General features: G+C 32.3%; 128 protein-coding genes, 1 pseudogene, 1 riboswitch and 2 other annotated features (1 of these 132 running past the window's edge). Of the genes and pseudogenes, 116 read left to right on the top strand and 13 right to left on the bottom strand.

Features of this window, described 5'->3' with window-relative positions:
- From M2651_RS07785 to queD, 8 genes are all read right to left on the bottom strand, one after another.
- Positions 1–119: the 5' end (the start) of an HD domain-containing protein gene (locus M2651_RS07785; protein WP_252131779.1), read on the bottom strand. 361 nt of this gene lie to the left of the window's left edge; 119 of the gene's 480 nt are visible here — the first part of the coding sequence; it begins with the start codon at positions 117–119; the stop codon falls past the left edge of the window.
- A 32-nt stretch (positions 120–151) separates the two neighbouring features.
- Complete coding sequence (locus M2651_RS07780; RefSeq protein WP_252131778.1) at positions 152–919, bottom strand: aminotransferase class IV; 768 nt, start codon at positions 917–919, stop codon at positions 152–154.
- Between the two features lie 18 nt (positions 920–937).
- Positions 938–2,317 (bottom strand): aminodeoxychorismate synthase component I, encoded by a 1,380-nt coding sequence (gene pabB / locus M2651_RS07775; RefSeq protein WP_252131777.1) that lies wholly within the window; start codon positions 2,315–2,317, stop codon positions 938–940.
- The gene (locus M2651_RS07770; RefSeq protein ID WP_252131776.1) at positions 2,314–2,910 is read right to left on the bottom strand and encodes an anthranilate synthase component II; all 597 of its coding nucleotides are present in this window, start codon (positions 2,908–2,910) and stop codon (positions 2,314–2,316) included. The genes pabB and M2651_RS07770 overlap by 4 nt, the downstream gene beginning before the upstream one ends.
- A 137-nt stretch (positions 2,911–3,047) precedes the next feature.
- Positions 3,048–3,707: a 7-cyano-7-deazaguanine synthase QueC gene (gene queC / locus M2651_RS07765; protein WP_252131775.1), complete on the bottom strand. Its 660-nt coding sequence runs from the start codon at positions 3,705–3,707 to the stop codon at positions 3,048–3,050.
- Positions 3,708–3,726: 19 nt separating this feature from the next.
- A complete protein-coding gene (gene folE / locus M2651_RS07760; protein WP_252131774.1) occupies positions 3,727–4,314 on the bottom strand; it encodes a GTP cyclohydrolase I FolE in 588 nt (195 codons plus the stop codon).
- Between the two features lies 1 nt (position 4,315).
- The gene (gene queE / locus M2651_RS07755; RefSeq protein WP_252131773.1) at positions 4,316–4,981 is read right to left on the bottom strand and encodes a putative 7-carboxy-7-deazaguanine synthase QueE; all 666 of its coding nucleotides are present in this window, start codon (positions 4,979–4,981) and stop codon (positions 4,316–4,318) included.
- Positions 4,978–5,412, bottom strand: a complete 435-nt coding sequence (queD, locus tag M2651_RS07750) for a 6-carboxytetrahydropterin synthase QueD (protein ID WP_252131772.1) — start codon at positions 5,410–5,412, stop codon at positions 4,978–4,980. The genes queE and queD overlap by 4 nt, the downstream gene beginning before the upstream one ends.
- 384 nt (positions 5,413–5,796) lie before the next feature.
- On the opposite strand from queD, the gene proC reads away from it, so the two are divergent.
- On the top strand, positions 5,797–6,603 hold the full coding sequence (proC, locus tag M2651_RS07745; protein ID WP_252131771.1) for a pyrroline-5-carboxylate reductase: 807 nt from the start codon (positions 5,797–5,799) through the stop codon (positions 6,601–6,603).
- 137 nt (positions 6,604–6,740) lie between these two features.
- Here proC and ilvD read toward each other — a convergent pair whose 3' ends face one another.
- On the bottom strand, positions 6,741–8,411 hold the full coding sequence (gene ilvD / locus M2651_RS07740; RefSeq protein ID WP_252131770.1) for a dihydroxy-acid dehydratase: 1,671 nt from the start codon (positions 8,409–8,411) through the stop codon (positions 6,741–6,743).
- Positions 8,412–8,513: 102 nt separating this feature from the next.
- A complete protein-coding gene (locus M2651_RS07735) occupies positions 8,514–9,200 on the bottom strand; it encodes a FadR/GntR family transcriptional regulator (RefSeq protein ID WP_252131769.1) in 687 nt (228 codons plus the stop codon).
- Positions 9,201–9,366: 166 nt separating this feature from the next.
- Here M2651_RS07735 and M2651_RS07730 point away from each other — a divergent pair, with 166 nt between their 5' ends.
- Both M2651_RS07730 and M2651_RS07725 read left to right on the top strand, forming a co-directional pair.
- The gene (locus M2651_RS07730) at positions 9,367–9,735 is read left to right on the top strand and encodes a Na-translocating system protein MpsC family protein (protein ID WP_252131768.1); all 369 of its coding nucleotides are present in this window, start codon (positions 9,367–9,369) and stop codon (positions 9,733–9,735) included.
- Between the two features lie 120 nt (positions 9,736–9,855).
- Positions 9,856–11,235 carry a DUF3360 family protein gene (locus M2651_RS07725; RefSeq protein WP_252131767.1) on the top strand — a complete coding sequence of 460 codons (1,380 nt, stop codon included), beginning with the start codon at positions 9,856–9,858 and terminating at the stop codon, positions 11,233–11,235.
- A gap of 64 nt (positions 11,236–11,299) precedes the next feature.
- Here M2651_RS07725 and M2651_RS07720 read toward each other — a convergent pair whose 3' ends face one another.
- Positions 11,300–12,670 (bottom strand): ATP-binding protein, encoded by a 1,371-nt coding sequence (locus M2651_RS07720; protein ID WP_252131766.1) that lies wholly within the window; start codon positions 12,668–12,670, stop codon positions 11,300–11,302.
- 263 nt (positions 12,671–12,933) lie between these two features.
- Positions 12,934–13,128: a binding site (T-box leader), on the top strand.
- A gap of 51 nt (positions 13,129–13,179) precedes the next feature.
- Here M2651_RS07720 and M2651_RS07715 point away from each other — a divergent pair.
- From M2651_RS07715 to M2651_RS07600, 24 genes are all read left to right on the top strand, one after another.
- Complete coding sequence (locus tag M2651_RS07715; protein WP_252131765.1) at positions 13,180–14,709, top strand: 2-isopropylmalate synthase; 1,530 nt, start codon at positions 13,180–13,182, stop codon at positions 14,707–14,709.
- A 72-nt stretch (positions 14,710–14,781) separates the two neighbouring features.
- Positions 14,782–14,977 (top strand) — a binding site (T-box leader).
- 100 nt (positions 14,978–15,077) lie between these two features.
- Positions 15,078–16,073 (top strand): ketol-acid reductoisomerase, encoded by a 996-nt coding sequence (ilvC, locus tag M2651_RS07710; RefSeq protein ID WP_252131764.1) that lies wholly within the window; start codon positions 15,078–15,080, stop codon positions 16,071–16,073.
- Between the two features lie 82 nt (positions 16,074–16,155).
- Positions 16,156–17,421 carry a 3-isopropylmalate dehydratase large subunit gene (gene leuC / locus M2651_RS07705; RefSeq protein WP_252131763.1) on the top strand — a complete coding sequence of 422 codons (1,266 nt, stop codon included), beginning with the start codon at positions 16,156–16,158 and terminating at the stop codon, positions 17,419–17,421.
- Positions 17,422–17,438: 17 nt separating this feature from the next.
- On the top strand, positions 17,439–17,930 hold the full coding sequence (gene leuD / locus M2651_RS07700; protein WP_252131762.1) for a 3-isopropylmalate dehydratase small subunit: 492 nt from the start codon (positions 17,439–17,441) through the stop codon (positions 17,928–17,930).
- On the top strand, positions 17,930–18,994 hold the full coding sequence (leuB, locus tag M2651_RS07695; RefSeq protein WP_252131761.1) for a 3-isopropylmalate dehydrogenase: 1,065 nt from the start codon (positions 17,930–17,932) through the stop codon (positions 18,992–18,994). The genes leuD and leuB overlap by 1 nt, the downstream gene beginning before the upstream one ends.
- Before the next feature lie 29 nt (positions 18,995–19,023).
- The gene (ilvB, locus tag M2651_RS07690) at positions 19,024–20,715 is read left to right on the top strand and encodes a biosynthetic-type acetolactate synthase large subunit (protein ID WP_252131760.1); all 1,692 of its coding nucleotides are present in this window, start codon (positions 19,024–19,026) and stop codon (positions 20,713–20,715) included.
- Positions 20,716–20,814: 99 nt separating this feature from the next.
- Positions 20,815–22,296, top strand: a complete 1,482-nt coding sequence (gene thrC / locus M2651_RS07685) for a threonine synthase (RefSeq protein WP_252131759.1) — start codon at positions 20,815–20,817, stop codon at positions 22,294–22,296.
- A 9-nt stretch (positions 22,297–22,305) separates the two neighbouring features.
- Positions 22,306–23,196, top strand: coding sequence for a homoserine kinase (gene thrB / locus M2651_RS07680; protein ID WP_252131758.1), 891 nt, complete (start codon positions 22,306–22,308; stop codon positions 23,194–23,196).
- A gap of 27 nt (positions 23,197–23,223) precedes the next feature.
- Entirely contained in the window at positions 23,224–24,516 is a 1,293-nt protein-coding gene (locus M2651_RS07675) for a homoserine dehydrogenase (RefSeq protein ID WP_252131757.1), read from the top strand.
- Between the two features lie 220 nt (positions 24,517–24,736).
- Complete coding sequence (locus tag M2651_RS07670; protein WP_252131756.1) at positions 24,737–25,858, top strand: DegT/DnrJ/EryC1/StrS family aminotransferase; 1,122 nt, start codon at positions 24,737–24,739, stop codon at positions 25,856–25,858.
- Positions 25,859–25,887: 29 nt separating this feature from the next.
- Complete coding sequence (locus M2651_RS07665) at positions 25,888–27,069, top strand: DegT/DnrJ/EryC1/StrS family aminotransferase (protein WP_252131755.1); 1,182 nt, start codon at positions 25,888–25,890, stop codon at positions 27,067–27,069.
- A 153-nt stretch (positions 27,070–27,222) separates the two neighbouring features.
- The gene (locus M2651_RS07660) at positions 27,223–28,980 is read left to right on the top strand and encodes a helicase-related protein (protein ID WP_252131754.1); all 1,758 of its coding nucleotides are present in this window, start codon (positions 27,223–27,225) and stop codon (positions 28,978–28,980) included.
- 121 nt (positions 28,981–29,101) lie between these two features.
- A complete protein-coding gene (locus M2651_RS07655; RefSeq protein WP_252131753.1) occupies positions 29,102–29,968 on the top strand; it encodes a tRNA 2-thiocytidine biosynthesis TtcA family protein in 867 nt (288 codons plus the stop codon).
- Positions 29,969–30,102: 134 nt separating this feature from the next.
- Positions 30,103–30,372 (top strand): hypothetical protein, encoded by a 270-nt coding sequence (locus tag M2651_RS07650; RefSeq protein ID WP_252131752.1) that lies wholly within the window; start codon positions 30,103–30,105, stop codon positions 30,370–30,372.
- 58 nt (positions 30,373–30,430) lie between these two features.
- Positions 30,431–32,212, top strand: coding sequence for a GTPase HflX (gene hflX / locus M2651_RS07645; protein ID WP_252131751.1), 1,782 nt, complete (start codon positions 30,431–30,433; stop codon positions 32,210–32,212).
- An 88-nt stretch (positions 32,213–32,300) separates the two neighbouring features.
- Positions 32,301–32,525 carry a hypothetical protein gene (locus M2651_RS07640; protein WP_252131750.1) on the top strand — a complete coding sequence of 75 codons (225 nt, stop codon included), beginning with the start codon at positions 32,301–32,303 and terminating at the stop codon, positions 32,523–32,525.
- Positions 32,526–32,604: 79 nt separating this feature from the next.
- Complete coding sequence (locus M2651_RS07635) at positions 32,605–33,501, top strand: nucleotidyltransferase domain-containing protein (RefSeq protein WP_252131749.1); 897 nt, start codon at positions 32,605–32,607, stop codon at positions 33,499–33,501.
- A 74-nt stretch (positions 33,502–33,575) separates the two neighbouring features.
- Complete coding sequence (gene pdxR, locus M2651_RS07630; RefSeq protein ID WP_252131748.1) at positions 33,576–34,988, top strand: MocR-like pyridoxine biosynthesis transcription factor PdxR; 1,413 nt, start codon at positions 33,576–33,578, stop codon at positions 34,986–34,988.
- Positions 34,989–34,994: 6 nt separating this feature from the next.
- Entirely contained in the window at positions 34,995–35,651 is a 657-nt protein-coding gene (locus M2651_RS07625; protein WP_252131747.1) for a HEAT repeat domain-containing protein, read from the top strand.
- Between the two features lie 23 nt (positions 35,652–35,674).
- Positions 35,675–36,322: a YigZ family protein gene (locus M2651_RS07620; RefSeq protein WP_252131746.1), complete on the top strand. Its 648-nt coding sequence runs from the start codon at positions 35,675–35,677 to the stop codon at positions 36,320–36,322.
- Between the two features lie 104 nt (positions 36,323–36,426).
- Positions 36,427–37,167, top strand: coding sequence for a YebC/PmpR family DNA-binding transcriptional regulator (locus M2651_RS07615; RefSeq protein WP_252131745.1), 741 nt, complete (start codon positions 36,427–36,429; stop codon positions 37,165–37,167).
- 235 nt (positions 37,168–37,402) lie between these two features.
- Complete coding sequence (locus tag M2651_RS07610; RefSeq protein WP_252131744.1) at positions 37,403–37,546, top strand: hypothetical protein; 144 nt, start codon at positions 37,403–37,405, stop codon at positions 37,544–37,546.
- A gap of 451 nt (positions 37,547–37,997) precedes the next feature.
- Positions 37,998–38,645: a pyrophosphatase PpaX gene (gene ppaX / locus M2651_RS07605; protein ID WP_252131743.1), complete on the top strand. Its 648-nt coding sequence runs from the start codon at positions 37,998–38,000 to the stop codon at positions 38,643–38,645.
- A gap of 145 nt (positions 38,646–38,790) precedes the next feature.
- Positions 38,791–39,036 (top strand): hypothetical protein, encoded by a 246-nt coding sequence (locus M2651_RS07600; RefSeq protein WP_252131742.1) that lies wholly within the window; start codon positions 38,791–38,793, stop codon positions 39,034–39,036.
- Between the two features lie 77 nt (positions 39,037–39,113).
- On the opposite strand, the gene M2651_RS07595 is transcribed toward M2651_RS07600, so the two are convergent.
- Positions 39,114–40,976, bottom strand: coding sequence for an LTA synthase family protein (locus tag M2651_RS07595; protein WP_252131741.1), 1,863 nt, complete (start codon positions 40,974–40,976; stop codon positions 39,114–39,116).
- Between the two features lie 274 nt (positions 40,977–41,250).
- On the opposite strand from M2651_RS07595, the gene rlmD reads away from it, so the two are divergent.
- The 64 genes and pseudogenes from rlmD (at position 41,251) to M2651_RS07270 (ending at position 97,282) form a co-directional block, all read left to right on the top strand.
- Positions 41,251–42,606 (top strand): 23S rRNA (uracil(1939)-C(5))-methyltransferase RlmD, encoded by a 1,356-nt coding sequence (gene rlmD, locus M2651_RS07590; RefSeq protein ID WP_252131740.1) that lies wholly within the window; start codon positions 41,251–41,253, stop codon positions 42,604–42,606.
- Between the two features lie 349 nt (positions 42,607–42,955).
- A complete protein-coding gene (locus M2651_RS07585; protein ID WP_252131739.1) occupies positions 42,956–43,129 on the top strand; it encodes a helix-turn-helix domain-containing protein in 174 nt (57 codons plus the stop codon).
- Positions 43,130–43,353: 224 nt separating this feature from the next.
- The gene (gene dcm / locus M2651_RS07580; RefSeq protein ID WP_286207955.1) at positions 43,354–44,355 is read left to right on the top strand and encodes a DNA (cytosine-5-)-methyltransferase; all 1,002 of its coding nucleotides are present in this window, start codon (positions 43,354–43,356) and stop codon (positions 44,353–44,355) included.
- Positions 44,356–44,393: 38 nt separating this feature from the next.
- Entirely contained in the window at positions 44,394–45,620 is a 1,227-nt protein-coding gene (locus tag M2651_RS07575; protein ID WP_252131738.1) for a type II restriction endonuclease, read from the top strand.
- Positions 45,621–45,923: 303 nt separating this feature from the next.
- Entirely contained in the window at positions 45,924–46,712 is a 789-nt protein-coding gene (locus M2651_RS07570; RefSeq protein ID WP_252131737.1) for an ImmA/IrrE family metallo-endopeptidase, read from the top strand.
- Positions 46,713–46,768: 56 nt separating this feature from the next.
- Positions 46,769–47,149 carry a helix-turn-helix domain-containing protein gene (locus M2651_RS07565; RefSeq protein WP_252131736.1) on the top strand — a complete coding sequence of 127 codons (381 nt, stop codon included), beginning with the start codon at positions 46,769–46,771 and terminating at the stop codon, positions 47,147–47,149.
- 14 nt (positions 47,150–47,163) lie between these two features.
- Positions 47,164–47,532, top strand: a complete 369-nt coding sequence (locus M2651_RS07560; RefSeq protein ID WP_252131735.1) for a hypothetical protein — start codon at positions 47,164–47,166, stop codon at positions 47,530–47,532.
- A 16-nt stretch (positions 47,533–47,548) separates the two neighbouring features.
- The gene (locus M2651_RS07555) at positions 47,549–48,235 is read left to right on the top strand and encodes an ImmA/IrrE family metallo-endopeptidase (protein ID WP_252131734.1); all 687 of its coding nucleotides are present in this window, start codon (positions 47,549–47,551) and stop codon (positions 48,233–48,235) included.
- A gap of 207 nt (positions 48,236–48,442) precedes the next feature.
- Positions 48,443–48,670, top strand: coding sequence for a hypothetical protein (locus M2651_RS07550; RefSeq protein WP_252131733.1), 228 nt, complete (start codon positions 48,443–48,445; stop codon positions 48,668–48,670).
- A gap of 216 nt (positions 48,671–48,886) precedes the next feature.
- Positions 48,887–49,210, top strand: a complete 324-nt coding sequence (locus M2651_RS07545) for an HTH domain-containing protein (protein WP_216433331.1) — start codon at positions 48,887–48,889, stop codon at positions 49,208–49,210.
- Between the two features lie 20 nt (positions 49,211–49,230).
- Entirely contained in the window at positions 49,231–49,482 is a 252-nt protein-coding gene (locus M2651_RS07540; protein ID WP_252131732.1) for a hypothetical protein, read from the top strand.
- 14 nt (positions 49,483–49,496) lie between these two features.
- Entirely contained in the window at positions 49,497–50,207 is a 711-nt protein-coding gene (locus M2651_RS07535; protein WP_252131731.1) for an antA/AntB antirepressor family protein, read from the top strand.
- Between the two features lie 4 nt (positions 50,208–50,211).
- The gene (locus tag M2651_RS07530; RefSeq protein WP_350338293.1) at positions 50,212–51,459 is read left to right on the top strand and encodes a DEAD/DEAH box helicase; all 1,248 of its coding nucleotides are present in this window, start codon (positions 50,212–50,214) and stop codon (positions 51,457–51,459) included.
- On the top strand, positions 51,456–51,821 hold the full coding sequence (locus tag M2651_RS07525; RefSeq protein WP_252131730.1) for a VRR-NUC domain-containing protein: 366 nt from the start codon (positions 51,456–51,458) through the stop codon (positions 51,819–51,821). Before M2651_RS07530 ends, M2651_RS07525 begins: the two co-directional genes overlap by 4 nt.
- Positions 51,743–53,344, top strand: a complete 1,602-nt coding sequence (locus M2651_RS07520) for an AAA family ATPase (protein ID WP_252131729.1) — start codon at positions 51,743–51,745, stop codon at positions 53,342–53,344. The genes M2651_RS07525 and M2651_RS07520 overlap by 79 nt, the downstream gene beginning before the upstream one ends.
- A 22-nt stretch (positions 53,345–53,366) precedes the next feature.
- Positions 53,367–53,822 (top strand): DUF669 domain-containing protein, encoded by a 456-nt coding sequence (locus tag M2651_RS07515; protein ID WP_078682710.1) that lies wholly within the window; start codon positions 53,367–53,369, stop codon positions 53,820–53,822.
- Positions 53,823–53,827: 5 nt separating this feature from the next.
- Positions 53,828–55,519 carry a hypothetical protein gene (locus tag M2651_RS07510; protein ID WP_252131728.1) on the top strand — a complete coding sequence of 564 codons (1,692 nt, stop codon included), beginning with the start codon at positions 53,828–53,830 and terminating at the stop codon, positions 55,517–55,519.
- Positions 55,520–55,946: 427 nt separating this feature from the next.
- Positions 55,947–57,584, top strand: coding sequence for a DNA primase family protein (locus tag M2651_RS07505; protein WP_252131727.1), 1,638 nt, complete (start codon positions 55,947–55,949; stop codon positions 57,582–57,584).
- Positions 57,585–57,781: 197 nt separating this feature from the next.
- The gene (locus M2651_RS07500) at positions 57,782–58,084 is read left to right on the top strand and encodes a hypothetical protein (protein ID WP_252131726.1); all 303 of its coding nucleotides are present in this window, start codon (positions 57,782–57,784) and stop codon (positions 58,082–58,084) included.
- Between the two features lies 1 nt (position 58,085).
- Positions 58,086–58,490 (top strand): DUF1492 domain-containing protein, encoded by a 405-nt coding sequence (locus tag M2651_RS07495; protein ID WP_252131725.1) that lies wholly within the window; start codon positions 58,086–58,088, stop codon positions 58,488–58,490.
- 68 nt (positions 58,491–58,558) lie between these two features.
- The gene (locus M2651_RS07490) at positions 58,559–58,804 is read left to right on the top strand and encodes a hypothetical protein (RefSeq protein ID WP_252131724.1); all 246 of its coding nucleotides are present in this window, start codon (positions 58,559–58,561) and stop codon (positions 58,802–58,804) included.
- A 181-nt stretch (positions 58,805–58,985) separates the two neighbouring features.
- Complete coding sequence (locus M2651_RS07485) at positions 58,986–59,366, top strand: HNH endonuclease (protein WP_252131723.1); 381 nt, start codon at positions 58,986–58,988, stop codon at positions 59,364–59,366.
- A gap of 421 nt (positions 59,367–59,787) precedes the next feature.
- On the top strand, positions 59,788–60,204 hold the full coding sequence (locus tag M2651_RS07480) for an RNA polymerase subunit sigma-70 (RefSeq protein WP_434062141.1): 417 nt from the start codon (positions 59,788–59,790) through the stop codon (positions 60,202–60,204).
- A 4-nt stretch (positions 60,205–60,208) separates the two neighbouring features.
- Complete coding sequence (locus M2651_RS07475) at positions 60,209–61,444, top strand: site-specific DNA-methyltransferase (RefSeq protein WP_252131721.1); 1,236 nt, start codon at positions 60,209–60,211, stop codon at positions 61,442–61,444.
- 1 nt (position 61,445) lies between these two features.
- Positions 61,446–62,684, top strand: a pseudogene (locus M2651_RS07465) (DNA cytosine methyltransferase); the annotation flags it as partial.
- Positions 62,685–62,705: 21 nt separating this feature from the next.
- Complete coding sequence (gene dcm / locus M2651_RS07460) at positions 62,706–63,944, top strand: DNA (cytosine-5-)-methyltransferase (protein WP_350338294.1); 1,239 nt, start codon at positions 62,706–62,708, stop codon at positions 63,942–63,944.
- A 114-nt stretch (positions 63,945–64,058) separates the two neighbouring features.
- Positions 64,059–64,235 (top strand): hypothetical protein, encoded by a 177-nt coding sequence (locus M2651_RS07455; RefSeq protein ID WP_252131720.1) that lies wholly within the window; start codon positions 64,059–64,061, stop codon positions 64,233–64,235.
- Positions 64,236–64,237: 2 nt separating this feature from the next.
- Positions 64,238–65,131, top strand: a complete 894-nt coding sequence (locus M2651_RS07450) for an amidoligase family protein (protein ID WP_252131719.1) — start codon at positions 64,238–64,240, stop codon at positions 65,129–65,131.
- Positions 65,132–65,157: 26 nt separating this feature from the next.
- Positions 65,158–65,589 carry a gamma-glutamylcyclotransferase family protein gene (locus M2651_RS07445; RefSeq protein ID WP_252131718.1) on the top strand — a complete coding sequence of 144 codons (432 nt, stop codon included), beginning with the start codon at positions 65,158–65,160 and terminating at the stop codon, positions 65,587–65,589.
- Positions 65,590–65,683: 94 nt separating this feature from the next.
- Entirely contained in the window at positions 65,684–65,848 is a 165-nt protein-coding gene (locus tag M2651_RS07440; RefSeq protein WP_252131717.1) for a Spo0E family sporulation regulatory protein-aspartic acid phosphatase, read from the top strand.
- A 95-nt stretch (positions 65,849–65,943) separates the two neighbouring features.
- On the top strand, positions 65,944–66,426 hold the full coding sequence (locus M2651_RS07435) for a phage terminase small subunit P27 family (RefSeq protein WP_252131716.1): 483 nt from the start codon (positions 65,944–65,946) through the stop codon (positions 66,424–66,426).
- Positions 66,419–67,969 (top strand): terminase large subunit, encoded by a 1,551-nt coding sequence (locus M2651_RS07430; RefSeq protein WP_252131715.1) that lies wholly within the window; start codon positions 66,419–66,421, stop codon positions 67,967–67,969. Before M2651_RS07435 ends, M2651_RS07430 begins: the two co-directional genes overlap by 8 nt.
- A gap of 11 nt (positions 67,970–67,980) precedes the next feature.
- A complete protein-coding gene (locus tag M2651_RS07425; protein ID WP_252131714.1) occupies positions 67,981–69,234 on the top strand; it encodes a phage portal protein in 1,254 nt (417 codons plus the stop codon).
- 60 nt (positions 69,235–69,294) lie between these two features.
- Positions 69,295–69,825: a hypothetical protein gene (locus M2651_RS07420; RefSeq protein WP_252131713.1), complete on the top strand. Its 531-nt coding sequence runs from the start codon at positions 69,295–69,297 to the stop codon at positions 69,823–69,825.
- Positions 69,822–70,526: a head maturation protease, ClpP-related gene (locus tag M2651_RS07415; protein WP_252131712.1), complete on the top strand. Its 705-nt coding sequence runs from the start codon at positions 69,822–69,824 to the stop codon at positions 70,524–70,526. The genes M2651_RS07420 and M2651_RS07415 overlap by 4 nt, the downstream gene beginning before the upstream one ends.
- A gap of 33 nt (positions 70,527–70,559) precedes the next feature.
- Positions 70,560–71,843, top strand: coding sequence for a phage major capsid protein (locus tag M2651_RS07410; RefSeq protein WP_252131711.1), 1,284 nt, complete (start codon positions 70,560–70,562; stop codon positions 71,841–71,843).
- A gap of 109 nt (positions 71,844–71,952) precedes the next feature.
- On the top strand, positions 71,953–72,618 hold the full coding sequence (locus tag M2651_RS07405; RefSeq protein ID WP_252131710.1) for a hypothetical protein: 666 nt from the start codon (positions 71,953–71,955) through the stop codon (positions 72,616–72,618).
- Between the two features lie 163 nt (positions 72,619–72,781).
- Positions 72,782–73,258 (top strand): hypothetical protein, encoded by a 477-nt coding sequence (locus M2651_RS07400; RefSeq protein ID WP_216433306.1) that lies wholly within the window; start codon positions 72,782–72,784, stop codon positions 73,256–73,258.
- A 40-nt stretch (positions 73,259–73,298) separates the two neighbouring features.
- A complete protein-coding gene (locus tag M2651_RS07395) occupies positions 73,299–73,871 on the top strand; it encodes a head-tail connector protein (RefSeq protein ID WP_252131709.1) in 573 nt (190 codons plus the stop codon).
- Complete coding sequence (locus M2651_RS07390; RefSeq protein ID WP_252131708.1) at positions 73,868–74,194, top strand: phage head closure protein; 327 nt, start codon at positions 73,868–73,870, stop codon at positions 74,192–74,194. Before M2651_RS07395 ends, M2651_RS07390 begins: the two co-directional genes overlap by 4 nt.
- Positions 74,187–74,579 (top strand): HK97-gp10 family putative phage morphogenesis protein, encoded by a 393-nt coding sequence (locus tag M2651_RS07385; RefSeq protein ID WP_252131707.1) that lies wholly within the window; start codon positions 74,187–74,189, stop codon positions 74,577–74,579. The genes M2651_RS07390 and M2651_RS07385 overlap by 8 nt, the downstream gene beginning before the upstream one ends.
- Positions 74,576–74,905: a hypothetical protein gene (locus M2651_RS07380; protein WP_252131706.1), complete on the top strand. Its 330-nt coding sequence runs from the start codon at positions 74,576–74,578 to the stop codon at positions 74,903–74,905. Before M2651_RS07385 ends, M2651_RS07380 begins: the two co-directional genes overlap by 4 nt.
- A gap of 2 nt (positions 74,906–74,907) precedes the next feature.
- Positions 74,908–75,480 carry a major tail protein gene (locus tag M2651_RS07375; protein ID WP_252131705.1) on the top strand — a complete coding sequence of 191 codons (573 nt, stop codon included), beginning with the start codon at positions 74,908–74,910 and terminating at the stop codon, positions 75,478–75,480.
- A gap of 116 nt (positions 75,481–75,596) precedes the next feature.
- Positions 75,597–76,277, top strand: coding sequence for a DUF5680 domain-containing protein (locus M2651_RS07370; protein WP_252131704.1), 681 nt, complete (start codon positions 75,597–75,599; stop codon positions 76,275–76,277).
- A gap of 120 nt (positions 76,278–76,397) precedes the next feature.
- On the top strand, positions 76,398–76,721 hold the full coding sequence (locus M2651_RS07365; protein WP_252131703.1) for a tail assembly chaperone: 324 nt from the start codon (positions 76,398–76,400) through the stop codon (positions 76,719–76,721).
- Between the two features lie 47 nt (positions 76,722–76,768).
- On the top strand, positions 76,769–76,915 hold the full coding sequence (locus tag M2651_RS07360; protein WP_252131702.1) for a hypothetical protein: 147 nt from the start codon (positions 76,769–76,771) through the stop codon (positions 76,913–76,915).
- A 15-nt stretch (positions 76,916–76,930) separates the two neighbouring features.
- The gene (locus M2651_RS07355; RefSeq protein WP_252131701.1) at positions 76,931–79,567 is read left to right on the top strand and encodes a phage tail tape measure protein; all 2,637 of its coding nucleotides are present in this window, start codon (positions 76,931–76,933) and stop codon (positions 79,565–79,567) included.
- Complete coding sequence (locus M2651_RS07350) at positions 79,567–80,271, top strand: distal tail protein Dit (protein WP_252131700.1); 705 nt, start codon at positions 79,567–79,569, stop codon at positions 80,269–80,271. The genes M2651_RS07355 and M2651_RS07350 overlap by 1 nt, the downstream gene beginning before the upstream one ends.
- Positions 80,271–82,175 carry a phage tail spike protein gene (locus tag M2651_RS07345; RefSeq protein WP_252131699.1) on the top strand — a complete coding sequence of 635 codons (1,905 nt, stop codon included), beginning with the start codon at positions 80,271–80,273 and terminating at the stop codon, positions 82,173–82,175. The genes M2651_RS07350 and M2651_RS07345 overlap by 1 nt, the downstream gene beginning before the upstream one ends.
- Before the next feature lie 12 nt (positions 82,176–82,187).
- Complete coding sequence (locus M2651_RS07340) at positions 82,188–83,345, top strand: hypothetical protein (RefSeq protein ID WP_252131698.1); 1,158 nt, start codon at positions 82,188–82,190, stop codon at positions 83,343–83,345.
- Between the two features lie 11 nt (positions 83,346–83,356).
- Positions 83,357–85,045, top strand: a complete 1,689-nt coding sequence (locus tag M2651_RS07335; protein ID WP_252131697.1) for a hypothetical protein — start codon at positions 83,357–83,359, stop codon at positions 85,043–85,045.
- 16 nt (positions 85,046–85,061) lie between these two features.
- On the top strand, positions 85,062–85,472 hold the full coding sequence (locus M2651_RS07330; protein WP_252131696.1) for a phage holin family protein: 411 nt from the start codon (positions 85,062–85,064) through the stop codon (positions 85,470–85,472).
- Entirely contained in the window at positions 85,465–86,148 is a 684-nt protein-coding gene (locus M2651_RS07325) for an N-acetylmuramoyl-L-alanine amidase (protein WP_252131695.1), read from the top strand. The genes M2651_RS07330 and M2651_RS07325 overlap by 8 nt, the downstream gene beginning before the upstream one ends.
- An 84-nt stretch (positions 86,149–86,232) precedes the next feature.
- Complete coding sequence (locus M2651_RS07320) at positions 86,233–87,522, top strand: recombinase family protein (RefSeq protein WP_252131694.1); 1,290 nt, start codon at positions 86,233–86,235, stop codon at positions 87,520–87,522.
- The gene (locus M2651_RS07315; protein WP_252131792.1) at positions 87,467–88,798 is read left to right on the top strand and encodes a recombinase family protein; all 1,332 of its coding nucleotides are present in this window, start codon (positions 87,467–87,469) and stop codon (positions 88,796–88,798) included. The genes M2651_RS07320 and M2651_RS07315 overlap by 56 nt, the downstream gene beginning before the upstream one ends.
- Before the next feature lie 386 nt (positions 88,799–89,184).
- The gene (locus M2651_RS07310) at positions 89,185–90,243 is read left to right on the top strand and encodes a radical SAM/SPASM domain-containing protein (RefSeq protein WP_252131693.1); all 1,059 of its coding nucleotides are present in this window, start codon (positions 89,185–89,187) and stop codon (positions 90,241–90,243) included.
- Positions 90,236–90,715 (top strand): hypothetical protein, encoded by a 480-nt coding sequence (locus M2651_RS07305; protein WP_252131692.1) that lies wholly within the window; start codon positions 90,236–90,238, stop codon positions 90,713–90,715. The genes M2651_RS07310 and M2651_RS07305 overlap by 8 nt, the downstream gene beginning before the upstream one ends.
- Positions 90,716–90,732: 17 nt before the next feature.
- Complete coding sequence (locus M2651_RS07300; RefSeq protein WP_252131691.1) at positions 90,733–91,605, top strand: PqqD family protein; 873 nt, start codon at positions 90,733–90,735, stop codon at positions 91,603–91,605.
- A gap of 38 nt (positions 91,606–91,643) precedes the next feature.
- Complete coding sequence (locus M2651_RS07295) at positions 91,644–91,832, top strand: hypothetical protein (RefSeq protein WP_252131690.1); 189 nt, start codon at positions 91,644–91,646, stop codon at positions 91,830–91,832.
- A 77-nt stretch (positions 91,833–91,909) separates the two neighbouring features.
- Positions 91,910–93,526: an ABC transporter ATP-binding protein gene (locus M2651_RS07290; RefSeq protein WP_252131689.1), complete on the top strand. Its 1,617-nt coding sequence runs from the start codon at positions 91,910–91,912 to the stop codon at positions 93,524–93,526.
- Positions 93,527–93,551: 25 nt separating this feature from the next.
- The gene (locus M2651_RS07285) at positions 93,552–93,902 is read left to right on the top strand and encodes a hypothetical protein (RefSeq protein ID WP_252131688.1); all 351 of its coding nucleotides are present in this window, start codon (positions 93,552–93,554) and stop codon (positions 93,900–93,902) included.
- Between the two features lie 533 nt (positions 93,903–94,435).
- Positions 94,436–94,645, top strand: a complete 210-nt coding sequence (locus tag M2651_RS07280; protein ID WP_011838251.1) for a DUF6471 domain-containing protein — start codon at positions 94,436–94,438, stop codon at positions 94,643–94,645.
- Positions 94,646–94,663: 18 nt separating this feature from the next.
- A complete protein-coding gene (locus tag M2651_RS07275; protein WP_011838250.1) occupies positions 94,664–95,716 on the top strand; it encodes a DNA cytosine methyltransferase in 1,053 nt (350 codons plus the stop codon).
- A gap of 12 nt (positions 95,717–95,728) precedes the next feature.
- Complete coding sequence (locus tag M2651_RS07270; RefSeq protein ID WP_252131687.1) at positions 95,729–97,282, top strand: restriction endonuclease FokI C-terminal domain-containing protein; 1,554 nt, start codon at positions 95,729–95,731, stop codon at positions 97,280–97,282.
- A gap of 62 nt (positions 97,283–97,344) precedes the next feature.
- Here the strand turns inward: M2651_RS07270 and M2651_RS07265 are convergent, their stop codons facing one another.
- Complete coding sequence (locus M2651_RS07265; RefSeq protein WP_252131686.1) at positions 97,345–97,860, bottom strand: ImmA/IrrE family metallo-endopeptidase; 516 nt, start codon at positions 97,858–97,860, stop codon at positions 97,345–97,347.
- Positions 97,861–98,032: 172 nt separating this feature from the next.
- Here M2651_RS07265 and M2651_RS07260 point away from each other — a divergent pair, with 172 nt between their 5' ends.
- The 25 genes from M2651_RS07260 (at position 98,033) to M2651_RS07140 (ending at position 115,204) form a co-directional block, all read left to right on the top strand.
- Positions 98,033–98,311 carry a PDDEXK family nuclease gene (locus tag M2651_RS07260; RefSeq protein WP_252131685.1) on the top strand — a complete coding sequence of 93 codons (279 nt, stop codon included), beginning with the start codon at positions 98,033–98,035 and terminating at the stop codon, positions 98,309–98,311.
- A complete protein-coding gene (locus M2651_RS07255; protein ID WP_252131684.1) occupies positions 98,308–99,675 on the top strand; it encodes an SNF2-related protein in 1,368 nt (455 codons plus the stop codon). The genes M2651_RS07260 and M2651_RS07255 overlap by 4 nt, the downstream gene beginning before the upstream one ends.
- A 47-nt stretch (positions 99,676–99,722) precedes the next feature.
- On the top strand, positions 99,723–100,202 hold the full coding sequence (locus M2651_RS14435; RefSeq protein WP_252131683.1) for a DUF1492 domain-containing protein: 480 nt from the start codon (positions 99,723–99,725) through the stop codon (positions 100,200–100,202).
- A 75-nt stretch (positions 100,203–100,277) separates the two neighbouring features.
- Entirely contained in the window at positions 100,278–100,745 is a 468-nt protein-coding gene (locus M2651_RS07245; protein ID WP_252131682.1) for a DUF8426 domain-containing protein, read from the top strand.
- A gap of 219 nt (positions 100,746–100,964) precedes the next feature.
- Positions 100,965–101,183 carry a hypothetical protein gene (locus tag M2651_RS07240; protein ID WP_252131681.1) on the top strand — a complete coding sequence of 73 codons (219 nt, stop codon included), beginning with the start codon at positions 100,965–100,967 and terminating at the stop codon, positions 101,181–101,183.
- Positions 101,152–101,544, top strand: coding sequence for an HNH endonuclease signature motif containing protein (locus M2651_RS07235; protein WP_252131680.1), 393 nt, complete (start codon positions 101,152–101,154; stop codon positions 101,542–101,544). The genes M2651_RS07240 and M2651_RS07235 overlap by 32 nt, the downstream gene beginning before the upstream one ends.
- A gap of 241 nt (positions 101,545–101,785) precedes the next feature.
- Positions 101,786–103,030, top strand: coding sequence for a site-specific DNA-methyltransferase (locus M2651_RS07230; RefSeq protein ID WP_252131679.1), 1,245 nt, complete (start codon positions 101,786–101,788; stop codon positions 103,028–103,030).
- 68 nt (positions 103,031–103,098) lie between these two features.
- A complete protein-coding gene (locus M2651_RS07225) occupies positions 103,099–103,410 on the top strand; it encodes a DUF6329 domain-containing protein (RefSeq protein ID WP_252131678.1) in 312 nt (103 codons plus the stop codon).
- A gap of 103 nt (positions 103,411–103,513) precedes the next feature.
- Positions 103,514–104,233: a cytochrome P450 gene (locus M2651_RS07220; protein ID WP_252131677.1), complete on the top strand. Its 720-nt coding sequence runs from the start codon at positions 103,514–103,516 to the stop codon at positions 104,231–104,233.
- 92 nt (positions 104,234–104,325) lie between these two features.
- The gene (locus M2651_RS07215; protein ID WP_252131676.1) at positions 104,326–104,796 is read left to right on the top strand and encodes a phage terminase small subunit P27 family; all 471 of its coding nucleotides are present in this window, start codon (positions 104,326–104,328) and stop codon (positions 104,794–104,796) included.
- Between the two features lie 4 nt (positions 104,797–104,800).
- Positions 104,801–106,342: a terminase large subunit gene (locus M2651_RS07210; protein WP_252131675.1), complete on the top strand. Its 1,542-nt coding sequence runs from the start codon at positions 104,801–104,803 to the stop codon at positions 106,340–106,342.
- A gap of 173 nt (positions 106,343–106,515) precedes the next feature.
- Positions 106,516–106,929, top strand: a complete 414-nt coding sequence (locus tag M2651_RS07205) for a hypothetical protein (RefSeq protein WP_252131674.1) — start codon at positions 106,516–106,518, stop codon at positions 106,927–106,929.
- Positions 106,930–106,942: 13 nt separating this feature from the next.
- On the top strand, positions 106,943–107,431 hold the full coding sequence (locus M2651_RS07200) for a hypothetical protein (protein WP_252131673.1): 489 nt from the start codon (positions 106,943–106,945) through the stop codon (positions 107,429–107,431).
- Between the two features lie 52 nt (positions 107,432–107,483).
- Positions 107,484–108,773: a phage portal protein gene (locus M2651_RS07195; protein WP_252131672.1), complete on the top strand. Its 1,290-nt coding sequence runs from the start codon at positions 107,484–107,486 to the stop codon at positions 108,771–108,773.
- Complete coding sequence (locus M2651_RS07190; RefSeq protein WP_252131671.1) at positions 108,706–109,347, top strand: HK97 family phage prohead protease; 642 nt, start codon at positions 108,706–108,708, stop codon at positions 109,345–109,347. Before M2651_RS07195 ends, M2651_RS07190 begins: the two co-directional genes overlap by 68 nt.
- A 12-nt stretch (positions 109,348–109,359) precedes the next feature.
- Positions 109,360–110,637, top strand: coding sequence for a phage major capsid protein (locus tag M2651_RS07185; protein WP_252131670.1), 1,278 nt, complete (start codon positions 109,360–109,362; stop codon positions 110,635–110,637).
- Between the two features lie 15 nt (positions 110,638–110,652).
- Positions 110,653–111,072 (top strand): hypothetical protein, encoded by a 420-nt coding sequence (locus tag M2651_RS07180; protein WP_252131669.1) that lies wholly within the window; start codon positions 110,653–110,655, stop codon positions 111,070–111,072.
- A 17-nt stretch (positions 111,073–111,089) separates the two neighbouring features.
- Positions 111,090–111,365, top strand: a complete 276-nt coding sequence (locus M2651_RS07175) for a head-tail connector protein (RefSeq protein WP_252131668.1) — start codon at positions 111,090–111,092, stop codon at positions 111,363–111,365.
- A gap of 4 nt (positions 111,366–111,369) precedes the next feature.
- On the top strand, positions 111,370–111,696 hold the full coding sequence (locus M2651_RS07170) for a phage head closure protein (RefSeq protein WP_252131667.1): 327 nt from the start codon (positions 111,370–111,372) through the stop codon (positions 111,694–111,696).
- The gene (locus M2651_RS07165; protein WP_252131666.1) at positions 111,689–112,081 is read left to right on the top strand and encodes an HK97-gp10 family putative phage morphogenesis protein; all 393 of its coding nucleotides are present in this window, start codon (positions 111,689–111,691) and stop codon (positions 112,079–112,081) included. Before M2651_RS07170 ends, M2651_RS07165 begins: the two co-directional genes overlap by 8 nt.
- Positions 112,078–112,422 (top strand): hypothetical protein, encoded by a 345-nt coding sequence (locus M2651_RS07160; RefSeq protein WP_252131665.1) that lies wholly within the window; start codon positions 112,078–112,080, stop codon positions 112,420–112,422. Before M2651_RS07165 ends, M2651_RS07160 begins: the two co-directional genes overlap by 4 nt.
- Complete coding sequence (locus M2651_RS07155) at positions 112,415–112,987, top strand: major tail protein (protein WP_252131664.1); 573 nt, start codon at positions 112,415–112,417, stop codon at positions 112,985–112,987. The genes M2651_RS07160 and M2651_RS07155 overlap by 8 nt, the downstream gene beginning before the upstream one ends.
- Before the next feature lie 170 nt (positions 112,988–113,157).
- A riboswitch (guanidine-I (ykkC/yxkD leader) is annotated at positions 113,158–113,253 on the top strand.
- A 105-nt stretch (positions 113,254–113,358) separates the two neighbouring features.
- A complete protein-coding gene (gene sugE, locus M2651_RS07150; protein WP_252131663.1) occupies positions 113,359–113,679 on the top strand; it encodes a quaternary ammonium compound efflux SMR transporter SugE in 321 nt (106 codons plus the stop codon).
- A 109-nt stretch (positions 113,680–113,788) separates the two neighbouring features.
- On the top strand, positions 113,789–114,496 hold the full coding sequence (locus tag M2651_RS07145; RefSeq protein ID WP_252131662.1) for a B3/B4 domain-containing protein: 708 nt from the start codon (positions 113,789–113,791) through the stop codon (positions 114,494–114,496).
- A gap of 18 nt (positions 114,497–114,514) precedes the next feature.
- Positions 114,515–115,204 (top strand): radical SAM protein, encoded by a 690-nt coding sequence (locus M2651_RS07140; RefSeq protein ID WP_252131661.1) that lies wholly within the window; start codon positions 114,515–114,517, stop codon positions 115,202–115,204.
- Positions 115,205–115,343: the final 139 nt, after the last annotated feature.

The raw sequence follows: 115,343 nt of genomic DNA, 5'->3' as shown, positions 1-115,343 counted from the left end.
ACATCCATAAAGTGGTTTATATCATGTCTGCAAAAATCTCTGTCTATTTCACATTGGTTTATTTTATTTAAGTATTCCTTGAATTTATTGTTAGATAATATTAAATTTACTCTTTCCATATCTCACCTCTAATAAACTGAGCATTTATTATTTATGTAAAGCAGCTTGACTTATTTATATACAAATCATATTTAGTTTTAATTTCTTTAATTAGGCTGCTGGTTTCAATATTGTTATTGTTAATTGAGCTTACTTTCATAATACCTAAAAGGCTGTTTGTGATGAAAGCCCCCTCAGAGTTTAAAATATCCTTAAGTGTAAAGTTACCTTCAATAACATTGAAATTACTTATAACCCATTTTCTTATGATACCATTAAGTAAGCCGCATTTGATAGAAGGAGTATATAAAATATTATCTTTTATGAAAAAAATATTGGAAGTAGAACCTTCTGCTATATACCCATAAGTATTTTCAAAAATCACTTCATCAAAGCCTTCTTTAGAAGCTGTCTCTTTTTCAATTATATTGTCAAGATAGTTAAGTGTTTTTAAATAAACTCCATGACTTTCTGGATTTCTTTTTATTAAACTTAGTTTTAAACTAAATCCTTTTTCATAGTGATTTTCTGTATAGGGAATTTCTCTAGTAGAAAATAAAGTATTTGCTTCTGTAACTACTAGTTTTAAAGCACAATTTTTCTGTTTTAATTTATAAAAATTATCCATAAAGTAATCTTTAGTTATAATTTTATTAATATTTAGTTTTTTCAATCCTTCATTAATTCTGTCAATATGTTCATCTAGAAATATTGGTTTATCTTTTACAAGTATAGTTTCAAATAATCCTCTGCCAAAAAAAAATCCAGTGTCTAAAATAACTTTATTATCTTCAATTATATTACCGTTTAAAATCATCATAAATATCATTCCTTAATGTTATAATACTTTCATAAGAGCTTTTGCTTTATCTAAAATTTCGCTGTATTCAGCTTCTTTTATTGACTCCCAGGTTATTCCACCGCCAACACCAAAAGTAGCTCTATTGTCCTTTAATACAATAGTTCTTATAACAATATTAAAGTCTGCATTTCCATCAAATCCAAAGTAACCTATACAACCTGTGTAAATAGATCTTCTTGTTTTTTCTAGTTCGTCAATAATTTCCATTGATCTGATTTTTGGAGCTCCTGTAATTGAACCGCCGGGAAAGCAGGCTTTCATGCAATCTACTGCAGTCATTTCATGTTTTAATTCACCTATAATGGTAGATACAAGATGAAATACTGTACTGTATTCTTCGATTTTGAATAGTTCTGTAACTTTAACTGAATGAGGCTTACAAACTTTACTTAAATCATTCCTTTCTAAATCTACTATCATTAAAAGTTCTGATTTATCTTTTTCACTGTTTTTTAAGAAATTTTTATTAATTATATCTTCTTCTTTTGTTGCACCTCTGGGACTTGTGCCTTTTATTGGTCTAGTTTCAACAAATCCATTTCTTATCTTTAAAAATCTTTCAGGAGATGAGCTTATGATAGAAAAATCTTCAAAGTTTAAAAAAGAAGAAAATGGAGCTGGATTTATAAATCTTAAATCTTTATAAATGTCATAAGCAGCTTTATAAGTTTTACAGTTAAATCTCTGAGTTAAATTAGTTATGTAAATATCTCCGCTTTTAATATAAGCTCTAACACGTTCAATATGAGCTAAATAATCTTCTTTTGAAAAATCTGATTTAAAAATTGTATTTGTTTTAATAGGAGGGGAATATTGAAGTTTTTTTCCTTTTAATATTTTATTTTTTATTTCAATAAATCTCTCGTTTTTTTCTTTTAAAATACCGAGGGTACAAATGAATACCTTGTTATTTATGTGATCCAATATAACGTAACTGTCATAAAAATTAATATACATATCTGGTATTTCTAAATCTTTTACTGCTTTTTCTGGAATAACTTCCAGTTTTCTAGCTAAATCATAGGATAAGTAGCCTATTCCTCCACAGGTAAAAGGAAGGGATGGATGAGAATCTATTTTATACTTATCTAAAATTTGTTGTAAGTATTTAAATACATCTCCATTAAAATTTGATTCTTCTGCTATGTTACTTTCAGAATCAAAGGAACTTATAGTTACAAGGCTGTTTTCATATTTAATTTTTAAAAAAGGATATATGCCTAATATTGAATATTCACTTAAGCTGCTATCTTTTTTTGAGCTATCTAAAAGAGCAGTTTCCTTTTCGTTTTTAAACAAAGTATATATATCAAAGGCATCTAAATCTGTTTCAATTTGTTTTATCAAAGGCTTCATAAGTTTTCTCCCTGAATACTGTAGTTTTTACATTGATTTATAAAGTTTTTAAGTATATCATGTCCGCATTCTGTAAGTTCAGCTTCTGGATGAAATTGAACTCCTTCTATAAGATAATCTTTATGTCTTATTCCCATAATCACTCCATCACTTGTAAGTGCAGTTACTTCTAAGCAGTAGGGAATAGTATTTTTATCTAAAACTAAAGAATGATATCTTGTTACATTTAAAGGATTTTTAATATTCTTAAATACTCCTTTGCTGTCATGATTAATCTGACTAACCTTGCCATGAACTGGTTCTTTTCCACATTTTACATCAGCACCGTAAACATGCCCAATAGTCTGATGTCCAAGACATATGCCTAAAATAGGAATTTTTCCTTCAAATTTTTTTACAATATCAATGCATATCCCTGATTCCTTAGGAGATTTTGGCCCAGGAGATATTATTATTCCTTCAGGATTAAGCTTAGTTATTTGCTCTAAAGTTATTTTATCATTTTTAAATATCAATATTTCTTCATCTAATTCTTCAAAATATCGAACAAGATTGTAAACAAATGAATCGTAGTTATCAATCATTAAGAACATATTTTTCTCCTGTATTGTTTTGTTTATATTAATCATATTATATCAAAAAATAGCGAAATAATAAATTTCATAATAATTTAAGGACTGTATATAGATTTTTAAAATAAATCTATATACAGTCCTTAATCTATGCAGGTTTATAAAAGGTATTTTTTCTTGAATTCTAAATATCCTTTTTTCCTTAATTTGCATGCAGGACAATCACCGCATCCATCGCCTATTATTCCATTATAACAAGTTAAAGTTTCATTTTTAATAACATCCAGTACACCTAAATCATTTGCCATTTTCCAAGTTTCAGCTTTATCAATCCACATTAAAGGAGTATGAATTACAAATTCATATCCCATAGCTAAGTTTAGAGTAACATTTAAAGATTTTATGAAAACATCTCTGCAGTCAGGATATCCACTAAAATCACTTTGAGAAACACCAGTTACAATAGAATTTATACCTCTTTGTTTTGCAAAGATTGCAACGAAAGTTAGAAATAACAGGTTTCTTCCATCTACGAATGTATTAGGGGTACCTTCCTTTGGGGCGTCTTTGTCAACTTCAATATCTTTTCTAGTTAATGAATTAGGTGCCAGCTGGTTCAATAAATTTAAATCTAAAATATGATGTTCTACGTTATATTTTTTACATATATTCTTTGCACACTGTAATTCTAATGCATGTTTTTGGTTGTAATCAAAAGATACTGCTATTACTTCTTTATATCTTTGCATTGCCCAAAATAAACAGGTTGTACTATCTTGGCCGCCACTAAATACTACTACTGCTTTTTCTTTATTCATAATTATTACACCATCCTTTTTATTTATAAAGCATCATTAATTTATTAATTAAAACTGCATCAGTCTTAAATCTTCCTCTAAATGTAGTTGAGATTGTTTTAGTACCTGGTTTTTTTATACCTCTGGTAGTCATGCAGCCATGTTCACCTTCAATGATAACGGCAACATCTTCTGAATCAGTTATCTTCTGCATAATTTCAGCTATGTCTGAGCCTATTCTTTCTTGAAGCTGCAGTCTGCGGCCAACCATATCAGCTATACGTGCAATTTTACTTAAACCTATAATTTTTTTATTAGGAATGTATGCAACTGCAACCTTCATATTATACATTAATGCTAAATGGTGTTCACAATGGCTGAATATTTCGATGTCCTTCATTAGAACTATATCATTGTTATTTTCCTCAACTGATAAATCGTCCTCAAAGGTAGTATTAAACATTTCAGCAATGTCATAATTAGTATAATTCATACCCATAAATATTTCTTCATACATTTTAGCTACACGTTTAGGAGTATCTTTTAGTCCTTCTCTGTCTGGATTATCACCTAGAGCTATTAAAATGCCTCTTATATGTTCTTCAATTGATTTTGTATCAATTGCCATATTATACACCTCTTTCATTGGGGTTCCATATTATCTTATGAAGCTGAACTTGAAGATTAACTCCATTCATTTTATTATCCTTCATAAAATCTACAATTGTTTCTAAATTTATTTTATCAAAAACAGGGCTTATATATATGTGGGTTTTATTTATAAGGTTATATTTGTCTATTATATATTTAGCCTTTTCTAAATCCTCCATACAGCCGGATACAAATTTGACAGTATCTTTAGCAGATAAATATTTGAAGTTATCTAGTAGCATTTTATCTTCCATATTACTTGAAGGAAGTTTATAATCCATTGTAAAGCTTGGAGGGTTTTTCATATTTAAAAATTTATCTAAAGGAACACTTCCATTAGTTTCTATTTCAACATGAAGTTCTTTATCATTAGAAAGAATCTTTAAGAGTTCAAGTATTCCTGTCTGAAGAAGGGGCTCTCCTCCAGTTAGCGTTATATTTCTCACACCAGTAGATTTAATATAGTTATATATTTCCTCATTGGTCATTAATTCATAAGGAACATCTATTTTATTTGCCCAGCTTGTATCGCAGTAGCTGCAGTTTAAATTACAGCCTGCAAATCTTATAAAAACTGCTAATTGTCCAGCTAAAGTACCTTCTCCATTTATACTAACAAATTTTTCAACTACCTTAAATTTCATCTGCTTTCCTCACTTTCTTCATATACAGCACTATTAGCAGGGGTCTCGTATACTGTGACTCTTTTTACGTTATATCCTTTATCCTTCATTTGTTTAAAGAAAAAAGCTGAAAAATTTTCTGCAGTTGGTCTAAATTTAACTTTAAGAACTTTAAATCCATCTTTCTCTAAACAATTTAATGTTTCATCTCTCATAGTTTTATCTTCTATAATTAATGCATGGTCATAGTAATCTACCATAGCTTTAACATCTTTTTTTAAGTCTCCAAAATCAACTACCATTCCCTTTAGCTGACCGCTGTCAACTAATTTTTCTGATTGGACTTCAACTTCAACCTTCCATCTGTGACCGTGGATATTACCGCATTTTCCTTTATATCCAGCAAGAAAGTGAGCACTATCAAAACTATGCTCTGCTTTTAAAATGTACATAGGATGTAAACCTCCTAGAATTAATATTATAAATTTCATAATTTTTTTAAGTAAAAAAGGGCAGAAAACTGCCCTTAAACAAAAAACTACCCATACTGGTAGATACCCCCTAGTTTTGTTTATAGACAGGATGGTTTCGAACTGTCTTTATTAAATTATTATTCTTAAGTTAGTTTACTATAAATTATAATTTAAGTCAAATTTATAGCTCCTTTTTTCTTTTTCCTAAAATTGTGTTAATTAATGCAACTATAAATTTAACATTTATTTATGTTATTGTTTTAAAGTAAGTTAAAAGTACGTAATATAAGTTCGTATTGACACAAAAAAAATAAACATTTAGAATTATATAATAAATAGGGATAAGAAAGGCAGAGAAATAGGATGGGTAAGAAAAAGCTAGGGTTTATAGGGTGTGGCAATATGGCAGGTGCTATATTGAACGGAATCATAAGCAGCGGGGTGTTAAAACCTTCTGATATAGCTGTATTTGACATAAGTGAAAAAGCACAAATTCATGCAAAAGAAAAAGGAGCAGAAGTAGTCTCAAGTGCCATTGAGCTTTGTGAAATGTGTGAAATGATACTTCTTGGAGTAAAGCCAAATATAACAAAAGCTGTGTTAAATAAAATTGGTAAATTTTTGGAAGGAAAGGCACTGCTTTCAATAGTTGCTGGTTTTAACAGCAAAACCTTATATGAGTGGACGGGGGCAGAGGTTCGAATATTAAGAATTATGCCGAATACACCAGCTATGGTTGGAGCAGGTGCTGCAGTTCTTTGCTCTGATACTACATTTACAGAAGAGGAAAAAACAGAGGCAGAAAAAATATTTAAATCTATTGGTATTGTAGAGTGGGTTCCAGAAAAATTAATTGATGCAGTTACTGGAGTAAGTGGCGGGGGGCCGGCATTTGCAGCTATGTTCATTGAAGCTTTAGCAGATGGCGGCGTACTTGAAGGGTTGCCTAGAGCAACAGCTTACCGTTTAGCTGCACAAACGGTGCTTGGAACAGCAAAAATGATTTTGGAGACAGGAATGCATCCAGGTGCTCTAAAAGATATGGTATGTTCACCAGGAGGTACAACTATTGAAGGGGTTAAGGCACTTGAGGATGGAGGAATGCGTTCATCTGTTATACAGTGTATTGTAAGCAGCAGTAATAAATCCAGAAAATTAGGTAAAGTTTAAATATATATTAATTACATAACTATATTAAGTTATTGCTTATTTTTGTTGTTAATTTTAAAAACAGTGTAAATAAAACATTAAGTTTCTGTTTTATTTACACTGTCAGTTTTTAATCTTATAAATATAAATAAGATATTTTATGGTTTAGGTACCTCTAAGATAGCACCTCTGTTACCTGAAGTTACTAATGCAGCATATCTTGCAAGATATCCAGTTGTAATTTTAGGTTGTCTTGGTTTCCAGTTGGCTCTTCTTCTTTCAAGCTCTTCATCGCTTATAACAAAGTTAATTGTGTTAGCTGTAATATCTATTTGGATTATATCTCCTTCTTCAACTAAAGCTATATTGCCTCCTACAGCAGCTTCAGGAGAAACATGACCGATTGCTGCACCTCTTGTAGCACCGCTGAATCGACCGTCAGTTATAAGTGCAACAGTACTGCCTAAACCTCTTCCAATTATGGCAGAAGTAGGGTTAAGCATTTCTCTCATACCAGGTCCGCCTTTTGGTCCTTCATATCTTATTACCACAACATCACCAGCTACTATTTTTCCAGAGTTAATAGCTTCTAAAGCATCTTCTTCGCAGTCAAAAACTCTTGCTGGTCCTTCATGCTTTAACATTTCTGGTGCAACGGCAGAGCGTTTAACAACACAGGAATCTGGAGCTAGGTTTCCTTTTAGAACAGCAATTCCACCGGTCTCACTAAAAGGATTTTCTACAGGTCTTATAACTTCAGGGTTTTTGTTGTAACAGCCTTTAATATTTTCTGCAACAGTTTTTCCTGTACATGTTATTAAATCTGTTTTTAATAAACCTAACTTATTTATTTCACTCATAACTGCGTAAACACCGCCAGCCTCGTGTAAGTCCTCAATGTATGTTGGGCCTGCAGGAGCAAGGTGGCAGAGATTTGGAGTTTTAGCACTTATTTCGTTTGCCATTTCTATATTTAACTCTATTCCTGCTTCATGAGCAATAGCTGGCAGGTGAAGCATGCTGTTTGTACTGCACCCAAGAGCCATGTCCATAGTTAATGCATTTTTAAATGCATCAAGTGTCATAATATCTCTTGGTCTTATGTTTTTTTCTAAAAGCTCCATAATCTTCATGCCTGTATGCTTTGCAAGTTTAATTCTGTCTGAATAAACTGCAGGAATTGTTCCGTTTCCAGGAAGAGCCATTCCAAGAACCTCTGTCAAACAGTTCATGCTGTTAGCAGTAAACATTCCTGAGCAGGAACCACAGGTTGGGCAAGCTTTGTTCTCAAATTCTTCTAGTTTTTCTTCTGTAATTTTTCCTGCATTATAAGCTCCAACAGCTTCAAACAAACTTGAAAGGCTTGTTTTACATCCGTCTACTTTTCCTGCAAGCATAGGTCCACCGCTTACAAAAATAGTTGGAATATTAACTCTTGCTGCAGCCATTAAAAGCCCAGGTATGTTTTTGTCGCAGTTAGGTACCATTACAAGTGCATCAAAAGCATGAGCCATTGCCATTGCTTCTGTTGAATCTGCAATTAAATCCCTTGTAACTAAGGAATATTTCATTCCAAGATGTCCCATCGCTATACCATCGCAAACTGCAATTGCAGGGAAAACAATAGGTGTACCTCCAGCCATAGCCACACCAAGCTTAACTGCTTCCACTATTTTATCAAGATTCATATGTCCAGGTACAATATCATTTTGTGAACTTACAATACCAATTAGTGGTTTGTTCATTTCTTCTTTTGTAAGACCTAGAGCGTTTAGCAAAGAACGATGTGGAGCGCTCTGTGCTCCTTTTTTAATAGCATCACTTCTCATAATTTCCCACCTTTTTAATAAATTTAACAGACATAACAGTGTAATTTTTGGAATATGTTGTCTAACATTATTTTACGTTGTATGATGTCTGTTGTCAATTGTTTATTCAGTTTCTATACCTAGTCCTCTCATAGCATGTATAATATGAAGCTTCATAGCAGTTTCAGCACCTTCAGCATCCCGTTTAGACAGAAAATCCATAACCATTCTGTGATCATTAATTGTATCTTGTATTAAAACAGGATTTTCATTTGACAAAATTACACCCTTATATATGGCTTTATAAATAATAGGCATAAGTCTGTTCATAAATTCGTTATGAGTAGCCTTTGCTATAGAGTTATGAAAGGCCTGCTCTACTTCTGTACGATCCTCATTTTTAGAAATTAATTCCTCTTCAAGTTTCCCGTAATATATGATTCTATTAAGTTCTTTATCGCTGGCACGCTTAGCTGCATAGTAAGCTATTTTAGGTTCAAATATTAGTCTTATTTCATACAAATCTTTTACATTAAGCCTTATATTAGACAGCTCTCCTAAAGCAAAGTGTTCATTGAATTCTAGATTTTCAGCTATAAAAGTTCCTTTACCTCTTTTAATTTCCAGTACATTGTGAGATGCTAATATGCGTATTGCTTCTCTTAAGGTAGTTCTGCTTATACCTAGTTCAGAAGAGAGGACATTTTCGTTAGGAAGTTTATCTCCTGGTGCAAACCTTTTGTCTATTGTTATCATTGCAAGTATATCATCAGCTGCTGATTCAGCTAAAATTTTTTGATTGTTTGCCATAATACAGCCACCTCCTAAATAATACTACAAGGATACAACAACCATTTACATTTTTCAAGTTTTGAAAATATTTAGTTTAGCAATTAATGTTGCCTTATTTATATATATATGTTACTATAATATAAGCTTAAATACTTTTGTAAAGATATTTAAGGAGGGTCATCTTATGACAAAGGGGCAGTTTGAGGCAAAAATTAGTGAGGGGATTACAAAATTTGAAATGGAATTTATGGGACGTGGACCTAAGGGTATACGAACTATAATAAAACAGGATATGATTATCATAAGGCTGACTGGATTTTTAAGCCAGTCGGAAAAAAAGCTTGCAGAAAGTTCTCAAGGTGTAAAGCTTATAAAGGATGTTAGGACTGCTCTTTTCGAAGGTGCAAGAGAGTATCTTGAAAATCTCATAAAAGAAATTATAGATGTGAATATTGTAAGTACACATTCAGATGTGAGCACTAAAACTGGGGAAAAGATAATTATCTTTATAGTAGATGAAGATCTGGACACCAGGTTTAAAAGCAGAATTTAATTTGGAAGACTGAACAAAGGGTATTTACCAATTGTTAAGTAAGCCGGTAATTATTAAGTTTATTAATAATTACCGGCTTTTTTGTATAAGTTTAATATAATTTTTGAAAGGAGAATAAATTTGGCAGCAAAACAAAGTAGAAAAGATTTATTAACAAATGAACTAATTAATTATAATCCTTTAAAGTATAAGATAAATATACCAATTAAAAATTATTCTGTTAGATTTGAAGATATAGTACCAGCTATTTCCGGTACTATAGGGAAAATTGCATTAGTAGCTGCTTTTGCAATTGCGTGGGAGAAAGGTTTAGGTATTTCTGATGCAACCTTTGTTACTGAAAATGTAAGGTTGGAAGTTGTAATTGGAAGTATTATCACATTAATTTTTTCGTCAATATTAAATCCATATACTGCCCCCCCGGGTACTTTGGCACCGTTAATTCCGCTGATTCCTATTATGGCTGTTTCAGGAGTTCATCCTCTTATTCTTGGAATATTAGTAGGAATTTTAGGAATAATTATATCAAGTTTTAAGCTTTTTGAAAAAATCATTGAGATAAATGGTTCTGCTGCCAGGGGAAGTATTATACTCCTATTTGGTATAATGGGTATTATAAGCTCAATTGATAGTCTTAAGAAGTGGACAGCACTAAAGAGTAGCTCCTTGTTTGCGGTGCTCATTATTCTTGGTATTGTAATTTACTTAGTGTTAAATAAGTATGAATGTAAATGGCTTATGATTCCCTCTGCTGCATTTATTGGTATAGTTATTTCAGCTTTTTATAATTTATATCCTGAAATAAAAACACTACCAGCTTTACCGATTTTCAATCCTAAAATATGGTGGTTTAATAAATGGGGCTTAGGATGGGGAGTGAATTTAAAAAATATTGTAAAGGCGTTACCTTTCGCCCTGCTTTCTGTTGTGATGTGGCCAAGTGATGCCTTAGCTATAAAGACTCTTCAGGAAACAAGTTATGGAGAGAAAGCTAAAAAGTCAATATTTCACTTGAACTCAACTTTTATTGTAGTTTCTATTAGGAATATAGTAGGAAGTTTTTTTGGAGGAGCACAAACCGCTGCAGTTTGGAGAAGTTTCATGATACCCCTTAGTATAGTAAAAAGGCCTATTGCAGGGAGTGCTTTAATACTTGGTATTTTGGGTATAGTTTCTGCGTTATTAGGTTTTCCTCTTGATATAGCAGTATTTCCTCCTCTTATATGGATGGTGCTTATTTTTGGAGTATACATTCCGCTAATTGAGATAGGGTTAAATACATTAAAAAGTTATGAAGATATGCAAATAGCAGCATTAAGTATTTTAGCAGGGTTTGCAGTAAATCCTGTAATTGCATGGATAACAGCAATATTGATTGAAAATTTAGGCATTATTAAGGAAAAAAGTAAAAGAGAAGCTTCTTCAGCATATAAAGTTAGAATTACTTTAATTGTTTCAGCAATAACAATGGCAACCTATTTTGTATCAACTATTCTATAAAACTCATAAGAAAACTCAACAATAAAACACTATTAGAGTTTGAATTCTAATAGTGTTTTTAGTATTATTTATTTAATTTTTCACAACCTTCCAGCCAGTCTATAAACTGACGGGCAGTTCTAGGAGAACGACCATTATACCAAAGCTCCCATTTTAATGCTTCTCTATGAAGCTTTTCTTTATCTATAGAAATGTTTCTCTGAGCTGCAAGGCCTTCAACAATTTTTAAATATTGACTTTTATCAGGTGAAGAAAATACAACTGTTATGCCAAATCTGTCTGCAAGGGATAATTTTTCTTGTATAGTATCTGTTGCATGAATTTCTTCATCATTATTGACGGAGGTAAGACCGTTTCTCTCATGAAATTTTTCTTTTACTAAATGACGTCGATTGGATGTTGCATAAATTAAAACGTTATTTGGTTTACCTTCTATACCGCCTTCTAGTACTGCTTTTAATGTAGTATAACTTTCATCATTTTCTTGGAAGGATAAATCATCGATGAAAATAATAAATTTCTGAGGCCTATTTTTTATAAGTCTTATGATTGAGGGAAAATCAGAAAGATGAGCTTTTGGCACTTCTATAATTCTAAGTCCTTTTTTATAATATTCATTTAAAAGAGCCTTTACAGTAGAAGATTTTCCTGTACCTCTATCGCCATATAAAAGAATATTATTTGCTTTAAATCCGTGTAAAAATTGTATTGTATTTTCAATAATTTTTGAACGTTCAGCTTCGTAACCTATAAAATTTGAAAGACAAACTGTATCTGGTGTATTAATGCCTGTTAATTTACCAATGTTTCCTGAATATTCCCATACAAAAGCTTTATATCGGCCAAATAAGCCACAGCCGTTGTTTTTGTAATATTCAGACAAGTAAGAAATACACTCGCTCCATTTCTTGCAATAATAGAAATGGTTTTTTACTTCGTAATATTCTGTTGAAACACTTGTATTGTTCATTAAAGAGTTTAAATTGATATTATAATCTGGAAGATTATTTATTATTTCAGAAGCAATTATATTATCTTCACAATATTCTAATGCTTGTACTTTTAATTCAGAAGAAGACAAGTTTGCTATAATTTGCAAGTTATTTAAATCATTTGCAGCTACTTTGTGAAGATAAGTTTCGTTTTGGTTCATTTTGTTTGATTCACAACTTAGAGAATAGGGATTTTCATCAAAAAGGATAAGCTCAATAATATAATCTTTTAGAGAATTATAAGAGCTGCAACATAAACTGTAGAAAAAGTCAGAATATAATTTAGTAAAACTGCCTAAATCAAATTTTCCTATTTCAAGATATTCTGTAAGTAAGTAGAGTTTTGTTAAAACCTTATCTTCTAGTAAACCCCTATATACAGAAATAGAATCAAAGGCTAGTTTTACCCTGATTAACTTATTGTTTAAATAAGAATTATTCATAATTTTACCTCCTAGCATAATAATAGAATAATTTATTTTTTATTTTAAAAGTTCAGACTTTTGATATTTTAGAGTATAATATACTCCTTGTTTAATAATCTGTCAATTAACAGCAATTTTGAAATTTGCAAAAAATAATAAAATAAAGGTTGACAATTCATAATAAAAACCGTATTATTTATAATAAATATGATGATTAAATTGTTAAAGAATATAATTAATCTTCTGATTAATGCATATATATTTAATAGTTCATTCAATAAATAAAAACTATGACAGGGACAAGTATGTAGATTTCGTATTTTACAGAGAGCGGGGATTGGTGAAAACCCGTAAATAGATTCTACAGAAACTCACCCTTGAGTTGCAGGCTGAAATTTAGTAAGCTGTGCCGGTTTACGCCGTTATAAAATTAAGTAAAAATTTGGGTGGTACCGCGGCAGACTCTCGCCCCAAGCTAGAGGTCTGTCTTTTTTTATTTCAATTTTTAAGGAAGGGATGGAGATAATATGATCCAAAGAATTTTTATATTTGATACAACGCTCAGAGATGGAGAGCAGACTCCTGGAGTAAACTTAAACAAACTTGAAAAACTTGAGATTGCAAAACAGTTAGATAGACTTGGTGTAGATGTTATCGAAGCAGGATTTCCGGTAGCAAGCAATGGAGATTTTGAAGCGGTAAAATTAATTGCTCAAAATGTTAAAAGACCTATAATAGCAGGATTAGCTCGAGCGGTAAAAGGAGATATTGATAGAGCTTGGGAAGCGCTTAAATATGCAGAAAAACCAAGAATACACACTTTTATTGCAACTTCTGATCTGCATATGAAGCATAAACTAAATATGTCACCTGATGAAGTATTAAACAGAGCAGCTGAAATGGTCAGATATGCAAAATCTTTGTGTAATGATATAGAGTTTTCTCCAGAAGATGGAACAAGGACGAATCCAGAGTTTTTATATAAAGTTTTAGAAGCAGTAATAGACGCAGGAGCAACAGTTGTTAATATTCCTGATACTGTAGGCTATACTGTACCAAATGAGTTTGGAGCCTTTATCCGAGGTATTAGAGAAAATGTTCCAAATATTGATAAAGCTGTTATCAGTGTGCATTGCCACAATGATTTAGGTCTTGCTGTAGCTAATTCTATTGCTGCAATTGAAAATGGTGCATCACAAGTTGAATGTGCAGTTAATGGACTTGGGGAAAGAGCTGGTAATGCAGCTTTAGAGGAAGTTGTTATGGCTCTTAGGACTCGAAGGGATTTATATAAAATTGAAAATGATATTACAACTGAGCAGATTCATAAGACAAGCGAACTTGTAAGACAGCTTACGGGAATTCAAATTCAGCCCAATAAAGCTATTGTTGGTGCAAATGCTTTTGCACATGAGTCAGGTATACATCAACATGGCGTATTAAATTGCAGAGAAACTTATGAGATAATGACTCCTGAGTCTATTGGTTTAAAGAAAAGTATGGTAGTGCTTGGTAAACATTCAGGAACTCATGCTTTTGAACAAAGACTTAAAGAATTAGGGTATAATAATTTAAGTGCAGAAAAGGTAGCTGAAGCTTTTCAAAAATTCAAGGAATTGGCAGATAGGAAAAAGGAAATACACGATGAAGATATAGAATCCTTAATCAGACAGGAAATAGTTCATGAAAAAGAAGTTTTTCAGTTAGAATCTTTTCATATATCTAGCGGTAATAATTTAAGTGCAACAGCTACAGTGAGAATACGAAAGGGAGAAGAAATAATTGAAGAAGCTGCTGTTGGAGAAGGTCCTATTAATGCAGCATTTAAGGCTATAGATAGAGCTGTTAATATTCCTGTAAATTTAAAGGATTATTTCTTAAAGTCAATTACTGGTGGAACAGATGCTTTAGGTGAAGTTTCTGTCAAAGTTGAAAATAATGAGAAAGTTTATACAGGCAGAGGCATTAGCATTGATATTATAGAAGCCAGTGCTAAAGCGTATTTAAGTGCTATAAATAGAATGGTTAATGATTCAGAAACGTTTTCAATAAAATAATTCAAATTTCAGAAAAAAGAAGGTTGACTTTTTGATTTAAACATAGTAGATTAATAATTAACATATAAGGAAATACAAGCTATGAAGGGAAGAGTATGTAATAGTATTGTTTCAAAGAGAGCGGGGAAAGGTGAAAGCCCGTAAACAAAATATTGCAGAAAATCATCCTGGAGCTGCAGGCTGAACTTATAGTAAGCTGTGCCGGCAAGTGCCGTTATGTAAATGAGTTAAAATTGGGTGGTACCGCGACAGACTTCTCGCCCCAGGGTAGAGGTCTGTTTTTTTATATCTAAAATGAATATATTAAACCCACACTTTACATAGTAAGGTGGGATATAAAACATAAATTGTTGAAAGGTGGAATTAAAATGGCAAAAATGTATTATGATCATGATGCAAATTTAGAATTATTAATGGGTAAAAAGGTTGCAATTATTGGTTATGGAAGTCAAGGGCATGCACATGCTTTAAACCTTAAGGAAAGCGGTGTAGATGTTGTTGTAGGTTTATATAAGGGTAGTAAGTCATGGGAAGTAGCAGAAGAAGCAGGGCTTAAAGTTATGGAGGCTGCAGATGCTGTAAAAGCAGCTGATTTTATAATGATTCTTATCCCAGATGAAAAACAGGCTAAGCTTTATCAAGACAGTATAGAGCCTAATTTAACAGAAGGAAAAGCTTTATTATTTGCACATGGCTTTAATATTCACTTTGGACAAATTAAACCTCCAGCTTTTGTTGATGTATTTATGGTAGCTCCAAAAGGACCTGGCCATACTGTGAGAAGTCAGTATCAAGAAGGAAAAGGAGTACCTTGTTTAATTGCTGTATATCAAGATTATTCTGGTAAAGCTAAAGAATATGCTTTAGCTTATGCAAAAGGAATTGGTGGTGCAAGAGCTGGTGTGCTTGAAACTACCTTCAAGGAAGAAACTGAAACTGATTTGTTTGGTGAACAGGCAGTTCTTTGCGGTGGAGTTACAGAACTTATAAAAGCTGGTTTTGAAACTTTAGTTGAAGCGGGATATCAACCAGAAAGCGCTTACTTTGAATGTCTTCACGAAATGAAGCTTATTGTAGATTTAATCAATCAAGGCGGATTAAGCTACATGAGATACTCAATAAGCGATACAGCAGAATTTGGTGATTATTCAACAGGTAAGAGATTAATTACTGAGGAAACAAGAAAAGAGATGAAAAAGGTTCTTTCAGAAATTCAAGATGGAACTTTTGCTAGAAAGTGGATATTAGAAAATCAAACTAATCGTCCTTCCTTTAACGCAATAAGAAGAAGAGAACAGGAACATCAAATAGAAAAAGTAGGTAAAGAGTTAAGAAAAATGATGCCTTGGATTCAAAATAAGTAATAAAGTATTTTTAGATACTAATATAGTCAATATATCCTAGGAATATAAATGTTCCTAGGATGTCCTTAAGGAGGGGATACCAATGGGTATGACAATGACACAAAAAATTCTGGCTGCTCATGCGGGGGTAAAAAGTGTAAAAGCAGGGGAACTAATTAAAGCTAAATTAGATTTAGTATTAGGAAATGATGTAACAACACCTGTTGCAGTAAAGGAATTTGAAAAGATAGGAATAAATAAAGTTTTTGATAAGAAGAAAATAGCCATTGTTCCAGATCACTTCACTCCAAATAAGGATATTAAGTCTGCAGAACAATGTAAATGCATAAGAAATTTTGCTAAAAAAATGGAAATAGAAAACTATTTTGAAATTGGTCAAATGGGAATTGAGCATGCTTTAATTCCAGAGCAAGGTTTAGTAGTAGCTGGAGATGTTGTTATTGGTGCAGATTCTCATACATGTACCTATGGAGCCTTAGGAGCTTTTTCTACAGGAATCGGAAGTACAGATATGGCAGCAGGAATGGCCACAGGTGAAGCTTGGTTTAAAGTTCCTGAAGCTATTAAATTTGTATTAAAAGGAGAGCTAGCTCCTTGGGTAAGCGGAAAAGATGTCATTCTTCATATAATAGGAGAAATAGGAGTGGATGGAGCTCTTTATAAGTCTATGGAGTTTACAGGCGAAGGTATAAAAAATCTTTCAATGGATGATAGGTTTACAATGGCTAACATGGCTATTGAAGCTGGAGCTAAAAATGGAATTTTTGAAGTTGACGAGAAAACTATTGATTATATAAAGACACATTCCACAAAGGAATACAAAGTTTATAAAGCAGATGAAGATGCTGAATATACTAGAGTTATTGAAATAGATTTATCCTCAATCAAGCCTACAGTAGCCTTCCCGCATTTACCAGAAAATACAAGAACTATTGATGAAGTTGGAGATATAAAAATAGATCAAGTAGTTATCGGTTCCTGCACTAACGGAAGAATCGAAGATATGAGAATTGCCGCAAAAATTTTAAAAGGAAGAAAAGTACATCCTGATGTAAGAGCGATTATTTTCCCAGCTACACAAAAAATTTATTTGCAGGCTTTGAGGGAAGGACTATTAGAGATTTTTGTAGAAGCTGGTGTTGCAGTCAGCACTCCTACCTGTGGTCCTTGTCTTGGAGGGCATATGGGGATATTAGCCAGCGGAGAGAGAGCTGTTACAACTACAAATAGAAATTTTGTGGGAAGAATGGGGCATATAGAAAGTGAAATATATTTGGCAAGTCCTGCAGTTGCGGCTGCTTCAGCAGTAACAGGGAAAATATCTTCACCGAAAGAACTTGGTTTGTAGGAAAGGCGGGATAAAAAATGTTAAAAGGAAAAGCTATTGTATATGGAAATAATGTGGATACGGATGTAATTATTCCTGCAAGATATTTAAATACTAGTGATCCTAAAGAATTGGCAATGCACTGTATGGAGGATTTAGATTGCAATTTTATAAATAGAGTGAAACCAGGAGATGTAATGGTTGCAGGAAAAAATTTTGGCTGTGGTTCTTCTAGAGAACATGCTCCTATAGCAATTAAGGCTTCAGGAATAAGCTGTGTTATTGCAGAAACTTTTGCTAGAATTTTTTATAGGAACGCTATTAATACAGGTCTTCCTATTTTAGAGTGTCCAGAAGCGGTAAAGGATATTGAAGACAATAATGAAATTACTATTGATGTAAGTACAGGAATTATTACAAACATAACAAAGAATAAAACCTATCAGGCTGAACCTTTTCCGCCTTTTATTCAGGAAATTATGAAGGCTGAGGGATTAATAAATTACTTAGCAAAGGCGGTGAGGGAATAATGAAAATCGCTGTTATTTCAGGAGATGGTATAGGTCCAGAGGTTACAAAACAAGCCTTAAAGGTTCTTGATGCAGTATCTAAAAAATATAATTTCTCATATGAAGTTGAGGAAGTGCTTATGGGAGGAACTGCTATAGATAAAACCGGTATACCTCTTCCTGAGGAAACTGTTAATGTATGTTTAAACAGTGATGCTGTTCTTTTAGGTGCAGTTGGAGGAGTAAAGTGGGATACACTTCCAGGTCATCTCAGGCCAGAAGCTGGTCTTTTAGGGCTTAGAAAGGCTCTTGGAGTTTTTGCAAATTTAAGACCAGCAATTTTATTTCCACAACTAAAATCAGCTTCTACTTTAAAAGAAGAAGTACTTGGAGATGGGCTTGACATCATGGTAATTCGTGAACTAATTGGAGGAGCCTATTTTGGTGAGAAAAAGAGGATAGAAACTGAAGAAGGAACTAAAGCTTGGGATACTATGATGTACTCTGCTCATGAGATTGAGAGAATTTCTCATGTAGCTTTTAAAGCAGCAATGAAAAGGAAAAATAAGCTTACCTTGGTAGATAAGGCAAATGTGCTTGAAAGCTCTAGACTTTGGAGAGAAATAGTATTTAAAATAGCAAAGGAGTATCCAGAGGTAGACCTGAGTACTATGTATGTGGATAATGCAGCTATGCAGCTAATTAGAAATCCAAGGCAATTTGATTTAATATTAACAGAAAATTTATTTGGAGATATTTTAAGTGATGAAGCTTCTATGCTTACTGGTTCACTTGGTATGCTTCCATCTGCAAGCCTTGGAGAAGGAAAAAGGGGATTATACGAGCCTATTCATGGTTCTGCACCAGATATTGCAGGACAGGATAAGGCAAACCCAGTAGCTGCAATTTTAAGCGTTGCTATGATGCTTAGATACAGCTTTGATATGGAGGAAGCAGCAAACAGTATTGAAGTTGCTGTTTCTAAGGTATTGGATGAAGGTTATCGTACATTAGATATTCACGAGATAGAAACAAAAATTGTTGGTACAGAAATGATGGGAGATTTAATTGCAGAAAGAATTTGAACAATTTCCAGGAAGGGGGACTATAATAAATGAAACTAAAGGGTGCAGAAGCGTTGTTGGAATGTTTAAAAGAACAAGAAGTTGATGTTGTTTTTGGATATCCAGGAGGGACGGTGCTGCCAATATATGATGCTTTATATGATTATAGAGAAATAAAGCATATAATTACAGCTCATGAACAAGGTGCAACACATGCTGCTGACGGATATGCTAGGGCAACTGGAAAAGTAGGAGTGGTTATAGCAACCTCAGGTCCTGGAGCAACTAATACTGTTACTGGTATAGCTACAGCCTATAGGGATTCTGTTCCAATTGTGGTTATTACAGGGCAGGTATCACGTAATCTATTAGATAAAGATTCCTTTCAGGAAGTTGATATTGTAAGTATAACCAGCACTATAACTAAAAAAAGCTATCAGATTAAGGAAGCAGAAGATATTCCTAGAATCGTTAGAGAAGCTTTTGAGCTTGCTCGTTCTGGGAGACCGGGTCCTGTTTTAATAGATATTCCTAAGGATTTGCAGACATTGTATATAGATTATGAGCCAGATTCAATAGATGTTTCCTATAATCCTGAAAAAGAAATTAGCTGTGATGATAGCTTGAAGGAACAGTTTGAAAGAAATCTTATAGAGGCTATTGAGATAATTAATAATAGCGAAAGACCAATGATTTTTGCAGGCGGAGGAGTTAATATTTCAGGGGCAAATAATGAGCTTCTTAGGTTTGCAGAAAAAATAAAAGCACCAGTTACCTGTTCTCTTATGGGAATGGGAGCTTTTCCGGGTAACCACCCGTATTTTACAGGTATGGTTGGAATGCATGGAACAAAGTATTCTAATATTGCAATAAATAACTGCGATGTGCTTATAGCTGTTGGTGTAAGATTTAGTGATAGAGTAGTAAGTAATAAAGACAGCTTTGCAAAAAAAGCTAAAATTATTCATATAGATATTGACCAAGGAGAATTTGGAAAGATTATCCAGGTTGATACAGAGCTTTGGGGCGATGTAAAAAATATATTGATTAACCTTAATGAAAAAGTAAAAGAAAAAGAAGAAAGTGAATGGAATAAACAGATACAGCATTGGAAGGAAAGTTATCCTTTAAAATATAAAAATAACGGAGGAGTAAGTCCAAAAAAAGTTTTAGAAATGCTCTATGAACTTTCTGAAGGAAAGGTTATTATAACTACAGAGGTAGGGCAAAATCAAATTTGGGCTGCTCAGTTTTATAAATATTTAGAACCTAGAACTTTTATATCTTCTGGTGGACTTGGAACTATGGGCTATGGACTTGGAGCTGCTATAGGAGCTTCAATCGGTAAGCCTGGAACTAAAGTAGTCAATGTTGCAGGTGATGGAAGTTTTAAAATGAATTCAATAGAACTTGCTACTGTTTCAAGGAATAAGCTGCCTATTATTCAGCTTGTGTTTAATAATCATGCTCTTGGAATGGTTCGACAGTGGCAGGATTTATTTTATGGAGGAAGATTTTTTGAAACTACTTTAGGACCAGATGTAGATTTTGTTGATTTGGCAAAAGCTTATAAAATAAAGGCTGTAAAGATAGATGAAGATGATAAGATAGAAAAAGTGTTGAAAGAAGCATTAGAAAGTGATGAGCCTATTCTTATAGAATGTGATATTCACTGTGATGATAAAGTTTTTCCAATTGTACCTCCAGGAGAGGCTATTCATAATACTATAGAAACTGCTTAAATTCTGATGAAAATATAATAAAGGCCTCTAGTATGTATATATTTGCAGGCCTTGAAGTTTATAATAAAGAAAATTTGTAAAACAAAAGGAGGCTATGTTTTGTTATATAGAAGCACTCGAGTACAGGAAAATATGGTTAGGGCATCTGAAGCCATTATTAGAGGAATTGCTTCTGATGGTGGGTTGTATGTACCAGAGCAATTTCCTAAAATAGATAAGTCTTTTGATGAGCTTTCAAAGATGAGCTATCAGGAAATAGCTTTTTATGTCTTAAAAAAATATTTTGATGATTTTTCAGATGAAGAACTTAAAGATTGTATATATAAAGCTTATGATGATAAGTTTGAAACACCGGAAATAGCACCTTTAAGCTATAATGCAGGAGTTTATTTCTTAGAACTTTATCATGGAAAAACTTTAGCTTTTAAAGATATGGCTCTTAGCATACTACCTCATTTATTGAAAACAGCAGCAAAAAAGCTAAATATAAATAAAGAAATTGTTATTCTTACGGCTACATCTGGAGATACTGGAAAAGCAGCCTTAGAGGGTTTTGCAGATGTTGAGGGTACAAAAATTATCGTATTTTATCCAAAGGATGGAGTAAGTGAAATTCAGAAGAAACAAATGACTACACAAGAAGGTAATAACACTTTTGTAGTTGGTATTGAAGGAAATTTTGATGATGCACAGACCGGAGTTAAAGAAATATTTAACGATAGCGAATTTAATAAACTTTTAAATGAAAAAGGATATTTATTTTCCTCCGCTAACTCTATTAATATAGGAAGACTAGTGCCTCAAATAGTATATTATGTTTATACTTATGCTGTTTTATGGGGAGAGAAAAAAATAAAAAATGGTGAGAGCATAAATATTGCAGTACCTACAGGGAATTTTGGGAATATACTGGCTGCTTTTTATGCAAAGTTAATGGGGGTACCTATAGGAAAATTAATTTGTGCATCAAATGAAAATAAAGTTCTTGCTGATTTTATTAATACAGGAATTTATGATAGAAGAAGAGATTTTTTTGTAACAAATTCTCCATCAATGGATATTCTTATATCGAGCAACTTGGAGAGATTTTTATATGAAATTAGCGGTAGAGATAACAAATTAATAACCATGCTAATGGAGCAGCTTTCAAAAGAAGGCTGGTATGAGATAAATGAAGAGATGAAGAAAAAGCTGGAATGCTTATATGCAGATTTTGCAACAGAAGATGAAACTTTATCAGCTGTAAAGAAGGTACAGGAAGATTCTCATTATTTAATAGATACTCACACAGCTGTAGCTTATGAAGTTTATGAAAAATATAAAAAGAGTACTGGTGATGAAACTGTTACTGTAATAGCGTCTACTGCAAGTCCTTTCAAATTTGCAGGAAGTATGAATAAAGCTTTAAATTTCTCAGATAACACCGTGTCGGATTTTGATATAATTGATGATATGTCAAAAAAATATGATATTCAAATACCTAAGAGCATACAAAGCTTAAAGAATAAAGAGATAAGACACAAGGTTACTTGTAAAAAGGATGAAATGAAAGAGTTAATTAAAAAGTTTCTAATGATGTAGGTGAGAGTTATGATAGAGGTAAAAGTTCCTGCTACAAGTGCTAATATGGGCCCAGGATTTGATTGTCTTGGAATAGCTGTTAATATGTATAATAAATTTGCTGTTGAAGAAATAGAAAATGGGCTTATTTTTCAGGGTGGAGATGAGAAGTATAATAATGAAGAAAATTTAGTATATGTAGCCATGAAAAAATGTTTTGATAAGATTGGTTATAAGCCCAAAGGATTAAAAATATGTATTGAGAATGATATTCCTATATCAAGAGGTCTTGGAAGCAGTGCAGCCTGTGTAGTAGGAGGAATAGTTTGTGCAAATGAATTAGCGGGAGGAATTTTAACTAGGCAAGAACTTTTAGAGTTAGCTGTGGAGATGGAAGGACATCCAGATAATATTACGCCAGCACTTTTTGGAGGTATGACTGTTTCAATATATGAAAATAACAAGGTATATTCTAGCAGTGTAAATGTAAAAAAAGGTATTAAATTCTGTGCTCTCATACCAGATTTTACTTTATCAACAGAGAAAGCAAGAGCGGTACTTCCAAAAAATATTGAATTTAGCCAAGGTATATTTAATATAGGAAGAACAGCACTTATGATTGCTGCATTAAATAATGGAGATTTCCATTTGATAAAACAGGCTTGTAAGGATAAGCTGCATGAAGATTATAGAGCTGAGCTTATAGATAGTTTCTATGCAGTAAAGGAAGAATGCGAAAAACTGAATTGTTTAGGTGTATATTTAAGTGGTGCTGGTCCAACAATTATGGTAATGCTTGAAGAAGAAAATCATGATTTTTGTCGTGAAATTAAGAAATTCTTAAAGAGTTTACAAAGCAAGTGGGAGATTAGAGAACTTCAAATTGATTGTGAAGGTACAGTAGTTAGGCATGTAAGCTGAATTAATGTAGTAAATGGAGGTTGCTTTATGGATAAGGTCAGAATTGCACTTTTAGGTTTAGGTAATGTGGGAAAAGGTGTTTGGAATATACTAAAGTCTAATAGAGAAGCAATTGTAAAAAGAGCTGGCTGTGAGATAGAGATTGCAAAAATACTTGTTAATGATATTAATAAACAAAGGAATATTGATGTTCCAAAGGAGCTTTTAACTACTAATATTGATGAAATATTAAGAGACGATAGTATAAAGGTAGTAGTTGAGGTTATGGGAGGTCTGGAACCAGCTAAGGAATATATATTAGATGCTATCAGAAGGAAAAAGCATGTGGTTACAGCAAATAAACTTCTTATAGCCATGAATGGAGACCAAATTTTTAAGGAAGCAGAAGAAAACGAAGTAATTGTAAACTTTGAAGCCAGTGTCTGCGGTGGAATTCCTATCATTCATGGAATTAATGAAAGTTTAACTGCCAATAGGATAGAAAAGATTGTTGGTATAATTAATGGAACTACTAATTATATTTTAACTAAAATGACTTTAGAAAAAATGAGCTTTGAAGATGCATTAAAAGAAGCTCAGGAAAAGGGGTATGCCGAGGCAGATCCTACCTCAGATGTAGAGGGATATGATGCGGTTTATAAATTAGCTATTCTAACTAAACTTGCTTTTGACACAAGAGTAGATGTAGATAACATTTATAGAGAAGGTATTACAAAAATAAAGCCGGTTGATATAGCATATGCAAAAGAATTTGGATATGTTATTAAGTTATTAGCTGCTGTTAAAGAAGTAAATGAAAGGCTTGAACTTAGAGTTCACCCAGCAATGATTCCAGTCATTCATCCATTAGCAAATGTAAATGATTCTTTCAATGCCGTGTTTATTAAAGGGAATGCGGTAGGAGATTTAATGCTTTATGGAAGGGGAGCAGGGGAGCTTCCAACAGGTAGTGCTGTAGTGGGTGATATTATTTCTGTTTTAAGAAATGGAGTTGAGAGGTCAGGCTTTACTACTGCTAACTATGCTCATAAAGATATTATTCCAATGGAAGAGGTTAAGTCCAAGTATTATATAAGGATTTTAGTTAAGGATATGCCAGGAGTTTTAGGGCAGATAGCCACTATATTTGGCGAAAATGAAGTCAGCATATTATCATTTATACAAAAACCAGAAAAACAAGACAAAGATGATTATGTAACTATTGTTTTTGTTACTCACGATACTTATGAAGATAATATTAATAAGTCCCTTGTAAAAATAACTGAATTAGAAGCTATAAGCAAGGTTGAAAATATAATAAGAATCGAAAATCTAGAATAATAATATTAAAAGTGCTGTGTTGGATAACTTATATATCTAGCACAGTTTTTTTTATGTAAATTTTGATAAAATAGTGTTAAATAATGATGCTGAATTAAAAAATATAAGCTTTAAGTAAAGAACAAAAAAATATATAAACTGTTGTTAACAAAATTGCATGGAAGTGATATTATAGTCTTATGTGAAAAAAAGAAGCACTACATACAAAGGAGATTAAGTTATGAAAGTTAATTTTTATACCTCTAATCGAGAATATATTGAAAAGAAAAATGAGTTTGACAGAGCAATACAAGCTGTTGTTGAGAAAGGAAATTTTATATTAGGAGAACAAGTAGCACAACTAGAAAAAGACATAGAAAAATATACAGGAGCAAAGTACGCAATTGGTGTAGCATCAGGTACAGATGCTTTGATTATTGCTTCAGATGTGCTTGGATTTAAAGATGGAAAAGAAGTTATAACTTCACCTTTTACTTTTCTGGCCTCTACTTCCTGCATAACAAAGCATAGAGGAAAACCGGTATTTGTAGATATAGATGAAGATACTTTTGGAATAGATGTCAGCAAAATTGAGGAGAGAGTAAACGAAAATACAGTTGGAATACTCCCAATACATTTATTTGACCAAATGACTGATATGGATAAAATTATGGATATAGCTAACAGGCATAAGCTTAAAGTGCTTGAAGATGCTGCAGAAGCCTTCGGTATGAGATGGAAGGGGAATAGTGAAACTTATAGACATTCTGGTACTATTGGGGATTTTGGGGTATATTCCTTCTTTCCAACTAAGACTTTAGGAGGCTATGGAGATGGCGGGATGATAGTTACAAATGATGAGGACTTAGCTAAGAAGGTTAAAAGTTTAAGAGTACATGGAGCATCGAAAAAATATCATTATGACTATATCGGTTATAATTCAAGGTTAGATACGCTTCAAGCATCAATTTTATCCGTTAAGTTAAAATATATAGATGAAGCAATTAAAAAAAGAGAAGAAATAGCTGATTTATATAAAGAGAGATTAGCTGACTGTGAGTTTATAAGATTACCTAAAGTTAAGGGCGAACAAAAGCAAGTATATTACGTATTTAATATATTAGCTGAAAAAAGAGATGAGCTTGCAGAGTATTTAAAACAAAATGAAATTGGCTATAGCATTTACTATCCTATGCCTCTTCATCTGCAAAAATGTTTTGAATATCTAGGATATAAAAAAGGAGACTTCCCAGTAGCTGAAAGAGTTTCAAAGCAGATTTTAGCTCTTCCTATTTATCCTGAAATTACTGCTGAGGAAGTAGAGTTTGTATGTGAAACAATTAAGAAATTTTATAGAAAATAATTAACTTAATAGAAGAAAGAAGGCTTAATATGTTAAATAAAAAAATACCATTTTCACCACCAGATATAACAGAAGAAGAGATAGAAGCTGTTGTTCAGGTTCTAAAATCAGGCTGGATTACAACAGGACCTAAAACAGCCGAATTTGAAGAAAACTTAGCAAACTACTGTAAGACTAAGCATGCTGTTGCATTAAACAGTAACACTGCAGGGTTGGAACTAATACTGAAAGTGTTGGGGATAGGTGGAGATGATGAAGTTATAACTACCCCTTATACTTTTGCAGCTACTTCTAATGTACTTGTACATAGAAATATAAGACCAACTTTTGTTGATTTAAAAAAAGATACTTTTTTTATAGATATTGAAAAAATAGCAGATGCTATAACTCCTAAAACAAAAGCTATAATGACAGTAGATATTGCAGGAGTACCAGTAGATTATGACGCAGTGAAAGAAGTAATAAAAGCAAAGAAGCGTGAAGATATAGTTCTTATTTCAGATTCAGCGCATTCCTTTGGAGCAACTTATAAGGGTGATAAGGTAGGAGGACAGTTTGATTTTCACGTGTATTCTTTTCATGCAGTAAAAAATCTTACCACTGCAGAAGGGGGAGCAATAACTTTTAATGATAATAGATTTCAAGGTAAAGAGGATTTATATAGAGAATTAAAGTATACTTCTCTGCATGGTCAAACAAAGGATGCTCTTTCTAAGATGAAAGCAGGGGCATGGAAGTATGATATAGTTACTGATGGATTTAAGTCAAACATGACTGATATAATGGCAGCTATAGGTATTGTTCAGCTTAAAAGATTTGATGCTATGATGAATATAAGAAGAGAGTTACACCATATTTATAATAGTATACTTAAAGATAGGGATTGGGCAATACTTCCTTTTGATAAAGAAGGAAACACAGAAACCTGTTATCACTTATATCCATTAAGAATAAAAGGTTTCAGTGAAGAACAAAGAGATGCTTTAATTCAAATGATGGCAGAAAAAGATATTGCTACAAATGTTCATTTTATGCCTCTTCCAATGCTTACTCTCTATAAGAATATGGGTTACAAGATAGAGGATTATCCTAATGCCTATGCACAATATGCAAATGAAATATCACTGCCGCTTTATTCAATTCTTAAGGCTGAGGATGCTGAATATGTTGCAAAGGAATTGATTAAATGTGTAGAAAAGATTTTAAGTTAATGTAATTATAAGTGAAATAAAAATCTCATTTTGTCATGTTTTTTGCATATGATAAAGTGAGATTTTTATTTTAAGGAGAGAAAAGGGTAATATTAAAAGTTTTTAAGTAAACAATAATGTATAAGGAATATAGCTTTTGCAGGAGGAAGGGTAATGAAAAGAGGAGCAGCTGAAAGAAATTTTAGAAAGCTTAAAAATCAGATTCACCAGATTAATGAAATAGTGAGGCATACAAAAACAAATTCACTCTGGGAACATGAAGCTTCTGTAAGAAAAAAGCTGAAGGAATTAAGAGAATATGAAGACTTTGATTTTAAGGATTATAAGAGTGTTTATCAAGGGTATTTGGATATATTAGAGCATATATCAATAAGATTGATAGAAGATTACAATAAGAAAAATAAAACAGATTTTTATTATGATGAGATAGTAAATAAACATTATGATAGTTTTTTAAAATCTGGAATAATAAGTGTGCTTATAAGTGAGCATATACCTGCTATAGCTTCAGAGGAATTTGAAAGAGTATTTCCTGATAATCCAAAGGATGAATATTTAGAAGCAAGAAGACTCAAACGAAAATTCTATCTTCACTTGGGAGAAACAAATACAGGAAAGACTTATAATGCTATTCAAAGGCTGAAAGCTTGTTCTAAGGGAGTATATCTTTCACCTTTAAGAATTTTAGCTTTAGAAAATTTTGAGAGATTAAATAGAGAAGGAGTAAAGTGCAGTCTTATAACTGGTGAAGAGGAAATTAGAGTAGAAGGTGCTTTTCATGTAGCTTGCACTATAGAAAAATTAAATGTTCATGAAGATTACGAAGTTGGCATAATTGATGAAATTCAGATGATAGATGATGATCAAAGAGGAGCAGCTTGGACTAGAGCGCTGCTGGGATTAAAGTGTAAAGAGATACATGTCTGCGGTGCGTTAAATTCAAAGAAAATACTAACTAAAATCTTAGAGGATTGTGGAGAGGAATATGAAATAAAGGAGTATAAGAGGGAAATACCTTTAGAGATTGATTATAAGTCTTTTACTTCCAAAAATATAGAGCCAGGGGATGCATTAGTAGTATTCTCTAAAAAGAGAGTATTGGAATTAGCATATCATTATTCAGATTTAGGTATAAAATCAAGTCTGATTTATGGTGATTTACCGCCAGAGGTAAGAAGAAAACAATACGAACAATTCATTAATAAAGAAACCTCTATATTGATTACAACTGATGCCATTGGAATGGGTGTAAATTTACCTATTAGAAGAATAATCTTTATGGATATTAAAAAATTTGATGGAAATGAAGTTAGATATTTAAATTCTCAGGAAGTTAAACAAATTGCAGGAAGAGCAGGAAGAAAAGGAATTTATGATGTAGGTTATGTGGCAGCTTGTGGAGATAATGCACAATTTATTAGAGATAACTTGGAAAGTGAAGATAGTTGGATAAGAGAAGCAGTGCTTGGACCAAGTGAAGCAATATTAAAGGTAAAAAACCTTCCGTTAAAAGAAAAGCTGGCTCTTTGGAGTACAAAAAAAGAAAAGGTGCCTTTCTATCGGAAAATGGATATAAGTGAGTACATAATTATTCTTGAAAATTTAAAAGGCTATAAGCTGAATGAAGAAATTCAATGGAATTTATTAAGAATTCCTTTTGATGTTTCTAATCCTGATATGATGAGTACATTTTTAAGTTATGTAGATGAAAGGTTTATAGCAAAGAGAGAAGTTATATCAAAACCTGAAAATTACAAAGGGGGATTATATGACTTTGAAGTTTATTATCAAAAGATTAATCTGTACTATTCTTTTTCAAAGACATTTAATTTGGATTTTGATGAAGAATGGGTATATGAAGCTAGGCTTAAGGTTAGCTCTGCTATAAATGATATATTAAGAAATATTTAAGCAAAAACTCGGTTAAAGCCGGGTTTTTATTACCTAAAGACAAAGCATTAGAAAGATGATATAATATTTGCGAAAAACTTACATTAAACTTATTAAGATGTGTAACAATAAGGAGGATTATATGAGTAATATTGCAGGAGAAGGCTGTGAAATACTAGTTCCTTTTACAGAAAGAAAATCTCTTGAAGTAATAGAAAAGAGTATTACAACTACTTATAGAAAACATATTTGGGCAAAGTTCATTAAAGCAATAAATGATTATAAGCTTGTAGAAGAAGGAGATAAAGTAGCAGTAGCTATCTCTGGAGGAAAAGACAGCTTATTAATGGCAAAGTTATTTCAGATTTTACATAGATACAGCAAGGTAAAGTTTGAATTGGAATTTATTGTTGCAGATCCAGGTTATCACTCTAATATAAAAGAGCTTTTAATAGATAACTGCAGACATCTCAATATTCCTATAAAAATTTTCAACTCAGGTATATTTGAAGTTGTAGACAAAATCGCAAAAGATTATCCATGTTATATGTGTGCTAAAATGAGACGAGGTGCACTATATTCAAAAGCTCAGGAATTAGGCTGCAACAAATTGGCCTTAGGACATCATTTTAATGATGTTATTGAGACAACCCTTCTGAATGTACTTTATACTGGTAACTTTAGTACTATGATGCCTAAGCTAAAGGCAGATAACTTTGAAAATATGGAGCTTATAAGACCATTATATTATATAGATGAAATGTATATTGAGCGATTTACTCAAAACAGCGGAATATGGCCTTTAAACTGTGCTTGTATGGTTGCTGCAAAAAAGATAGGCAATAAACGTTATGAAATTAAAGCTTTAATTAAAGAATTAAAGAAAAATTTCAATGATGTTGATAAATCAATTTTTAGAGCAGCTCAAAACGTTAATATGGACGCCATACTTGGATGGAAAAAAGAAGGAGAAAAATTTTCATTTTTAGATTTTTATGATAAAGAGTAGCAAAAATCTATTTTTATAATTTAACACTTCCCTTCAAGTTTAAACTAAATTAAGTAAAAAATATTCTACAATGTTTATATAAAATAAATTATGCTTTATAATTATGTTATTATAAAAGCATATGGAGGCTAGTAATGATAAAAATATGGGGAAAAATTGTAAAAAATAATAAAATATTAAAAGATGCTGTAGTAACTTCAGATATAGAAGGAACTTACCAAGATAACTTAAAACAGTGTATAAATGAATTATGTTATAAGTTTGATATACAAAAACCTTATTGGCTTCCTACAAATATGGAAGAATATAATAAAAGAGGTAAAACCATATTTAACTCTCATAATTTTATGGAAGAAATAGATTTTGATAAGTTTATAATTGAGGAACTAGATGCCAAAAAGTAAACTATTTTTTGCAAATCATTTCGATTTTGAAAATTAAATTTGAAGTGGAGCTGGTAGCATGATATACGGCAATATTGAAGGTATTAGGAATTTAATATTGGATAGATTGGAAAGCCTTTATGAAGTAAATATTAGCAGAGAAAATGTTTTTGAAAGTGAACTTTCTTCAGTTTTATGTGAAGTTACAAATAAAATTGGTAGAGAGGTAAGTGCAGCTATTGATAGAAAAGGAAGAGTTATAAGTGTAGCGGTAGGGGACAGTACTACTGTAGAAATGCCGATTATAGATGTAAAAGAAAAAAAGCTTTCTGGTGTTAGGATAATACATACACACCCAAGCGGAGTATCAACACTTTCAGCATTAGATCTTTCGGCTCTTATAAAGCTTAAGTTAGACTGCATTGTGGCACTTTCAGAAATAGATGGTAAATGTGCAGAAGCAAGTATAGGCTTTTGTACTGTAGAAAATGATATATTAACAGCAGAAACGATTGGGCCTCTTTCTGTAGAAGCTGCTATGAATTTTGATTATTTAGACAGGATAAATTATATAGAAAGCATATTAAAACAAAACGAACTTGAGGAAGATGAAAGCGAAAGAGCTATTTTAGTTGGTATTGAAAGCGATGAAAGCTTAGAGGAACTGGGAGAACTTGCAAAAGCTTGTGAAGTTAAGGTAGTACATAAAGTATTGCAAAAGAGGAGTAAGATAGATTCTGCTTTTTATATAGGTAAAGGCAAAGTAGAAGAAATATCAATGCTTAGACAGGCATTAAAAGCCAATGTTATAATTTTTGATGATGAACTTGATGGTTCTCAGGTAAGAAACTTAGAGGATACAACAGGAGCAAAAGTTATAGACAGAACAACATTAATATTAGATATTTTTGCTAGAAGAGCAAGAACAAAAGAAGCTAAAATTCAAGTTGAACTTGCTCAGCTTAAATATAGGCTTCCAAGACTCATGGGACTAGGGACTGTACTTTCAAGAACAGGGGGAGGAATTGGTACTAGAGGTCCAGGTGAGAAAAAGCTGGAAACAGATAGAAGACATATAAGAGAAAGAATCTATGATCTAAACAGTGAGCTTGAAAAAATAAAAAGACATAGAGAAACTCAAAGAGAAAAGAGAACGGAAATACCTAAGGTTTCTTTAGTTGGATATACTAATGCAGGTAAGTCTACTTTAAGGAATAAACTCTGTGAAATAGCAATGCCAAAAGACACAGCGGTAAAAGAAAAGGTATTTGAGGCAGATATGTTATTTGCAACTTTAGATATAACTACAAGAGCAATTGTACTTCCTGATAATAGACTTATAACCTTAACAGATACTGTTGGATTTGTGCGAAAACTGCCGCATGATTTAGTTGAAGCCTTTAAATCTACTTTAGAGGAAGTTGTTTATTCAGATTTGCTTTTACATGTAGTAGATGCTTCATCAAGTACTGCTCTAGAACAAATTAAAGCAGTAGATACAGTGCTTAAAGAACTTGGGGCACATGAAAAGTCAGTTCTAATAGTATTAAATAAAATAGATAAGGCAGAAAAAGAGAATATAGATTTAATAAAGGATACTTATAAGGAAAACAATTATATAGAAATTTCAGCTAAGGAAAACATAAATCTTGATACATTATTAAATGAAGTTTCTAAAGCTCTTCCTTACACATTAATAAAAGCAGAATTTCTAATACCTTACTCTGAGCAATCTGCAGCTGCATATTTGCATAGAAATGCAAATATCGAGAAAGAAGAATATAGAGAAGAAGGAACTTATATAGTTGCTCAAGTGGATGAAGAAGTATATAACAAATGTAAAAAATACATTATACAATAATTTTTATAATAAAAATAGGCTGGAATTCTAGTCTATTTTTATTTTTACAGGTAAAAATATTTACAGATTATAAAAAGGAGGAATATTTATGGAGAAGGTTTGTCCAGTATGTAATAAATTAAGAGGTGAATTTGTTAAATGCAAAGTATGCAGTGCTGTAATGACTGATTATGGGAGAGGTCAGGAAGTTTTTCAGGATGACTATACAGCTAACATGCCTATAAATGATGCTTACGATTATTGTATACATATATTTAAGTGTGAAAGCTGCGGTAATTATGAAAATATAAAAGTTAATAAAATACTTGTATAAATATTAACTATAAAGTATTGTTTTTATATAAACTTATATTATAATAAAATATAAGTTTATATTTAGTGGAGGGGTGCCTATGGAAAGAACTATATTGCAGTATCAGAAGGCTTTCAATAGTGCTGTTGACAGGCTTAAGGCAAATGAAACTGTGCTTGCTGTTATGGTATTTGGTAGCATGGTTACCGGTGACTTATGGGATGAATCGGACATTGACTTGTTTGTAATAATTGATGAAAAAATGACAAGCATAAAAAATATATATATTGAAGAAAAGCAGATTCCTGTGCACATAAAACTTATGAGTAAAAGTAAGTTTATTCAGCTTTATGAAGAAAATTCAAGAGGTGGATTTATGCACCGAATGTTTGCTGCATCAAGACTAGTATTTTCTAAGGATATGGATATAACAGTAAAATATGACGGTGGAAGATATTATCCTGATGTGGATAGAGAGAGATGGAACATGGTTTATCTGGGAAAGGTATTAAAAACTATTGATGTATGCAAAAAGTATCTTGCAAATGACGGTATTTATACTGCATACAGTGCTGCAGTTGAATGTGCTTTAAATTACTCAAAATTATTTATAAATCATTCGGGTTATATGATAAGCAAAGATGCTATGACAATGGCCATGAATTTAAACGACAGCTTTAAAAAATGTGTTGAGGAATTATTTTTCCTAAGCAGTGATAAAGAAAATGCAATAAAAAAAGCTATAAATTATATAGAGAATTCTGTAGATAATGATATAAGAAATGCGGCTTCTATTTTGATAAATTATTTAAGAGAAAAAGGTTGTTTACTAAGTACAGAGGATATAAAAAATGATAAGCTTTTTGAAAGTTATGATATAGCGTTTGAGAGTATCTTAAACAGGTTATGGGAAAAAAATATTATAAAGAAGGACAGCAGAGATTATAAAACAGAAGATGGTAAGGTGTTATTTAAAGAAAATGTATACTTTATATAATTTAAAGCTACTAGTATAAACATATATTTATGCTAGTAGCTTAATTGCTTTATTATTTTATTTAAGGTGGTTTTATGGAAAAATACAAATTAGATTTTTTAAAGGATGAAATACCGAAATATATTCAAATATCAAGACATATTAAAAGGCTTATTGATTTGAATCAAATAGAGGATGGAGAAAAGCTTCCTTCCATCAGAACATTGTCTAAGTTTCTTAATGTAAATAATGATACTATAATAAATGTATACAAAAGGCTTCAAGCGGAAGGTTATGCAGTCTTAAAGCTTGGGAGCGGAACCTATGCAAAAAAAAGAGAAACTAATAGAAATTTTAAAAAGGACTATTCTGATACTTTTAAAAAGCTTTCAGCACAACAGCTGAAACAGTATATTGATTTTACAGGTGAAAATGCCTGTAGCGACTTTTTTCCTATAAATACTTTTAAAAATGTAATTAATGAAGTTTTAGATAGAGATGGAGCTGAAGCACTTGCTTATCAGGAAATGCTAGGGTATAGCGGGTTAAGAGACAGTATAAATAAATATTTCTGGAATGAGAAGTTAGATGTTGAGAATATACTCATAGTTTCTGGAGCACAGCAGGGGATTGATATTGTATCTAAAGCTATGATTAATATAAATGATAATGTTATTGTGGAGAAACCTACCTACAGTGGTGCATTGTCAGTTTTTAAAGGCAGAAGAGCTAACATCTTTGAAATTGACATGGAGGAGGATGGAATTAATTTAAAAGAACTTCGTAATATTTTAAAGAAAAACAAAATAAAATGCTTTTACTTAATGAGTTATTTTCAGAATCCTACAGGGTCAAGCTATAGCTTAGATAAAAAATTACAATTGCTTGAGATGGCAGAAGAATTTGATTTCTATATAATAGAAGACGACTATCTTTCTGAATTAATTTATGATAGGAATATAGATTATAAAAGCTTTAAATCTTTAGATAATAATGATAGAGTTATATATATCAAAAGTTTTTCTAAAATTTTTCTTCCAGGTATAAGAATAGGCTACTTAATCTGTCCTGACAGGTTTAAAGAGCAAATTCAAAGTTCAAAGGTGGATACGGATATATCTACTTCAAGCCTTATGCAGAGAGCACTGCAGCTGTACATAGAAAAAGGCTTTTGGAAGGAGTATATAAAGGATTTAAATGTAATCTATAAAGAGAAGTATGAAATGATGAAAGGCAGCCTAAGTAGTATTTTAGGTGATAAGGTTCAATTTAATTGTCCTGGAGGAGGGCTTAATTTCTATGTAAAAATTGAGGAGCATATTAATATAGACAGCATAAATTTGTTTTATAAATGCAGAGAAAAAGAAGTTTTGATAACTCCAGGAGTGTTGTTTTATAAGAGTTATAAAGATGGAGAAAAATATTTCAGATTAGGATTTTCAAAGGTTAAAAGTGATGAAATATGTAAAGGGATAAATATAATTAACAACATTTTAAAAAGTGAGTGATAATAGTTGTTTAAGGGACTTGTAAAGTATGATTGGAATGATGTAGATAAGTTTCAGGAGGAAGATATAACTTATTTTTTATCTTTAGAAGGAAAGCCAATTGATGCGATATGCAGGATACGAAATTTAAATAAAGAAGAAGTTCAAAGGCATATTATAGAAGGAAAAATAAAATATAGATTTTTGGTAAAAAGTAAAAGTGGAAAAGAGCTTTTTGATATTTTATGCAGCTTGGGAAAGCAGGAAAAACTAGCTGTTCTTAATTCTTTAAGTGAGGAAAATATAAATATATTGGTGAAATATATAAGGTCTGGATATGCTGACATGCTCTCAAAAAGTAAGGAAAATGCTATTTGGATACTGGGAGAATTAGGAAGTTCATCAAATATAGATATACTGATAAAGGCTATGGTTCATAATCATGTAAATATAAGGAGAATGGCAGTTTCCGCTATGGGAAAGATAGGAGATAAGACCTTGGATACTGTACTTATAAGGGCATTGGAGGATGAAAACCCGCAAGTTGTACTTTATGCTATTAAGTCTCTTATAAAAATTAAAAGTGAAAAGGCTTATAGCAAAATAAAAAATATATTAGATACTACTAATAAAGACTATCTTAAAAAAGCTGCTCAAGATTTTTTAGACAGCATAAATAAATAGTTAAAAGTTATCGGGGTGAGTAAATGAGTTATTTTACAATAAAGGATGAAGTAAGCAGTAAGTTTGAAGAAAGAAAATCTATATTTATAGGCCATGCTAAAAGAGTATATAACGAAGAGGAAGCAAAAGCTTTTATTAACAAAATAAGAAATGAACATAAAGAAGCCACTCATAATGTCTATGCTTATGTAATAGGTGAAAATTTTGGAATACAAAGGTACAGTGATGATGGAGAGCCTCAGGGAACTGCAGGTGTTCCAGTACTTGAAGTAATTAAAAAAAATTCAGTTACTGATATAGCAGTAGTAGTTACCAGATATTTTGGTGGAGTTCTTCTAGGAGCTGGAGGCTTGGTTAGAGCATATTCAAAAGGAGCAGCAATGGCAATTAAAGATGCTGGTATAGTTGAAAAGGTTAAAGGGTGCCGTTTAGATATAACAGCAGATTATGATTTGCTCGGTAAGATACAGTATGTTTGTTCTCAAAAATCTTGGTATATTGAAAATGTTGAATATTTCGATAAGGTAAAAATTACAACATACTGTGAAATTAGCAGCATAACTGAAATAAAGAGCAATATAACAGAAACTACGTCAGGAAGAGCAGTTATGAGTACTAGTGAGGAAGGGTACTATTTTAAGCTAGAAAATAGACTATTTAAGGAATGTTAGTACAAAACGTTGTAACTATATAAATTTGTATGATATAATATTTTGTGCGTTTACTTGTTTTTAATTAATAACATATATATGGTTTTGTTAGGAGGAGATTCTTTATGTCAGGACATTCCAAGTGGCATAATATACAAGCAAAAAAAAGCAAGACAGATGCTAAAAGAGGAAAAATATTCACAAAGATAGGTAAAGAGCTTATAATGGCTGCAAAAAGCGGCGGCTCCAATCCAGATGTTAATAGCAAATTAAGAGATGTTATTGCAAAGGCAAAAGCAAATAACATGCCTCAGGATACTATTACAAGAGCGATAAAAAAAGGTGCAGGAGAATTAGAAGGTGCAAATTATGAAGAAATAGTTTATGAAGGTTATGCTCCAGGTGGAGTTGCTGTTATAGTAAATGTACTTACAGATAACAAAAACCGTTCAGCAGGTAATGTAAGACATGCCTTCAGTAAATACGGCGGGAATATGGGGTCTACAGGTTGTGTATCATTTATGTTTCAGAAAAAGGGTGAATTAGTTATAGAAAAAACTGATGAGCTTGATGAAGATGAATTAATGATGATGGCACTAGATGCAGGTGCAGAAGATTTCTCTTCAGAAGATGAGGTTTATGTTGTAACAACAGTTCCAGAAGACTTCGGAACAGTAAGAGAAGCGCTGGAAGCTAACGGAATTAAATTCTTGGAAGCAGATATAAAGATGATACCAGATAATTATACCGTAGTAGATATGGATACAGCTGCAAAGATTCAGAAGATGATAGATGCTCTTGAAGATGACGACGATGTTCAGGACGTTTATCACAATGCAGAGTTTCCAGAAGGATTTGAAGGATAATATATAAAGTTAACACGATTATTGTTGCAAAATAAGAAAACGACAATAATCGTGTTTTTTTATAAAAAATACGAACAAATGTTTACTTTTTGGGGTAATAGCTATATAATATTATTACGAACAAGTGTTCTTTAAATATGATTCTGTATATTAATAATAGGAATTAGTAATAAATATCTTGGAGTACTCATATAAATTTTATATAACCAATGATACAAAAAGGAGATAGATAAAAATGTTAAAGGGTATAGCTATGAACACAAAAGAGTTAAAGGAATTAGTTATTTTTCTTAAGGAACAAGGAATATCACCTACAGTAAAGGAGTTATGTACAAAAAATATATATTTAAGTCAGTATAAAAATAAAAGAGTTTCTTAATTAATTTTATTAATGAAAAATTATATAATTTGTTTATTTTTATTATATATACTAATATGTAAATTAGCTTACAAAATGTCAAGAAATTAATCTTGGCATTTTTTTATTTGTTCAACAATTTCATTAGTAATTTCTTTTAATACAAGATTAACAGTTCCAGGTATGTAAAATCCATGTTTCTTCAATGGAATTATATATTTAACACAATATAAACCTCTTGCCTTGTTTAAAGAATAAGTATTTATTAAATCATTATAACCCTAAAAGATATGTATAGCCAATCATAAAATTAATAGATTTTTGTAAAGTATTTAGACATTATAGATAGATATGTTTAGTATAGAAAACAATAATTATTAGAACAAAGTTATACTCAAGCTTTATAAATTTGCAGAATGTAAAATATAATAATATAATTGAAACGGTAATATATGAGCAGGAGGGAAAGAATTTGATAAAAGCTGTTTTATTTGATTTAGATGGTACTCTTATTGACACTAATGAACTTATAATTCAATCATTTAATTACACATTGAAAAAACATTTAAATTTAGAGGTTGATAGAAACGAACTGGTTATGCATTTTGGAGAGCCTCTTTTAAATACCTTGGAATATTTTGATAAAGATAATGCACATGTTTTAATGCAAACTTATAGAGGATATAATGAAGCAATACATGATGAAGTTGCAAAAGAAATAGTCGGAGCAAAGGAAACTTTAAATGAGTTAAAAGCTTTAGGTGTTAAAGTAGGAATAGTTACTTCTAAAAGGAGAACTCTAGCTGAAAGAGGATTAAACCTTTTTAATTTATTGCATAAAATGGATGTAATTATAACTCCAGAAGATACAACAAAGCATAAGCCAGATGGAGAACCGGTTATTAAAGCTTGCGAAAATTTAGGTATACTTCCAGAAGAAGCTTTAATGGTAGGGGACAGCCATAATGATATTTTATCTGGTAAAAATGCTGGTGCAAAAACTTGTTTAGTTAAGTACACAGTTCTTCCACTACATAAGATAATGGAACATAACCCCGATTATGCTGTTGAAAAGATTGAAGATATTATAAAAATAGTGAGAGAAGTGAATTTTAGGTAATTATGGTCTGAATTTTTAAAAAATTTTAAAAAATTCAAAACAATAGCAGGAAAATTTTGCAATATGCAGAATATAATTATATGTGAAGATAATTACTATATAAATTTATGAGAGGTTTAATTTATTTTAGGAGGATGAGGTGGAGATGAACAAGCTTTATTATTGTAATGAGTGTAAAAGGGTTATAGGAAACAGTGATTGTTGTAGCTTTTGTAACAGCAGTTATGTTAGTGAACTTGTGGTTGGAGTACCAGTTAATGTTATAGGTACTAAACTAAAGGGAAAGGTTCTAAAAATAAAGGATGGTACTGTTAGATTGCTAATACGAGATGAGTCAAATAATAAATTTATAAGAGATTATGAAGGGGAAAAATTGAGAAAAGTATTATAAATAAATAGCCTTTCTTTTAAGACAAAAGGTTTAAAAGAAAGGCTTTCTTACTATTTAGATCAAAGTTTATAAATTGTCTATTCTTTAATTTTATTGTACTTTTTTAATAAATTATGCTTTAATATATCATCTGAATATTCAAGCTGCATTGCAGCATTTTCTTTTTTTAGTTTCAGATATTCATTTTCCACAAGTTTTGTATTAGTTTTTATATCAAAGTAAGAGTTGCTAGGGGCTGAATAGTATACGCTGCCATCAGTAAAGGAGCCATCTCTAAATATTACTGTTCCGTTTTTTGAGTTAAACAAGTCTTTACCTAATACATCATAGCTATCTAACGAGAATAAATTACTTAAAGTAGGATATATATCTATTTGACCGCCAAAAGTTTCATATACGCCTTTGTGCTTATCCTCAGGAAAATGAATAATCATAGGAACCTTTTGAAGCATAGCCCACTTTATTTCATTCATGTCTTCAATACCCATGAATTTAGCTAGTTCATCTTGTTTATCCTTAGAAATGGCACTGTGATCTCCATAAATAACTACTATAGATTCCTGTAATAAACCTTCCTTTTCTAAATTTTCAAGAAAGTTTCCAAGAGCTTCATCAGTATAGTGAACAGCACGAATATAGTCTCCTATCAAAGTGTTTTCATAATCACCCAAAGGAAAATCTCCGTATCCTATTCTATCCTCAAAAGGAAAGTGGCTGCTTAAAGTTATCAAGAAAGTGTAAAAAGGTTTCTGTAGAGATTTAATTTTTTCTAAAGATTGCTCAAAAAATGATTTATCACTAAGACCTAAGCCTATTTTTTCATTAATAATATAATCCTTTTCGTTAAAAAAATTATTAAAACCTAATGATTTATATATTACATCTCTGTTCCAAAAGGTGCTTTTAAAGCCATGTAAAGCAGCAGTGTCATAGCCGTTATTTCTGAGAAGTTCAGGTAAAGCATTATATTCATTACTGGAATATAAATAATAGGCAGCACCAGAAGGAGCGGGATACAAGGAGTTATTAGACATAAATTCAGCGTCTGAGGTACCTCCAGCAGATGTTTGATAGAAAAAGTTATTAAAATAAGCACTTCTTTTTATCCATCTATTTAAATTAGGTGTTATTTCCTTACCATTTATGGTTTTATCAATTACAAACTGCTGAAGAGCTTCTACTTGTATCATTATGAGGTTTTTCCCTTTACTTTCACCAGTTAGGTTTGAGTTTAACGCATTTGAATTGTTTTCCATAAAACTCTTAATAATTATTTCTTTTTCTTCTGTAATGGAAGTATGTCTTGATAGTTCATTTTTTACTATATTATATATGTCTATGCCATGAGCATTTATTATGCCTAATTCTTTAGCTATATAAACTCGATTAAACATAGTACTTATTAATCTTGGCTGGGTTACTGACAAATTATATATATAAATACTATTTAAGAAACATCCAAATAAGAAGGTTGCTGCAAAAGAAATAATTCTGATTTTAAGATTGTTTTCTTTAATATTTCTATACCTTAAAAATTCTTTAATAAATATGAATATTATTAAGTCGCATAAAAATAATAAATCAGATAATTTAAATAAACTTCCTATACTTGATTTAACAGACCCAAGTAAAATACCATTTCTAAGCACAGATAAAGACGGGATATCTTTAAAATATCTGTAGTAATTTAAATCACAAATAAAAACTATACTTAATATTAAATTTAAAATTATTAATATTCTCGGTCTTTTATTTCTCTTAACTAAAAAAAGCAGACTGCATATTATAATAACTGATGCTATTACTGGATAAATTAAGGAATGAATTGAAAAGTAGTTCTCTTGAATTTGCCTCCCGTAAGTAATTGTTTTTATAACAACAGTTACAAAAAACAAAATTATATCTATAATATTTACGATAATATTTTTAAGCTTTTTCATTTTTACCCCCCTGAAAAACAAATCTTGAACTATTAAAGTATAAATCTGATATATGTATAAAGTTAGTCAAAATTATGAACAAATTGTAACGAAATGTTGTGAAAAATTGATACAGTAATTTTAATTGCATATATAGACGGTGCATAAATTGTAATAAATAAATCACATTTATTAAAAAATATTAATATTTACAGAATTAATAGGCTGTAGCATAATAATACGTGTTGGGCTATGAAGAATATGGTGTCTATAAAAGTACGGAGGTAAAAATTTTATGAAAAAAGGAAATGAATATGAAATAGTCATTGAAAAAACTGAGTTCCCAGGGTATGGTATAGGTATCTTAGGTGATAAGAAGATATATGTAAAGAATGCTCTTCCTGGACAAAAAATTCTAGGAAGAATAACAAAGAAAAAGAAAGAATACATTGAAGCTAAAGCACTAGAAATACTTGAGGATGTGGATTATAAAATACCACAGAGCTGTCTTCATTTTGCAGAGTGCGGAGGCTGCTCTCATCAGACTATTAGTTATGAAAAACAGCTTGAATTCAAAAAGGAACAAGTACTTTCTCTTTTGAAAGAAAATGGAATAGATAATTTTGAGTTTTTAGGTATTGAAAAGAGCCCAGAACAATTTGGCTATAGAAATAAAATGGAATTTACTTTTGGAGATTATGAAAAAGGCGGAGAACTTTCATTAGGGATGCATATAAAGGGAAGAACCTTTGGAATAGTTACAGTTGACAATTGCCAAATAGTAGATGAAGATTATAGAAAAATTTTAACTGCCGTTCTTAAATATTTTAGAGAAAAAAGACTTCCTCACTACAGAATATTAAGCCATGAAGGTTATTTAAGAAATTTAGTTATAAGAAAGGCTAAAAATACAGGTGAAATACTTATAAATATTGTTACTTCCTCACAAATGGATTTTGATTTTAGTGAGCTTACGGAGATGTTAAGGACTCTTCCTTACGAAGGTATTCTTGTATCGATATTACACAGTATAAACGATTCATTAGCTGATGTAGTTCAAGCAGATAACATTGAAATTCTTTATGGCAGAGATTATATAACTGAAAAGCTTCTAGGATTGAAATTTAAAATAACTCCTTTTTCTTTTTTCCAGACTAATTCAAAGGGAGCGGAAAAGCTATATAGTATAGTAAGAGACTTTATGGAGGACTCCCAGTCAAAGGTAGTTTTTGATCTTTACTGCGGAACTGGAACTATAGGTCAGATTGTAGCTCCAAAAGCAAAAAAAGTTATCGGTGTAGAGCTTATAGAAGAGGCTGTTGAAGCTGCAAATGAAAATGCAAAACTGAATGGACTAAATAATTGCAAGTTTATAGCAGGAGATGTAGCTAAAGTTATACAAAATCTAAAAGATAAACCAGAAATTATAATACTGGATCCCCCAAGAGCAGGAGTACATCCAATTGCATTAAAATATGTAGTTGATTTTAATGCACCAGATTTGATATATGTATCTTGTAATCCAAAGAGTTTGGTAAATGATTTAAAGGTGCTTAAAGATAATGGATATGTAATTCAGAAAGTTAAGCTAATGGATCTTTTTCCTCACACACCACATGTGGAGTGTGTTGTGAAGATAGAGAAGAAATAGCTTGAAATCAAAGGCTTGGGGCAATTTGCCCCTTTTTTTCATGTGTGTTTTATGTTTCCGTAGACTAACGTTTTGAGGGGATTTGAACCCCCGGGGGTGCACTTTTTGGCAAATATAAATTGAGAGATAGAAATAGAATGGAGAGTTGCTAGAAGGTATGGGAGTTTAGGTATTGTTTTATATAGTTAAAATTTAACATTTGATGGATTGTAAATTTAATCTATATAACAATGCAAAATTAATTTGTTAATGGTTAAAAATTCTATGTTTTAACTTTGTAGTAAAACTTGACATATTGCGTTTAAACGCATAGAATGTAAGTGAAAATCAGTATCTCAGGAGGGGTAACATGAAGGGGATGATTACTGTAGCTGAAATGGCAGAAAAATGGGGTATTTCACCAAGATATGTACAGCATTTATGTAAACAAGGGCGCATTGAAGGTGCAGTTAAGTTTGGAAATACATGGGCTATACCAGAGCATGCTAAGAAGCCGGATAATGTTAAAAGTGCAATGAAATAAGGTAAAAATAATAGGTTTAGATTTTATTAAAAGCTTATAAATTAATAAATAAAACTTGACACAAGAACAGATGTTTGTTTATATTTATACTAAGATTATATTGAATAATAACTTAAAATATGAGACAATATCAGTTTACGGATGTTCGCTTTAAAACAAAGAATACTTATGGTATTATTTAAAGAGAATGTTGCAAGTAAAAGGATTGGAGGTGTATGTCAAGTATGAAGAACTTTACATTTATAGATTTGTTTGCAGGAATTGGCGGTATCAGACTAGGCTTTCAATCAGTAGGTGGAACTTGCATATTTACTAGTGAATGGAATGATTGGGCAAAGAAAACATATCAAGCTAACTTTGGTGACAACCATCCTTTTATTGGAGATATAGTTCCATTCCCTGAAGATGAGATACCTGACCATGATGTATTACTCGCAGGATTTCCATGTCAGCCATTTTCTATAGCTGGAGTATCAAAGAAGAATGCACTTGGTAGACCACATGGATTTGAATGTACTACACAAGGAACTTTATTTTTTGATGTAGCAAGAATTATTGCAGCTAAAAGACCTAAAGCATTTTTGTTAGAAAATGTTAAAAATCTTGTATCACATGATGGTGGGAACACTTTCAAAGTTATAATAGAAACACTTAGGGATGAGTTGGGGTATGATGTTCATTATAAGGTTATAGATGGTCAGAATTGGGTACCACAACATAGAGAGCGTATTATAATTGTTGGATTTAAAAATAAAACAGATTTTTCATGGGATAATTTGGAGATACCAGAGATTAAATTGACCTTAAAAAGTATTTTGCATCCAGAGGATGGAAGTGAGAAACCAGAAGAACCCTATACTGTTGGTGAAAAAGCAAAAGTACATAGCAAATATGTGTTAAGTGATAAACTATGGGCTTATTTACAGGCATATGCAGAAAAGCATAGAGCAAAAGGTAATGGTTTTGGGTATGGATTAGTAACAGAAAATGATGTCGCTCGAACATTGTCAGCAAGATATTATAAAGATGGCTCAGAGATACTAATCTCTAGAGGGAAAGGCAAAAATCCAAGACGATTGACGCCAAGAGAGTGTGCTAGGTTGATGGGATTTCCAGATGATTTTATTATACCTGTTTCTGATACACAAGCATATCGTCAATTTGGGAATTCGGTTGTTGTTCCAGTTATAAAAGCTGTTGCCAAACTTATGCTACCACATATATAATGGAATAAATAAACAATTATATATAGTGAGGGATGGGAATGAAAGCAGGTTATTTATCACAATATTTTACTGGAGTAGCAATTAAAAATCTTAGTGCTGTTGAAGCAGATCCTTATAGTAGCAATCAACATGAATTTAATGGAGTCAGTGGGCTAAAGAGAATTTTTGGGCAACCTCAAGGTAAAGTTAAGTTTAATACAAAGTTTATATATTTAAATGACTATGATGATGAACCTATTACAGCAGATGGCTTTTTAACTTGGTATGATGCAAGAGAAAATAATCCTAAACGGTCAGAATGCAGATTATATTTTCCAACGACACAAGTATCTACATGTGCAGCTGCAGGAGATTTACTTGTTATTGGTTTAAGACCAGATAAATCTGTGTTAGTTATAATTGCTGAAAATGGTTCAACTATTGGAAATCAAATTAGATGGCTATTTGGATTTAGTAATGAAACGCATCCAGGATTTTCGATAAGAGGAGAACTGGAGAGTGAACAAGATAGAATAGCTTTTGCGTCAAGAATAATACTTGAACAAATAGGAATTACTGTTGAAGATAGCGAAGAAACATATTTAGATGATATGATCTCAAGGTTTGGAGAAAAATTTCCATCAACATATGATTTTTCAAGATATGCTCGTTCGACATTAAGGGATATTGAACCATTAGACGATGCAGATGCAGCATTGATAGCGTGGATTGAACGAGAGGAAATATTATTTAGAACTTTTGAAAAACATTTAGTTGGTGAGAGATTGAGAAAAGGATTTGTTGATGATGTTGAAGGTTTTATAGCATTTTCACTTTCTGTACAAAATCGCAGAAAAAGTCGTGTAGGTTATGCATTAGAGAATCATTTAGAACAGATATTTTCTATATATAATATAAATTATTCCCGTACAAAGATTACAGAGAATAAATCTAAGCCTGATTTTATTTTTCCAAGCATAGAAAAATATCATGACAATTCTTTTAATCCTTTGCTACTTACTATGCTTGGAGTAAAGAGTACATGTAAAGATAGATGGAGACAAGTTTTATCAGAGGCTGATAAGATAGAGTATAAGCATCTTTTAACCTTAGAAACTGCTATTAGTGAAAACCAGACAAATGAAATGAGAGAAAGAAATTTACAATTGGTTTTACCAAAGAGTTTACATTCTACATATACTGATGCTCAAAGATCTTGGTTGATTGATGTTGCTACATTTATTGATGTTGTTAAGGAAAGACAAATTAGAGCAGGTATAATTTAAAGTTTAGCTCTAGTATTTGAATCATATATAGATTAAGTGGTAACAATAGAGGTGGGTATTCTTTAAGAGTGCCTATCTTTTCTTATTTTAGCTACATTTCATATCTACTTCTTCTTAATGCAAATTAAAAATGTAAAAAATAAATTCAGCCATTATACAAATGACTAGGTTATTTTATATGATGATGAGCAGTGTTTATGGGTAGAACATTTTTAAATTTTTAATTCTTGACAAGGAATAATATGCCATATTATAATAGTGTTAGCATTAAAGCATACATGCATTTATGAGAGGGATGGTAGATTGATTCAATTGGATTTTAAAACTAAAAATAATGGGACTCCTGTTGTTAAAAGAGCAGAGATAGATGATTTAGCAGAAAGAGTTTTACATGACTATAATTCAAAGATCCTTCAGGAACCTTGCAGTTTAGATGTTGAGCATTTTTCAGAATGTTATGCCGGATTGGAAATGGACTATCAAGATTTGACGCATAATCAATCCATATTAGGAATGACAGTATTTAATGATTGTTATATTCCTGTATATGATGCAGATAATAATAAAGCGAAAAGAATACCAGTAAATGAAGGGACTATATTAATAGACAATAGTCTTTTGAATGAAGAACAATTAAGAAGAGGCCGTTTTACTCATGCACACGAGATAGCACATTGGCTTTTACACAGACATATTTACACAATTAATAAAATGCAGATGACATTATTTGATAGTGAACCCCAAAACGAGCCGGTGATAAAGTGTCGTACAACTGATATTGAAAGTACAGGGAAAAGGCAGCTTGTAACTGATGATGATTGGATTGAATGGCAGGCGGATTATATGGCTTCAGCATTATTGATGCCTAAGAAAATCTTTACAAGATATATAACAGCTAAATTTAAGTCAGCAGGTATGGTGAGAATGTGTTATGAAATGGGAACTGATTTTGAAAAAGATTTATGGGCAGATGTCTTAAGTCGTGAAATTGCAGATACATTTGACGTATCTTTAACAGCTGCAAAGATAAGACTTAAAAATTTGAATTTCATTAAGGAAAAACAGGAATATAAGCAGTTTTCTATTATCTAAGTGTTCAAAATTCAATTTTAAATAAATAATGCTGACAGTGGAAGGAGGTGTATATTATGAGTAGTAAGTTTGGGGATTTTATTGCAGAAAAAAGAAAACAAAAGGATATAAGTCTAAGAAAGATGGCAGATTTGTTAGATATCTCTCCAGCATATTGGAGTGATATTGAAAAAGGGAGAAGAAATCCACCTAATATCAATAAGATGGAGGAAATAGCAAAAATATTAGGGCTAACACAAGAAGAAACAGATTATATGATTGATATAGCATCTGAAGATAGGGATGAAATCCCTATGGACTTACCTGATTATATCAAAGAAAGTGGTTTAGCTAGAACTGCCCTTAGAAAAGCACGTAAAATCGAAAGTGAGGGGAAAAGTGATATTACAGAAAAGGCTTGGCTTGAATTTATTAAAGCCTTAGATGAGAAAGAGTAGAGAGGGGGATACTCATGAATGATTATTTTAAAGGTATGATAGAAGAACAGTTTTACCAACAAATTTTTGATGCTTTACAAGATGAAATAATGAATAACTATTCTGAGTATGACTTAACATTAAGAGCTAGAGATGTAATAGAAGTTTTAGAAGCTGAATTGGATAATATAGAAATATTAAGGGTCAATAACATCAAGCAAGATGATGAAGAAGTAAGTTTTGATATACTTGTTAATTGTGATATAGAAATAGGGGATTATTTTGCTAAAGAAAATATTTCAGAGTCAATACGCCAATGGTTTAAATTAAGCTGCAGTGCAGTATTAGATAATGCTTCATTAAGTGATTTTGTTATAAATGACATAGAAGCTTACAATAAATAAAGGGGATGGGGTTATAATGAATTTGAATAATGATTTAGTTCCCATCATCAGAAAAGGGGATATAGATAAAGAAGCAGCTAAATTTTTGCAAAAATACTATCCGCAAGGTTTGAAAGAACCAATGGCAATACCAGTAGAAGATATTGCAGAGCTTAAAATGGGACTTGAAATAGACTATGTAAATATCGATAGAAACTGCGATATTTTAGGTATGATGATTTTTTCTGATGGATGTGTGGAACTTTATGATAAGGATACTCAGCAAAATATTGCAAGACAATATAAAAAAGGAACTCTTCTAGTTGAAAGCGATCTTTCTGAAATAGCAAATAGAGGCAGAGAAAGGTTTACTGTTACCCATGAAATGGTTCATTGGGACAAGCATCAATTAAGATTTATGACACTGTCCTATAAAGATAAAGCTATGGCAAAAGCCTGCAGATGTCCTAAACAAAAAGCATACAAGCCTAAAACAGCAGATGAGTGGATAGAGTGGCAGGCTGATAACATAGCAGCAGCAATCTTAATGCCAGCAGAAATGTTTAAAATAAAGGCAGAAGAGTTAAGAGGAAAATATTGTAGATTAAAAGGAATTAGTCAATCAATAATAAAAGATTTAATAATTGATGAATTAGCATCCACATTTGAAGTATCAAAACAGGCTGCAGGAATAAGATTAAATACTTTGGGAATTTCAATGTAAAGATGACAGCAGGAGCTATAGCTCGTGTTGTTATTTTAAAATAACATGTTCGCATGTGAGCGTACATAAAACAAATGTGTAAATTTTACGCTTACATTATCTTAATGGTTAAATGCATACAAGTTATAAAAGCAAGGCAAAATTTTTTTAGTTATATGTTCGCTTAAAAGCTGACATGACACGAATAGGAAAAAAATGGAGGTGCCTATGGTATTAGAAGAAGTGAGAGACAAAGGAAAATATAAAAAGCTACTATTTAAAATTCTTATTGAAGAAGATGCTTTCTTAATATCAATAAAATGCAGAGAGCATAAGGAACCTGTTTTAATTGATATTAGTTCAGTTATAAGTCCATATGTGGATAAGACGACAATGGTACGAATTAAAGAAGTCTGTAAGTTTATTTATAAGAAGAAAAGAGAAGAAGCATCTTAAATAATATAAAAATCAAATAAAATCCAATCCCTTGTGAGCTGCTTAGATAGCCGGATTGAAATGTAAATGTGCATTTAAGGATTGTTCTTTAGCACATAACATTTCTCCGGCTATTTTTTATTGCTGCAGAAACTAAAATTTTTTTAAATAAGCAAAAAGTCTGCATATTTAACTTTTATTCTTATATCACAGAGCAAAGGAAAGGGGGGGGAAGCGATGGGACCAAATGAAAGACGCATAGAAATCATAGAAAGATTATGTTATAGAAGGCAAGACACAATGGCTAACTTAGCAAATGAGTTTGGGGTTAGTATTAGAACCATTAAAAATGATATTGATATCCTATCGCTTTCTTACCCGATAGAAACTATTCGAGGACGACATGGTGGAGGTATTAAGATTGCAGATGGTTATAAGTTAAATCAAAAATATTTAAAGCCAGAACAAGTGGAATTATTAAAACGATTAAGTATCATGCTGTCAGGTGACGACCTTGCCGTAATGAATAGCATTATCAAAGACTTTGCTCTAAAAGCATAAGGGTGAAGGAGGTGGAATTTATGACTGATATAAATTTAGTTCTTGCAGAAGAACTGGAAAGACTTGCAGCAGAATATCGAGCAAAAGCAAAGAACCATACAATAAATGATCAAATAAGCATTCAAGATATAAGCATGGTGCTAACAGAGAAAATGAAAAAAGGTAAAATAGCAGAAATTAAAGCACTATTAAGAAAATATGGTGCAGAAAAGCTAATTGAAGTTAAACTTGAAGATTATGCTGATATTTTTGAAGATGCTAAAAAAATATAAGGGAGGAAAAAGTTATGAATGAATTAATTAAAGTAAATTACAGTACAGAAGAACCAACAGTATCAGCAAGAGAACTTCATAAGTTTTTAGAAATAGCAACAGAGTTCAGGCATTGGTTTCCAAGGATGTGTGAATACGGGTTTAAAGAAGGAATAGATTATACCCCGGTCATTTTTGACCACCCTCAAAACCATCAGCCAACAAGGGACTATTGTTTAACAATACCTATGGCAAAAGAAATATGTATGATTCAAAGGACTGAAAAAGGGAAAATGGCTAGGCAGTATTTTCTTTCTATTGAAAAGGCATGGAATACACCTGAAATGGTAATGTCAAGAGCTTTGAAAATGGCGGAGAAACAGATTCAATCTCTAAAATTAGTAAATTCAAGGTTAAACGTTGAAAATGAAATTATGAGACCAAAGGCAGAGTATTTTGATGAACTGGTAGACAGGAATCTGCTTACTAATTTTAGGGATACAGCAAAAGAATTAAAGATAAAGGAAAAGGACTTTATAAAATTTCTAATTGATAATAAATATATTTATCGAGATAAGAAGAGAAATTTAAAACCATATGCTGATAAAAATAACGGTTTGTTTGAAATAAAAGAATCGAAGAATGATAAAACCGGCTGGGTAGGAACACAAACGTTAATTACACCTAAAGGTAGAGAAACATTTAGATTATTAATTAAAGGATTAGTTGATAGAAATGTTGTTTAGGCAGGTGATAAGAATTAAACTTTACCCACATCAAATAGAAGTGCTAAAGAAGACCCAAAACTCAAATCAAGTTGCATATTATTTGGACATGGGGCTTGGCAAGACATTTTTAGGTTCAGAGAAAATGAAACAATTAAATGCACCTTATAATCTTCTTATCTGCCAAAAGTCTAAAATCAAAGATTGGGAAGAACATTTTAAAAACTACTATGACTTAGAAATTATAATTTTCAAGAACCAATCTATAGAGAGCATACCACAAAATAGTGTAATTATTATTAATTATGATTTGGTATGGCGAAGGAAGCAATTACAAAAGCTAAAGGATTTTACATTAATACTTGATGAATCACAGTATATCAAAAATGAAACATCCAACAGGGCAAAATTTATTTTAAGTCTTAATCCTGAAAATGTAATTCTTCTTTCTGGTACTCCAACAGGTGGAAAATATGAGGAACTGTGGTCACAGCTTAGACTTCTTGGATGGAGCATAAGTAAAAAGTCCTTTTATAATCACTACACAATTACAGAAAAGATTGATGTTGGAGGATTTAAAATTCCAGTTGTAAAAGGCTATAAAAATGTTGATAGGTTAAAGGAAAAACTAAAATCCCATGGTGCAGTATTTATGAAAACAGAAGAAGTATTTGACCTGCCGGAGCAGATTGAAACCTTAGTTAGTGTTGCTAATACAGCAGAATATAAAAAGTTTAAAAAAGACAGAGTTATTACAATTGATGGTGAAACTTTAGCAGGAGATACAGCACTTACAAAGTTATTGTATCTAAGGCAGTTAACATCTATTTACAACTCAAATAAACATCAGGTGCTAAAAGATATCTTTGAATCCAGTAATGATAGATTTGTTATCTTCTACAATTTTAAAAGAGAGTTTGAGATTATAAAAAACATATGTTTTAAGATAGATAGACCCATTTCTTATATTAATGGAGATGGAACAAACCTTGAAAATTATGAAAATAAATCAAACAGCATTACTTTGGTTCAGTATCAATCAGGAGCATCTGGAGTTAATTTACAAAAGTCAAATAGAATTATTTATTTCAGCCTTCCGCTATCTAGTGAATTTTGGATGCAGTCAAAAAAGAGAATACACAGGATAGGGCAAAATAGGACCTGCTTTTACTACTATCTTATTACAGAAAACAGCATAGAAGAAAAGATACTTGAAGTACTAAAGGAAAGGCGGGATTTTACAGTAGAGCTATTTGAAAAGGTGATGTTATGACAGAAAAGCAGTTTCAAACTAAAGTTATAAGATATTTAAAATCACTTTCAAAAACATGGTATTTTAAAGTTTTTGGAGGTGGATTCCAAAGAAGTGGTATTCCAGATTTAATCTGCTGTATAAATGGAGTTTTTCTAGCAATTGAGCTGAAAGCAGAAAAAGGAAAACCAACAGAACTTCAAAAGTTAAACATAAAAAACATAAATGCAGCAGGAGGCATTGGAATAATTTTATACCCTAAAGGATTTGAAGAATTTAAAAAACTCACAGAGGAGGTGCTGATGTGCAATTTTCCCACAGCAGAGTTGAATGCTTTGAAAAGTGTAAGTACCAATTCAAACTGCGATATAAAGACAAATTAAGAACAATACCTTCACCAACAGCAGATAATGCTTTAATTGCAGGTTCAGCTTTACATCTTGGGATTGAGGAAGGTATAGAGGCAATGGAGCAATATTATTATAATCAGTATCCGGTTATTACTGATGCTCATGTAAATGAAGTAATTAAGCTTACATCATTAGTAAAAAAGGCTCAGATTGTAATAAATACAATGCTTCATAATAAAGAGCCGACAGAAAAATATGAGTTTAAAATTGATTTTCCAGAATTTATAGGATTTGTAGACTTTATTATTCAAACACAGGATGGAAGTCTTAGCATTTATGACTTTAAATACAGCAATAATATAGAGCATTATCTGGAGTCAAAACAGCTGCACTTATATAGGTATTACTTAGAAAAACTCGGCTTTAAGGTATCGGAAATAGGATTTATTTTTATTCCTAAAACAGCTATAAGGCAAAGGAAGACTGAGGATTTATATCAGTTTAGAAAAAGGCTTCATGAAACTTTAGAAGCTATGGAAGTTAAGGTAATTCAAATTCCATATGATGAATCTAAGGTTCAAGAATTTAAGCTAAGATGCCAGGAGATTATTAATGAAAAAGAATATGAAAAAACACCATCAAGACTTTGTGATTGGTGTGAATATCAAAGTTATTGTGAAGGAGGACAAACATATATGTTATTACCGCAAAATGTTAGGAGAGAACTGCAAATAGACAGGTATCCGGATATGTGGATATATGCTGACAGTTACATTGGAAAATCAACTTTTGTTGATCAGTTCGATGATTTATTATTCTTAAATACTGATGGAAATACAGATAATACCACAAGCCCAGTTTTAAGGATAGCTGATGAAGTAACTTTTGAAGGAAGACTTAAAAAAGTCAAAATGGCTTGGGAAGTATTTTTAGATGTTATTACAGAGCTTGAAAAGAAAGATAACACTTTCAAAAGAGTGTGCATTGATTTAGTTGAGGACTTATATGAACACTGCAGGCTTTATATGTATAACAAGTTAGGAATAGACCATGAGCAGGATGCAGGTTTTGGTAAAGGATGGGATATGGTTAGAACTGAATATTTATCAGCCATAAAAAGACTTAAGAATTTAGGATATCAAATAATTTATATTTCTAAGGAAGTAACTATAGAAATAACACTAAAAAATGGAGCTAAGCTTACAACCATAAAACCTAATATTAATGAAAAAATAGCTAATGTTTTAGCAGGAACAGTAGATTTAACTGTAAGAGCCTTTATGGATGGAGAAGAAAGATACTTGCAGCTTGAAAAGAAAGAAAACATCTTCGGCGGCGGCAGATTTAATTTTAAAGTTCCAAGAGTAAAGCTTGATAAGGATGAATTCATGAAAGTTTTAGAAGATGCTCAGGAAGGTGTAAAAACTTATTCTAAATCAGAAACAGTAGCGGCTGAAGGAGCAGATACTTCTAATAATACAGCAACAGAAGCAGGGGATACAACTGTATCTGAAACAGAAGAACCAGTAAAAAAGAGCAGACGCTCTAGAAAATAATAAATTTTAGGAGGAGATAATAATGGCAACAAAAAATTTATTCGCAAAGTTTGATAAGGAATTTGATATTAAGGGGTTAAAGGAAGATTTAAAAAATGTAGGAACAGGAGAAGGACAATATAAAGATGTACCTCTTGGAACATATGAGGTAAAGATTGAAAAAATGGAACTTGTAGAGTCAAAGACAGGTAAACCTATGTTATCCTGCTGGATGAAAATTTTATCTGGCGAATATCAAAATTCCATATTGTTTATGAACCAAGTTATAAACACAGCTTTCGGACTTCATAATGCTAATGAGTTTTTAAGATCTCTTGAAGCTGGAATAGAAGTAGAGTTTGAAAGTTTTTCACAATACTATGATTTGATACTTGATATCCATGAAGCAATTGACGGCAATTTAGAATATGCAGTAGAGTATGGGGAAACCAACAAAGGATTTAAAACTTTTAAAATTACTGAAGTATTTGAGGTTTAATAGGTATGATTCTATTCTTTGACGCAGAGGTTTTCCTGCAAGATTGGCTCTTCGTCGTAATAGATCCTGTTAATCATCAAAAATATGTCTTTATAAATGATGCTAAGAAATTAGCATCATTTTATGAAGAACATAAAGAACATATCTGGATTGGCTATAACAGCCATCATTATGATCAGTATATTTTAAAAGGTATCCTTTGCGGTTTTGACCCACATAGTATCTCCAGTTTCATTATAGCAGAAAAAAATCAAGGCTGGCAGTATAGTTCTCTATTTCAAAAAATTCAACTTTATGAATTTGATATTATGACAACAACTCACGGTTTAAAAGAACTAGAAGGATTTATGGGAAATGACATAAGAGAAAGCACTGTAAGCTTTTCAATAGATAGAAAGTTAACAGAAGAAGAATTAGAGGAAGTAGTAAAATACTGTACCCATGATGTTGAGCAGACTATAGAAATATTTTTACATCGTAAAGAGGAATTTGATAGTCATATAGCTTTACTTAAAGCTTTTAAACTGCCGCTTAAATATATAAGTAAAACAAAGGCTCAGCTTGCAGCAGTTATTTTAAAAGCAAATAAAATAAATCGCTCTGATGAGTTTAATTTGGATATACCAAGTAATTTAAAAATAAATAAATATAAACAAGTTCTTGATTGGTACAAAAATTCAAGTAATCACAGTTATGATAAATCATTAGAAATAAATATAAGTGGTGTACCGCATGTATTTGCATGGGGTGGGCTTCATGGTGCAAAAGAAAAATATACAGGTGAAGGAATTCTTTTAAATGTAGATGTAGTTTCATTTTACCCGTCTTTGATGATAGAGTATGGATTTTTATCAAGGAATGTAGAAGACCCAACATTTTATAAAGAAATATATAAGGAACGTATAAAGTTAAAGGCTGAAAAGAACCCAATGCAGCAGCCTTATAAAATTGTTCTAAACAGTACCTATGGTGCTATGAAATACAAATACAATAACCTTTATGACCCAAGACAGGCTAATAATGTATGCGTAGCAGGACAGCTTTTACTTTTAGATTTAATAGAAAGGCTAGAACCGCATTGGACTTTAATTCAGTCCAATACTGATGGTTTAATAGGAAAAATAAAAAGGAAATCGGATTTAGATAAAATTAAAGAAATCTGCATGGAGTGGGAAGATAGGACTTATATGAAACTTGATTTTGAAATCTTTAAGAAGATATATCAAAAGGATGTAAATAACTACATCATTATTAAAGAAGACGGCAGTTTTAAATCCAAAGGTGCCTATGTTAAGGAACTAAATAGTATTGATAATGACCTGCCTATAATAAACTTAGCTTTAAAGAAATATTTTATAGACTGTTTTCCAGTTGAAAAAACTATAACGGAATGTAAGGAGCTTTTAATGTTTCAAAAGGTTGTAAAGCTTACTTATAAATATTCTCATGCTCTTTATGGGGATAAACCATTAGCAGAAAAAACTTTAAGAGTTTTTGCATCAAAGAATGAGGAGGATAAAGGGGTATTTAAAGTAAAGCCTAATGGCAGAGTTGAAAAAATAGCAAATACACCTGATAGATGTTTTATAGTAAATGACAGTGTTATAGAAAAAAGAGTCCCAAGACGCCTTGATAAAGAGTGGTATATAAATTTAGCAAAGAAAAGAATTGAAGATTTTGTTGGTGAAATCAGATAAAAAATTATAGGAATTTGGGAAGTTACTACCCAAAAGGGGTTATTTTAAAACAATTTAATACTAATTTTAAGATGATTTTTAGTAATAAAACTATATATTTTGATGGCTAAACAACCCAAAATATATACGAAAATGGGAAGAAAAATTATATTTTTACTATGTATTTCTTACCAAAAGGTGGTGAAAAATTATAAACATTTTTAAGGGATATATTCCTTTAAAAGGTAAAAAACCTTTAGAGGAATATAAAGATAGAAATAAATTTTATTGTTATGACTATATAAGAAAAACAGGTAAAGATTACGGAGCAGTACTACAAGATGATATTGTTCAAATAGATTTTGATTTAAAGAAAGAAGCCGATATTGTAAAAAACATAATAACAGATTTAAATATTAAATGCTGCATATTAAAGACAGATAGAGGGATGCATTTTTATTTTAAAAACACAGATTTAAAAACAAGAAAAATTAAGACAAAGACTCCTTTAGGAGTAACAATTGACATAGGACTTGGCTCAAAGAATTGTATTGTGCCATTGAGAGTAAATGGGGTAACAAGAAGATGGTTAAACAAAACAGATGAAGTTGACTATCTTCCAGAATGGCTAAGGCCATTAAAAACAGCACCGGATTTTTTAAATATGAAAGAAGGAGAGGGAAGAAATCAAGCATTATTCAATTATATATTAACCCTTCAATCAGAAGGTTTTAGTAAGGATAGTATTAAAAACATTATAAATATCATAAATAAATATATTTTAAAAGACCCATTAGAACAAAGAGAAATAGATACAATACTTCGTGATGAGGCATTTTTAAAACAGTCTTTTTATCATAAGTCAAAATTTCTTCATGACCAGTTTGCAAGATTTATAAGGGATGAGGAACATATTATAAAGATAAACAATCAACTTCATATATACAAAGATGGTGTTTATATAAGTAACTACTTAGAAATAGAATCAGCTATGATTAAACATTTACCAGAGCTTAATAAAGCAAAGAGGAATGAAACTATAAATTACCTAGAACTTATTACTAATAACGTTATTCAAAGCTTTGAAGATTATAATCGCATAGCATTTAACAATGGAATTTATAACATAATAGATGATTCTTTTACAGAACATTCTCCAGATTTTATCATCACTAACAAAATTCCGTGGGATTATAACCCAAATGCTTATTTCGAATTAGCAGATAAAACCTTAGATAAAATCAGCTGCAATGATGCTGAAATTAGAAGTGTACTTGAAGAACTTATAGGATACACATTTTATAGAAGAAATGAAATTGGAAAAGCTTTCATTTTAACTGGTGAAAAACAAAATGGGAAATCAACATTTTTGGATATGGTAACTACACTTATAGGTATTTCTAATATTGCTGCTCTTGATTTAAAGGAACTGGGAGAGCGATTTAAAACAGCAGAATTATTTGGAAAGCTTGCAAATATTGGTGATGACATTGGAGATGAATTTATTGCAGAGCCTTCAATGTTCAAAAAACTTGTTACAGGAGATAGAGTTAATGCAGAAAGAAAAGGCAAAGATCCGTTTGAGTTTAATAATTATTCCAAGCTTTTATTTTCAGCAAATAATGTTCCAAGGGTTAAAGATAAAACAGGAGCTGTCCAAAGAAGACTTCTTATAATTCCGTTTAAGGCAAAGTTTACAGCAGATGATCCTGATTTCAGACCAGATATTAAATATGAATTAAGGACAAAAGAGTCAATGGAATATTTGATTTTACTGGGTTTAAAGGGGCTTAAAAGAATCCTACAAAATAAAAAGTTCACAAAATCCATACAAGTGGAGCATGAGCTTAAAGAATATGAGAAGACCAACAATCCAATTATTGAGTTTTATGAAGAATATGAAACACAAGTGGAAAATGAGCCAACGAAAAATGTCTATAAGAATTATTTGGAGTTTTGCTTAAATAATAATCTGCAGCCTTTAAGTCATATAGAATTTTCAAGACAGATTACCAAGAGGTTCGGTTATAAAATTATAGATAAAAAAATTGATGGGAAGAAATATAGGATATTTGTGAAAATGTAAGTACAAGATGGGTTCTATATGAGTTCAACATAAGTACAAGATTGTAACGTAGTAAAATCAATGGGGTACAAGATGTCCAAGATGTATATACCCTTTATATAATAAGATATAGTATATATAAAAATATTACTATATAAAAAAGAAATATATATATATAACTAGGTATCATGTACTCCCTAAGCAAGGGGGAATTGTAAATGAGCGATAGACAAGCATACTCAGATCCTACAGCTGCAAAGGCTGTTGGGAATGGAATAAAGGAATTAAAAAAGAAAAAAACAATAAATAGTTGTTTTGCCTTAAGAAAAGGTAAGTGCAGTGTGCTAAATGTTAGAAAATGTGATGACCTAAGTTGTGGTTTTTATAAAACTAATCAACAGCTTCAGCAGGAAAAGAAGCTAACTTTTAAAAGGATTAAATCCTTAGATAAAGGTACACAAGTGCATATTGCAGAGTCCTATTATGACAATAAAATGCCTTGGCTAAAGGAGGAGATTTAGCATGACAGCCAAAGAATATTTATCACAGGCTTATCATATAGACCAAAGAATTAATAGTAAGTTAGAGCAGATTGTTTCCTTAAGGGCATTAGCTACAAAAGCTACATCCACATTAAGTGATACACCACCTAGTGGAACTCGTAATGTGCATTCTATGGAGGATATAATAGCTAAGATAGTTGATTTAGAAAATGAAATAAATAGAGATATTGATATTCTTGTGGATTTAAAAAGGGAGTTTGTTTCAGTTATTAGAAAAATAGATAATACAGAATATCAGACTCTATTGGAACTTAGATATCTCTGTTTTAAAACATGGGAACAGATTGCTGTTGATATGGGATACAGTTTACAGCATATATTTCGTATTCATGATAAAGCTTTAAAAGAAATAAATATTTCATAAGATGAGAGTAAATGTGATAGAAAGAGAGTATCAAAATGTGTTTATATTATAATTGGAGGATTAGAAAGATGAGTTATAAAGAAGCTTTGTTAGACGGGATTAGGATTGAACAAAAAGGTAAACAAGATAGATACTACCCTAGATGTATATTTTGTGGTACAGAAGTAATGTCATGTAACTATGTACCAAATTATAATTATATCTGTTCTGATTGTAAAAAAATTAAAAAAACTATTTTGAAAACGGAAATTTTTAGAATAAAAACAAAAGATGAGAGTAAATGTGATAGAAAGAGAGTATTAAAATCTGATTAAATTATAATTAGGAAAAAAGAATTTAGATATATATTAAAGAGGACACTAAAAGACATTGAAAGACACCCTTGTATCCGCAGTAGTATTATAATAGACGAAGTGAAAAAACAGATGAAGCCATCACAGAAAAAACTGTGGTGGTTTTCATATGTAAAAACATAACTTGGGAGGACTGATATATATGCCAGTAAAACCTAAACGACCCTGCAGTTATCCTGGCTGTCCTGAACTTACCTGTGGCAGATACTGTGAGAAACATCAAAAGGAAATAGATAAAAACTATAATAAAACCTGCAGACCTTATGGTTACCTTTATAACAGCGGCAGGTGGAGAAGACTTCGTAAGCAGTTCCTGATTGAGCATCCACTGTGTGAAGAGTGTAAAAGAAAAGGTATTGTTACTGCTGCTGAAGTAGTGGATCATATTAAACCGCATCAAGGTGATGAAAGGCTGTTCTGGGATGAGAGGAATTGGCAGAGTTTATGCAAAAGCTGTCATGATAGGAAGACCGCTAAGGAAGACGGCAGATGGGGAAGGAAGAGAAGAGTTTATTCCTATTAAAGTTATCAACAGTGATGTGTTAATAACTTGTGGACAATCTGTTGATAATTCTTTGAGCAAGGGTAGGGGGGTATATTTCCTCACCACTTGAACCCCCCTACGTCGGGCGGCTCCCTTCGCACGAAATTTCGCAGAATTTAATAAGGGGGGTAGCATATATTTCATAAAAAATCAGTTGTAACCATTGGAAAATCAGCAATCAAGTTGTTTTATATTTTGCAGATAAGTATCTGTAAAAAATCAGAAGTAAAAGCCTGTGAACCTTGAAAATACAAGGATTTATAGGCTTTTGATGTTTATATAAAAACTATTCAAAAATCAAGTTCAATGAGTGATTTTTAAATGTTTTTATGGCATTTTCTAAAGATTTTGCATTAATCTTATCGCAAAAAGGAAAGGAGGCATAAAGAAATTGACTGAGGTGGAAAAACAGCAGATTCATGAACTAAGGCTTAAAGGTTTAGGATATAAAGCAATAGCTGCAGTTCTTGGTTTATCAAGAGATTCAGTAAAAAGCTACTGTAAAAGGAATGGTCTTTGCGGTGATGTTTCTGTAGTAAGTTTGAACATTGAAGAGATGAAAAAGCAGAATCTTGTATGCCTTCACTGTGGTAAGAAATTAAAACAAAAGGGAAAAGGGAGAACAAGGAAATTCTGCTGTGAAGAATGCAGGAGAATCTGGTGGAAAAACAATCAGGATAAAAGAAACAAAAAGGATACAGCTGTTTATAAATATACCTGTGTCTATTGCCAGAAAGAGTTCAGCTCTTATGGAAATAAAAACAGAAAATACTGCAGTCACAACTGCTATATAAAATCAAGGTTTGGGGAGGTTTAAGAAGATGCAGTTTAAGAAGTTAAAAATAGACAGCCTTATACCAGCTAAATATAATCCGAGAAAAGATTTAAAGCCGGGTGATAAGGAATATGAAAAAATAAAAAATAGTTTAACTGAATTTGGATATGTAGACCCTATTATTGTAAATTCAGACCTTACAATTATTGGTGGTCATCAAAGATGGAAGGTTTTAAAAAGCTTAGGCTATACAGAAGTTGATTGTGTTGTTATTGATATAGATAAAACAAAGGAAAAGGCTTTGAATGTGGCACTTAATAAAATAAGCGGAGAATGGAATGAAGCACTTCTTGCTGAACTTATTAAGGATTTGCAGAGTATAGATTATGATGTTTCCTTAACAGGTTTTGAACCGCCGGAGATAGAAGAACTGTTTAGCAATGTTCATGACAAGGAAATAAAAGAAGATGATTTTGATGTTGAAGATGCTTTAAAAGAACCTGTAATTTCAAAGCAGGGAGATTTGTGGCTGCTAGGAAGGCACAGACTGATTTGCGGGGACAGTACTAAAGCTGAAACATATGAGGCTTTAATGGATGGTAAAAAAGCTAATTTAGTTGTTACAGATCCTCCCTACAATGTTGCATATGAAGCAAAAGCCGGAAAGATTCAAAATGATAACCTTAAAGATGAGGAGTTTTATAAGTTCCTTTATAATGCTTTCACTAATATGTATGATGCAATGGAGAAAGATGCTTCAATATATGTATTCCATGCAGATACAGAAGGATTAAACTTTAGAAAGGCTTTTAAAGCTGCTGGATTTTATCTATCCGGAGTTTGTATCTGGGCAAAGCAAAGCTTGGTACTGGGCAGAAGTCCTTATCAATGGAAACATGAACCTGTGCTCTTTGGTTGGAAGAAGGAAGGCAGGCATAATTGGTACTCTGATAGAAAACAAAGTACTATATGGAACTTTGACAGACCATCTAAAAATGCTCTCCATCCAACAATGAAGCCAGTAGCGCTTTGTGCTTATCCAATTGAAAACAGTAGCATGAGCAATTGTATTGTTCTTGATCCTTTTGGCGGTAGTGGTTCTACTTTGATTGCTTGTGAGCAGACTAATAGAATCTGCTATACCATAGAGCTTGATGAAAAGTATGCTGATGTTATTGTAAAGAGATATATAGAGCAGGTTGGAACTGATGAAGATGTGTTTCTTTTAAGAGATGGTAATAAAATTAAATATGCTGATATAAAAAAGGAAGGTTGTGATTAATATGACCTTCCTTGATTTCTTTGCAGGAATAGGCGGCTTTCGATTGGGGTTAGAACTTGCAGGACATAAATGTATAGGATTTTGTGAAAAAGATAAATTTGCAGTAAAAAGCTATAGAGCTATGTTTGATACGGAAGGAGAGTGGTATGCAGATGACATTACAAAACTCAAATCAGAAGACATACCTTATGCAGACATCTGGACATTTGGTTTTCCATGTTTTGAAGCAGGAACTCTAATAATGACAGATAAGGGCTATGTTCCAATTGAGAAAATTGAAATAGGAATGAAAGTATTAACGCATAAAAATAGGTTTAAATCAGTTATTAAACCAATGAAGTGTTTTGCCAAAAAAGCCTTAGAATTAGATTTCTATGGAGTAGATAGATTAATTGCAACAGAGGAACATCCATTTTTTGTGAAAGATGGCACTACATTTAAATGGGTTAGGGCGAAAGACCTAAAAAAAGGTGATAAAATTGGTATCCCAATTAATCAAAAGTCTGAGCTGCCAAATTGGAAAGGGATTCATTATGAGAGACATGGTAGAGAGTATGTATTAAATAATTTGCAATTAAATAATCAAGATTTTTGGTGGTTTGTAGGCTGTTATTTTGCAGATGGTTGGTACAGAATTACTAAAAGAAAAAATGCAACTGATAATTATAGAGTTGTAATTGCATGTAATGAAGAAAAGTTAGAAAGATTTAGAAATCATGTGGGTTCAATGTTCCATTATTCTATAAGCAAAGAAAGAGGGATTTATAAAGTTCATATTGTTAATAAGGAACTGACTGTATTTTTGATGCAATTTGGAAAAGGTGCCTACAATAAACATTTAACAGAATCTATTTTAAATTTACCACAAAAATTATTAAGTTCATTTTTAGAAGGATATTTAGAAACAGATGGTTGTATGGTAGGGAAATATTACAAAGCTATAACTGTATCCAGAGAGCTTGCTTATGGGATTCAAGCTTGTATTCATAAAGCATACCATAGACCTTGTGCATTATACAAATCTAATAGACCAAAGACACATTTGATTGAGGACAGGATTGTAAAGCAACGTACAACGTATACCATAAGTTTTAAGATGGAATCATCAAAAAGAGATGGTTCTTTTTTTATGGACGGATATATTTGGGTTAAATTTAATGGTGGTAAATTAATAGAATTTAATAACTATGTTTATAACATGGAGGTGGAATATGATAATTCATACACAGCAAACAATCTTGGAGTCCACAATTGTCAAGATATCTCAGTTGCAGGAAAACAAAGAGGACTCAGTGGAGAAAGAAGCGGCTTATATTTTAGAATTATTGACCTTATCAAAGGCAAAGAAGAAAAAGATAAACCCTCATACCTTCTTATTGAGAACGTTAAAAACCTGCTGTCAATTAATAACGGATGGGACTTTGCAGCCGTTCTCTCTGAGCTGGATGAAGCAGGGTATGATGCAATCTGGCAGGTGCTTAACTCTAAAGACTTCGGAGTTCCCCAAAACCGAGAGCGCGTGTTCATTATTGCAAATCTTAGAACCAGAGGTAGACGAAAAGTATTACCTATCACAGGAGAAAACACAGCAGCTCTTAAGCAGATTATAGGTGGCTGTCAAGGTGAGCGGGTTTATGATGCAGAAGGAGTAGCTTGCACACTTACAGGTTGTGGCGGAGGTGGAGGAGCAAAGACTGGTCTTTACTGTGTAGGAAATATAAATCCAAGCGGCAAAGGTATGAATGGAAATGTTTATTCATCAGAAGGAATTGCTCCAACAGTTACAACTAATAAGGGTGAAGGAAGTAAAATTTTTATAGACCAGTCTTATACAAAGCCAAAGCTCACAGATACCTCAAGATGTATTACTTCCCGTTATACAGCAGGAGTTGTAAATAGAACTGCAATGAATAGCGGAGTTTTAGAGAGTGTTCCAATTGGGTTTAATAGAAATGATGGTATTCTTGATGAAATAAAAACAGCACATACAATCAGTGCCAGTGATTGGAGAGGACTAAACAGAAATCAAACACAAAATGCTGTTCTTGAAGCAAGGGCAGTTATAACTCCTGAAAGAGGAAATAAACGTCAGAATGGAAGGAGATTTAAAAATGCAGATGAGCCAATGTTTACTTTAACAGGGCAGGACAGACATGGAGTTGTAGTTAAAGAAGCTACAAAAAAAGGCTATGCTGAAGCTGAGATTGGAGACAGCATAAATATTTCAGTCCCTAATTCAAAAACAAGAAGAGGCAGAGTTGGAAAAGGTATATCAAATACTTTAGATACAGGATGTCAAATGGCTACATTGGACAGAAATTATCGTATTAGAAGGCTTACACCAAAGGAATGCTTCAGACTTCAAGGCTTTCCAGATGAATTATTTGAAAAAGCAAGGGTTGTAAATTCAGATGCTCAGCTATATAAGCAGGCAGGTAATGCAGTAACTGTAAATGTAGCTTTTGCAGTAGCTGCAAGTTTACCATCAGATGACGAATAGAGTCGTAAAAATTATGTGTTTTATTTGATAGATATAACTGGCTATATACTGCTTTCAGAGGTAATATGTACACTACTAAAAGGTAATAAACACACTTTGAAAGGGGTAGAAAAAATGAAAGAAGAATTAAGAAGGCTAACCAAGGATGGAGAATTAAAATTTTACCATGGAACCAGAGAAGAAAATAGGGAAAAGGCTTTAAAGCTTTTAGAAACAGCACAAAAAAGCGGTTATCAAGGTTATAAGGTTTACTCAAACAGCTTTGGATACATTGTAAGATTGGAGGGCTAAACTTGAAAAGCCAAAGATTTGGAATAGAAATTGAACTTACAGGTATTACAAGAGCTGCTGCTTCAAAAGCAGTGGCGGCTTTTTTAAAAAGCAAAGCACAGCATGCAGGCGGGAGTTATGATGAGTATCACATCAAAGACTTTAATGAAAGAGTATGGAAAGTAGTTCAAGACGGCAGTATAGAACCTCAAAAGAAAGTTGAAGGAGAAATTGTTTCAGCATCAGATATTTATAAAGTTGAGATTGTAAGTCCGGTTCTTGTTTATGAAGATATTCAGACTCTGCAGGAATTAGTGAGAAAACTTAGAAAGACAGGGGCTTTTGCCAATAAAAGCTGTGGAATACATATACATGTTGATGGAGCAAATCATACACCTGTAAGTCTAAAAAATCTTATAAATTTAATAGCCAGCAAGGAAGATTTAATTTATAAAGCTCTTGATATTGAAACTTCAAGGATCAGATATTGTAAAAAGGTAAACGAAAATCTTCTTAACACCATAAATAAAAAGAAACCTGAAACTCTTGAAGAGCTTGCTGAAGTTTGGTATGAAGGCTACAGCAGAGAATCAAGAAGAAAACACTACCATCCAACAAGATATTATGGTCTTAACCTTCACAGTATATTTGATAAAGGAACGGTAGAGTTTCGGCTTTTCAATGGAACAACTCATGCAGGCAAAATAAAAGCATATATTCAATTTTGTCTTGCAGTGAGTCATCAGGCAATAACTCAAAGAAGTGCCAGTGCAAAAAGAACTAAAACCGATAATGAAAAATATACTTTCAGATGCTGGATGTTAAGACTTGGACTTATAGGCGAAGAGTTTGAAACCTGCAGGTATCATTTCTTAGCAAACCTTGAAGGGAATTCTGCATGGAGACATGCAGCTTAAATATTGTATATTGGAGGAGAAAATTAATGCTGTATTTTGCTTATGGTTCAAATCTTAATAAGGTTCAAATGAAAAAAAGATGTCCTGATTCAGTTCCGATTATTAAAGTAAAGCTAAATGGATATAAATTAGTTTTTAACACGGTAGCAGATATTATTGAAAGTGCTGATGATGTAGTTTATGGAGCTGTTTATAAAGTTTCAGATAAAGATATCAAAAATCTTGATATGTATGAAGGGTATCCAAGACTATACAGAAAAATAAACGTAAAAGCAGAAGATGAGAATGGGAAAATTTATGAAGCCTTTGCTTATATAATGAATGAAAAAGGAACAGGAAAACCCTCAGATATGTATTACAGTATTATAAAGCAAGGTTTTAAGGATTGGGATTTGACGCTTGAAAGTCTTAAAGAAGCAAGGTTGAGAAGTTTTGAAAATAACGATAATACCTATTAAATAAAAATATTTATTTAATAACAAGTATTGACAAAATGCAACAAGAATTTTGTGCTATACTGTTGAAAAGCCGGGGGTGAGGGGAATACTTAAGTTGTATGAGGAGTTAAAACGAGAAAAGAAAAAGTTAGAAGATATGATTGAAACTGGATATGAAAATCTTACTAATGAAAAAATACTTAAGCAAAGCGAAATTTTAGACAAGCTTATAGCAGCTTATCAAAAATTAAATATGCAGAATTTTAAACATAAAGAATAAAATTTATCCCATAGGTAAAACGAAATATGCAATTTCAAGAGCTTACTTTTGTAGGCTCTTTTTATATATAAAATCAAGGATTGGAGGTGATACCTATGGCTCAAAGGGGAAGAAAACCAAAACCAACAGCATTAAAAATACTTGAAGGAAATCCAGGGAAAAGACCACTTAATGTAGATGAACCAAAACCTGAGAAAAAAGCACCTAAATGTCCAGGCTGGCTTGATGCTGAAGCTAAAAAAGAGTGGAGGAGAATGTCAAAGCAGCTTGAGGCAATGGGAATACTTACAGAAATAGATATGGCAGCCTTTGCAGGATATTGTCAAGCCTATGCAAGGTGGAAGGAAGCAGAAGAATTTATAACTAAACATGGAACTATTGTAAAAACACCATCGGGATACTGGCAGCAGGTGCCACAGGTATCTATCGCTCAAACCTACCTTAAAATCATGAACAGATTCTGTGAACAGTTTGGGCTTACTCCATCAGCAAGAAGCAGAATAGTCACTGACAATATAAATGATGAAGAAGATCCAATGGAACTTATACTTTATAAAGGAGGCAGTAAGAGTGTATGATGAAGCAAAAGCACAGCATGCCGTAAACTTTATTAACTGCTTAAAGCATACAAAGGGTCAGTGGCGTGGTGTTCCTTTTGATCTTCTGCCTTGGCAGGATAAAATTATAAGGGATATATTCGGAACAGTAAAAGAAAATGGATACAGGCAGTATAATACTGCTTATGTTGAAATACCCAAAAAGAACGGGAAATCAGAGCTTGCTGCTGCAGTTGCTCTTTATATGACCTGCGGAGATGGAGAATGGGGAGCTGAAGTTTACGGCTGTGCTGCAGATAGACAACAGGCTTCTATCGTTTTTGATGTAGCTGTTGAAATGGTAGAACAGTGTCCTGCTCTTAAGAAAAGAATTAAACCTGTTCTTTCTGTAAAAAGATTAATATATAAGCCTACAAATAGTTTTTATCAGGTATTATCTGCTGAAGCCTACTCCAAACACGGGCTTAATATTCATTCGGTGGTATTTGATGAACTTCATGCCCAGCCTAACAGGGATTTATATGACGTTATGACCAAAGGGAGTGGTGATGCAAGATTGCAGCCGCTGTTTTTTCTTATAACTACAGCCGGAACAGATAGAAATTCTATATGCTATGAAGTACATCAAAAGGCAGTAGATATATTAGAAGGAAGAAAAATTGATCCAACCTTTTATCCTGTTATTTATGGAATAGATGACAATGACGATTGGACCTTAGAGAAAAACTGGTATAAAGCAAATCCTTCTCTTGGGCATACCATAGATATAGAAAAAGTGAGAAATGCCTTTAACAGTGCAAAAGAAAATCCTGCTGAAGAGAATATATTCCGTCAGCTAAGACTTAATCAATGGGTAAAGCAGTCCACAAGATGGATGCAGATGGACAAGTGGGATGAGTGTGCTTTTAAAGTTGATATAGATAAATTAAAAGGCAGGGAATGTTATGGAGGACTTGACCTTTCAAGTACCACAGATATCACAGCCTTTGTTTTAGTATTTCCTCCAAGAACATCAGATGAAAAATATATTGTTCTTCCTCACTTTTGGATACCAGAGGATAATTTAAATTTAAGAGTAAGACGAGATCATGTACCTTATGATATTTGGAAAAAGCAGGGATACTTAAAAACTACTGAAGGAAATGTAGTTCATTATGGCTATATAGAAACCTTTATTGAAGAGCTTGGGAAAAAATACAACATAAAAGAAATTGCCTTTGACAGGTGGGGTGCTGTGCAGATGGTACAGAACCTTGAGGGAATGGGATTTACAGTTGTACCTTTTGGGCAGGGGTATAAGGATATGTCTCCTCCTACAAAGGAGCTTATGAAAATTACTCTTGAAAAGAAAATAGCCCATGGAGGACATCCTGTTTTAAGGTGGATGATGGATAATATTTATGTAAAAACTGATCCTGCAGGCAATATAAAGCCTGACAAAGAAAAGTCTACTGAAAAGATAGATGGTGCTGTAGCACTTATTATGGCACTTGACAGATCAATAAGATATGAAAATAAAGAAAGTGTCTATGAAAAAAGAGGAATGAGGAGTTTTCTTGATTAGGAGGTGGTGCTTTGAAACTGAAAGATAGAGTGAAGTTATTTTTAACACCGCAGAATGCCTTGTTTGAAGTCCTTCAGAAATATTCGGAGGATTTTTTTAGTGGCGAAGAAGTTGTAAAAGATAATTTTAAAATAGATACAGCAGCCGCTATGAGTTTTTCTGCAGTTTTTGCCTGCAATAGAGTCCTTTCTGAAACCTTGGCAAGCTGTCCTATAATGCTTTATGAAAAAGATGATAAAGGAAACAGGAGGCAGGTTACAGATACTGCTGAATATGGTGTACTTCATTATGCACCAAATGCAGAAATGACACCAGTACAGTTTAAAGAGTTTGGGATGACAAATATAAACCTTGGCGGAAACTTTATAGCACAAAAGGTTTTTAATATTCATGGAGAGCTTTTAGAGCTTAGACCTATATCATGGGACAGAGTAAGAATTGATATAGATAAATCTACAGGAAGACTTCTTTATTATATTGATGGGAAGCAAGAGCCTAAAACAAGAGATGAAATATTTCATATTCCGGGACTTACTTTAGACGGGTATATAGGAATAACACCTCTTAGTTATGCAGCACTTACTATTGATATTGGATTATCGCAGGACACCTTTGAAAGAAATTTTTATCATAACAGGGCTTCAACCAGCGGTATTTTTCAGTATCCTAACGAGCTTTCAGATGAAGCCTTCCAAAGACTAAAAAAGGATATAAAAAAGAATTATACAGGACTTTCCAATGCAGGAGTTCCAATGATACTTGAAGGTGGAGGGCAATTTAAGGAAATAACCATGAAGCTTACAGATGCACAGTTCTTAGAATCTAAGAGATTTAGAATAGAAGATGTGTGTAGAATTTTCAGAGTACCACTTCATCTGGTGCAGGATTTAACAAGATCCACAAATAACAATATTGAACATCAGAGCTTAGAGTTTATTGTTTACACTATGCTGCCGTGGTTTAAAAAATGGGAAGAAAATTTAAATCTTCAGCTTTTATCAAAGGAATCAAGGAGAAAAAACAGATACTTTGAATTCAATATAAGCGGACTTCTTCGTGGAGATATTAAATCAAGATATGAAGCCTATGCACAAGGAAGACAGTGGGGATGGCTTTCTGTTAATGATATTAGAAGGCTTGAAAATATGAATCCAATACCTAATGGAGATAGATATTTGGAGCCTCTCAACATGAGTGAGGCAGGGAAACAGGAAGTTGAGGAAATTAAAAATGAAATCTATAAAATAATAGCTGATAAAAAATAAGAAAAACATTTTAAGGCATAGAAATATGTCTTTTTATTTTGCATTAAAGTGGGTGAAAAAATGGCTGCTAGAAAGAAATACAATAAATTTGATTTAACAGGAGAATATGGAATAGGTTATGACTCAAAAGGCAGAAAGTTTTATTTTGATATAGAGGATTATGAAAGGATTAAAAATTACTATTGGTATGGTGCTTATGATAATAGGAGTAAAAGAATATATTTTTCAGCAGTAATAAATAAAAAACATATTAAACTTCATAGATTTTTATTAAATCAATTTGAGTTTGACAAGAAGAATCTTGTTGATCATATAAATGGAGATTCCTGTGATAATCTAAAAGAAAACTTAAGAATATGTAATCCAAGCCAAAATGTTATAAATGTAAGAAGAAAAAATAATAATACCAGTGGTGCTACTGGGGTAACATGGGATAAAGAAAGTGGTAAATGGCTAAGTTATATCTCTATAAACAAAAAACAGAAAAAGTTAGGGAGGTTTTATAACTTTTATGATGCAGTAAAAGCTAGAAAAGAAGCTGAAATAAAGGTTTATGGTGAATACAGGTTCAGAGGAGGTGAAGCGATTTGAGAGCCAAATATTATAATTTTTCAAGGAAGGATTCTAAAAGTGCTGATTTATATATTTATGGAGAAATAACACCTTATAAATGGGATGATTCAGATGTAACTGCTAATAGCTTTAAAGAAGATTTAGAGAATTTAGGAGATATTGAACTGCTAAATATTTACATTAATTCTCCCGGCGGTTCAGTATTTGAAGGTCAAAGTATTTATTCACAGCTTAAAAGACATAAGGCAATTAAGAAGGTTTATATTGACGGTATAAGTGCTTCAATAGCCAGTGTTATAAGCATGTGCGGTAAAGTTTATATTCCAAAGAATGCAATGATTATGGTGCATAATGCATCAGCTTTTGCAGAAGGAAATGCAAATGACTTTAGGGCTTTAGCTGATATATTAGATAAAGTAAATCAGACCATAGTGGAAGTATATATTGAGAAAACTGGTTTATCAGAGGATAAAATTAAAGAACTAATGGATAAAGAAACATGGCTTACTGGTAAAGAAGCTGTAGATTTAGGATTTGCAGATGAATTAATAGAAGAAAATAAAATTTCAGCTCGATGTAAAAATTACGATATGCAAATTCTAAATAGATATAAGAATACTCCAAAATCTTTGTTGTTAGATAAAAAGGAACTAACCAATAAAAATGAAGAAACAATAAAATTATTAAAAGCAAAACTTGCCTTAGAGTGTGAACTTTAGGGCATCTATTATTTTGAAAGGAAGGTAACGTATATGTCAGAAAAAATGAAAGAATTATTAGCTAAATTATCAAATTTAGAAACAGAATCAAAAAACTTAATTCAAAATGAAGATGCAACAGCTGATGAAATTAATGCAAAGCTTTCTGAAATTAAGGCTTTAAAAGCTAAAATTGAGGCACAAAAAGAAATAGATACATTAAATGCAGAAAGAGAAAAACAGGCTAAGACGCCAGTAAATGAACCAATATATGCTCAGCCTAAAAACCATGATGAAAAGAAGTGGAAGAGCATGGGGGAGTTTTTAGGTGCTGTTGCTAAGGCTTCATCTCCAGGTGGAAGAATGGACAACAGATTAACCTATCAGAATTCAGCTACAGGCTTAAATGAAAGTGTAGCTTCTGAAGGTGGCTTCCTTCTTGAGAATGACTTTATTAATGATTTGTTTGAATCCATGATGACTCAAAGTCAAGTGGCAAACAGAATAAGAATGATTCCAATTGGTGCTAATACCAATAGACTTAGAGCACTTGGTATTGATGAAAACAGCAGAGCAAACGGAAGTAGATGGGGTGGAGTTCAGGCTTACTGGGTAGCTGAAGCTGAAACAGCAGCTCAAAGTAAACCAAAGTTTAAGGAAATTGAAATGTCCCTTCAAAAACTTTTAGCACTTTGCTATGTAACTGATGATTTGCTTCAGGATACTACAGCTTTAGAAGCTATAGTAAGACAAGCCTATGCAGATGAAATGAGTTTTAAGATTGATGATGCAATTATTAATGGTACGGGTGTAGGAATGCCTCTTGGAATATTAAATTCTGATGCATTAGTTACTGTACCTAAAGAAAAAGACCAAGCAGCAGGAACTATAAAGTATGAAAATATACTTAAAATGTGGAGTTCAATGCCTGCAAGACTTAGAGCAAATGCAGTATGGTATATAAACCAAGAGATAGAACCACAGCTTTACACTATGGCTCTTAATATTGGAACTGGAGGAGCACCAGTGTTTATGCCTTCTGGAGGTGCTGCAACTTCTCAGTACAGCACACTGCTTAATAGACCAATTATTCCAATAGAGCAGTGCTCACCTCTTGGTAAAAAGGGAGATATAATCTTAGCAGATCCAACTCAGTACATTGGAATAGATAAGAAAGCGCCATCTGCTGATGTGTCTATTCATGTAAGATTCCTCTATGATGAGCAGGTATTTAGATTCATCTATAAATTTAATGGTATGCCTTATAAGAATAAACCAATAATGCCTTATAAGGGTGCAAATCCATTAAGTCCGTTTGTAACTTTAGGGGATAGATAGAAATTAATAAAATATACCACAAGTAATCATAAAATTGGTAATGTTTATGGTATAATTTTGTTTGTAGAGTGTTCTAATTATAGAATAAATCTATAAATCACAGTTTATAGTGGAGGTATCAAAGACAATGGATATTAAGATATTCAAAGGATTTGAAGATATATATCCAGAAAAAGTAGATGAATCGGATTCTTGGTATTATGGACGATGGACGCCATGTTCAGAAGCCTATGAAGTACCGGATTTTGAAAATAAGTACCCTGGCACGAGACTATATTTTATTGAGTATCCATCAGGAAAAGTTTTAGAGCCAATCAAACAGGAAAAAAATGTTTTTCTAGAAATACCTGTTTATGAGAGTAAAGATAATTCATTTGGAATCATACTCTACGACTTTAATAAAGAAGTTATACAGGTACTTATCTTTAAACCAGAGTGTTCGAGTGTGAAAGTTCTTACAGAAATGTCTTTTTCAAAAGTTGGAGATATGATAAATGTACGATTAGTAACTTCTCCATTTACATTAGTTAAGCACGATGTTCAAGGTGATGCAGTGGATTTTCTGTGGCCAAAAGAAATGCACATCCAACTTGAAGAAAATGAGAGCTTATATTTCCAGAATGATGGAAAATTGTATACGTCAAAATGGATTGAAGATCCGGATTACCGTGAAGAAATTATTATTAGAACTGCAGAAACTGGAGAAATTCTTGAGAGAAGTCCCGGATATTTACGAAGAATGGCAGATGGTTCTGTCTGGAAGATGACTCGGTAAAAATTGCAATTTATAGTTTTAATTATTATTGAAGATAGCGGTGATGACTAAATGATGATTTTATCATTAACATTTAAAATAACATATAAGTAAAATAAAGACTTGCTAAATTGTAGGTCTTTTTCTTTTACCTAAATTTAAAAATTAGAAGGAGGATTTAATCATGAATTTAGTTGAAAAATATAAAGTGGTTCAGGCTGTAGAGCCAAAGACCACTAATGCTGCAATAACAGGAGCATATGTAAGTCTTAAAAATATAATAAGAGGAGCAGTTGTAGTAAATCTAACTCAGGCAGTAGGCCACGCAACTCAAGTTTCCTTGTATCAGGCAAAGGATGTTTCAGGAACTGATGCAAAGCCTTTAACAAATACTGTTCCAGTATGGGCAAATGAAGATGTATCTTCAGGAGATTCACTTTTAAGAAAAGCAGATGGAGTAAGCTACACTGTAGCAAATACAGCAAAAAATAAGCAGGTAGTATTTCATATTGATCCTGCAAAGCTTGATATAAATGAAGGATTTACTTGCCTTAATGTAAGAATTGGAGCAAGCACACAAGCGACTAACTTTGCATCTGCAGAGTATATTTTAGACAGTAAGTACGCAGGAGATAGCCCTTCATCTGTAGTTGTTGATTAATTCAGGGAGCCTTAGTGCTCCTTTTTTTCGAGGTGATAAGATGGCAATTAAAATAATAAATCCACCATCAGTTGAACCCATAACTTTAGAAGAAGCAAAACACCATTTAAGAATAGATGGAAATGATGATGATTTGCTAATACAAAGTCTTATAAAGCAGGCAAGAGAATGGTGTGAAGACTATCAAAATAGAAAATATATAACTCAGACCTTAGAGCTTGTTTTGGATACTTTCCCTAATGGTAATGCTATAGTTTTTAATAGCTGTTCGCCGGTACAAAAGGTGGAAAGTATAAAATATTATGATGAGAATAGACAGGAGTATTTATTTGATGAAAGTAATTACATTGCTGATTTAGATGGATTTGTAAACAGAGTTGTTTTAAATAGAGGAAAGCATTGGCCCGTAGTGGAACTTCAATCTGTAAATGCTATAAGAGTTAGAGTTGTTGCAGGTTATGGAGATGGTGGAGATAAAGTACCTGAAGCAATAAAGTGGGCAATTATTCTTCAAATGAAACTCCTTTATGATGACTACAGACCAGAGGAAAAAACAAAATTAGAAGAAGCAAGAAATGCTCTTCTTTCTATGAATAGGGTGATTCCAGTATGAAATCAGAAGAATTAAGACACAGAATAAAATTGCAGAAAAATATAACCCAAACAGATGATAATGGCTTTGAAACTGAAACTTGGGCAGATTTTAAAGAGCTATGGGCAAAAACTGAAAATCTTCATGGCAGAGAATATTTTGAAGCCGCAGCAGTTCAAGCTGAGAACACTGTGAAATTTACTATAAGGTACACAGATGAAATTGACACTGCAATGAGGATTATTTTTAGAGGAAAACAGTATAATATAACTTCTATTGATAACATAAAATATAACAATAAATTCATTGAAATCAAGGCTTTGGAGGTTGAGGCAAGTGGCTAAAATAGAACTTGAAGGAATGCAGGAGCTTATAGACAGAGTAAACAAGCTGGGTGCAAGAGGAGATGTAATAAAGAAAAGAGCACTTGATAAAGCAGGGAATTTAGTGAAAACTAGCATGGAAAAAAATGCTCCAAGGTCAAACAAGACAAAAAGACATATGGCAGATAATATAAAGGTTTCAGATATTGAAAAAGAAAACGGCGTAGATTTTATTGAGATAGGTCCTAATAAAGGAGATAATTCAGAGTTCTTTTATTCAAAATTTACTGAATTTGGTACAAGTAAAATTACTGCACAGCATTGGGCAGAGAAATCTGTCCTAGAGAATAAAAGAGAGATAAATAACATCATTAAGGAAGAACTGCAAAGGGGACTTGAGGAATGATAAATAAATTGATTATGGATACATTGAAACCTCTTAAGATTCCAGTAGCTTTTCAAAAGTACAGTGGAAAAGCAGAAACTTATATTACTTTTCATGAGTACTTAACTGCAGGTGAAGAGTATGAAGATGATGAAGAAGCTTTGACGGCTCATTATATCCAAGTAGATGTGTGGTCAAAGGGTGATTACACAGATATAGTTAAAAATATAAAAGAACTTTTGCTTAAAGCGGGGTTCAAAAGATTAAATGAAATAGACCTTTATGAAGAAGATACAAAAATCTATCATAAAGGCCTTAAATTTTATTATTTAGAGGAAGGTGAATAAGTATGGCAAGACAGATAGGGCTTAGAGATATTCATATAGCTGTTTTAACAAAGGATGACAGTACTGGTGTTACTTACAGCACTCCGGAAAAGTTAGAAAGAGCAATAAGTGCTAAACTTTCTCCAAAATCAAATTCAGAAAATATTTATTCAGATGATACTGTTGAAGACATAATAACTGCTTTTGAAGGTGTTGATGTTGAAATTGAAGTTAATCAGTTATCACTTACAAGCAGAGCAAAACTGCAGGGATCGAAGGTTGTAAAGGGTGTATTAGTGGAAAATAAGGATGATATGCCTCCAACAATAGCTTTAGGATTTAAATCAAAGAAGAACAACGGAAAGTATAGATATGTATGGCTTTTAAAAGGAAAATTTGAACTTGCTACAGATGAATATGACACAGAGGCAGAAAAGCCAAAGGCACAGAGTGCAAAGCTTAAAGGAAAATTCTATTCTAGGGACTTTGATGGAAATTATAGATTTATTGCTGATGAGGACGCTCAAGGAGTAGATTCAACTATTATTAGTTCATGGTTTACAGCTGTACCTGAAGAGCCTGTCAGTACAACTTAAATCAGTTAAATGCTTAAAAAGAAAACAAGGAAGCAACTATTGGTTGGCAAATTTGTTATTTTAAATTGGTAGTCATTACTAATGATACTTAGTATACTAGAACTGAGGTGATGTATATGAGTTTTTCAGAAAAGCTACAATTGATTAGAAAAGAAAGAGGATTATCACAAGAAGGTTTAGCTGAAGTTATAGGGGTATCGAGGCAAGCAGTTGCAAAATGGGAGTTAGGGCAGTCTTATCCCGATATTGATAAACTAATTCAATTAAGCAATATGTTTAAAATTAGCATTGATAAATTGGTAAAGGATTGTGAAGAAGGGTGCAGCACTAGTGAAAAAGACTCTAAGCAACTTGCAATAGATAATGAGATAATAAATTTTTTAATTAAAGCAAAAAAGGCAACGTACGCAGGAAAAGGAGCTGAAGTTTTACCATCAAGACCAAATTCTCATGATTTTCAATATATAGAAGGAGATCTAAAGTATATTGACACTTATTTAGGAGGAGAAAAGTTTGCAGGGGAAGAAGCATTATGGAAAAACAATATTCCTTTTTGGTCTATGAATTATATTGGGAGAATTGTTGATGAAGGGTTTTCAGGAGATTTTCTGAAGGAAGCATTATTGTTAGTGCCAAAGGAATATCCATATCGAGGACCTATGGTATATCAAAATGGGGAATATAAGTATCATTGCATAATTAATGGAGAGTATGAATGGTTTCAGGGATATGAAGAAATTTTTTATAATAATAAAAAGGTATATGAATGCATGTTTCATGGAGGTTTTATTAAGTAGTTTGTTATTATATTAATCTAAGCATATTGCTACTTAATATATATTGTAATTTTATAAAAATAGGGAAATTACACACTCCCTGTTTTTTTATATCCCAAAATCCAGAAAGGAGCTGATTACATGAAAGCATCAGAACTAAAAAACAAAGGTATTAAAATTATCATAGGAGACAAAGATTATGAACTCAAGTTCGATATGAATACATTTTGTGAGCTTGAAGAGGTCTATGGTGATATCAATCAAGCCTTTGAAGATTTGCAGAATAGAAAAATTAAAGCAATAAGAGCACTTATATATTCAGCAATTAAAGCCGAAGATGAAAGTGTTACTCTTAAAGAAGTAGGAAAAATGTTAACTTTAAATGATATGGAGAAATTAGGCACTGCAATTAATGAAGCATTAAATATGGCTATGCCAGAAGTAACTGAAAATATGGGGGAATAGAAAGCCATTTTGATTCTACATCGTGGGATTGGGAATGGCTCTTTTATTTGGGAACAAACCTTTTAAAAATGACTGAGGAGCAGTTTTGGAAAAGTACACCTAAGAAATTACAAGCTCTTTTTAATGTATACAAAAGAGTAAACGGAATAGAGGAAGAACAGGAGCTTGATTATATAGATAACATTATTTTCTAACAGGGAGGTGAGATGATGGCAAGAGATGCAAATACCGTAGTTGCAAGAGTAGGTCTTGATGATAGAGGTTTTCAGGAAGGTGTTGCCAAAATACAAAGGAGTCTAAAGGTTGTTCAAAGTGAATTTGCAGCAGCTTCTTCTAAGCTTGGTGACTTTGGTAAATCTGAAGAAGGTCTAAGGCTGAAAGCAGATACTTTAAATAAACAGATAGAACTTCAGAAGGATAAAATTTCAGCATTAGAAAAAGCATACCAAAAGAGTGTAGAAACAAAGGGCGAAGATGCAAAAGCTACTGAAAATCTAAAAGTTAAGCTTAATTATGCTACAGCAGAGCTTAACAAAATGGAAAATGAGCTGAAAGAGACAACAAGAGAACTCAAGGAAAAAAGCTCGGCTTGGTATAAGCTGTCTGAAAGCATGAATAGTGCAGGAGAAAAGATGAAATCTGTAGGAGAGAAGATGTCCTCAGTTGGAAGTAAGCTTTCAACTGCTGTAACACTTCCTCTAGTTGGAATAGGCACTGCTGTAACTAAAATGGCTATGGATGCAGTAGAATCAGAAAATCTCTTTGAAGTAGCTATGGGTTCAATGGCTGGAGATGCGAGGAAGTGGTCAGAAGAAACTTCAAAGGCTCTTGGGCTTAATGCATATAATGTTAGAAAAAATGTAGCAACCTATAATTCAATGCTTACCAGTATGGGGCTTACAGCACAAGAATCACTTAAGATGTCAGAAGGCTTAACTCAGCTTTCCTATGATATGGCTTCTTTTTATAACTTAAAACCGGAAGAGGCATTTGAAAAATTAAAGTCAGGTATTTCAGGTGAAGCAGAGCCACTTAAGGCATTAGGTATTTTAGTTAATGATAATACAATTAAAACCTATGCTTATTCTCATGGAATTGCAAAGCAGGGTGAAGCTTTAACAGAACAGCAGAAGGTAATGGCAAGATATGGCGTTATTATGGATTCTACTAAAAATGCACAGGGTGATCTTGCAAGAACTATGGACAGTCCAACAAATAAGCTAAGAGTAATGAAAGAACAAGCAGAACAACTTGGTATTCAGTTTGGTCAGCTTTTAATTCCTATACTTGAAAAGCTTATAGGAGTTATAAAGCCATTGATGGATAAATTTCAAGGGCTATCTAAAGAGCAGCAGGAGATGATTGTGAAAATAGGTTTAGTTGTTGCAGCAGTTGGACCTATTATAGGAATAATAGGTAAAGTAATTAGCATAGCAGGGACTTTATCTACTGTAATAGGAAGTATATCAGGAGCAATGGCAGCGTCAGGAGGTGCTTCGGCGGCACTTGGCGCTGTATTTACAGCATTAACTGGTCCAGTTGGAATTGCAATAGCTGTTATTGCTGGACTTGTTGCTGTTGGAGTTCTTTTATATAAAAACTGGGATACTATAAAAAATACTGCAAGTGCAATATGGCAGGCTCTTACTACAAGCATTAGTAATTCTGTATCAGCAATAAAAACAGCAATAGTTTCTACTTGGGAATCTATAAAAGCTGTGGTACTTCCAATAGTTGAGGGAATAGCAAATGTTATTAAAACTATATGGGAAGGTGTAAAGACAGGATTTACTTTTCTATGGGAAGTAATAAAAGCTATCTTTATCAGTGCTTGGACTATTATTTCATCTATTGTTCAAACTTATATAAATATAGTTACTGCTGTCATTAGTGTTGCTTGGCAGCTTATTCAGACTGTAACAACCACTGTGTGGAATGCTGTATCTGGGGTGATAAGTACTGTTTGGAATGGGATAGTTAGCTTTCTAAACCCTATAATTCAAGGAATAGGGAATGCAATAACCACTGCATGGAATAGCATAAAATCTGTTACAACAACAGTATTTAATGCAGTTTCTTCAATAATAAATACGGTCTGGAACTCAATATTGAATTTTATTAGACCAATAATAAATTCAATAGTTTCTACTTTGACTACAGCTTGGAACACTATAAAATCAGCGACAACTACCGCTTGGAATGCTATACAATCAGCTTTAAATGCTGTATGGAATGGAATAAAAAATACAACCACATCTATTTGGAATTCTATCTCAAGTTTCTTTTCAAGTATGTGGAGTGGAGTATCAAGTTTATTCACAAATACAGTGAACGGTATTAAAAATACTGTATCTAACGTATGGAGCAGTATTTTATCAGTGACAACTAGTATATGGAATAATATTAAATCTGCAATAATGACTCCAATCAATGCTGCAGTGAATTTTGTGAAGGATCAGTTAGATAAAATAAAAGGTTTCTTTGATAGACTGGATATTAAATTTCCTCATATTAACCTGCCACACTTCAGTATTAAAGGTGAATTCAACTTAAATCCTCCAAGTGTACCTCATCTAGGTGTAGATTGGTATGCAAAGGGAGGGATTTTTAACAGACCTAGTATAATCGGTGTTGGTGAAGCAGGAACTGAAGCTGTACTTCCAATTGACAGGCTAGATGAACTTATGGCTAGAGCAATGGAAAAAGTAAAAGGTAATGTAGGCAGTGTAGGACTTACACTTCATATAGAAAACTTCATTAATAATTCAGATAAGGATATAGAGCAGCTTGCCTATGAACTTGAATTTTACAGGCAAAGAGTTTCAATGGGAAGGGGTGGTGCTTAATGCTTAGTTTTAATTTTGGTGGAAAAAACAGCTATACTGATTATGGCATTATTATTTCTAAAAGACCATCTCTGCCATCACCTAAAAGAAGAGTATCATATATAGATATCCCGGGTAGGGATTCAAATTTAAGATATGATGAAGGAACTTATGAAGATATAACAATTGCAGTAGAATGCAGTATTAAAGGCAATAACATAGCTGAAAAGCTAGATAACATAAAAGCATGGCTATTTGGAGCAGGAGAAAGTGATTTGATATTTAGTTTTCAGGATGATAAAAAATATAAAGCACAAGTAGTTAATGCCATAGATTTTAAACAAGTATTCAAATACACATCTGTTTTTCCAATAATATTTAACTGCAAGCCTTTTAAATACGCTGTGCAGAATAACATATTTACTATTACTGAAAATGGAACTTCAATAATAAATCCAGGTACTTTAAAAAGTGAACCGATTATATCCGTCTACGGATCTGGAAAGATAAGTGTTACAGTTAATGAAACTTCTGTTAACTTAAATGATATAACAGGAAAAATCATATTAGATTCAGTTTTGCAAGATGCTTATAATGATGCAGGAGATAACTTAAACAGTAAGGTAAACGGTGAGTTTATAACTTTAAAAACAGGTTCAAATAAATTTCAGTGGACTGGAAGTGTTACTAAAATAGAAGTAGTTCCAAATTGGCGGTGGTTATAATGATTTATGTATATGATAAGAAAACAGTAAGAGGAAACTTTGATAATAATGGCCTTGCAGTTTTAGATGAATGTATAACAGCAGAAGTAACTCATGAACTAAATGGGGATTACAGTTTAGAAATTCAATACCCAGTTGTATCTAAAAAAGCACAGTATTTAGAGGAGTTCAATATTATTAAAGCTGATGGACAGCTTTTTAGAATATATAAAGTAGAGAGAACGCAGGATAAGATAAGCAAGGTAAAGGTATGGGCAAGACATATATTCTATGATCTTGCTTTTTATTTTATAGAATCAGCAAAAGTACTTAATGCAAACATGAAAGAGGCTATTGAAGGAACAATGCCACCCGAACTTCAAGGGCTATTTTTCTTTAAAGCACCAGAAAAAAATATAGCGCCTTTTGCGGTTAAAGAGGTTAATGCTGTAGATGCTGTTTTTAGACTTATCGAAATTTATGGTGGAGAACTCTTTAGAGATAACTTCAATATAGAGATAAAAAATTACATTGGTGAAAATAACGGAATCTTAATAAAATACGGCAAAAACATAAAAGGAATGAAGGTTATTGAGGATACCAGTGAGCTTGCTACAAGGATATATGCAGTAGGAGCAAATAATCTATTGCTGCCAGAAAGATATATAGAAGTAGAGGGAGAAAGAGCAAAATTACTTCCCTATCCCATAACCAAAAGGGTCGAGTTTAAGGAGTGCAAGGATGTAGAAAGCCTTAGAGCAAGGGCTGAAGAATATGCTGAAAAGGCTGCAAGTCCAAAGGTATTTATAACAATAGATTTTATGGAACTAAGCAAAACTGAAGAATATAAAAGTTACAGCCATCTTACTAAAGTTAATGTTGGCGACTTTGTAAAGGTAAGAAATGAAAAGATAGCTGTAACAACTGATTTAAGGGTTATAAAGAAAAAGACAGATTTAATTAATCCTATAAATACAAAAATAGAGCTTGGTGATCCTTTAAACACAATTATTGAAAAACTTGATACTAGTAAGCTTTTAGAAGAAATACAAAGTGCTATAAGCGGTACTTTAAGCAGTGTAATAATCAAGAAAAACAGTGATACCATAACAATCAGCACTAGCAGTTATCCTGCTATGATAGTTGGAATAACTGCAAAGGCAGATACAAATTTAAACTGTAATATTACTATGACTGGTAAGGCAAGTGCAGACTGCACGTTAACAATTCTGTTTTCCTTAGATGGAAAATACTACGATTTTAAACCAATTCAAAAGTTAGCATCAGGAGATAATGTTATAGGATTGCCGCTCCCAATGCCACAGGTAACAGCAGGAGACCATACTTTTATGGTGGAGATGAAGGTTTCAAATGGAACATTTACCATTGAAAAGAATAACCTGCAGGTAAGTATTGAAGGAAGAGACTTAGAGGGAGGACTTAGTGCAAGTATACCAAGGGCAGAGATAGTTTATACCTTCCTTTATAATCTGTTCAATATCAAGATTGGAACATATACCTTTAACGTTGGTTATGATTTTAAGCATTATTCGGATATTACTTCAGGAGAAATGGATACTTGTAATTTTGAAGTTTTTAATAGCAGATTTAATGTTGGAAATGCAGCTCATGGCAACCCTGCTTTAATACTTAATGTAATGGGAATTATAGAAGAATTTAATAACAGTAAATCAAGCAGTTATGCTTTTGATGCTTACTGGGTTGAGTTCAGTTCAGATTACGATAAAAACAAAGATGGAACCTATGACTTTTATAATAGAGCTGCTATAAAAGAACCTGTTTTAAAAAGAGAAGGCGGATATATTGAGGACTTGGGAAATGGCATAATTTATGCTGCAAATGTGCCAGATACAACACTTTATAAGGATTTGCTTGCAATAAATGCATATCTTAAGCAAGTATAGGAGGAGCGGATAATGCCAGTAATAAATCAAATATCACTTCCAAAAGGAAATGCAGGAATGACACTTTATGGTACAAGAAATGATGATAGTACAGTAACTCTTCCTGATATAGGCTTTAACTTTAATTATAACGGTTCAGCCATAAGACAGCTTTACACAAGCGGTAATACCTGGGTAGGTTTTGGGGCATCATCAGAACATCTTTGTATTAACAGAAGAGATGCCAGCTATAACAATCTTTATTATGACAGTGAAGTAGAATATAGCACAAAGCTTTTCAGAATAAGGTTTGAAGGAAATAGTTCCTATAGCAGTTGGGGCAGCAATGACCTTATCTGGGAACTTTCTATTTTTGAAACTGGAGTAATAAGACTTGTTGTTGAGAAGATACCTAATAACGGTACAAATAGTTTTGTAAATCCAAATGTGGGCACTCAATCATTGGCATTAGGAGCAGGGAAATCATATATTTTTACTCCAGCTGATTTATCAGGCAAAAATTATACAGTGCAGGAAGGTTCATATATTCCATGCATAACGAAATTTCTTATGGTGGATAGTGATGGAGTTAAAAATTATCAAGGCAGCACATGGACTAAAATTGGAGATTTACCTCTAACAGAAGAAATGTTTAAAACCTACGGCGTTGATATTCTGCCTGCATCTATGGCAGGACTTTCAGGCACTTCACCAGCTCTTTATATTTATACGGATAATCCAGATATTAAGGCAAATAAAAACAGCAATAGATTCTTTATTGAGAAGACAGTAACAAGTAAGCCAAAGGTAATTATTCAAAACTATGATTTTAACATACATGATGGGAAAACCATAAATAAACTTGAAGCAATTGTTCAATACACTAAGAAAGATTCGAATTTAAATGATGTTACAACCAATGGAAAGATAAGAATAGCTTTAAGTGTTGATTCGGGATTAAGCTGGCTTACTTATAATATTAATGCATCAAGCTTTGAAAGTATTGATATTACAGATTCAGCTGCATTTTTGGCAAATGGGATAAATCCTACAATACTTACAAGCTTAGATTATGCAGCTTTAAACGCAATGATTGCTCAAGACAGAAAACTTAGATTTGCTTATATTTTAGATAAACCAACATTAAATGATGTGTGTAAATTAAGAAAAATCAAAATTCTTTACAACTGAGGGGTGATGATATGTTCATTGAAGGGCAGCCTTATGAAAGTATTGCTTACAATAAAGATTTGCTTACAGGTAAGATTTCTGAAAGTAAAAAGAGTAAGAGACAGAGAGGTATTAAAGGAAAGGTTTTATTAGAACTTTTTAATGCAGAAACTAAGGAGAAGATAAAGGAAGCATATACAGAAAATTTAATACCAGATTTGTTTTTTAAAGATACATTTTTAGGACATTTTGTTCAGGGAATCATGGGTTCTGGTGGTAACAGAAGGTGTGATAATTATAGCTGGTTTGAGTATCTTTATCTTACCGACAACGATAAACCAGAAAATGCTAATGAACAGAGAGTTATGGGAAATATTATAGGTTTTGCCCATAGAAATAATACTTACTCTGGAAATGATACAAGACGTGGAACTATAAATAGAGCAGAATCAAAATTTGAAGTTACAGATTCTAAAATAAAGATGAATTTTGTATTTGACTTTCCAACCCATGCGGCAAACGGTAAAATTGAAAGTATTTACTGGGCAGAGGGTGACCCTGATAATAAGGATTATTTTTATTCAGGGGCTGCAATCTATGGAAGGGAAACAGCTGATTCAGATTATGCTGTATATAATACTACAAATCCTAAAAGGTATTGGGCGTTGAATACTTTATTTTCTTATGCAAGAACTATAAAATTTACAAGTCAAACAAAGGGGTGGATATTAGCAGATTCAAGGGATACAAGCTTAACACAGTCAAGCTACATCCAATTTCCAGACAGCTTAAAAGGACACTGGCTTATGATTCCATTTGATATAAATACAAATGATGTTGTGTTTTGGGATAAGGTTGTCAAACTTTTAAATTCAGAAGGAAATGCCTTAAACATTGACAGCAGTCACGCAGTAAGAAAATATGACGGTCTTTCCTATGTATGTCCGTATATTCAGTCAGATGGAGAGCTTATTTTTATTGGGTATTACCTTTACAGCATAAATAGTGAAAGCTATATGAGAATATATAAGTGGACAAAAGTAGGAGTTCAATTAAGCTTTGTTGATATAAATATGAGCCAAAATTTTAAAGATACAGCTTATAATGTACCTTTCAATTACAGAACCGTTTCAAGTGATGGGATTTATCTTGACGGCTGTATTGATATTGTTGGGTATACTTCAAGAACTGATTCTCAATTTAATGAAACAGTTTATACAAGTAGATGGATTAGGGTGGATGCCGCAGGCAATAAGGTTCAGGATATGAATATTAAACCTAAGATTGGTAATAGCACTTGGTTTGGAAATAAGGGGATGGATAGCGGAAATATTGAGAGAAGATGCTATGTATATAATTTTTATAGAAGCGCCAATAGAATATATCTTTATTATACAAGCACTCAAGGGGGTACAAGCTTTTATCAAGTTATAACTCCTCAAGGGAATTTACTGGAAGCCTATAAAATGTATTTCAGTTTTCCTAACAATTACAACTATTACTACTACCATAATATCCTTGGTACTGACAGGTGGATAAGCAGATACACTTATGCTTATAACAACTATGTTCAATTATGTATTCAAGCTCTTTTAACAAGCAGACCTATTGGAGCACATACCAAGCTTGCACAGCCTGTTGAAAAAACTGAAGCAAATACAATGAAGGTTCAGTATATGTTTGAAGTAGATTTAATTAACTATGGAGAAGATTTTTATTAGAGTGGAGGGATTTACAGTGAAAAACACAATTAATGTTATTCAGGCGGTATTTGCTGCCATTGGCGGCTATATTGGTTGGTTCTTGGGAGGAGCTGATGGCTTTATGTATGCACTGATTACCTTTGTTGTAATTGATTATGTTACAGGCTTAATGGTAGCTGTGCTAGAAAGAAAGCTATCAAGTGAGGTAGGGTTTAGAGGGATATTTAAAAAGGTGATGATTTTTACATTGGTTGGCATAGGAAATATAATAGATGTTTATCTCATCAAAAACGGTAGTGCGATTCGTACTGCTGTTATTTTTTTCTACATTTCCAATGAAGGTATAAGCATTATAGAAAATTCAGCTAAGGTTGGACTACCAATACCAGAGAAACTAAAGGATGTTTTAAAACAGCTAAATAAGGAGGATGAAAACAATGGCTAGATTATGTTTTGACTATGGACATGGTGGAGAAGATCCAGGAGCAACTTATAATGGCAGAAAAGAAAGTAATGATGTTCTAAGCATAGGTAGAGCTGTAGCAGCAGAGGTCAGAAGGCATGGAGTTACAGTTGATGAAACAAGAACGACCGATGCTACAGTAAGTCTTAATGATAGAAGTGCTTTTGAAAATAGAAATACCTATGATTATTTCATATCCTTCCATAGAAATGCCTTTCAGCCAGAACAAGCTAGGGGAGTTGAAACTTACACATATTTAAATGGAGGAGCAAAATCAAAAGCATTAGCACAGAGGATACAAACATCTCTTGTAGCATTAGGTTTTGCAGATAGAGGTATAAAGGAAGCTAACTATCATGTGTTAAGGGAAACCAAAGCTTCAGCAGTTCTTGTTGAGATAGGTTTTATTGATAATACAGGGGATAACAACATGTTTGATAGTAGAAGAAATGAGATTGTAAAAGCAATTGCAAAAGCAATTTTAGCACAAGTAGGGGTTGCTTATATTGAACCTTCAGCACTAACGCAATCAGAGAGAAAAGAAACTCTTTATAGAGTAATGGCAGGTTCATATTCAGTAAGAGAAAATGCTGAAAATCAAGTACAAAAGTTAAAGGCTGCAGGCTTTGATGCAACAATTATGATATTTAATAAGTAGACGTTTTTCTTTTATTTAGCTTGACTTCTATCACCTTTAGAGTGATGTATAGTAGTACCAAATTGATAGAAGGGAGAAACTAAAATGCGTGTTAGGATTATTGAACCTGTAAAAAAGCAGGAAAATAAAAAGAAAAGGGTTTGTGCCTATGCAAGGGTTTCAACCGACAGTGAAGCTCAGGGGGAATCTTTAGAAAATCAAATCCAGTATTATGAAAATGTGATTTCAAATAATCCTGATTACGAATATGCAGGTGTATTTGCTGATAGAGGAATTACCGGCACTACAGATAATAGACCAGAGTTTCAAAGAATGCTTAATCTTGCAAAAGAAGGGAAAATAGACTTAATCATCACCAAATCTATCTCAAGATTTGCAAGGAACACAGCTATAATGCTTCAAGTAGTAAGAGAACTAAAAGATATTGGTGTAGAAATAGAATTCCAAAAAGAGAATATCAAAACTTTATCAGGGGATGGAGAGCTTATGCTAACCGTCCTCTCTTCTTTTGCCCAGGAAGAAAGCAAAAATGTCAGCGATAACTTAAAGTGGAGGGTAAAGAAGAAGTTTGAACGAGGAGAGCTGATTATAAATACCACAAGATTTTTAGGTTATGACAAGGATGAATACGGCGATTTAGTTATAAATCCTAAAGAAGCAGAAATAGTTAAAAGAATATTTGAAGATTACTTAAAAGGCAAAGGGACATTTACCATAGCCAAAGAATTAAATGAAGATAAAGTGCCTACTGTTGCAGGTGGCAGATGGCAGGAAAGTACAATTTTAAATATCTTAAAGAATGAAAAATACAAGGGAGATGCCATACTTCAGAAATACTACACTCCAGACCATTTGAGAAAAGTGAGTGTAAGAAATGAAGGTGTAATTGACAGCTATTATATTGAAGATAATCATTCTCCCATAGTTTCAAGGGAAATGTGGGAGCAGGTTCAGATAGAAATTGCAAAAAGAGCAAAAGCAAAGGGAAATAAAGCAGGAGATACAAAAAAATATACAAACAGATATCCATTAACAGGAATGCTTTATTGCAGCAAATGCGGCTCCGTTTTAAGGAGAAGGACATGGAACAGTAAACACTCCTGTAAGAAGATAGTATGGCAGTGCAGTAACTATATTAAAAATGGAAAAGATGCCTGCAGTGGAACATCAATTGATGATGAGGTTATAAGCAGGCTTAATATAGAAGAACCAATAATTGTAAGGGAGGATGTTAAGGATGGCAAGAAATATTACAGTTATACCTGCAAGAGCAAACAGGACCAACTTAGCAGAACAAGTACAGCCGCAGAAAAAGAGAATGGCAGCTTATTGCAGAGTATCAACAGACCAATTAGAACAGTTATCAAGTTATGAAGCACAGGTAGCTTATTATACATCCTATATAACAAATCATCCAGATTATGAATTCGGAGGAATTTACGCAGATGAAGGGATTTCAGGAACAAATACTAAAAAGCGTGAGCAATTTAATAAAATGATTGAGGATTGCAGAGCAGGAAAAATAGATATGATAATAACCAAGTCTATATCAAGGTTCGCAAGAAATACTCTTGATACTTTGAATTACGTAAGACAGCTTAAGGAATTAGGCATTGGAGTAATATTTGAAAAGGAAAATATTAATACTTTAGATTCAAAGGGAGAAGTACTGCTTACTATCCTCAGCTCTCTAGCCCAAGATGAATCAAGAAGTATAAGTGAAAACTCAACATGGGGTATAAGGAGAAGGTTTGAACAGGGAAAGCTTCATATAAACCACACAAAATTTTTAGGCTATGACAAAGATGAAGAAGGAAACCTTGTGATAAATGAAAAGCAGGCTAAAATTGTGAGAAGAATTTATAAAGATTACCTTGATGGTAAAGGACCAAACAGAATTGCAAAGGAGCTTGAAGAAGAAGGTGTTCCTAACTGGAATGGAAAGCCTAAGTGGTATGAAAGCAGTATAAGAAAGATTTTAAGTAATGAAAAATATAAAGGTGATGCACTTCTTCAAAAAACGTACACAGTTGATTTTTTAACCAAAAAAAGAGCAGTAAACAACGGAGAAGTTCCAATGTATTATGTTGAAGAAAGCCATCCTGCAATTATTGATAAAGAAATGTGGGAGTCAGTACAGCTTGAAATGGAGAGAAGAAGAGCTTTTGCAGAAAAATATAACATCAGTAAACTTGATTATGCCACAGTTGATAATCCTTTTGCAGGAAGAGTTATCTGCGGACACTGCGGCAGTGCCTTTGGAAGAAAGGTGTGGAATTCCACAGATGAAAGACTTAGAAGAGTGGTTTGGAGGTGTAATAAGAAGTATGAAGTAAAGGGGAAAAAGAGCTGTGAAAATAAGCATATAGATAATAATGTTTTATATCAAGCCTTCGTAAATACGTTTAATGTGATGGTGGAGAATAAGGACTACTTTACAGAGAAGTGGAAGGAAGGACTTAAAAGTGAGAATGTATTGGTAAGATATAAGGCAAAACAGTTTATGGGGATTTTAGCTGATGCAGAGAAGGTAGAAGAATTTGATGTTAATATGTATTTTAGATTAGTAGAGAAGATGACAGTGTTTGATGGGGAGAAGATAATAGTTAGTTTGCTTGATGGGACGGAGATTGAGGTTGTAGTTGAATAAGATGAAAGTAGATTTCAATAAATAGATCATGGGACAAATATATGACGAATATTGTAAAAATATAGAATATGAAAATTATTGACAGTTTTGTAATGGGGGGGGGGTAAAATTACAAATGTAGACAAGTTATTTATATTAATTAATGATTTTTTTGAAATATTGGAATAGTATATGTTCTTTTTTATATAATAAAATCATTTTACACGTAAAAAACAACATTTTACGATGAATCTATTTAATAAAAAGATAATTTTTAGTATTGCATTGGATATAAAAGTATTTCATTTCTAAATAAGCATACAAATTCAGGTTTACCAGTTTAAAAGATTAAATAAAGAGGCTGAAAAAGCTTCCGCGAGTACTCAACTTGAAAGGAGAAGAAATTAATGGAGAGAATTGATAATCCGACAATAATAGCTTTAGACATTACGTACAAGTGTACATTAAAATGCCTTCATTGCTTTAATTCTAGTGGAGAACATGATAATAGATTTAAAGAAATGACAGATGATGAAATATTAAATTTTTGCGATGAAATAATATTATGCAAACCTTCAACATTGTGTTTATGTGGGGGAGAAGCTTTGATTCGAAAAGAGTTAGTATATAAAGTTATAAAAAAAATAAGTGATGGAACAAATAATCACACAGCTATTAATATGGTAAGTAATGGAGAATTACTTACATTGGATGTTGCTAAAAAATTAAAAGAATCTGGGATAAATATGGTGCAAATAAGTTTAGATGGAGCTAGTCCTGAGACACATGAATGGCTGAGAGGTAAAAAGGGTTCATTTGAAAGTGCCATTCAGGCAATTAAAAATCTAAAAGAATGTGATATTACGGTTTCTGTTTCTTGTACTCCTACCAAGAAAAATATCCATGAATATTCTAAAGCAGTTGAATTATGTGAAAGTTTAGGAGTACAAAGTTTTAGAGCGCAACCATTAATGCTTATGGGACGAGCTTCTAAGAATCTTAAGGATTATGTTCCGTCTTATTTAGATTACTTGCAAATACGAAAAGTATTTAATAACCATATTAAGAATAACAAAAGTAAAATGATAACTGAATGGGGGGATCCTATCGAGCACTTAACTAGTGGAGCAATGGATTGGGATAGAAAAAATATAGCTGTTAATATAGATGCATATGGAAATATAGAAATCTCACCATATATACCAATAAGAATTGGAAATATAAAAAGACACAGTTTATCAACTTATTGGAAAAAAGGTCTAAATGATATATGGTCAGTTCCTTTTGTTAAGTCTATATGTAAGGAGATTAAATCAGCAGAAGAGATGGAATTAAATAATAAGTATTCAACACTTCCTAAAAACTTTATAGAGAAACAGTTGTATATTGATTTAGTAGATACAGAGAATTTTAACTCGTTAACATTAGAAGAAATTTTAAGTAAATGGAGTGATAAAAATGAATAAATACTTAATGCTAGAACCCAAAGATGTATTTGAAATAGCAAATATTCTAAAAAATATTGATAATGACAATAAATCTTTTATGTCACCTTATATGGAGAACATTGAATTAACAGAACAAAGCATTAGAATTGCTATGTTTGATTATAAAGAGATTTATTTTGGTATACTTGAAGACGAGAGATTTATAAACTTAGTATGTTTAAGGGTATATCCCAATCCACCATTTAAAATCTCAAGTGCAGAATTAAAATTAATATTAAATGTTAACGAATTTACAAAAGATTTTTTTGTTTATATAAAAAATACTGTGAAAAATTACTTTGCTAATATAAGTAAGATAAGCATTTATGATAATCATAAAAGAACAATTAGTGATACTCTTATTTCACTAGGTTTTTGTAAGGAGTTAACATTAGACAATGAGGTATGTGTCGGCGAGGCTGTTGATGTTTACTCTAGTTTTATAATATAAATTAGGGAGGGTTTTATGTGTTACTACAAAATAATAATTTTTATCCATTATTTTCAGAAGAATATGTCTCCTATTTATATGATGATGAAAATGGTCGAAGGTATTTAATATCAAAACAATATAGATCAATAGATAAATTAGTTTTAAATAGAGAAGGTAAAATTATACTTGATAATTGCAATGGAAAAAATACTATAGAAGATATAATCAAAAAACTTGGAGAAATTTATCCTGAAGTTCCATATGAAACACTAAATAATGATGTTAATAATTTATTATTTACGTGTTGGAGAATTGGTATAATTCAGTGGCTAAATTTAGATATAAATTTATCTAGTCCATATCATGACCTATTTAATAATACTATTGATAATTATACATGCAGTATATTATCAGGTGAGAATTTAATAAAAATTTTTTCGCAAACTAATAATTTAAAGTGTAAAAATCAGTATATACCGGCTTTTGCTTTTAATGAAAATACATTGAGAGATTATTCATTTTATAATATAGAGCAATATTGTGCAATAACACATATAAACAAGCTTGTAATGCTGTTTGGAATATCACGTAAAAATAGCAAGAGCCTAATTGTAGAAATAAATTTTTATTATATAGATGAAGAATTTTTGGATAAAAAGGAATTATTATTAAATTTCATCCAGTGGGCAATTGTAGTATTTTCGAAATTTTCAAATACAAGATTCAATTCTATTGAAGCTACAGCACTAAAAAATGATATCTATTCTCAGAAAATAATAGAAGGATTTAGTTTTAAAAAAGTTGGTGAATTAAAATCAGAAATATTTGAAGAAAACGAAAATAACTTTTTAGATCTTTGCATATATAGAAAAAAGATTAAATACGATAAGGCATTTAAAACTAATTAGTTTTAAATAAAATTTTAGAAGAGAGGAGGTGAAGTTACATGAACAGTTATAATACGCCGATGATAACACAGGTTAATAGTGTAGAGACTGAAGCTATAAAACCAGGAGTAGCAGTGCCAGTAATTGCAATATATGCGTTAGCTCTTACAACGGTTGCAGCTTCTGTGCAGTTTGCGGTTCAAATGGCAGCGGTGATGTGGAATGCTACTTGGGTATGGAATTACTAAGTTGAGATTATTAGAAATGGGATAAGAATGATTACATTCATTATCCTAATTTCTATACATTATAGGATGTGATATAGTTGATTGAAAATAATAAGAAAATATTAAAGTATTTTTTAAAGTATAAATATATGTATTTATTGTTGTTCATATGCATCGTTATAAATTCTATCGTTAGTAATGTTACAATGATTTTAACAAAAAACATTATTGATAAATCTTTAATTGGTCTAGATAAATCATATCTTTTTGATGGACTAGTAATGTTTATAGTGATATATATAATAAGTATTGTTGCCTATAACATAATATCAATCTTAAATGTTACTATTGAACAAAAGATATTGATGGATTTAAGGTCAAAAGTATTTAGGAAGATACTATTAAAAGAATTTGCATTTTTTATGGAAAAAAATGTTGGAGAAATAATTTACAGACTTATTAATGAATTGAGTGATATTATTAACTTTTTAATTAATACTTGCATTAAAACTATTATATCATTGGGTAATATTATATTTTTTATCATAATGCTCTTTTTGTTAGATATTGAAATTGCAAGTATTACTATTTTTTTTGTATTAATATTTTGTATATTTTTTTATATTACTGGAAGAAAATTTCTAAGATATGAAAAAAAATTAATAACTAAATTTACAGAAACTAATAATATAATTATTGATATTTTAAGTAATATAAAAACAATTCTATATATGAGGCTTCAAAATTATTGTAATAAAAAATTTTTAGAACAATTGAAAAAAAATAGATTTATTATATATAACTTTACAAAATTTAAAGTGATATTGAATACAATTCTTGCTATTATAAGTTATTTACCAATGATAGTAATTTGGATATATGGTGGTTTTAAAGTAACAAATGGGTTAATGACAGCAGGAACATTAATAGCGTTATGGGGATATTATCAGCAACTAATAACTCATATAGAGAGCCTTAAAAATTTTAATCTTGAATATCAGAGATTTAAAGTAAACATGAATAGATTAAATGAAATAGTTGATTTTGAACAACTAGATGAATTACAACAAGATATTAAATTAAATCAAATAAATGTTGATAATATTGTTGTGTCTAATGTATCATTTAGTTATAATGGAAAATGCATTATAAGTGATTTCTCAGAAGTTTTTCGAAAAGGAGATATAGTTGGAATATACGGTGAAAATGGAAGTGGGAAAAGTACGTTAATAAATATTTTTAGTGGTTTTTGCAAGCCGGTTGAAGGAATTGTTAAAATAAATAATATTGATATTTCAGAACTTAAAGTTCACGAACTAAAAGATATTTTTTCGATAGTTCCACAAGATATACAATTATTTTCAACAACTGTATTAGATAATATATGTTTAGATTCTAAAATTAGTATTGATGAAGTTTTAAGTTTATCTAATAAAATTGGGTTTAAAGGAATTAATAAACAGTTTCTGAATAGAGTAGTATTAAATAAAGGCGCAAATTTATCTGGAGGTCAAAAACAAAAAATAGCAATACTTAGGGCTTTGATTCGTAATCCGAGTATATTAATTCTTGATGAAGCAACTTCTTCTCTTGATTTTGATTCTAAAGAAAAATTTTACGCATATATAAATACTATTAAAGACTCAATTATTTGTTTTATAATTTCACATGAAAAAGAGAGCATCAGCTTGACAAAAAAAATAGAATTAAATTGAATAAAGAAATTGGAGGAGATGCATTATGAATTCAACAGAAATAGCAGTACTTGTTTTATTTTCAATTTTTGGATTTACTAATATGCTTATTGGCAATATAATTAAGAAAAAAAAATATGTAGAAATAATTTCAGGATATGATCCTAAATATGACGATAAGGATTATATAGCTAATTTATTTGGTACAAATATGTTCATATTAGGGTGTATCGAAATTTTTACTTCAATTATATATACAGCAATAATATTATTATCACAAGACAAAAATATGCCCATATATTATATTATTGCAAATTTATTAATGCTATTTTTTATATGTTTTAAAATGTATTATAATATGAGTAAGGATAGAAAAAGAAGGCACAAGAATCTTTGAAAGTAACTTTTTATAAATCTATCTTATTTTTAAAATAATTGATAGTTAAGGGATTTTATTTCTGAAGCCATATTTACTTAAGGGGTTCATCTTTACGCAAAATAAATATTTATGCGTATTATTATCATCATTCTATCAAAACACATGTTGAGTGTGTCGTGAAGATAGAGAAGAAATAGCTTGAAATCAAAGGCTTGGGGCAATTTGCCCCTTTTTTTCATGTGTGTTTTATGTTTCCGTAGACTAATGTTTTGAGGGGATTTGAACCCCGGGGGTGCACTTTTTCGCAAATATATATTGGGAGATAGAAATAAAACGGGGATTTGAGGGAAGGTATGAGAGTATGCAAGATTTATGAAATTGCATGAACAAAATACACTTTATATCAACAAAGAATGGAAGGCTATGTGCTTTTTAGTTGTATTAATGCATAAATTTGATTTGATTCATGTGTTGCTAAACAAAATAATTGACAATATAAAATAAAACGTTTATACTTAGAGAAGATTTTCACTTATTATGGGGTGGGAAAGATGAAAATTTCAGAACAAATTAAAGTACTGTGCGTTAGAAGTAATATCAGTGTAGCAGAATTAGCAAGGAGGTTAGGAAAATCTCCTCAAAATCTTAATTCAAAACTAAAAAGAGAAAGTTTTACAATAGCAGAATTAGAACAAATAGCAGAAGCTGTTGAAGCAAAATTTGAGAGAAACTTTATACTAACAAATGGTGAAAAAGTATAGACAAGAGAGGGATTTTAAATGAAATTTGAATTAGGAGAACTGTTTTGCGGACCTGGAGGGCTGGCTTATGGAGCAAAAACAGCAGAAATAGAAAATAAGGAATATAGAATAATTCATAAATGGGCAAATGACTATGACAGAGATACTTGTGATACTTACATACATAATATATGTCCGGATAATCCTGAATCGGTTATATGTCAGGATGTAAGGAAGTTGAACATAGATTCTTTGCAGCCCATAGATGCCCTTGCATTTGGTTTTCCATGCAATGATTTTTCGGTTGTAGGCGAACAAAAAGGGTTTAATGGAGAATACGGGCCATTGTATACTTATGGGGTAAAAGTATTGAAAAAGTTCAAACCAATGTGGTTTCTTGCTGAAAATGTAGGCGGTTTAAAGTCGGCAAATGATGGTGGAGCATTTAAAAAGATACTTAATGATTTGGGAGAGGCTGGATATAGATTATATCCTCATTTATATAAGTTTGAAGAATATGGTATACCGCAGGCACGTCATAGAATAATTATTATAGGTATTAGAAAAGATTTACCATATGAATTTAAAGTTCCTTCTCCGGTTCCGTATAAAGACTTAGACAATACCTGTAGAACAGCATTAGAAGTACCACCCATTCCGAAAGATGCACCGAATAATGAATTGACAAGACAATCAGCAATAGTAACAGAGAGATTAAAATATATAAGACCTGGAGAAAATGCTTTCACGGCAGATTTACCGGAGCATCTTCGATTGAATGTTAAAGGGGCAAAGATAAGTCAAATATATAAAAGATTAGATCCTAATAGACCAGCCTATACAGTAACAGGTTCAGGCGGCGGTGGAACTCATATATATCATTATGCTGAGCCAAGAGCATTAACTAATAGGGAAAGAGCAAGACTGCAGACATTCCCAGATGATTATTTATTTAAGGGTTCAAAGGAAAGTGTAAGAAGGCAGATAGGGATGGCAGTTCCAGCTAAAGGAGCAAAGATAATATTTGAAGCTGTATTAAGAACATTTGCAGGTATTGAATATGAAAATGTTCCATGTAATGTTAATGAATAGGGGGTAGCAGGTTTGTTAAATTACTGGTGGGTAACAAGACCAAAGCGAAAATTAAATTCTGTTCCTGAAGTATTATCAGCATTTGCCGAATTATCATTAGATCAAGAATGGCAGGGGCAGAAAGAGTCTCATTTATCTTTTGAAGATGCCTTAGAGCAGGCAGGTTTAAAGCGTAAAGGTGAACGCAGAGATCAGACAGGCGGAGGAGCACGAACATATAAGGCATGGCTTACAAGCTTAGGGTTGATATTCGCACAGGAATCAACAGGAAAGATAAAGTTAACATTAGCAGGTGAAGCCATAATGGCAGGTGACTCTCCTGTTGAAGTTTTGAAAAACCAGATTTTAAAATATCAGTTTCCATCTTCTTTTTCATTGAGCAGAGGAGTTCAAGTCGCCCCAAGATTTAAAATCAGACCATTTAGATTTCTATTGAGGCTATTAAATGATCCAGAGATAGAATATTTGACAGAAGAGGAAATTGCAAAAATTATAGTTACGAAGGCAGAAAATGAAACAGATAAATGTTATAGATATATTGTAGGTAAAATTTTAGAATTCAGACAAAGCGGTGATATGATTCATGAAGAAGATTTTTTTGATAAATATAAATCTTCAAAAGGTGATATCAATCCTGAACAACCATATAGGCATTTAATGGATTTAGCAAATACTATTGTAAACTGGTTAGAATATACACAGCTTGTAAAAAGAGATAATGGTGAAGTACGTATTCTTGAAGATAAACGATTAGAAGTTCAGCAGATTTTATCTGTTTCACCGCCTTTTATTGATCGACCTGAACAGCATGAATATTTTCAAAGAAAATACGGCCTTGACCCTAAGCACAAGAAAGATACTAGAAATCTTACAGAAACTAAGACTATTACAGCTAAAATTATTGCTGAACAGAAGATTAAAAAAGCATATATTGTTGAATCTTTAAAACAGCCGATAACCAAAATAACGACAGATCTTATAGATAAAATTGCTGAGCAGACAGGTTTTGAGGACAAGCTGGTAGAAGAAATCCTTTTGAAGCTGTATCCAAGAGGGTCTGTTGGTGCATTTATGACAGAATACTTTGAAATGGCTTTTAAAGGGAGAGATGAGGCTACAGACTTTGAAAAAGCAACTGTACAATTATTTCAAAATGTTTTTGGGTTTGAAGCAAAACATGTAGGACCTATAGGCCTTACGCCTGATGTTTTAATTTTATCTGATAAAGATGGATATCAGGCCATTATAGATAATAAGGCATACAGTAAATATACAATTAGCAATGATCATCATAATAGAATGGTTCACAATTATATAGGAAATTTAAATCGTTATAGTAATTCTAGTGCTCCGCTTGCCTTTTTTTCATATATTGCAGGCGGCTTTGGAAAGAATATTAATTCTCAAATTATAGATATTGTTAATGCTACTGGTGTTTCTGGTTCAGCAATGAGTGTATCTAATATGATTAAACTTGTTGAATCATACGAGTCCAAGCATTATACACATAAAAACATTAGAGATATATTTTCTGTTAATAGGCAGGTATTGTTATCTGATTTATAACCGAATTATAAGAATATGTAATTAAAATTTTTAATCTTTGACCTGAAAACAAAATCACCGATTCATTCATAGTCGGTGGTTTTAACCATAGAATTAGGTATGTAAAGAACATTTATATTACCTCTGATAGTTAGTAGCTGTGCCTTTATCATAGCAAGTTTTGTATGAACTCCTAGAGTATAAGCTATTTGTTTATAAGTACAATTTTCATAAGCTAACGATAGAAAGTTATCATCATAAATAAGAAATTCTGTTGCAAAGTAATTTGCTTCTATTTCAGGTGTAGAGGTTTTTAAGGAAACACACATCTCATATTGAAACATATTTATTCCAAGCCCTCTATGGAAACGGTCATGACCAATTTCGTGAGCACAAACAATTTTAGCACTTACATCATCTATTTTATCATTTATTATAATGTATCTATTTCTTAGTATATATGTATAAAATCCTTTTAAATTTTGCATTTTCTTATATTTTAGGTCTATACCAAGATATTCTGCAATTTTAAAAGGATCTCTTGTTTCATAAGTTTTTATAAGATTATTAGCATATGTCAAAATCTTAGAACAATTCATTCCCCACCCTCCACCATAGGTGAATATAATAAAAAAATAACTATTTTTCTATATAAGTATATAGAATATAGAAATACCTATATATACGTATATGTATATACGCTATATACACGTACACGTATAGGAAAACCACCTTTAAGGATATCAGGACATGGAAGTAGGGAGGTATAGGATGAAGGAAAGTAAAATTGAGAAAGCCTTAAAAAATAAGGTGGAAGAAATGGGAGGTATGGCTTTAAAGTTTGTATCTCCAGGAATGGCAGGTATACCAGATAGAATTGTGCTTATACCAAAAGGAAGTGTTGTTTTTATAGAATTAAAGGCACCAGGTAAAAAGTTAAGACCGCTTCAGTTAAAAAGAAAATCGCAGCTTGAGCTTCTAGGCTTCAAGGTTTATATAATAGATTCACTTCAAGGCATAGATGGTTTTGTAAGGGAGGTTTTTCAGTGATTTTTAAACCACATGATTATCAAGAATATGCAAAACAATGGATTATTGAAAAACCGAGTTCAGGATTGTTTTTGGATTTAGGAATGGGAAAAACAGTATGCACCCTAACAGCAGTTGAAGAGCTTTTATATGATTACTTTGATGTGTCAAAGGTCTTAGTTATAGCACCTTTAAGAGTAGCAGAAGATACTTGGAGTAGCGAAGTTCAAAAGTGGGAGCATCTAAAAAATTTAAAAATATCAAAGGTACTTGGAAAAGAGGAGACAAGAATTGAAGCTTTAAAAGAAAAGGCTGATATTTATGTTATTAATAGAGAAAATGTTGAGTGGCTTGTAGAGTATTTGGATAAAGAGTGGTTTTTCGATATGGTAGTAATTGATGAGCTTTCAAGCTTTAAATCTCCAAAGTCTAATAGATTTAGGGCATTGAAGAAAGTAAGGCCTTTTATAAAAAGGATCGTAGGTCTTACTGGAACACCAGCACCGAATGGACTTATAGATTTATGGTCACAAGTTTATCTTCTGGATCAGGGAGAGAGGCTTGGAAAAACACTTACTGGATATAGAGATAGATATTTTCAACCTGATAAGAGAAATCAAACAGTAATATTTTCTTGGAAGCCAGTAGATGGAGCAGAAGATAGAATTTATGAAAAATTAAAGGATATATGCATAAGCATGAAGGCAGCAGATTATTTAAAACTTCCTGAAAGAATAAATAATAGTATCATGGTTCAGTTACCTAAAGAGGCAGAAATGAAATACAGGAAACTTGAAAAAGAACTTCTACTACCACTTGAAGATGCAGATATTGTTGCCGATACTGCTGCAGTACTTACAAATAAGCTTTTGCAAATGGCTAATGGTGCTGTTTATGATGAGAAGGGTGAAGTAAAAGAAATTCATGATGCAAAGCTTAAAGCCTTAGATGATGTGATTGAAGCAGCAAATGGTAAACCAGTTTTAATATTTTATGCATATAAGCATGATCTTTATAGATTATCCGAATACCTAAAAAATAAAGAGTTCAGAGTGTTAAATAATTCGGAGGATATTGAATCATGGAATAAAGGCAAAGTACCAATAATGCTAGTTCATCCAGCTTCAGCAGGACATGGACTGAACCTACAGTTTGGAGGGAATATAATTGTTTGGTTTGGGCTTACTTGGAGTTTGGAGCTATACCAGCAGGCCAATGCAAGACTTTATAGGCAAGGCCAACAGCAGAGTGTAATTATAAATCATATTATAGCAAAAGGAACAATTGATGAAGATGTAATGAGGACACTTGAAAATAAAGAAGTTGGACAAGAGGCGCTTCTTCAGGCAGTAAAGGCAAGGTTGAAACAAATCTGTTTACATTAGGTGTTGGAAGAATTGTAGTATGTGAGTAAAAGAGAGGGGGAACAAATGTGGAGACTAAAGAATACGTTGAGTATTTACTTGAAAACTATAATGAGATTTTAAAGGATATTGAACAATTGAAGTTTGAACTTGAAACCTTTGAGGAATTAGTTCCAGAAGAAATGATAGATGTCATGAATTTCTCAACAGGGAATGAAGAAAGAGTAGCAGCTTATAGAATATCAGATAAAACTTGCAAAATAGCATTGATATATACTGAGGTGGCTAAAAGAATGAATAGCGAAGCTAAGGAAGAAATAAGAAAAATGATTAAGGCTACGGAGTTTGAAATTAAGAGATTAAATTACTGTATCGATAGGCTTCAACCAAAGCTAAAAGATGTTATTAAAAGTGTTTATATAGACAAAATAGGATGGAGCGATATAAGTAGAAATTTATTTATAAGTGAAAATACAATTAGTAAATATAAAAGAAAGGCAGTAGCTGAAATAACTGAAATGTATGAAATAGGAAGACTGGCAATATAGCTGGTCTTTTATTTTGTTGTGTGTTAAATAGTGATATAATAAAGGGGAAAATATTACAAAATGGGGGATGTTGAGATGAATTATTGGCAGATATCAGCAGGAGACGGAGATACAAATTTGGTAGATATTTTTATAAAATTAAATGTAGCTCTAATAGGACCAGGAGCTGAAGGAGATTATTTTGATAATAAAAACGAGTATGAAAAAATGGGCAGAGATGGTGATTTAGTTAAGGTTTTTGCTGAGGAAGTACAAATTGGAGATAGATTTATATTAAAGCATATTAAAAATCCAAATACACAAACGTGGAAGATATTAGCTGTTGGTGAAGTTATAAGTCCATATAGATTTGAACCAATATTTGATAAGGTAGATAGTTACAGTTGGGATGTACAGCATTGCAGAAGAGTAAAATGGTATGTTCCAAAAGATGAAGTCCTTGTAGATAAAGGTGGAGCACCAATTAGAATTCAGAAATTAGGAGAAAATAATCCGATGAGAAAAAGAGGGGAAGAACTTTTTAACGAGTTAATACAGGGATAGGTGAGGAAACAGTTAGTGAAAGGGTTAGGAAACATACTAAAAATGTATTGAAAATGGATAGGAACAAAACAGAAAATCTATGTTATAATTTAAAGTGTAGAAATATACATAAACCTCTTGGAGAAATCTGAGAGGTTTTTTAAATAAGAAAAATTAAATGATTTAGATATAGCTTCTGAGGATATTCCCTTGGGAGCTTTTTTATTTGGAGGAATAGATATGGCTATTCATAAATGTAAAAGGTGTATTTGGAGCAACAAGATCAGTTCAAACATTTTATTCTGTATCTTTCCAAGGTGCATCATGAAAGAAGATATACCAGAACAGGTTACTGTTACAAAGGAAACTGTAGTTGTTCCAAAAGCTAGGACAACTTGCGATGATAGAAGAAAAAGGAGTAAAAGAAATGTGTCCAAGAAAACCAAGAAAGCCTTGTAGTTTCAGAGGATGTCCTGAACTAACCGAAGGAAGGTACTGTGAAAAACACCAGAAACAAGTTGATAGTGAATACAATAAGACAAATAGACCTTTCAAACATTTATACAACACAAGTAGGTGGAAGAAGCTGAGAAAGGAATTCTTACAGCAACATCCTCTTTGTGTTGAGTGTAAAGCTAAAGGTGTTATTAAAGCAGCAACTGTTGTAGATCATATTAAAGCTCACAAAGGTGATGAAGGTTTGTTCTGGAACCAAAGCAACTGGCAACCTTTATGCAAAGAGTGTCATGACAGAAAGACGGCAAAGGAAGATGGTAGGTTTGGAAGAAAGAATATTGTTTATTCTTATTCAAACACTTAATACTCATTGATTGGATTTGGACAAGGGGAGGGAGATATAAATCTCTACAGCTCCTTTGCCAAAGGTCGGGTGGGCCCCTTCGTACTAAAAATCGCAATATTCCAGAGGGGGGATAAGGCAGGCCTTGAAAATATAGAGCCTTGAATTTTTCAGGGCTTAAGATAGGTTGCACCTTAAAAAAGTGATGTAAAAACATATGCTTTTTGGGGTGTTTTTTATTAATTTTGAGGAAGGTGAACAAATGGATATTCAGAGGATAACTGTTGATAAACTTAATCCAGCAAAATATAATCCAAGAAAAAATCTAAAACCGGGTGACCCAGAATACGAGAAATTAAAAAGATCTATTGAAACCTTTGGATATGTTGAACCTGTAATCTGGAATAAGAGGACAGGTCATATAGTTGGTGGGCATCAGAGGTTTAAAATATTAAAAGAGCGAGGAGCAACTGAAATAGATTGTGTAGTTGTTGATATGGAGGAAGCTGAAGAAAAAGCATTAAATATTGCTCTTAATAAAGTTAGTGGGGATTGGGATATGCCAAAGCTTGCTGAACTTTTAGAAGACCTAGATAAATCAATGTTTGATGTATCACTTACAGGATTTGATGCTGCTGAAATAGAAGACTTATTTTCAAAAGTCCATGATAAAGATGTTAATGATGATGACTTTGATGCAGATAAAGCTTTAGAGGATATTAAAGAACCTATTTCAAAAACAGGAGATATATGGCTTTTAGGAAAGCATAGATTAATTTGTGGTGACAGCACTAAGCTTTCAGATGTTGAAAAATTAATGGATGGAAAGAAAGCAAATCTTTGTGTAACAGATCCACCCTATAATGTTAATTATTCAGTTGGGAAAGAAAATGAAAGAGTTATTAAAAATGATCACATGGAGGACAGTAAGTTTTATGATTTCTTACTTGCAGCCTATAAAAATATGTTTACTGTTCTTGATGATGGAGCAGGAGCTTATATATTTCATGCAGATACTGAAGGCTTAAATTTTAGAAAAGCTTTCAAAAACACAGGCTTTCATCTTGCTAATGTTTGTATTTGGGTTAAGCAAAGCTTAGTTCTTGGTAGGAGCGATTATCAATGGCAGCATGAACCTGTGCTCTATGGTTGGAAGCCTACAGGAAAACACAGATGGTATGCAGATAGAAAGCAAACAACTGTATGGAATTTTGATAGACCAACTAAGAGTCCAGACCATCCAACAATGAAACCAGTACCTTTAATGGCGTATCCAATTCAAAATAGTAGCATGACTAACTGTATTATATACGAGCCTTTTGCAGGTAGTGGTTCTACTTTAATTGCTTGTGAGCAGACCGGTAGAATATGCTATGCTGTAGAGCTTGATGAAAAATACTGTGATGTTATTGTTAAAAGATATATTGAAACAGCAGGAGAAGAGGGTGTTTTCTTACTTAGAGATGGTGAAAAAATAGCATATAAAGATGTATCAAAAAGTGAATAAAATGCTTGATATATATGTGTTTTAGAGTGATATATAGTATAACAAAAAACACACTTGGAGGTAAGAAAATGAAAGCATTATTTGGAAGAAAGGTTTTAAATTTAAAGGAACTTAAGGAGCTTACAAAAGAAGCTAAGAAGGATGGAGCAAAAGGAACAGCCTACGAAGTTACAAAAGAAATTGAACTAAGCGATGAGGAATTTAAAGAATTTGCAAAAGACTTCTGCAAAGACCAGCCTTGGATAAACAAAGAAGATGGTGGTTGCAACGAAAAAGGAGAGCTGAGATGCATAAGAGTTAAAAATTCAAAAACAAAGAAAAGTATTTTAGTAGACTCGGAAGGATACACATACCCAAGATATACAGCGATAGAAAAGTAGAAGAAGGCCCTAAAACAAGGGCTTTTTTAGCTTAGAAAATACTTGATAAATCTGTACTTTAGAGTGATTAATGTATGTAACAAAAGTACAGGAGGTTTTTATAATGGATAAAAAAGAAATCCTAAAAGCGCTTGGAGAGCACTTTGATGTTAAGCCTAAATATTTAGGAGCACCAAGTTTTGCTTACCAAATTGAAACCAATCAAGGGGAATCATATTTAGTAGATAGAGAAGGTAAAATTAGAAATTCTTCAGGGATTGAACTGGAGCTTGAAAGTATTTTAAAAGGATTAGTGGTAGAAATAAAAGAAGAGGAAAACTTAAGTAGGCAGGCAATCTTAAACATGGATGGACATACAGGTTCGTCACTTCGCAATCTAGTAAATATGATAAGTAGCAAGCAAAGCCTTATAAAAAAGGCCCTTGGAACACAGGAAGATATAGTTACACAGGAATTTGTAGAGGAAATAAATAGTATAAGACTTACAACCCTTGAGGACTTTGAAGCTGAAGCCTTAAGAATTGGACTTGAAAAGGCTAGTGGATTAGGTTTTGACTTTAACAAAAAAACTATAAGGTTTGATTTTTTAGATGAACTTGAAGATGAAGAGGTTAAAAGGCAATTTGCTGAAGCATTAAATGAAGGAGCAATAAAATTAAAGCATACTTCTTACAAAGAGAAGAATACTGATAATGAAAAATACACCATGAGAACATGGCTTCTAAGGCTTGGTTTTATAGGGGATAGATATAAAGAAGCAAGGAATCAATTACTAAGCAATCTGGGCGGTAACAGTGCCTTTAGAAAACAAGTAAACGAATAAGAATAAGGAAGGACTGCTGAAAGGGCAATGTCATCTTAACTTAATGACATTGGGCTGAAAGGGTAGTCTTTTTATTTTGAGGAGGTGAGACCATGGCGACAAGAGGAAGAAAGCCAAAACCAACAGCATTAAAAGTTCTTGAAGGTAATCCAGGTAAGAGACCTTTAAATTTAAACGAACCCAAGCCAGAAAAGAAAGCTCCAAAGTGTCCGTCATGGCTTGAACCTGAAGCCAAGAAGGAATGGAGAAGGATGTCTAAGGTATTAGAGCAAATAGGTGTGTTAACTCAAGTGGATACTGCAGCTTTTGCTGGTTATTGCCAAGCATATTCAAGGTGGAAAGAAGCAGAAGAATTTCTATCAAAGCATGGAACTATTTTTAAAACTCCATCAGGATACATTCAGCAGGTTCCACAGGTTTCAATAGCCCAGACATACCTAAAGATTATGAAAGACTTCTGCTCAGAATTTGGATTAACACCATCAGCTCGTTCTAGAATTAATGCTGGAACTTCTAAGGGAGATACTTCTGATCCTATGGAAGAACTTTTAAGGATGGGTTAGTTTCATGTTTGATGTAAAGAAAGCTGAAAGGGCAGTAAAGTTTATTAATAATCTTAAGCATACAAAAGGTGTGTGGCATGGAGTTCCTTTTGATCTTTTACCTTGGCAGGATAAAATAATAAGAGATATTTTCGGCACTGTTAAAGAAGATGGTTATAGGCAGTATAATACAGCCTATATTGAAATACCAAAGAAAAATGGGAAGTCGGAGATTGCAGCAGCAGTAGCTCTTTATTTAACTTGTGGAGATAATGAGTGGGGAGCTGAAGTTTATGGCTGTGCCGCAGATAGACAGCAGGCTTCTATAGTATTTGATGTAGCTGTTGATATGGTGGATCAGTGTCCAGCTTTAAAGAAAAGAATAAAACCTGTAATATCACAGAAGCGATTAGTATATATGCCTCTTGGTAGCTTTTATCAAGTTCTTTCGGCAGAAGCATATACAAAGCATGGTTTAAATGTCCATGGAGTTATTTTTGATGAGCTTCATGCACAACCAGGTAGAGAGCTTTATGATGTTATGACTAAAGGTAGTGGTGATGCGAGAAAGCAGCCACTTTTTTTCTTAATAACAACTGCAGGAAATGATAGAAATTCTATTTGCTATGAAGTACATCAAAAGGCAGAGGATGTTTTACGAGGTAAGAAGATTGATACCACCTTTTATCCTGTTATTTATGGTATCAAAGATGAGGAGGATTGGCAGGAGGAAGCCAACTGGTATAAGGCAAATCCATCATTAGGTCATACCATTGATATAGAAAAAGTTAGAGCAGCAATGCTAAGTGCAAAGGAAAATCCAGCTGAAGAAAATATATTCAGACAGCTTAGGTTAAACCAATGGGTAAAACAATCCGTTAGGTGGATGCCAATGGAGGTATGGGATAAATGTTCTTTTGCTGTTGATATAGATAAACTGAAAGGAAGAGAGTGCTATGGTGGTCTTGACCTTTCAAGTTCAAATGATATAACAGCGTTTGTATTGGTATTTCCACCAACAGCTGATGATAAATATTATGTGCTTCCCTATTTCTGGATTCCAGAAGAAAATTTAAAGCTTAGAGTAAAAAGAGACCATGTTCCTTATGATGTTTGGGAGAAACAAGGCTTTGTAAAAACTACAGAAGGAAATGTAATACACTATGGCTTTATAGAAAGCTTTATTGAAGAGCTAGGAACAATGTTTAATATTAAAGAAATAGCTTTTGACAGATGGGGAGCTGTTCAAATGGTCCAAAACTTAGAGGGGTTAGGCTTTACGGTTGTTCCTTTTGGACAAGGTTATAAAGATATGAGTCCACCAACAAAGGAACTAATGAAATTAGCACTTGAAAAGAGAATAGCTCATGGAGGACATCCAGTACTTAAATGGATGATGGATAATATTCACGTAAGAACAGACCCAGCAGGGAATATTAAGCCAGATAAAGAGAAGTCCACTGAAAAGATAGATGGAGCTGTTGCTTTGATTATGGCTTTAGATAGGTCTATTAGGCATGAAACAAAGGATAGTGTTTATGATAATAGAGGAATTTTAGTTTTATAGTGATTTATTAGAATTCATTTTAATATAGTTTATTGAAACAGAATTTTTTACTGGGAAAATCTATTTTAATAGAATTGAGATTTTAAAATCAGAAAAATATTAATTTAAATAGGTTCTAAATCCATTCTTTCAGCATATTATAGAATATAAGCTAAACTAGGGAGGGTTGGTTCATGGCTTACGAAAAAAGTTGGACCGAGGGTGTTTATAGTGAAGATGATGTTAAAAGAATTGGTAAAACCTTAGTAGCGAAAATTAAGGAGCACAATGGAGAATATACAGCTAAACTTGAAGAAATAGGTAAGATTTGTGGGTATACATTTAAGGATGGTAAACTGGAGAACTACGGTGGATTATTTCAAGCCATACAAGTTGTAAAAAGAAAATATAATATTCAATCAGTTAACAAAGGCAGAAAAGGAAATATGTACTGCTTAAAAGAAACTCGAAATGAAGATAATGTTTCCAATGAAGATTTAGAGGTGCTTGAGTACATCAAAAGTATAGTAGAAACAATAGATTTTGAGAAAATTACCCCAGATAAAGCTATAAGAATGTTAAAGTTAATAAAAAAAATATTAGTTTAAGGGGGAACTTATTATGGTGAATAATCCAGCAGCAGTAAACTTATATGTGATACTCGGAGAAGCTAATATGAGAAAGTCTTCTGTAATGAGATGTCTATCAGGAGTAGATAGAAAAAACGTGTATAAAATACAACATGCAAACGGAACTATAAAGGATACTTTTGTAAGAATTACATCTCTTCAGGAAACTGATTGTACCGAATCTGAATTTGTAACCTATGTAACCCAAAAGGTAAAAAAACATTATGATGATATTTTAATATGTTTGAGAATTAATGGTCTTATCCATCCAAAATCTAAAAGGCAGTTACACAGAGCAGAAGACTATATTAACCATTTTAGAAGTATTGGATGGAATTTTACTAGGATTGTTGATTTCCAAGATTCAAATAATCCTGTTCAACTTGGGAGTATAACACCTACATTAACATTACCTGATACTCATATACATTCAGCAAATTATACTGCCTCACTTGTGAGAAGTCATTTTAATTGGATATAGTTTAAAAGCGTGGCAATAAACCACGCTTATTTCATTTTCAGGAGGTGAACCAATGAAAATACCCTTTTTTAAAAATAAAATAGAAGCAAGAGCCGCACCTATCTCAGATAGTGTGAAGGCTTTTTTACTTGGTGAGGATTTAAATGTAAGCAGCAGAGCTGGAGTTGTGGTTAACGAAGAAACTGCAATGAGAATCTCTGCTGTTTATGCTTGTGTCAGGGTTATTGCAGAAACAGTAGCAAGCTTGCCGCTGCCTTTATATAAAAGGCTTCCAAGAGGAAAGGAAAAGGCAACATACCATCCTTTATATACTGTACTTCATGATATGCCAAACAGTGATATGACTAGCTTTTCTTTTAGAGAGACAATGATGACTCATTTGCTGTTATGGGGAAATGCCTATGCACAGATTATAAAAAGAGGAAATCAGATTGCAGAGCTATGGCCACTGCATCCTGCCTATGTGAGGGTAGAAAGAGAACCAGGAACCAATAAATTAATTTATAGATATACAGGTGGAACACAGGAAATTGTGTATAGCAGTGAACAAATACTGCATATTTGTGGGCTAAGTTTCGATGGTATAAAAGGCTTATCACCAATTAGCATGGCTAGAGAAACTATAGGGCTTGCACAGGCTACTGAAGAATTTGGTTCTAGATTTTTCTCAAACGGAGCAAGGCCAGGTGGAATACTTCAGCATCCAGGAATAGTTAAGGACCCAGAAAGGCTTAGAAAGTCTTGGGAAGAGGTATATAAAGGAGTACAAAATTCTCACAAGATTGCTGTGCTTGAGGAAGGAATGACTTATAAAGAGATAGGTATTCCTCCAAATGATGCACAGTTTTTAGAAACACGTAAGTTTCAGTTAAACGAAATTTGTAGAATATTCAGAGTGCCACCGCATTTAATTGGAGACCTAGAAAGAGCCACCTTCTCAAATATAGAGCATCAATCCATAGATTTTGTAGTTCATACAATTAGACCATGGCTTGTTAGGTGGGAACAAGCAATACAGAAAGCTCTTATTCCTGAAGAGGAGAGGGCTTTATATTTTACAAAATTTACGGTTGATGGCCTTCTAAGAGGAGATTTTAAAACGAGAATGGATGGATATGCTGTTGGAAGGCAGAACGGTTGGTACAGTGCCAATGATATAAGGGAATTTGAAGATTTAAACCCTATTCCTGAAGAAATGGGAGGGGATTTATATCTTGTTAATGGAAATATGATGACTGCAACAGCAGCTTTAAAAAACAATGGAGGTGAAGATAATGGCAACCAAAAGTCAGATGGAACGCAGAACAGTGGAACTAACGGAACTAAGAGTTCTGGAAGCTAACACAGAAGAAGGTGAAAATAAAGCTATTCCTATAATTGAAGGTCATGCAGCTGTTTTTAATCAGTGGTCTGAGGAGCTTGGAGGTATGTTTCCTTTTAAAGAAAAGGTACTACCAGGAGCTTTTAGCGAAACCATTCAGACCGATGATATAAGAGCACTTTTTAATCATGATCCAAACTATGTACTTGGAAGAAACAAAGCAGGAACATTAGAACTTAAGGAAACACAAAAAGGATTACTTGTAAGAATTACTCCACCAGATACACAGTGGGCAAGGGATTTAACTGTGAGTATAGACCGAGGTGACATCAGTCAGATGAGCTTCGGTTTTTTAGTTATAGAGGATAGATGGGGGCATGAAGACGGCATGGATGTAAGAGAACTTCAAAAAGTGAAGCTTTTTGATGTATCTCCTGTGACCTTTCCAGCCTACCCACAAACAAGTGTTGGAGTGAGAAGTGCTGATGAGGTTTACAAAGCAAGAAAGAATCAGCTTAAAAGCAGCAATGAAGCAGAAATATCTAAGAATTTAAGAAAGCTTGAAATGCTAAAGCAAAAATTTAATTTAATGTAGGAGGACAAATATATGAGTAAAAAAATAAAAGAAATGCTTGCAAGAAAGAATGATTTAAGACTTAAGGCACTAGCAATAATTGATCAGGCCCAAAAGGAAGGCAGATTTTTAACTGAAGAAGAAGATAAAAATGTAAAGCAACTTGAGGAAGAAATGCGTAAGTGGGATGAAACAATAAAAAGGGCTGAGGCTATAGGAGTAGATGATGAACCTACACCAGATACTGATATTCCACCAGTAAAGCCAACACCTCAAAATGATGAGAAAAGATTTGCTAGCTTTGGAGAACAAATGATGGCAGTATATAGGTCAGCTTCACCAGATGGAAGAATTGACCCAAGACTTACAACTAGGGCTGCAACTGGAATGAATGAAAGTGTTCCTTCTGACGGAGGTTTTTTAGTTCAACAGGACTTTGTTACTGAGCTTCTAAAGAGAACTTATGAAACAGGTATTCTAGCTTCAAAGGTTAGAAAAATTCCTATTTCAACCAATGCCAATGGACTAAAGATTAATGCTATTGATGAAAGCAGCAGAGCTAATGGTTCAAGATGGGGGGGAGTTCAGACTTACTGGGAGAATGAAGCAGACCAACATACAGCTTCTAAGCCTAAGTTTAGAACAATGGATTTATCCCTTAAGAAACTTACAGGTCTTTGTTATGCAACAGATGAACTTCTTCAGAATGCAGCAGCACTTGAAAGTGTTTTAAGACAGGCCTTTGCAGAAGAATTTGGATTTAAAATTGATGATGCTATATTAAATGGTATAGGAAGTGGACAACCATTAGGAATATTAAATTCTGAAGCTCTTGTAAAAGTAGGAAAAGATAGTGGGCAAACTGAAATGATTACAGTTCAAAATTTATTAAATATGTGGGCAAGACTATGGGCTAGAAGCAGGGGAAATGCTGTATGGTATGTTAATCAAGAAATTGAACCTCTTCTTTACACTTTTAGAGTTGGAGATAAGCCAGTATACATTCCAGCAGGAGGACTTTCTGAAGTACCATATACCACTTTATTTGGTAGACCTGTGATGCCGCTTGAACAATGCTCAGCAGTTGGAGAAGTTGGAGATATTCTATTAGCTGATCTAAGTCAGTACCTTTTAATTGATAAGGGAGGAATTAATGCAGCTTCCTCTATACATGTGCGTTTCTTATATGATGAGAGTGTATTCAGATTTATCTACAGAGTAGATGGACAACCAATATGGAGTAAGCCACTTACATCATATAAGGGAAGTAATTCAACAAGCCCATTCGTGGCTTTGGCTAAGAGAAATTAGTGGAGGTAATTATATATGAGAATAACTGATTTAAAAATACCAGGAGCAATTTTTGCTTCAGCAATTACAACATCTGAAATAGAACTTAATAACTATCAAGAAATTACCTTCTTAGTTGAAAGTGGAGAAGGAACAGCAGCAAATACAACAATAACAGTTGAAGGAAGATCAGGAGCTACTGGTGAAGCATCAGCAGTTCCTTTTTTATTTGCTGAGAAAGGTAATAATGGATTTGTTGAAGTAGAACCAACAGGCAAGCAAGTATCTATTGGAGGGGCATCAGGAGCAGTAAAATACTATCTTATAAAAGTTACAGCAAATATGCTTGCTTCAAAGGAGTTTGACAGAGTAATTTTAAAAACTACAGCAATTACTTCTTCTACTGTACCAGGAGCAATATACGCCATAAGTGATAAGCCAAGATTTTCAGTATAGCAGTTGGAGGTGAGTGTATGGTTCTTTCACTTGAAGAGGTTAAATTATATTTAAGGGTTGATGGTGATGAGGAAAATACACTCATCACTAAATTCATTTTAGCAGCTGAAGAATTGTGTGAAGGAGTGCTAAGGTATCCATTAACAGAGCTAACTGTAGTACCTGAAGCTGTAAAACAATTAATTTTATATGCTGTAGCAAATATGTATGAAGAACGTGAAAAAGCTGATATTAAGGCTGTTATTGAGGTTATGACAAGGCTTTTATTTGCATATAGGAAAGAAAGCTGGTGATATTGTGAAAATAGGAAATCTTAAATATAGAATTACTTTTCAAATCTTAGTTGCAACTACTAACGAAAATGGATTTGATGTTGAAACTTGGGTAGATCATAAGATAGTGTGGGCAGCTGTTTCTAATTTAAATGGCAGAGAGTACTTTGCAGCAGCCGCTGTTCAAGCTGAAAAAACTGTGAAGTTTACTGTTAGATTTTTTAAAGACATTACTGAAAGTATGAGGATAAGCTTTGATGGAAAGCAGTACAATATAACCGCTATAGATAACATTAAATATGCAAATAAGTTTATAGAAATCAAGGCTATGGAGGTTGATATCAGTGGCTAAAATAGAGCTTGAAGGAATGCAGGAAGTTATAGATAGAGTTAATAAACTTGGTGCTAAAGGTGAAATAATAAAGAAAAAAGCTCTTGATAAGGCTGGAAACTTGGTGAAAAGCAGTATGGAGAAAAATGCTCCAAGGTCAAGTTTAAGTAAAAAACATATGGCTGATAATATAAAGGTTTCAGATATAGAAAAAGAAAATGGAATGGACTTTGTAGAGATTGGTCCAAATAAAGGAGATAATTCAGAGTTCTTTTATTCAAAATTCAGCGAATGGGGGACAAGTACACAGCCAGCTCAACATTGGGCAGAGAAATCTGTTCGTGAGAATAAAAGAGAGATAAATAACATTATAAAGGAAGAACTGCAAAGGGGACTTGAGGAATGATAAATAAATTGATTATAGATACCTTAAAGCCACTTAAAATTCCAGTAGCTTTTCAAAAGTACAGTGGAAAATCAGAAACTTATATTACTTTTCATGAGTATTTAACTTCAGGTGAAGAGTATGAAGATGATGAGGAAGCTTTAACAGCACATTATATCCAAGTGGATGTGTGGTCAAAGGCTGATTACACAGAGATAGTCAAAACTATAAAAGAACTTTTGCTGAAGGCAGGGTTTAAAAGATTAAACGAAATAGACCTTTATGAAGAAGATACAAAAATCTATCATAAAGGTCTTAAATTTTATTATTTAGAAGAAATGGAGAGTGATTCAAATGGCTAGACAGATAGGACTTAGAGATATTCATATAGCTATCCTAAAAACAGATGATGCTACGGGAGCTGCATATGATCCACCAATAAAGCTAGAAAGAGCAATAAGTGCAAAGCTTTCTCCAAAATCAAATTCAGATAATATTTATTCTGATGATGCGGTGGAAGATATTATTACTGCTTTTGAAGGTGTAGATGTTGAAATAGAAGTTAACCAGCTTTCCCTTACAAGCAGAGCAAAACTTCAAGGTGCAAAGGTTGTGAAAGGTGTTCTTATTGAAAATAAGGATGATATGCCACCAACTTTGGCTTTAGGTTTTAAATCTAAGAAGAACAACGGAAAGTATAGGTATGTATGGCTTTTGAAAGGTAAGTTTGAGCTTGCTACAGATGAATATGATACAGAGGCAGAAAAGCCAAAGGCACAGAGTGCAAAGCTAAAGGGTAAATTCTATTCAAGAGATTTTGATGGAAACTACAGATTTATTTGTGATGAGGATGCCGAAGGAGTGGATGCAACAATAATTAGTTCATGGCTCACTGCTGTTCCTGAGGAGCCTATACAAATCACATAAATTATTATATAAAATTGATTTAATTACAAGGAAATGTTTAATATAATAAATCACATAGCTAATACGCAGTTGTAAAATTTTGAAGGAAAAATGTTAAGTTGACTTAAATCTACCACTATGCTAATATAGATTTATAAGTTATAACTTATAAATTACAAAAAAAGTTTTATAGTTTAGTTTTCTAGGGTTCCGCAGTTTATAACTGGCTGGTCCAAGAGAAGACGCACAGGTAACTGTGTACACGGAAGGATAAAAGCCTGGGAGATATTTTAATAATATTTCTTATGGCTTTTTTGTTTTTATCTTCTTTTAAATAAACCATAAGATATTATTATATTAATCTTAACTACTAATTTAGAGAGGTAGAGTTTATGGAGTGGATTTATTTAGTTGTAGCAGGTTTTTTTGAAGTAGGCTGGGCAATGGGGATGAAGTATTCACATGGATTTACAAAAATACTACCTAGCATATTAACTGTTATAGGAATGGTTGCAAGTTTTTATTTTTTATCATTGTCTTTAAAAAGCTTACCACTAGGCAATGCATATGCAATTTGGACAGGTATTGGAACTGTTGGCACTGCAGTCTTAGGCATTGTTTTATTTAAAGAACCGATTAATTTGATGCGTCTGATTTGTATTGTATTTATAGTTATTGGAATCGTTGGTCTAAAATTAATATCATTAGACTAATAATCTTATATAGTTTAGAAACAATAAAAAATAAGTATTATTTTACCGAAAAAAAGTGATAAGCGTAAAATATGTAGCTATCTCATTTTAATATGAAGGAGGAATTAAAATGAAAAAGTTTGTTATTGAAGATGATTTTTGGAGCTTATTTCCTTATGCAAAGATAGGAATCATTATCTGCAATGATATAGATAACTCTATAAAGAATGAAGAGAAATACAAAGAAATGCTTTTAGAGGCAGAAAAGGAAGCCTTAAAATATCTACAGAATGAAGAATTTAGCAGTAACGAAGTAATAAAAGTATGGAGAGAAGCATTTCAAAAGTTTAAAACAAAGAAGGGTGCAAGGTCATCTATTGAGGCGTTACTAAAGAGAGTGCATAATGGAAACCATTTAGGGACTATTAATCCACTAGTTGATATTTATAACTGTATTTCATTAAGATATGCATTACCCTGCGGTGGTGAGGATATTGATACATTTTCTGGTAATATAAGGTTGACTAAGGCAGTTGGAAATGAAAATTTTGTTACATTAGGAACGGATAAAAATGAACCACCATATGAAGGTGAGATAGTGTATAAAGATAATGAGGGAGCAATTTGCAGATGCTGGAATTGGCGTGAATCAGTAAGAACGATGCTCACTGAAAATACAAAGAATGCTTTTTTGTGCATTGAATTAATTGATGAAAAAAGAATAGAAGAGTTTGAGAATGCTTTGAAAGATTTAGCAAAAACAGTAGAGGATAATTTAGGTGGAACATGTAAGATTTCAATTCTTGATATTAACAATAAAGAAATATCAATAAAGTAATTTAAGGAGGATAAGGTGATGGGTGGTTTCAGTTATAAAGATATTTATATTGAAGATGGAAGAAGGGTACTGGAGGTAAACATACTTCCTGAAAAGCATTGTAACTTTGACTGTATATTTTGTCCTCTCGGAAGGTCACAAAATAAGGTGGATACCCAAAAGTCATTTGATGATATGGATTGTTCATTAAAAGAACTGGAAAGCATAATAGAAAATACTAAAGCAGAATTAATTTTTATTAACTCAAAAGGAGAAGCCTTGGTCAATGATAAAATTGGTGATATTATTGATTTAATTAAAGACAAAGGTTTACCTGTAAGACTGCTTTCTAATGGATATTTACTAGGCAGAGATGAATATATGAAAATTGCCAATAAGTGTGATGAAGTTATTGGAGAGATAAAAGTAATAAGAGAAGAAGATTTTCAAAAAACCCAAAGACCGATTGAAGGGTATACGTTAGAAGAATATATTTCAAACATGGTTTCCTTTAATAAACAATACAAAGGTAAATTTATATTTGAAATTACTCTAATTAAGGGCTATAACGATGATGAAGAATCAATTCAGAAAATGAAAAATATTATTAAGAAAATATCTCCTGATAAAATAATTATTGCAAGAATAGAAGATGAAAAATTTAAGAAAAAACTTGGTATAACTGATGAAAGATTTGAGGAAATTTCAAATGCATTACTAAATATTTAGTAATGCTCAGAGTGTCGACAAAGTCGACACTCTATTATTTTGGTGTTAGTATATTAGTGTAGACACAAAAAGTAGAACGTCTTAAAATATAAAAAGGGAAGGAAGTGTCTACAATGGCAAAAGGGCAAAAGTATTATAC

Origin of the sequence: Clostridium caldaquaticum (assembly GCF_023806125.1) — a bacterium.
Taxonomy (GTDB): Bacteria; Bacillota; Clostridia; order Clostridiales; family Clostridiaceae; genus Clostridium_AT; species Clostridium_AT caldaquaticum.
Note: the sequence above shows the minus strand (reverse complement) of the source record. Positions and strands in the feature narration are given on the sequence as shown.

What these genes read in the sequence shown, in the direction of transcription:
- ilvD (WP_252131770.1), bottom strand. Translation starts at nt 8,411, where the DNA reads ATGAGAAGTGATGCTATTAAAAAAGGAGCACAGAGCGCTCCACATCGT.
- leuB (WP_252131761.1), top strand. Translation starts at nt 17,930, where the DNA reads ATGAAAATCGCTGTTATTTCAGGAGATGGTATAGGTCCAGAGGTTACA.
- M2651_RS07675 (WP_252131757.1), top strand. Translation starts at nt 23,224, where the DNA reads ATGGATAAGGTCAGAATTGCACTTTTAGGTTTAGGTAATGTGGGAAAA.
- M2651_RS07455 (WP_252131720.1), top strand. Translation starts at nt 64,059, where the DNA reads ATGAAAGAAGAATTAAGAAGGCTAACCAAGGATGGAGAATTAAAATTT.
- M2651_RS07370 (WP_252131704.1), top strand. Translation starts at nt 75,597, where the DNA reads ATGAGTTTTTCAGAAAAGCTACAATTGATTAGAAAAGAAAGAGGATTA.
- M2651_RS07265 (WP_252131686.1), bottom strand. Translation starts at nt 97,860, where the DNA reads ATGAATTGTTCTAAGATTTTGACATATGCTAATAATCTTATAAAAACT.
- M2651_RS07200 (WP_252131673.1), top strand. Translation starts at nt 106,943, where the DNA reads ATGGTGAATAATCCAGCAGCAGTAAACTTATATGTGATACTCGGAGAA.
- M2651_RS07320 (WP_252131694.1), top strand. Translation starts at nt 86,233, where the DNA reads ATGCGTGTTAGGATTATTGAACCTGTAAAAAAGCAGGAAAATAAAAAG.
- M2651_RS07325 (WP_252131695.1), top strand. Translation starts at nt 85,465, where the DNA reads ATGGCTAGATTATGTTTTGACTATGGACATGGTGGAGAAGATCCAGGA.
- M2651_RS07410 (WP_252131711.1), top strand. Translation starts at nt 70,560, where the DNA reads ATGTCAGAAAAAATGAAAGAATTATTAGCTAAATTATCAAATTTAGAA.
- M2651_RS07180 (WP_252131669.1), top strand. Translation starts at nt 110,653, where the DNA reads ATGAGAATAACTGATTTAAAAATACCAGGAGCAATTTTTGCTTCAGCA.
- M2651_RS07730 (WP_252131768.1), top strand. Translation starts at nt 9,367, where the DNA reads ATGACAAAGGGGCAGTTTGAGGCAAAAATTAGTGAGGGGATTACAAAA.
- M2651_RS07435 (WP_252131716.1), top strand. Translation starts at nt 65,944, where the DNA reads ATGGCTCAAAGGGGAAGAAAACCAAAACCAACAGCATTAAAAATACTT.
- M2651_RS07640 (WP_252131750.1), top strand. Translation starts at nt 32,301, where the DNA reads ATGGAGAAGGTTTGTCCAGTATGTAATAAATTAAGAGGTGAATTTGTT.
- M2651_RS07400 (WP_216433306.1), top strand. Translation starts at nt 72,782, where the DNA reads ATGAATTTAGTTGAAAAATATAAAGTGGTTCAGGCTGTAGAGCCAAAG.
- M2651_RS07560 (WP_252131735.1), top strand. Translation starts at nt 47,164, where the DNA reads ATGAATGATTATTTTAAAGGTATGATAGAAGAACAGTTTTACCAACAA.
- queD (WP_252131772.1), bottom strand. Translation starts at nt 5,412, where the DNA reads ATGTACATTTTAAAAGCAGAGCATAGTTTTGATAGTGCTCACTTTCTT.
- M2651_RS07235 (WP_252131680.1), top strand. Translation starts at nt 101,152, where the DNA reads ATGTGTCCAAGAAAACCAAGAAAGCCTTGTAGTTTCAGAGGATGTCCT.
- M2651_RS07540 (WP_252131732.1), top strand. Translation starts at nt 49,231, where the DNA reads ATGACTGATATAAATTTAGTTCTTGCAGAAGAACTGGAAAGACTTGCA.
- M2651_RS07350 (WP_252131700.1), top strand. Translation starts at nt 79,567, where the DNA reads ATGCTTAGTTTTAATTTTGGTGGAAAAAACAGCTATACTGATTATGGC.
- M2651_RS07355 (WP_252131701.1), top strand. Translation starts at nt 76,931, where the DNA reads ATGGCAAGAGATGCAAATACCGTAGTTGCAAGAGTAGGTCTTGATGAT.
- M2651_RS07420 (WP_252131713.1), top strand. Translation starts at nt 69,295, where the DNA reads ATGGCTGCTAGAAAGAAATACAATAAATTTGATTTAACAGGAGAATAT.
- M2651_RS07510 (WP_252131728.1), top strand. Translation starts at nt 53,828, where the DNA reads ATGATTCTATTCTTTGACGCAGAGGTTTTCCTGCAAGATTGGCTCTTC.
- M2651_RS07490 (WP_252131724.1), top strand. Translation starts at nt 58,559, where the DNA reads ATGAGTTATAAAGAAGCTTTGTTAGACGGGATTAGGATTGAACAAAAA.
- pdxR (WP_252131748.1), top strand. Translation starts at nt 33,576, where the DNA reads ATGGAAAAATACAAATTAGATTTTTTAAAGGATGAAATACCGAAATAT.
- M2651_RS07650 (WP_252131752.1), top strand. Translation starts at nt 30,103, where the DNA reads ATGATAAAAATATGGGGAAAAATTGTAAAAAATAATAAAATATTAAAA.
- M2651_RS07295 (WP_252131690.1), top strand. Translation starts at nt 91,644, where the DNA reads ATGAACAGTTATAATACGCCGATGATAACACAGGTTAATAGTGTAGAG.
- M2651_RS07335 (WP_252131697.1), top strand. Translation starts at nt 83,357, where the DNA reads ATGTTCATTGAAGGGCAGCCTTATGAAAGTATTGCTTACAATAAAGAT.
- M2651_RS07620 (WP_252131746.1), top strand. Translation starts at nt 35,675, where the DNA reads ATGAGTTATTTTACAATAAAGGATGAAGTAAGCAGTAAGTTTGAAGAA.
- M2651_RS07210 (WP_252131675.1), top strand. Translation starts at nt 104,801, where the DNA reads ATGTTTGATGTAAAGAAAGCTGAAAGGGCAGTAAAGTTTATTAATAAT.
- M2651_RS07555 (WP_252131734.1), top strand. Translation starts at nt 47,549, where the DNA reads ATGAATTTGAATAATGATTTAGTTCCCATCATCAGAAAAGGGGATATA.
- M2651_RS07275 (WP_011838250.1), top strand. Translation starts at nt 94,664, where the DNA reads ATGAAATTTGAATTAGGAGAACTGTTTTGCGGACCTGGAGGGCTGGCT.
- M2651_RS07780 (WP_252131778.1), bottom strand. Translation starts at nt 919, where the DNA reads ATGATGATTTTAAACGGTAATATAATTGAAGATAATAAAGTTATTTTA.
- M2651_RS07715 (WP_252131765.1), top strand. Translation starts at nt 13,180, where the DNA reads ATGATCCAAAGAATTTTTATATTTGATACAACGCTCAGAGATGGAGAG.
- M2651_RS07545 (WP_216433331.1), top strand. Translation starts at nt 48,887, where the DNA reads ATGGGACCAAATGAAAGACGCATAGAAATCATAGAAAGATTATGTTAT.
- M2651_RS07515 (WP_078682710.1), top strand. Translation starts at nt 53,367, where the DNA reads ATGGCAACAAAAAATTTATTCGCAAAGTTTGATAAGGAATTTGATATT.
- folE (WP_252131774.1), bottom strand. Translation starts at nt 4,314, where the DNA reads ATGGCAATTGATACAAAATCAATTGAAGAACATATAAGAGGCATTTTA.
- M2651_RS07175 (WP_252131668.1), top strand. Translation starts at nt 111,090, where the DNA reads ATGGTTCTTTCACTTGAAGAGGTTAAATTATATTTAAGGGTTGATGGT.
- M2651_RS07380 (WP_252131706.1), top strand. Translation starts at nt 74,576, where the DNA reads ATGATAAATAAATTGATTATGGATACATTGAAACCTCTTAAGATTCCA.
- M2651_RS07155 (WP_252131664.1), top strand. Translation starts at nt 112,415, where the DNA reads ATGGCTAGACAGATAGGACTTAGAGATATTCATATAGCTATCCTAAAA.
- M2651_RS07340 (WP_252131698.1), top strand. Translation starts at nt 82,188, where the DNA reads ATGCCAGTAATAAATCAAATATCACTTCCAAAAGGAAATGCAGGAATG.
- M2651_RS07655 (WP_252131753.1), top strand. Translation starts at nt 29,102, where the DNA reads ATGAGTAATATTGCAGGAGAAGGCTGTGAAATACTAGTTCCTTTTACA.
- pabB (WP_252131777.1), bottom strand. Translation starts at nt 2,317, where the DNA reads ATGAAGCCTTTGATAAAACAAATTGAAACAGATTTAGATGCCTTTGAT.
- M2651_RS07205 (WP_252131674.1), top strand. Translation starts at nt 106,516, where the DNA reads ATGGCTTACGAAAAAAGTTGGACCGAGGGTGTTTATAGTGAAGATGAT.
- M2651_RS07575 (WP_252131738.1), top strand. Translation starts at nt 44,394, where the DNA reads ATGAAAGCAGGTTATTTATCACAATATTTTACTGGAGTAGCAATTAAA.
- M2651_RS07310 (WP_252131693.1), top strand. Translation starts at nt 89,185, where the DNA reads ATGGAGAGAATTGATAATCCGACAATAATAGCTTTAGACATTACGTAC.
- M2651_RS07395 (WP_252131709.1), top strand. Translation starts at nt 73,299, where the DNA reads ATGGCAATTAAAATAATAAATCCACCATCAGTTGAACCCATAACTTTA.
- M2651_RS07525 (WP_252131730.1), top strand. Translation starts at nt 51,456, where the DNA reads ATGACAGAAAAGCAGTTTCAAACTAAAGTTATAAGATATTTAAAATCA.
- M2651_RS07240 (WP_252131681.1), top strand. Translation starts at nt 100,965, where the DNA reads ATGGCTATTCATAAATGTAAAAGGTGTATTTGGAGCAACAAGATCAGT.
- proC (WP_252131771.1), top strand. Translation starts at nt 5,797, where the DNA reads ATGGGTAAGAAAAAGCTAGGGTTTATAGGGTGTGGCAATATGGCAGGT.
- M2651_RS07670 (WP_252131756.1), top strand. Translation starts at nt 24,737, where the DNA reads ATGAAAGTTAATTTTTATACCTCTAATCGAGAATATATTGAAAAGAAA.
- M2651_RS07305 (WP_252131692.1), top strand. Translation starts at nt 90,236, where the DNA reads ATGAATAAATACTTAATGCTAGAACCCAAAGATGTATTTGAAATAGCA.
- M2651_RS07195 (WP_252131672.1), top strand. Translation starts at nt 107,484, where the DNA reads ATGAAAATACCCTTTTTTAAAAATAAAATAGAAGCAAGAGCCGCACCT.
- thrB (WP_252131758.1), top strand. Translation starts at nt 22,306, where the DNA reads ATGATAGAGGTAAAAGTTCCTGCTACAAGTGCTAATATGGGCCCAGGA.
- sugE (WP_252131663.1), top strand. Translation starts at nt 113,359, where the DNA reads ATGGAGTGGATTTATTTAGTTGTAGCAGGTTTTTTTGAAGTAGGCTGG.
- M2651_RS07215 (WP_252131676.1), top strand. Translation starts at nt 104,326, where the DNA reads ATGGCGACAAGAGGAAGAAAGCCAAAACCAACAGCATTAAAAGTTCTT.
- hflX (WP_252131751.1), top strand. Translation starts at nt 30,431, where the DNA reads ATGATATACGGCAATATTGAAGGTATTAGGAATTTAATATTGGATAGA.
- ilvC (WP_252131764.1), top strand. Translation starts at nt 15,078, where the DNA reads ATGGCAAAAATGTATTATGATCATGATGCAAATTTAGAATTATTAATG.
- rlmD (WP_252131740.1), top strand. Translation starts at nt 41,251, where the DNA reads ATGAAAAAAGGAAATGAATATGAAATAGTCATTGAAAAAACTGAGTTC.
- dcm (WP_286207955.1), top strand. Translation starts at nt 43,354, where the DNA reads ATGAAGAACTTTACATTTATAGATTTGTTTGCAGGAATTGGCGGTATC.
- M2651_RS07500 (WP_252131726.1), top strand. Translation starts at nt 57,782, where the DNA reads ATGAGCGATAGACAAGCATACTCAGATCCTACAGCTGCAAAGGCTGTT.
- M2651_RS07485 (WP_252131723.1), top strand. Translation starts at nt 58,986, where the DNA reads ATGCCAGTAAAACCTAAACGACCCTGCAGTTATCCTGGCTGTCCTGAA.
- M2651_RS07285 (WP_252131688.1), top strand. Translation starts at nt 93,552, where the DNA reads ATGAATTCAACAGAAATAGCAGTACTTGTTTTATTTTCAATTTTTGGA.
- M2651_RS07635 (WP_252131749.1), top strand. Translation starts at nt 32,605, where the DNA reads ATGGAAAGAACTATATTGCAGTATCAGAAGGCTTTCAATAGTGCTGTT.
- M2651_RS07720 (WP_252131766.1), bottom strand. Translation starts at nt 12,670, where the DNA reads ATGAATAATTCTTATTTAAACAATAAGTTAATCAGGGTAAAACTAGCC.
- M2651_RS07615 (WP_252131745.1), top strand. Translation starts at nt 36,427, where the DNA reads ATGTCAGGACATTCCAAGTGGCATAATATACAAGCAAAAAAAAGCAAG.
- M2651_RS07610 (WP_252131744.1), top strand. Translation starts at nt 37,403, where the DNA reads ATGTTAAAGGGTATAGCTATGAACACAAAAGAGTTAAAGGAATTAGTT.
- M2651_RS07345 (WP_252131699.1), top strand. Translation starts at nt 80,271, where the DNA reads ATGATTTATGTATATGATAAGAAAACAGTAAGAGGAAACTTTGATAAT.
- M2651_RS07375 (WP_252131705.1), top strand. Translation starts at nt 74,908, where the DNA reads ATGGCAAGACAGATAGGGCTTAGAGATATTCATATAGCTGTTTTAACA.
- M2651_RS07260 (WP_252131685.1), top strand. Translation starts at nt 98,033, where the DNA reads ATGAAGGAAAGTAAAATTGAGAAAGCCTTAAAAAATAAGGTGGAAGAA.
- M2651_RS07535 (WP_252131731.1), top strand. Translation starts at nt 49,497, where the DNA reads ATGAATGAATTAATTAAAGTAAATTACAGTACAGAAGAACCAACAGTA.
- M2651_RS07220 (WP_252131677.1), top strand. Translation starts at nt 103,514, where the DNA reads ATGGATAAAAAAGAAATCCTAAAAGCGCTTGGAGAGCACTTTGATGTT.
- M2651_RS07505 (WP_252131727.1), top strand. Translation starts at nt 55,947, where the DNA reads ATGCATTTTTATTTTAAAAACACAGATTTAAAAACAAGAAAAATTAAG.
- M2651_RS07735 (WP_252131769.1), bottom strand. Translation starts at nt 9,200, where the DNA reads ATGGCAAACAATCAAAAAATTTTAGCTGAATCAGCAGCTGATGATATA.
- M2651_RS07145 (WP_252131662.1), top strand. Translation starts at nt 113,789, where the DNA reads ATGAAAAAGTTTGTTATTGAAGATGATTTTTGGAGCTTATTTCCTTAT.
- M2651_RS07280 (WP_011838251.1), top strand. Translation starts at nt 94,436, where the DNA reads ATGAAAATTTCAGAACAAATTAAAGTACTGTGCGTTAGAAGTAATATC.
- M2651_RS07585 (WP_252131739.1), top strand. Translation starts at nt 42,956, where the DNA reads ATGAAGGGGATGATTACTGTAGCTGAAATGGCAGAAAAATGGGGTATT.
- M2651_RS07550 (WP_252131733.1), top strand. Translation starts at nt 48,443, where the DNA reads ATGGTATTAGAAGAAGTGAGAGACAAAGGAAAATATAAAAAGCTACTA.
- queC (WP_252131775.1), bottom strand. Translation starts at nt 3,707, where the DNA reads ATGAATAAAGAAAAAGCAGTAGTAGTATTTAGTGGCGGCCAAGATAGT.
- leuD (WP_252131762.1), top strand. Translation starts at nt 17,439, where the DNA reads ATGTTAAAAGGAAAAGCTATTGTATATGGAAATAATGTGGATACGGAT.
- M2651_RS07770 (WP_252131776.1), bottom strand. Translation starts at nt 2,910, where the DNA reads ATGTTCTTAATGATTGATAACTACGATTCATTTGTTTACAATCTTGTT.
- M2651_RS07660 (WP_252131754.1), top strand. Translation starts at nt 27,223, where the DNA reads ATGAAAAGAGGAGCAGCTGAAAGAAATTTTAGAAAGCTTAAAAATCAG.
- M2651_RS07365 (WP_252131703.1), top strand. Translation starts at nt 76,398, where the DNA reads ATGAAAGCATCAGAACTAAAAAACAAAGGTATTAAAATTATCATAGGA.
- ilvB (WP_252131760.1), top strand. Translation starts at nt 19,024, where the DNA reads ATGAAACTAAAGGGTGCAGAAGCGTTGTTGGAATGTTTAAAAGAACAA.
- M2651_RS07230 (WP_252131679.1), top strand. Translation starts at nt 101,786, where the DNA reads ATGGATATTCAGAGGATAACTGTTGATAAACTTAATCCAGCAAAATAT.
- M2651_RS07565 (WP_252131736.1), top strand. Translation starts at nt 46,769, where the DNA reads ATGAGTAGTAAGTTTGGGGATTTTATTGCAGAAAAAAGAAAACAAAAG.
- M2651_RS07665 (WP_252131755.1), top strand. Translation starts at nt 25,888, where the DNA reads ATGTTAAATAAAAAAATACCATTTTCACCACCAGATATAACAGAAGAA.
- M2651_RS07445 (WP_252131718.1), top strand. Translation starts at nt 65,158, where the DNA reads ATGCTGTATTTTGCTTATGGTTCAAATCTTAATAAGGTTCAAATGAAA.
- M2651_RS07140 (WP_252131661.1), top strand. Translation starts at nt 114,515, where the DNA reads ATGGGTGGTTTCAGTTATAAAGATATTTATATTGAAGATGGAAGAAGG.
- M2651_RS07390 (WP_252131708.1), top strand. Translation starts at nt 73,868, where the DNA reads ATGAAATCAGAAGAATTAAGACACAGAATAAAATTGCAGAAAAATATA.
- M2651_RS07245 (WP_252131682.1), top strand. Translation starts at nt 100,278, where the DNA reads ATGAATTATTGGCAGATATCAGCAGGAGACGGAGATACAAATTTGGTA.
- M2651_RS07600 (WP_252131742.1), top strand. Translation starts at nt 38,791, where the DNA reads ATGAACAAGCTTTATTATTGTAATGAGTGTAAAAGGGTTATAGGAAAC.
- M2651_RS07595 (WP_252131741.1), bottom strand. Translation starts at nt 40,976, where the DNA reads ATGAAAAAGCTTAAAAATATTATCGTAAATATTATAGATATAATTTTG.
- queE (WP_252131773.1), bottom strand. Translation starts at nt 4,981, where the DNA reads ATGAAATTTAAGGTAGTTGAAAAATTTGTTAGTATAAATGGAGAAGGT.
- M2651_RS07185 (WP_252131670.1), top strand. Translation starts at nt 109,360, where the DNA reads ATGAGTAAAAAAATAAAAGAAATGCTTGCAAGAAAGAATGATTTAAGA.
- M2651_RS07160 (WP_252131665.1), top strand. Translation starts at nt 112,078, where the DNA reads ATGATAAATAAATTGATTATAGATACCTTAAAGCCACTTAAAATTCCA.
- M2651_RS07315 (WP_252131792.1), top strand. Translation starts at nt 87,467, where the DNA reads ATGGCAGCTTATTGCAGAGTATCAACAGACCAATTAGAACAGTTATCA.
- M2651_RS07190 (WP_252131671.1), top strand. Translation starts at nt 108,706, where the DNA reads ATGGCAACCAAAAGTCAGATGGAACGCAGAACAGTGGAACTAACGGAA.
- M2651_RS07495 (WP_252131725.1), top strand. Translation starts at nt 58,086, where the DNA reads ATGACAGCCAAAGAATATTTATCACAGGCTTATCATATAGACCAAAGA.
- M2651_RS07475 (WP_252131721.1), top strand. Translation starts at nt 60,209, where the DNA reads ATGCAGTTTAAGAAGTTAAAAATAGACAGCCTTATACCAGCTAAATAT.
- M2651_RS07225 (WP_252131678.1), top strand. Translation starts at nt 103,099, where the DNA reads ATGAAAGCATTATTTGGAAGAAAGGTTTTAAATTTAAAGGAACTTAAG.
- leuC (WP_252131763.1), top strand. Translation starts at nt 16,156, where the DNA reads ATGGGTATGACAATGACACAAAAAATTCTGGCTGCTCATGCGGGGGTA.